Consider the following 115,343-nt stretch of genomic DNA (forward strand, 5'->3'; position numbering starts at 1 on the left):
CTTCTTTCTTTATTTTCGCACCGGTATCACACCAGTCAGACGCAATTCGAAAGAACTCATCACTTCCTACATTCCAGCCAAGACGAACATGTTTCACATAGCCCGAACGTAACAGATTGCAGGCCTCGTTGTAATCGCTGGCAGTCGATAGTTGTTGTTTCATTTTCTCTTCTTCAGAAGTTTACGTAGTGCTTTGATTTCTTTAGGAGTAAATGGATTTACACTCTCTTCTTCCGTATGCTGATTATCAACATCCTCTTCCGATACTCCCGCCTCTTCTACTGCTTCAAATGCCAGCAGCAGCAGTTTCTCTGTGGTCACGCTTAAATTCTCATTATTGTCTTCCGCATAGTGGCGGAGTCTTTCTTTTAGCGCTTCATCAATTTTAACGTTTAAAACCGCAGTTACCATGATTGTCACATCCTTTCGGAACACGTGTTTAATTTAATACACGAAGATAAGTTTGTTATCCAGATATATATTTTTTTGCTTATGACAACAAAAAGACGCCCGATAATAAAATGACAGTCTATTATTACAGGTTTATGACATTATTATTTCAGTTCAATGAAGGATATATTGCACGAACAAAATAGGCACATAATTGAGAAGGTTTATATAGGGGGGAAACTTCAGAGAAGAACACAAATGGGTGGGGGCCCTGCCAGCTACATCCCGGCACCCACGTCGTCTGCCCTGGCTGCTTCCTTCCGGACCTGACCTGGTGAACAGAGTAGCGTTGCGGGAGAACCAACAGAGCCCCCATTGAGAGCGTTGATAACCAACGCGCTGGCGCATTATCCCTGTGGAGCACCTCAATTGCAAGCCGCTGGCAACTGGATGCTGGATTATTGCGCAAACTGAACCGACAATCTTCTTTATCTTCGTATAACATTACCCTTCGCTGATTTCCCGCTGGAGAAACAATGGACGAACACGACTCTTTCCCACAGCGAGTGTGGCAAATCGTGGCCTCGATTCCAGAAGGCTGTGTTACGACCTATGGGGAAGTCGCCCGACTGGCGGGCTCTCCGCGCGCAGCGCGTCAGGTTGGCGGCGTGCTAAGAAGGCTTCCGGAGGGAAGTACGTTACCATGGCACCGGGTCGTTAATCGCCATGGTGCCATTTCCCTCACCGGGCCAGACTTGCAGCGCCAGCGTCAGGCATTACTCTCAGAAGGGGTACAGGTGTCCGGGACGGGACAGATAGATATGCAGAAGTATCGCTGGGAATACTGACGCCCTCTCCCGTCAAGATGAAGAGGGCGAAAGAAAGTTACAACTGTGTTGGCGGTGTAGGCAAGGTCGGCTGATTGGTCTGCGTTGCCACAGGCACTTCAGTCTGCTGCACCGGGACCAGGGTCAGGTCGATTTTGGTGCCCCCTTTGTTGACCGCTTCCTGCACGGTATCGGTGATAAAGACCAGCTTATCGTTGATCGTTACCGCCGCGCTCAGGAGGATACGCGCGTTAGGCTGAACGTCAGACGGGTTGTACGGCAGCACGAAGCTGAACGGCGCCTGTTTACCCTCTGTACGAACTGCACGCTGTGCAAGGACTTTAGACGGTGCATCCGCCAGAGACGCATCGGATAACGTGACCGTTAAAACCGCGTCCGGCGGCAGAGCGACTTTCTGTTTGATCCAGATGGTACCGGACACGTTAGGCTGTCGAATAGCTTGCTGTGAAAGGGTGTTAATCCCGTTTGGGGTCGCCGTTGGTACCGCTACATCGGCACTCTTATCCGCACAGGCGGACAACGCCACCGCCATTGCAACACCGCTTAACATAGGCACGAGTTTCATTGAAGTCTCCTTATCATCAATGCACCGGCGGGATCGATCCCATCCGATGTCGTTTTATTCACATAACGTAAACAAGTGTGGCACAAATCACGGATTTATGCCTAATTTTGCCCAGGTATTAAGATAATTCTACCCATCGGACCACTATCGTTTCTGCGTTATACTCAGCGTATCTTTCGCCACGGCGTTTATTGAGGACCACTATGAGTCAGGCACTGAACAATCTGCTGACATTGCTGAACCTGGAAAAAATAGAAGAAGGGCTTTTTCGCGGACAAAGCGAAGATTTAGGCTTACGCCAGGTTTTTGGGGGCCAGGTCGTGGGGCAAGCGCTATATGCCGCTAAGGAGACCGTTCCGGCAGACCGTCTGGTGCACTCATTCCACAGCTACTTTTTACGCCCCGGTGACAGCGCTAAACCGATTGTGTACGACGTGGAAGTTCTGCGTGACGGCCAAAGCTTCAGCGCTCGCCGTGTGGCGGCCATCCAGCATGGGAAACCCATCTTCTACATGACCGCCTCCTTCCAGGCGCCAGAGCCGGGCTATGAGCATCAAAAACAGATGCCGTCTGCCCCATCGCCGGACGATCTGAAATCGGAAACCGAAATTGCCCGCGCACTCGCACATCTGCTGCCGCCGCAGGTAAAAGAGAAGTTTCTGTGCGATAAACCGCTGGAGATCCGCCCGGTCGAATTTCATAACCCAATGAAGGGGCATACTGCTGAGCCCACCCGCCAGGTGTGGATCCGCGCCAACGGCAGCGTACCGGCAGACTTGCGCGTGCATCAGTATCTGCTGGGTTATGCGTCGGATTTCAACTTCCTGCCGGTTGCGCTACAGCCGCACGGCGTGGGATTCCTGGAAAAAGGGATGCAGGTCGCCACGATTGACCATTCCATGTGGTTCCATCGTCCTTTCGATATGAACGAGTGGCTGCTTTACAGCGTAGAAAGTACCTCTGCGTCCAGCGCACGCGGTTTTGTTCGCGGGGAGTTTTACACCCAGGATGGTGTGCTGGTGGCTTCTACCGTGCAGGAAGGTGTGATGCGTAATCGCGGGTGAGGTAAAAAGCCCGGTCGCTACGCTTACCGGGCCTGCAAATTTCACTTTTTCAGGCCGGGTAAGGCGAAGCCACCACCCGGCAAGGCACTCAAATTATGCGTTGTACGCATTCTCGCCGTGGCTGTTGACGTCCAGACCTTCGCGCTCCTGCTCTTCCGGTACGCGCAGCCCCACGGTCATATCGGCCAGCTTGTAGCCGATAAAGGCCACAACGCCCGACCAGACAACCGTAATCGCGATACTTTCAAGCTGGACCAGCACCTGATGCATCATGGTCACGCCTTCAGCATAACCCACGCCGCCCAAAGATTGTGCAGCAAAGATGCCGGTCATGATACAACCGATAATGCCGCACACACCGTGTACGCCGAATACATCACACGGATCGTCAACGCGCAGAATACGTTTCAGTGCGGTAACGCCCCACAGCCCCGCCAGACCCGCGACGATACCGATCAGCAATGCGCCGCCCACGCCCACGTAACCGCATGCTGGCGTAATACCTACCAGACCGGCAATCGCCCCAGAACAGGCACCCAGCAGGGATGGCTTGCCGCGAACGGCCCACTCGCCAAATACCCATGAGAGGATGGCCCCGGCAGTTGCCACCACGGTATTCACGAAGGCCAGCGCGGCGATTTCGTTAGCGGCGCTGGCTGAACCTGCGTTGAAGCCGAACCAGCCAAAGTAGAGGATGGCGGTGCCGGTAAAGACCATCGGCAGGTTGTGCGGCTTAAATGCTTCTTTCCCAAAGCCCACGCGCTTGCCAATCAGGTATGCGCCTACCAGGCCGGCTACGGCGGCGTTGATGTGAACAACGGTGCCGCCCGCAAAGTCCAGAGCGCCATGGGAAGCCAACAGACCACCGCCCCAGACCATATGCGCAATCGGGACATAGGAGAGCGTCAGCCAGACCACCACGAAAATCAGTACCGCAGAGAAGCGGATACGCTCAGCCAGCGCGCCCACAATCAGCCCCACGGTGATGCACGCGAATGAGCCCTGGAACGCGACATGAATATACTGATAGAAGCTGCCCATTACCGCGGTCAGTTCGATATTTTTCAGCATCGCCCAGTTAACGTTGCCGAAGAAGGCGTTGCCCTCCCCGAAGGCCAGCGAGTAACCGTAAACCACCCACAGCACGCACACCAGCGCGAACGTGACGGCAACCTGCGTCAGCATGGAGAGTACGTTCTTGCCGCGGATCAGGCCGCCGTAAAACAGCGCGATCCCCGGAATCGTCATGAACAGCACCAGCGCGGTGCAAATCATCATAAAGGCATTATCGGCTTTGTCTGCCACAGCAGGTGCAGCCATTGCCAGGCCCGGCAGCAGTGCCAGCGAACCCAGACCTGTTTTCATTGTTGCTTTCATCATTTTCTCGATCCCTATCACTGTGTGCCAGGAGTTACTTACAACGCCGCTTCGTCAGATTCGCCGGTACGGATGCGAATGACGCGCTGTAGTTCGGCAACGAAAATTTTGCCGTCGCCAATTTTTCCGGTGTAGGCCGCTTTGCTGACGACATCAATCACCTCATCAAGCTGATCGTCGGCAATCGCCACATCAATCTTCACTTTTGGCAGGAAGTTAACGCTGTATTCCGCCCCGCGATAAAGCTCGGCATGACCTTTCTGACGCCCAAAGCCTTTCACTTCGGTGACAGTCAGTCCCTGAATACCCATGGAAGACAGCGCTTCACGCACGTCTTCGAGTTTGAATGGTTTGATTACCACCGTAACCAGCTTCATATATCCCCTCCAGTCAGAATTCGGTAATGGCCGCAGCTAACACGAGAGGTATATTGCAAAGGGTGTGCCAGAAGTGAAATGTGAGGAGGAAAGCGCCGCGGCGCGCATGCGCCGCGAAGGGGTGAAAAAAAACGCACCATGGCAGTGCAGGGTGCGTTTCAGTTTTGCACCAACGGTTAAGACTGTTAGCGCATTGCCTTGTTATGGTGCATCAGGCGCTGAGCGACTCCTCCTCGCGCACGCTGGCGGCCAGCTCGTCGCCTGCCAGCTGCAACTGATACATCTGCCAGTAGCGTCCTTTCGCCTCGAGCAGCGCTTTGTGCGTACCCCGTTCAACGGCCTGGCCACGGTGCAGCACCAGAATGGTATCGGCATCGACGATCGTTGAGAGGCGGTGAGCGATCACCACCAGCGTAGTGCGATCCCGCACGGCAGCCAGCGCCAGCTGGATCGCCTGTTCGGTACCGGAGTCGATGCTTGCGGTCGCTTCATCCAGAATCAACACCTGCGGCGTCTCAATCAGCACGCGCGCCAGCGCCAGGAGCTGCTTTTGCCCGACAGAGAGGTTATTGCCTTGCTCGCCCAGCCGGGTATTGATCCCCTCGCTTAACCCGCGCGCCAGATCTGCCAGCTGCACCGTTTCCAGCACCTCCCATACCTGCTCAGGCGTGAAAGATCGTCCCAGCGTCACGTTGGCATAAAAGGTATCCGCCAGCACTACCGGATCCTGCTGCACCATCGCGACGCCTTTACGCAACGCGTTGTGGCTAAGCGCGGAAAGAGGCCGTCCATCCAGACGGATCTCCCCCTGCGTCAACGGATAGTAGCCCATCAGCAAACTGGCGAGCGTGCTTTTGCCGCTGCCGGTATGCCCAACCAGGGCGACAAAACCGCGCGACGGTACCTCGAGGTTGATATCCTGCAAGACAAGCTGATCGTCGCGGTAGGCAAACGAGACATGATCAAACGCTATGGATCCACTTTCCAGCGGACGTTCATCATCGCCATAGGTCTGACGCGGCCTGTCCATCAGCTCAAACACACGCTCACCCGCGACTACCGCCTGTTGCAGCATCGATTGCTGCGTAGTGAGTTCAATCAGCGGTTCGTTAAGACGGCCAAGGTAACTGATAAACGCGTACAGCACTCCCACCTCAATGGTTCCGCGCGTCGTCAGGCCAAACAGCATCAACATCCCGCACAGCACCAGCGCAGAGAAGAGGCTCAGCAGCGGGCGTAACAGGAAGCCGTCCAGACGTAACGTCTGCATCCGCGCCATATAGTGCGAGCGGCTGGCTTCTCCCATTCGCTCGCCAAAACGCGCCTGCTGGCGAAACTGCTGGATAACGCTCATGCCGTTGATCACTTCGTTGAAGCCATCATTGATGTCTGCAAGGTAAGCGCGCACGCGACGAACAATCGGCGTGCTGTAGCGCTGGTAAATCACCATCACAATCAGCACCGCCGGGAAAATAGCGATCGCCACCAGCGCCATCCGCCAGTCCAGACTGAACATCGCCACCAGCATCGCGCCAATCAATGCGGCACTGCGCAGAACCGTTGCGACAACGGTCACATAAAGGTCGCGGATCACCTCGGTGTCATTGGTGACGCGCGAAATAACCTGCCCGACCGGCTGGGTATCAAACTCGCTCAGCGGCTGACGCAGCGCGGCATCCATCACATCCGTGCGTAGCTGCTGGACCACGCCCACGGCGGCCCGGTTAAACAGCAGCGACTGCGCATAGTGCAGCCCCGCCGCCGTCAGCTGTAGCCCGACATACGCCACACCCAGCCCCGCCACCAGCCCCAGCGGCAGATAGCTTTTCGCCACCATGTTATCGATAAAATAGCTGATAAGCAGCGGACCGGTCACCTCCGCAATCGCGGCGATCCACAGTAACAACACGGCGATGGAAAGCGGTTTGCGCCACGGTGAGCCATAGGCGAGCAGCCGTTTTAACGTCGGCCACATCTGTCCAAACTTACGCATCGGTGACCTCCTCATCCAGCGCAGCTTCAAGCTGTTGATAGCGGTACATATCCCGATACCAGCCGGCCTGCCCGGCGAGCTGTTCATGTTGACCACGTTGGGCAATATGCCCGTGCTGAAGCACCAGAATTTCACTGGCTTCGGTAAGGGCCGACAGACGGTGCGCGCTGATGATGACCGTGCGCCCCTCCCCCCATTGGCGAAGGTTATGCAGAATTTGATGCTCGGTACGCCCGTCAACCGCGGACAGCGCATCATCCAGAATCAGGATCTCAGCGTCCAGCAGCAGCGCGCGGGCAATAGAGATACGCTGTTTTTGTCCACCGGAGAGCATAACGCCCCGCTCACCCACTTCTGTGTCGTAGCCCTGCGGCAGGCGCAGAATATCCTCATGGACGCTGGCTAAGCGCGCCACATGCTCGATCTGGTCCTGTGTCGCCGTCGGGCACCCGAGCGCGATATTGTTGGCTATGGTGTCTGAAAACAAAAACGGCGTCTGGCTGACGACCGCCAGGCGGCTGCGCCAGTCATCCAGCAGCAGACGTGGCAGGGAGACGTCATGGAAACGGATATCGCCTTCGCTCACGTCAAAATGGCGCTGAATCAGTGACAGAATGGTGCTTTTACCGGAGCCCGTCGGGCCGCAGATGCCCAGCATCTGACCAGGACGCAGCGTGAAACTGACGTTTTCAAGCACCGGATGTTCCGTTTGCGGGTAGATAAAGACGCGGATATCAGCCTTCAGAACACCCGGACCTTCCGGTACCGGCTCGCTGCCATCGTTCACTACCGGCACTTCCGCCAGCATGGCGCGGATACGGCTGTAGGCGGCGCTCCCACGTTCAACGATGTTAAACATCCAGGCCAGCGCCAGCATCGGCCAAATCATCAGCCCGAGGTACATCGCAAAGCTGGTTAACTGCCCGAGGGTCATGGTGCCTCGCACCACCATCCAGCTGCCGCCGCCCACCGCCAGCAGGTTCGCCATGCCAATCGCAATATAAATTGTCGGATCAAAGCGGGCGTCTATACGCGCCACGCGCATGTTTTTCGCACCGGTATCGGCGGCGTCGGCCGCAAACAGCGCGGACTGCCTGTCTTCCAGACCAAACGCTTTGATCATGCGGATGCTGGTCATGCTCTCCTGGGTGCGATCGTTTAACGACGAGAACGCCGCCTGCGCCAGCTTAAAGCGTTCATGGAGCTGCTCGCCGTAGCGGTTAATCGCCAGCGCCATCAGCGGCATCGGCAGCAGCGCCAGCAGCGTGAGCTCCCAGCTAATTTGCGTAGACATCACAATCAGTACCGCACAGCCCATCACCAGGGAATCCACCAGCGTTAACACCCCTTCACCGGCGGCAAACACCACACGGTCCACATCGTTAGTGGCGCGGGCGATGAGATCCCCGGTACGGTGACGCAGATAAAACTCAGGGTGCTGGCGGCTCAGCTGGCGGTAAAAGTCCTCGCGCAGCTCAACGGCAAGCTGATAGGACGCGCCGAACAGCAGCACGCGCCAGACATAACGCAGCAGGTAAACCACCACGGCCGTCAACACCAGCGTACCGACCCACATCATCACCCGTGCGGCGGTGTAATGTTGTTCCGTAACACCATCCACGACGTATCCCACCACTTTGGGCGGGATCAGTTGCAAAATGGCAATGATAATAAGCAGGGCCACCGCGCCGAGGTAGCGTTGCCACTCCCGACGAAAGTACCAGCTTAATTGGGCAAATAATCGCACGCGGTCTTTTCCTGAAGATATTTTATGAAGTTATTCAATGGGTAACGCTGTGGTGTATTTAATCTGTTCCATGGCGAAACTGGAGGTGACATCGGACAAGCCCGGTACGCTATTGACCAGCCGCTTGTAAAAATCATCGTAGCGCTTCATGTCTGCCACCTGAACGCGCATCAGATAGTCGTATTCCCCCGCCATGCGCCAGAAGCCGAGCACCTCGGGCATGTCGGAAACCTGGGTGACGAAGCGGCTGTACCATTCGCTGCTGTGATGCTGCGTTTTTATCAGGACGAAGGCGGTCAGTCCAAGCCCCAGTTTTTCGGGGTCCAGCAGCGCCACACGTCCCAACAGAATGCCATCGTCTTCCAGCTTCTTGAGGCGCTTCCAGCACGGTGTGGTGGTCAGATTAACGGCATCTGCCAGCGCCTGCAAAGAGAGGGTGCAGTCGCTTTGCAGCAAAGAAAGCAGCTTGCGGTCAATTTTATCTAGCATATCCACCTCCCAGAGAAAATTATTCTCCTTACATTCTATTTTAAAGGCCAGATAGCAACAATTTTTTCTGTGCTTTTCGCTATGCTGGGCACAAAATGACAAACGGATAACTACGATGAATAGCACCTGGGTTAAACATGCCATCAGCGAAATAAATGCCGACTATCAGCGCTCGGCAGATACCCATTTGATCCGCCTGCCTTTGCCTGGATTTCCCGGCATTCAGCTTTACCTGAAGGATGAAAGTACCCATCCTACCGGCAGCCTGAAGCATCGCCTGGCGCGTTCACTCTTTTTATACGGTTTATGTAACGGCTGGATTAAAGAAGGCACCACGATTATTGAATCGTCGTCCGGATCAACTGCCGTCTCAGAGGCCTACTTTGCCCGCCTGCTGGGCCTGCCGTTTATCGCTGTGATGCCCTCCTGCACGGCGAAACGTAAAGTTGAACAGATCGAATTTTACGGCGGACGCTGCCACTTTGTGGAAAGCGCCTGCGAAATCTATGCGGCCTCCGAAATGCTGGCCCGCGAACTAAATGGTCACTATATGGACCAGTTCACCTTCGCCGAGCGCGCCACCGACTGGCGCGGCAATAATAACATTGCGGACAGCATTTTCCGCCAGATGACCCACGAGCCACATCCCGTCCCCTCTTACATTGTCATGAGCGCGGGCACGGGCGGAACCTCCGCCACCATCGGACGTTATATCCGCTGTCAGGGTTATGATACGCAGCTGATGGTGGTTGACCCTCAGAACTCGGTGTTCCTTGATTACTGGCAATCTCGCGATGCCAGCCTGCGCAGCCCTGTGGGGAGCAAGATCGAAGGAATTGGTCGCCCGCGCGTCGAACCCTCGTTCATTCCGGACGTTGTGGATGAGATGCTCCGCGTGCCGGACGCCGCCAGCGTCGCGACGGCGCACTGGCTGGAGACACAGCTTGGCCGTAAGGTCGGAGCCTCTACCGGCACCAATATGTGGGGGGCGCTACAACTGGCCGCGAGAATGCGTGAAGAAGGCCTTAGCGGCTCTGTCGTCACGCTGCTGTGCGACAGCGGGGAACGCTACCTGGACACCTATTACAACGCAGAATGGGTACAGGCCAATATTGGCGATGTTGAACCGTGGAAAGCGCAGATTTTGCATCTGGTGAAATAAAAAAAAGCCAGGCTTTAGCCTGGCTTGCTGGAAGGATCTCGCTATTCGGGGGAATATGGGAGGTTATTTTTGTCCAGCCAATGCGTCAAAAAATGGGACACCGCTTCGTTACGACAGTGTCCGATAACCGGTAAATGCGGGAGCGCGGCGATAAGTTGCGGCATCGCGTTCCCCATAATCAGACCACGGCCTACGCTGCTCAGCATCTCGTGGTCGTTCATGGCGTCACCAAAGGCCATACAGTCCTGCATCGTCAGCCCCAGACGATCGCTCAGCACCGCCAGCGCAGATCCTTTGTTACAGCCCACCGGCAGCACTTCAAGACAGTCCACCGCCGAGAAGGTCAGGTGCGCCCGGTCGCCCAGCGCCTCGTTAAGCTGAATACGCAGGCGGCAGAGATCGTCGTGATCGCCGCAGAAGCAGATCTTGGTTACCTTGTGTGCCGGAATGCGGCGCAAATCGATGAGCTGATATTTAAAGCCGCTGTAAACGTGAGCGTGCAGCAAGGCCGGGATCTCACGCCCGGTAAACCAGCCTTCATCGTTAAAAACATGCACGCTGGCCTGCGTATCCCAGGTGCTGTGCAGGACGATGTCCGCCACTTCCGGATCCAGATCCTGACGGTGCAGCACATCGCCCTCGACGGAGTGAATGCGCGTCCCGTTGCCGGTGATCAGGAACGCATCGAGGGCAAATGTTCCCAGCAGATGGCGCATCTCCAGCACATGACGACCAGTGGCAAACGTCAGGGTGACTTCACGCTCGCGCAGGCGCTTAAGTGTGTTCAGGGTTTTCTCCCCTAAACGGTGATCCGGCATTAACAGCGTGCCGTCCATATCAAATGCAGCGAGCCGAGCCATAATTACTCCCGAAATGTGATGCGGTTAACTTGTGCATCAGTATTACGTGAGATATACGGAAGTAATAGTGAATAGATGATAATTATTGTTCCGGGTTTTTCATGCGCCAGCTTAACCGTCTTAACCAGTATCAGCGTCTGTGGCACCCCTCCGCCGGCGCAACGCAGCAGGTGACCATCAGTGAACTTGCCAGCCGCTGCTTTTGCAGCGAGCGACATGTACGCACCCTGCTGCGCCAGGCGCAGGAGGCGGGCTGGCTAAGCTGGCACGCCCGCTCCGGACGAGGAAAGCGTGGGGAATTACGCTTTCACGTCACCCCGGATTCGTTGCGTAATACGATGATGGAAGAGGCCCTGAAAAGTGGACAGCAGCACAACGCGCTGGAGCTGGCCCAGCTCGCGCCTGAAGATTTGCGATCGCTGCTGCATCCGTTTATGGGCGGGCAATGGCAGAACGATACGCCGACGCTGCGTATTCCCTACTATCGCTCGCTGGAGCCGCTTCAGCCGGGGTTTCTCCCTGGCCGGGCGGAGCAGCATCTGGCGGGACAGGTATTCTCTGGTTTGACGCGTTTTAATGGTAACAGCAGTGAACCCACGGGCGATCTGGCGCATCACTGGGAAGTCTCTGCTGACGGCCTGCGTTGGCATTTCTACATACGCTCCACCCTGCACTGGCATAACGGCGATAAAATAGAGACGGCACAGCTCAGGCAAAGCCTGACGGCGCTGCTATCGCAGCCCGGCATGGACACGCTTTTCCGCAGCGTCTTACGTATCGAAACCACGCATCCGCAAAGCCTGACGTTTATTCTCCATCAACCTGACTATTGGCTGGCGCACAGGCTGGCAACCTACTGTAGCCGTCTGGCGCATCCTGATTACCCCGTGGTGGGCAGTGGTCCCTTTCGGCTGAGCGTTTTTGAGCCTGAACTGGTGCGTCTGGAAAGCCACGAGCAGTATCACCTTGGTCATCCGTTACTTAAGGCTATCGAGTACTGGATCACGCCCCAGCTTTTTGACTACAGTCTGGGCACCAGCTGTCGCCACCCGGTGCAAATCGCCATTGGCGAGGCCGACGAGCTGGCCAGCCTGCGGCTGGTGAGTAACAGCACCAGTCTGGGCTTCTGCTACCTCACGCTGAAACAAAGTCCGCGTCTGAGCGAACTTCAGGCAAAGCGGCTGATTAATATCATTCATCTCTCAACGCTGCTGCACACGCTTCCCCTGAACGAAGGGCTCATCACTCCTACCGAGGAACTGCTTCCCGGCTGGGCGATCCCCCAGTGGACTGATTTAACCGACGTTGTGCTGCCAGAGGCATTGACGCTTGTCTACCACCTGCCGGTTGAGCTTCACACCATGGCCAGTCAGTTAAAAGCATACCTTGCGCGGCAGGGGTGTGAACTGACCGTCATCTTTCACGACGCCAAGACGTGGGACGGTTGCCAGCAGCTTGCCGATGCAGACATCATGATGGGAGACAGACTGATTGGCGAAGCGCCAGCGTACACCCTTGAGCAATGGCTCCGCTGCGATGCGCTCTGGCCGCATCTGCTGAGCGCACCGGCATACGCCCATTTGCAGGCCACGCTGGATGCGGTGCAGACGCAGGCCGACGAACGTGACCGACACGCAGGACTTCAGGCTATCTTCAGCCGATTAATGGAGACAGCCGTCCTGACACCGCTCTTTAACTACCAGTATCAAATCAGCGCTCCTCCGGGCGTCAACGGCATACGCCTTAACACTCGCGGCTGGTTTGACTTCACCGAAGCCTGGCTTCCTCCACCAAACGCGTGAAGAAGCTGGTCGCCGCTTTAGCCAGGCGTTAACATGACGCTTTTACCGTAACTGTCGAGATGATCTATGAAACGTGCCGTCGTCGTGTTCAGCGGAGGACAAGATTCCACAACCTGCCTGATTCAGGCACTTCACCAGTATGATGAAGTGCACTGCGTCACTTTTGATTATGGTCAGCGTCATCGCGCTGAAATCGATGTCGCTCGTGAACTGGCCCTCAAACTGGGCGCCCGCGCTCATAAAGTGCTGGACGTGACGCTGTTAAATGAACTGGCCGTCAGCAGTCTCACTCGCGACAGCATTCCGGTGCCTGATTACGAACCGGATGCCAGCGGCATTCCGAATACCTTCGTACCTGGGCGTAATATTCTCTTCCTGACCCTGACGGCAATCTATGCCTACCAGGTGAAAGCCGAAGCGGTGATCACGGGCGTGTGTGAGACCGACTTCTCTGGCTACCCGGACTGCCGGGATGAATTCGTGAAAGCGCTCAATCACGCCGTGGATCTGGGAATGGCAAAAGAGACCCGCTTCGAAACGCCGCTGATGTGGCTGGATAAAGCCGAAACCTGGGCGCTGGCCGACTACTGGGGCAAGCTGGATGTCGTTCGCAACGAGACCCTGACCTGCTACAACGGCATTAAAGGGGACGGCTGCGGGCAGTGTGCCGCCTGTAACCTGCGCGCGAACGGTCTGAATCATTATCTTGCGGATAAAGCGGGCGTGATGGCCGCGATGCAGAAAAAGACCGGTCTGCAATAAGGGCTAACTGTCCGCGCTGTCGTACAACAGGAGTCGACAGCGCGGGCATTCCTGAATATTACTTATGCGATCATCAGCTCCAGCTTTTCGCGCAACTCCCCTTCCAGCGGCAACGCTTTCTGGGTTTTGAGATCGATACAGACAAAGGTGATCAGCGCATCGGCCACCACCTGCCCTTCTGGCTCAAGCGTGACGACCTGGCTCAATACACCACTTTTGCCATTCAGTTGTTGGACCTCACTGGTCACGGTGAGCACATCCCCCAGCACAGCCGGGCGGCGGTAGTTAATGTTGATGTTGACGACCACAAACGCGATGTTGTGTGCGGTCAGCCACTGGAAGCTTTCGCTGTTCTCCAGGCCATCCCAGCGCGCCTCTTCAAGAAATTCAAGGTAGCGGGCGTTATTGACGTGCTGGTAAACATCGAGGTGATAACCACGAACTTTGATTTGTGTCTGCATAGCGCAATAGCCTTTCGTTGTTATAGGTTCAGAGGTCATAACTGGTATGACCTCTTTATCCTGGCAAATTTTTGCCGCAGTGCAAGTGATTACGCGATTACAGCGTCAGGTGTGCGAGATTGCGCTCAACCAGCGCGCTGCCCATACCCGGCACCTGCTTGAGATCGTCAAGGGTTTTGAAAGGACCGTACTCCTCGCGGTAGCTAACAATGGCCTGGGCTTTTTTAAGTCCCACACCGTTCATCACGCGCGCGAGCTCTTCTGCCGATGCCGAATTGATGCTGACTCGCGTACCGTCATCCTCTGCACTTTTACCGGCATCAGTCGCTTTTGATTGCGTATAAGCCTGCGCAGCTGAGTCTGTTTTGGTCTGTGCAGCCTGCGCTTTAGCCGAGGGCGACGCCGCCAGCGCTCCCGCACTCATCCCGGAAGTGGCAATAGCCAGTGTAATTAACAGTGCTTTGATTCCACATTTCATGCTGTTTTCTCCTTGTTTGTTGACAGCCACGCCACGATAGCCGTACGAGAAAACAGGGACAAACAGCAGATTGCAGAAATGGAAAAGGCCGCGAAAGCGGCCTTTAGTTTTTGCAGAGCGTTACGAAAATCTGCGAGCAGGTACGTAATTATTGCTCCTGGGTCACCACATCACCCAGCTTGATTTTGGCTTCTTTACGCAGGTTGCTCATCATCGCTTCGAAAGCAATCTGGGCATTATTCTGGGTAATTCCCTGAACCATGGCCTTCTTCTGCGCGTCTGGCAGCGTGCCGGCTTTGACTTCATCCAGAGCCAGAATCACCACGTTACCCTGCATATCGGTCGTGGTGCCAAAGACAGGTTTGTCTTTCGCCGGCAGGCTCAGACCAAACGCCGCCTGGCTGACAGGATCCTGACCGGTACGGCTCAGCGTTTTGGCTTCGCCAAAGCTCAGGCCAGCCGCTTTCAGTGCATCGTTCTTACCGGCTTTCAGATCGGCCAGAATTTTCTCTGCATCCAGTTTTGCCTGCTGTGCCGCTTTGTTGTGTTTGACCAGCGCCACCACCTGATCTTTCACTTCCGCCAGGGGCTTCACTGCCTCGGCTTTGTGCTCGCTGACGCGCAGTACGAACGCACGGTCACCGTCAACGGTAATGATGTCTGAGTTGCTGCCCGGCGTACCGTTCTCACCTACCAGACCACCATTGAAAATGGCATCTGAAACCGGTTTGAAGTTCAGTTCTTCCGGCAGATTTTCATGGCTGAACCAGCCCGTCTCAACCGCTTTCACGCCAGCAGCCTGCTCAGCGCCCGCCAGTGATTCGTTGTCGTTGCTTGCGGCATCGCTCACTTTCTGTTGCAGAGCATAGAAGGCGTCCAGCGCTTTCTCCTGCTTCACTTTCGCAGCGATATCATCACGAACGTCAGCCAGCGGCTTGGTTTTCGCCGCCACGACATCGTCCAGACGCGCCACCAGGAAGCCAACGGAGGATTTGATTACACCAGACAGTTGGCCTTTCTCTTTAAGACCCGCATTTTTCAGCTCGTCCGGGGTAGTGGAATCTTCCAGCCAGCCCATATCACCGCCGTTTTTGGCAGAAATAATGTCGGTGGATTTTGCTTTCGCCACGGTCGCGAAATCAGCGCCTTTGTTCAGCTCGTCCAGCACGGCTTTTGCTTCTGCTTCCGTTTTGGTCTGGATCACGCTGTAACGGTTACGCTGCGGCTGAGTGAACTGATCCTGATGCTGGTCGTAATAAGACTGGATCTCGGCGTCAGTCGCGTTTTTCTGCATCGCAGCTGCATCCAGCTTGATATAGCTTACGCGGAACTGTTCAGGAGAGATGAAGTTGTTCTTGTTTTGCTCATAGTAAGCATTAACTTCAGCGTCGCTAACCTGCTGTTTCGCCGCCAGTGCATTGACATCAATCGTCGCTTCACGCACCACGCGTTGCTGCGCCACCAGTGCCGCCAGCGCTTCAGTTTCGCCTTTCAGCATGAAATCGGTGCCCACCACCGCGTTGATCAGCTGTTGCGTGGTCAACTGGTTACGCAGCGCCTGTGCGTACTGGTCAGCCGTCATCCCCATCTGGTTAACAATGCTGTTGTAACGCGCGTTGTCGAACTTCCCATTAGACTGGAAAGCCTGCGTCGAGAAGATGGCTTTTTTAACCTGCTCATCGCTGATGCCCAGACCGAGGCTTTTCGCGTACTGGTCCAGCAGCGCTTCGTCGATAAGGCGGTTCAGCGTCTGCTGACGCAGGTTTTTCATATAGCCTTCGTTGGCTGCAAGTTCAGAGTATTGGTCGCCCAGCTGTTGCTGCATGCGGTTACGTTCACCAGCAAAAGCGTTCTCGAACTGCCCACGGCTAATTTCCTGGCCATTCACTTTTGCGGCGTAGTTCGCGCCACCGCCGATGAGGTAACTACTCACACCGGTCAATATGAACGACACGATAATGATACCGAAAATAATCTTGAGCACGAGACTGTTAGCAGCCGTGCGTAAGCTGTCCATCATGGTGTAACAACACTCCGCTGTAGGTGACTGGTTACCTGACGCTGACGGAAAATCCTGACCGTCGCGCGTAAAGGCGTATTGTGACAAGAAAACAGGGCAATTGTCAGCCCACAACTCGCATAAACTCGCACAAATCAGGTCTGGACAAACAAAAAAGGCACATCAAACGATGCGCCCTTGTACTTTTCAGCTTCCCTGGAGCGGGAAAGCAATCAATTTACTGCGTCTTTCAGCGCCTTACCTGCACGGAAACCCGGCACTTTAGCGGCAGCAATGGTGATCTCTTTACCGGTCTGCGGGTTGCGGCCAGTACGGGCAGCACGCTCTTTAACCGCAAAAGTACCGAAGCCTACCAGTGCAACGTCGTCCCCAGCTTGCAGAGATTCAGTAACAGAAGCAATTAAAGCATCTAAAGCACGTCCAGCTGCAGCTTTAGAAATATCAGCACCCGCAGCAATTTTGTCAATCAGTTGAGATTTATTCACTGTTCTCTTCCTCTCTTTATAATTTATATCGCACCTGAATCCTTCACAGCGCGACCGCGCAGCAGTTATATCAGTCCTGCTATGACCTTACAACACCCGTTGTTGATGGCTAACCCAATCAGCAATCTAAATTAGCTATACAAAAAAAGGCTGGCAAGTACGAAATGACTTACCAGCCTTGTTTTTATTAGCGCTCTTTGCGCGAGGTCACTATTTTGCGGTTACAACCTGCATTCCGGACGGTTCATTTTGCAGTGCGAGAGTCAGAACTTCCTCAATGCGTTTCACCGGATGGATCTGCAAATCGGCAATAACGTTGTCCGGAATCTCTTCCAGATCGCGTTTATTCTCGTAAGGAATCAATACGGTTTTGATCCCACCACGGTGTGCCGCCAGCAGTTTTTCTTTTAACCCGCCGATGGGCAGTACCTGACCACGCAGCGTAATTTCACCAGTCATGGCCACATCAGCACGGACCGGGTTCCCCGTCAGGCAGGAAACCAGCGCCGTACACATAGCAATACCCGCGCTTGGGCCATCTTTCGGCGTCGCCCCTTCCGGAACGTGAACGTGAATGTCGCGTTTTTCGTAGAAATCCGGGTTGATACCCAGTTTTTCCGCGCGCGCACGCACCACGGTCAACGCTGCCTGGATGGACTCCTGCATCACTTCACCGAGCGAGCCAGTGTAGGTCAGCTTGCCTTTACCCGGTACACAGGCGGTTTCAATGGTCAGCAGATCGCCACCCACTTCCGTCCACGCCAGTCCAGTCACCTGACCAACGCGGTTTTCGTTGTCCGCACGGCCATAGTCGAAGCGCTGAACGCCGAGGTAAGCATGCAGATTGTCGCCGTTAATCACGATGTGCTTCAGGCTCTTATCCAGCAGCAGCTGCTTAACCGCCTTACGGCACAGTTTAGAGATCTCACGCTCAAGGCTACGCACGCCCGCTTCACGGGTGTAGTAACGAATAATGCCGACAATAGCGCTGTCCTCAACGGTCAGCTCGTTAGCTTTCAGCGCGTTACGTTCAATCTGCTTCGGCAGCAGGTGCTGCTTAGCAATGTTCAGCTTCTCGTCTTCGGTATAACCGGACAGACGGATCACTTCCATACGGTCCAGCAGCGGTGCCGGAATGTTCATGGAATTCGACGTCGCCACGAACATCACATCGCTCAGGTCGTAGTCGACTTCCAGATAGTGATCGCTGAACGCCACGTTCTGCTCTGGATCAAGCACTTCAAGCAGCGCCGACGCCGGATCGCCACGCATGTCCGAAGACATTTTGTCGATCTCGTCGAGGAGGAACAGCGGGTTTTTGACGCCCACTTTCGCCATCTTCTGGATCAGCTTGCCCGGCATAGAACCGATATAGGTACGGCGGTGACCGCGGATTTCCGCTTCATCACGCACGCCGCCCAGCGCCATACGGATGTACTTACGTCCGGTCGCTTTGGCGATGGACTGGCCCAGAGAGGTTTTACCCACCCCTGGAGGCCCTACCAGGCACAAGATTGGACCTTTGATTTTGTTCACACGGCTCTGTACCGCGAGGTACTCAAGAATGCGGTCTTTCACACGTTCCAGGCCATAGTGGTCGGTATCGAGGATTTCCTGTGCCTGACGCAGGTCTTTTTTGACCTTGCTGCGGGCATTCCATGGAACCTGAACCATCCACTCAATGTAGCCGCGTACAACGGTCGCTTCCGCCGACATCGGAGACATCATTTTCAGCTTCTGCAACTCAGCTTCGGCTTTCTCTTTCGCCTCTTTCGGCATCTTCGCCGCGTCGATCTTACGCTTCAGCGCTTCGTTTTCATCCGGCGCATCGTCCATCTCGCCGAGCTCTTTCTGAATGGCTTTCATTTGCTCGTTCAGATAGTACTCACGCTGCGATTTTTCCATCTGCTTTTTGACGCGGTTGCGAATGCGCTTCTCAACCTGAAGCAGATCGATCTCAGACTCCATCATCGCCATCAGGTATTCCAGACGTTCGTTAACGTCGGACATTTCCAGCACGGACTGTTTGTCAGCCAGCTTCAGCGGCATGTGCGCAGCGATGGTATCCGCCAGACGTGCAGGATCGTCGATGCTGTTCAGCGACGTCAGCACTTCAGGTGGGATTTTCTTGTTCAGCTTGATGTAGCCTTCAAACTGGCTGATCGCGGTGCGTACCAGCACTTCCTGCTCGCGCTCATCAAGTTCCGGTGAATCAAGGTACTCTGCCTTCGCAGAGAAGTGCTCGCCATCGTCTGACAGAGTGGTAATACGCGCGCGCTGTAAGCCTTCCACCAGCACCTTCACGGTGCCATCTGGCAGCTTCAGCATCTGCAAAATAGAGGCCACGGTCCCGACGGTGAAAAGATCGTTTACACCCGGCTCATCCGTTGATGCTTCCTTCTGCGCAACCAACATGATTTTTTTATCATGATCCATGGCGGCTTCGAGGCAACGGATAGATTTTTCCCGCCCTACAAATAAGGGTATGACCATGTGCGGATAAACCACCACATCGCGCAACGGCAATACGGGGATTTCAATGCGTTCAGAACGCTCAGGATTCATAGAGCTCTCTCTTAGTTTAGTGTCCGCCAGGTAAACTGGTCATGTAACTGTGCTTCACACAACCATTAACATGTAATCCAGTATATGGGGATGTTTCCCATACATTCAACGCCATGAATACGGAAAAAGTAAAGGGGAGATAAAATCCCCCCTTTTTGATTAACTGATTGTATGAAATGGTGAATTATTCGCCAGATGCCTGCTGCGCTTCCGGTTTACCGTAAATCAGTAACGGCTTGGTCTGGCCACCAATGACGGACTCGTCGATCACGACTTTTTCGACATCTTCCATAGAAGGGAGATCGTACATCGTGTCGAGCAATGCTGCTTCCACGATAGAACGCAGGCCACGGGCACCGGTTTTACGCGCCATCGCTTTCTTGGCAATCGCGTCCAGTGCTTCGTCACGGAATTCCAGCTCAACGCCTTCCAGATTAAACAGCGCCTGATACTGCTTGGTCAGCGCGTTTTTCGGCTCTTTCAGGATCTGAATCAGCGCGTCTTCGCTCAGTTCGTTCAGGGTCGCCACAACCGGCAGACGGCCGATAAATTCCGGAATCAAACCAAATTTGATCAGATCCTCCGGTTCAACCTGCGCCAGCAGCTGGCCTTCGTTTGGTTTTTCAGACGTAGCTTTCACCGTTGCGCCAAAACCAATGCCGGAGCCGGTTTCCACACGGTGAGAGATCACTTTATCCAGGCCTGCAAACGCACCACCACAGATAAACAGGATCTTGGAGGTATCAACCTGCAAGAATTCCTGCTGCGGATGTTTACGCCCACCCTGCGGTGGAACAGCCGCAACCGTACCTTCAATCAGCTTCAGGAGCGCCTGCTGCACGCCTTCGCCCGAGACGTCACGGGTGATGGATGGGTTGTCTGATTTACGGGAGATTTTGTCAATCTCATCGATATAGACGATCCCGCGCTGGGCTTTCTGTACGTCGTAATCGCACTTCTGGAGCAGCTTCTGGATAATATTTTCAACGTCTTCGCCCACATAACCGGCTTCGGTCAGGGTGGTGGCATCCGCCATGGTGAACGGAACATCCAGCAGGCGCGCCAGCGTTTCCGCCAGCAACGTTTTACCGGAACCCGTAGGCCCGATCAGCAGAATGTTACTTTTGCCCAGTTCCACGCCATTGCTGGTATCGCCGTTACGCAGACGCTTGTAGTGGTTGTATACCGCCACCGCCAGCACTTTTTTCGCCTGCTCCTGACCAATGACATAGTCGTCCAGGTGGTGGCGAATCTCGTGTGGCGTTGGTAACGCGCTGCGCTCACGGTGCGGCGCGACTTCTTTAATCTCTTCGCGAATGATGTCGTTACATAAATCGACGCATTCGTCGCAGATATACACGGACGGCCCGGCAATCAGTTTACGCACTTCATGCTGGCTTTTGCCGCAAAAAGAGCAGTACAGCAGTTTGCCCGAACCATCTTTGCGTTTATCTGTCATGAGTCCAAACCTCTTTTTAAGTTCTATGTGCCGCACATGACGACGCAAATGCCATACTCAGACGCAAGCTGCTTACAGGCAACGTGCCGCCCTAAATTAGTATAGCGGCACACTCGCGTCGCGGGCATCAATTACGATGGGTCAAAATGGAGTCGACTAAGCCGTACTCAACTGCCTCAGGTGCAGACAGGAAGCGATCGCGCTCGGTATCGCGCTCGATCTGCTCGAGTGGTTGACCCGTATGCTGCGCCATAAGTTCATTCATGCGCGCTTTTACTTTCAGAATTTCTCGGGCGTGGATTTCAATATCCGTCGCCTGGCCCTGGTAACCACCCAGCGGCTGGTGAATCATCACGCGGGAGTTAGGCAGGCAGAAACGCTTACCTTTCGCCCCTGCGGTTAACAGGAAAGCCCCCATGGACGCCGCCTGTCCCATACAGATGGTGCTGACATCCGGCTTGATGAATTGCATGGTGTCATAAATAGACATGCCCGCCGTAATCACACCGCCCGGCGAGTTGATGTACAGGTAAATGTCTTTTTCCGGGTTTTCCGCTTCCAGGAACAGCATCTGCGCCACGATCAGGTTAGCCATATGGTCTTCCACCTGGCCGGTCAGAAAGATAACGCGTTCCTTGAGCAGACGGGAATAGATATCGAAAGATCGCTCACCGCGTGAGGTCTGTTCAATAACCATTGGCACCAGCGCCATATGGGGTGCAAAGTTATCTCGTTCGCCACTGTATGACATTTCCGTCTCCTGGTTCAAAATTGAAAACACCTGCTGTACTGATTGTAACCTTATGGACGGATTATCAGCCAGTCTCAATCATCGTGATTACATACTAATGGGGGTCGCCATGCCCTATTTCAAGCATAACAACGTTTTGTTGTAACGCTAACACTGAAAGGGCGTTTTAGCACCCTTCCAGGACTAAAGCTGTGATAAAAAAAACCCGTCGCCGGAGGGCAACGGGTTTTTTGTTCAAACTTTAAACCGTTGGGGCGAAATTACGCCTGCTGGTTCATCAGTTCGGTGAAAGAGGTCTCTTTTTCGGTTACTTTCGCTTTCGCCAGTACCGCTTCAACAGCCTGCTCTTCCAGTGCAACGTTGCGCATGTTGTCCATCAGCTCTTTGTTCTTACCGTAGAACTCGATCACTTCTGATGGATCTTCGTATGCAGAAGCCATCTCTTCGATCAGGCCTTTCACACGCTCTTCGTCAGCTTTCAGCTCGTGGGTACGAATCACTTCGCCCAGCAGCAGGCCAACAACAACGCGACGTTTCGCTTGCTCTTCGAACAGCTCGCGTGGCAGTTCCATCGCTTGCTGCTGGTTGCCACCGAAGCGCTGTGCAGCCTGACGGCGCAGAACGTCGATTTCGCTGTCGATCAGGGCAGCAGGAACGTCGATGTCGTTCGCTTTCACCAGACCTTCAATCGCCTGAGACTTCACGCGGTTACGTACAGCGCCGTTCAGCTCGCGCTCCATGTTTTTACGCACTTCAGCACGCAGACCCGCAACAGAACCATCTTCCACGCCGAAACGCTTGATGAATTCTTCAGTCAGTTCTGGCAGTTCGCGCTCTTCAACTTTCTTCAGGTTGATGACGAACTTCGCTGCTTTACCTTTCAGGTTTTCAGCGTGGTATTCTTCAGGGAAGGTCACGTCGATGGTGAACTCTTCGCCTGCTTTGTGGCCTTTGATACCGTCTTCGAAGCCTGGGATCATACGACCCTGGCCCATCGCCAGTACGAAATCAGACGCTTTACCGCCTTCGAACTCTTCGCCGTCTACTGAACCGGTGAAGTCGATGGTTACGCGGTCTTCCGCGTCAACAGCGCCTTCTTTCTCTTTCCAGTTCGCCTGCTGCTTACGCAGGGTATCCAGCATGCCGTCAACGTCTTCGTCAGTCACGGAAACGATCGGTTTTTCAACTTCGATTGATTCCAGACCTTTCAGCTCAACTTCCGGGTACACTTCGAACTCTACGGAATAGGTGAAGTCTTCGCCCTGCTTGTATTCACCTGGAACGTAGTTTGGCGCGCCGGCTGGATTGATTTTTTCTTTGATGATCGCGTCGATAAAGTTGCGGCTCATCAGTTCACCCAGCACATCCTGACGCACGGAAGCGCCATAACGCTGAGCAACAACATTCATTGGTACTTTGCCCTTGCGGAAGCCGTCAATACGTACTTTTTTTGCTACGTTGACCAGCTCGCTTTTCACAGCAGTTTCGATGCTGTCAGCAGCGATAGTAATCGTTACACGGCGGCCAAGGCCTTGAGTGGTTTCAACTGAAACTTGCATCTTGTTACCTCAAAAAAATCACAGTGCTCGGTCAACTCTGAATCTGTCTGTTATACCGGGATGCTCTCTTATGTGCAGATTCACATTCCCTGTCGCCAGAATCATCCCGAAGACATTCAATAAGACGCGGCATTATAGCGGCATCACTTAGGTGAGTCGAGAACGGTTGGAGCATGTTGCTGCGGCTTTTTTCACACTTTAAGGCTATTTTTAGCCTTAAAAACGCGCCATCCGCTCAAAACTCAGACAAAACAAAACGGCCCGAAGGCCGTTTTGACGAAATCTGTAAGCAACATACTGGAAAAACTCCGGCGGTTGCAAATCCGATTTATCAGGCGATGGTGCCTGCACCCCGACAAGGCGGTGATGCGAATACCGTATCCTGCAGCCCTTCCCATTCCTTAATGGTGTAGGTATGCAGCGCCAGCGCATGTACGGTTGTGGAGAGTTCTTCCGTCAAGGTGCTGTAGATCAAGCGGTGTCGGTTCAGGAAACGTTCTCCCGTGAAGCGATCGCTGACCAGAACCACTTTGAAGTGGCTTTCAGAACCTGCCGGCACGTTATGACGATAGCTTTCGTCGACAACTTCGAGAAACACAGGGTTGAACGCTGCCCTTAATTTTTCTTCTATCTGTTCACGTATCATCATGAAATCACTCCTCCGACAACGCTAAGATGTCACCCATCCCTTTAAATATTAGCCGCTTTTACCGGTTCCATTACACCGTGACAACAAATATTTAGCTTTCGTCTGATTTTCTCATCCAAACGGATGAAGTTCACTATGAGGTTCATACGTTTTGTCACTTACAGGCAGAGAAAAGCGGAAAGGTGGTCAGTTTTCGGACAAGGCGATGAATTTACATGCGTTGACCACTTCCCCTGGCCGTTGGCGATGTTATGATGGCGGCAATTTTTCTCTCTTTGCTTACGATTCGTTGAGAACCCGAAAATGTTAAAAAAAATCTTCTTTCCGTTGGTAGCACTCTTTATGCTCGCCGGTTGCGCAACCCCGCCGACGACCATTGACGTTTCACCAAAAATTACCCTGCCTCAGCAGGATCCAAGCCTGATGGGCGTGACGGTCAGCATTAATGGTGCCGATCAGCGTCAGGACCAGGCGCTGGCGAAAGTGACTCGCGACAACCAGCAGGTTACGCTGACCGCTTCCCGCGACCTGCGCTTCCTGTTGCAGGAAGTACTGGAAAAACAGATGACCTCCCGTGGCTACATGATTGGCCCAAGCGGCGCGGTTGATCTGCAAATCATCGTGAACAACCTGTACGCTGACGTCTCCCAGGGTAACGTTCGCTACAACATTGCGACCAAAGCCGATATCTCCATCATCGCTACCGCGAAGAACGGCAACAAGATGAACAAAAACTACCGTGCAAGCTATTCCGTTGAAGGCGCATTCCAGGCCTCCAACAAAAATATCGCTAACGCGGTTAACAGCGTGCTGACTGACACCATTGCCGACATGGCACAGGACACCAGCATTCACGACTTCATCAAGCAGAACGCACGTTAATCCTGCTGACTGACCCGGTGCTTCACCGGGTCAGTTCATAAGAACATGTCCAGTCACTACTTACGCATTTTCCAGCAACCGAAATCAGCTATTCTGCTGATCCTGGGTTTCGCCTCCGGTTTACCCCTTGCGCTCACCTCCGGCACGTTACAGGCGTGGATGACGGTTGAGAACATCGATCTTAAAACCATTGGTTTCTTCTCACTCGTCGGCCAGGCTTACGTCTTTAAGTTCCTGTGGTCGCCAGTGATGGATCGCTATACCCCACCGTTCCTCGGGCGCCGTCGCGGCTGGTTAGTGATGACGCAGGTGCTGCTGTTGCTGGCCATTGCCGCAATGGGTTTCCTTGAACCGTCAACGCAGCTGCGCTGGATGGCCGCGCTTGCGGTGGTCATCGCCTTCTGCTCCGCCTCGCAGGACATTGTTTTTGACGCCTGGAAAACGGACGTCCTGCCAGCGGAAGAGCGTGGCGCCGGTGCGGCAATCAGCGTGCTCGGCTACCGCCTGGGTATGCTGGTTTCCGGCGGACTCGCACTGTGGCTTGCTGACCGCTATCTCGGCTGGCAGGGCATGTACTGGCTGATGGCCGCACTGCTGATCCCCTGCATTATTGCCACCTTGTTCGCGCCTGAACCGAGCGATGTGATCCCGGTTCCACGCTCGCTGGAGCAGGCCGTCGCCGCACCGCTGCGCGACTTCTTTGGTCGCAATAATGCCTGGCTGATCCTGCTGCTTATTGTCCTTTATAAGCTTGGCGACGCTTTCGCCATGAGTCTGACCACTACCTTCCTGATCCGCGGCGTCGGGTTTGATGCGGGCGAGGTCGGCGTGGTGAACAAAACCCTGGGGCTGTTTGCCACGATTGTCGGCGCGCTGTACGGCGGCGTATTGATGCAGCGCCTGACGCTGTTCCGCGCTCTGCTGATATTTGGCATCCTTCAGGGCGCATCGAATGCCGGTTACTGGCTGCTGTCGATCACCGACAAGAATATGATCAGTATGGGGACGGCGGTATTCTTTGAGAACCTGTGCGGCGGTATGGGCACTGCGGCATTTGTCGCCCTGCTGATGACGCTGTGCAATAAGTCATTTTCCGCTACCCAGTTTGCGCTGCTCTCTGCCCTTTCCGCCGTCGGGCGCGTATACGTTGGCCCCGTCGCGGGCTGGTTTGTTGAAGCCTACGGTTGGCCGACCTTTTATCTCTTCTCGGTGGTGGCGGCCGTGCCGGGGATTTTATTGCTGCTGGTCTGTCGCCAGACGCTGGAATATACCCAGCGGACGGAACACTTCATGCCGCGCACGGAATATCACGCTGCCTATCGGTTTGCCCTGCGTCTGCTAATGGCAGGTTGTTTTGCCCTGGTAGGGTGGCTCACGGTGCTCATCATGAATGCGACTACCGACTTGTCACTTCCTTTTGAAACCCTTCTGCTTGATGCAGGTGTGTTTTTCGCCCTGGCGGGGATCCTGACGGGTGGGATGCTGGATTTCATGTCATTACGAAAGACGCAGATGACATGAAGTAAAAAGCGAAAGGTTATTTCCCGTTGTAATAACAGCCCGAAATTATAACGGTGAAATAACCGCCATCGACAAAAAAAATATTTGTTGTTTTGTGCGGGATAGCATTCGGAAATTATTGGAGCTTATTTCGCTACGCTATTTTTCATTAAACGATTCAGCATTCGAAACATTGAATTTTCGTTTTTTAGTTGTCTTTTTATTGATAATTAATTGTTAACTAATTGTGTGTTTTTCGCAATGGTTATACCAATTGTCCCTTTTGCGGTATGCTGGGACACCCTTTCGTTATAACGCCCACTCCGTGCGGCTTCCGTCTGGAAACGCGACATAATTTGCAACACTTGTGACATGTGCGGCAGAACCCGGTAACACCTTCCTGACACAGGGCTAATGATGTTTACAGTAATGTAACCTTCCCGTAAAATGCCCCCACACTTTAAACGCCACCAGACTCCCGTGGAATTGAGGTCGTTAAATGAGACTCAGGAAATACAATAAAAGTTTGGGATGGTTGTCATTATTCGCAGGCACTGTATTACTCAGTGGCTGCGATTCTGCACTACTAGACCCCAAAGGACAGATTGGACTGGAACAACGTTCATTGATACTGACGGCTTTTGGCCTGATGTTGATTGTGGTTATTCCTGCCATCTTGATGGCTGTTGGTTTCGCCTGGAAGTATCGTGCGAGCAATAAAGATGCGAAGTATAGCCCTAACTGGTCACACTCCAATAAAGTGGAAGCTGTGGTCTGGACGGTACCTATTCTGATCATCCTGTTCCTTGCTGTACTGACCTGGAAAACCACTCACGCACTTGAGCCGAGCAAACCGCTGGTTCACGATGAAAAACCCATTACCATTGAAGTGGTCTCCATGGACTGGAAATGGTTCTTCATCTATCCAGAACAGGGCATTGCTACCGTGAATGAAATCGCCTTCCCGGCGAACACTCCGGTTCAGTTCAAAGTGACCTCCAACTCCGTAATGAACTCCTTCTTCATCCCACGTCTGGGCAGCCAGATTTACGCGATGGCCGGTATGCAGACTAACCTGCATCTGATTGCGAATGAAGCAGGCACCTACGACGGTATCTCCGCCAGCTATAGTGGCCCGGGCTTCTCGGGTATGAAGTTCAAAGCTATCGCTACGCCAGACCGCGCGACTTTTGACCAGTGGGTTGCAAAAGCGAAGCAGTCTCCAAACACCATGTCTGACATGGCGGCGTTCGAAAAAGTGGCTGCACCTAGCGAATACAACAAGGTGGAGTACTTCTCTAACGTGAAACCGAATCTGTTCAAAGATGTTATTGGCAAATTTATGGATCACGGCATGAGCATGGACATGACCCAGCCTGAAGGCGAGCACAACACGCACCAGGGTATGGAAGGCATGGACATGAGCCACGCGGAAACCGCTCACTAAGGGGCCGAGGAAGAAAATGTTCGGAAAATTGACATTGGATGCGGTGCCGTACCATGAACCCATTATCATGGTTACGATTGCTGCAATTATCATTGGTGGCGCGGCCTTAGTTGGCCTGATCACTTACTTCGGTAAGTGGAGCTACCTGTGGAACGAGTGGCTGACTTCGGTTGACCACAAAAAACTCGGCATCATGTACTGCATCGTCGGTATCGTCATGTTAATTCGTGGCTTTGCGGATGCAATCATGATGCGTAGCCAGCAGGCGCTTGCGTCTGCGGGCGAAGCCGGATTCCTGCCACCGCACCACTACGATCAGATCTTTACCGCTCACGGCGTTATCATGATCTTCTTCGTGGCGATGCCGCTGGTAATCGGTCTGATGAACGTTGTCGTTCCGCTGCAAATCGGCGCGCGCGACGTTGCGTTCCCGTTCCTGAACAACCTGAGCTTCTGGTTCACCGTTGTCGGCGTTATCCTGGTTAACCTGTCACTGGGTGTGGGCGAATTTGCTCAGACCGGCTGGCTGGCCTACCCGCCACTTTCGGGAATTGAGTACAGTCCGGGCGTGGGCGTTGACTACTGGATTTGGGCGCTTCAGCTCTCCGGTGTCGGTACCACCCTGACCGGTATTAACTTCTTCGTGACCATCCTGAAGATGCGTGCACCAGGTATGACGATGTTCAAGATGCCAGTATTTACCTGGGCATCTCTGTGCGCCAACGTCCTGATTATCGCGTCGTTCCCAATTCTGACCGTCACCATCGCGCTGCTGACCCTGGATCGCTATCTGGGTACCCATTTCTTCACGAATGATATGGGTGGCAACATGATGATGTACATCAACCTGATTTGGGCCTGGGGTCACCCGGAAGTGTACATCCTGGTTCTGCCGGTGTTCGGTGTGTTCTCCGAAATCGCGGCAACCTTCTCGCGTAAACGTCTGTTTGGTTACACCTCTCTGGTGTGGGCAACCGTGTGTATTACCGTCCTGTCGTTCATCGTCTGGCTGCACCACTTCTTCACCATGGGTGCGGGCGCCAACGTAAACGCCTTCTTCGGTATTACCACTATGATTATCGCGATCCCGACCGGGGTTAAGATCTTCAACTGGCTGTTCACCATGTACCAGGGCCGTATCCAGTTCCACTCAGCGATGCTGTGGACCATCGGCTTCATCGTGACCTTCTCCGTAGGTGGGATGACCGGCGTGCTGCTGGCGGTTCCGGGCGCTGACTTTGTCCTGCACAACAGTCTGTTCCTGATTGCGCACTTCCATAACGTTATCATCGGCGGCGTCGTCTTCGGCTGCTTCGCAGGTGTGACCTACTGGTGGCCAAAAGCGTTCGGTTTCACCCTGAACGAAAAATGGGGCAAACGCGCATTCTGGTTCTGGATCATCGGCTTCTTCGTGGCGTTTATGCCGCTGTACGTGCTGGGCTTCATGGGGATGACCCGTCGTCTGAGCCAGCAGATCGATCCGCAGTTCCATCCGATGCTGATGATTGCAGCGGGCGGCGCCGCGCTGATTGCCTGCGGTATCCTGTGCCAGCTGATTCAGTACTACGTGTCTATCCGTGACCGTAACCTGAACCGCGACCTGACCGGTGACCCGTGGGGTGGCCGTACGCTGGAGTGGTCTACCTCTTCTCCACCTCCGTTCTATAACTTTGCCGTAGTGCCGCACATTCATGAGCGTGACGCATTCTGGGAAATGAAAGAAAAAGGTGAAGCGTACAAGCAACCTGAACATTACGAAGAGATCCATATGCCGAAAAACAGCGGTGCGGGCATCGTGATTGCCGCCTTCGCAACGGTATTTGGTTTCGCAATGATCTGGCACATCTGGTGGATGGCGATTGTTGGCTTCGCTGGCATCGTAATCAGCTGGATTGTGAAGAGCTTTGACGAGGACGTGGACTACTACGTACCAGTCCGTGAAGTTGAAAAGCTGGAAAACCAGCATTTTGACGAGATTTCTAAAGCGGGGCTGAAAAATGGCAACTGATACTCTGGCGCACTCGACTGCCCACGCGCATGAACATGCGCACCATGATACAGGACCGACGAAAGTCTTCGGTTTCTGGATCTACCTGATGAGCGACTGCATCCTGTTCTGCTGTCTGTTCGCAACCTATGCCGTTCTGGTGAACGGCACAGCGGGCGGCCCGACCGGTAAGGACATCTTTGAACTGCCGTTCGTTCTGGTTGAAACCGCACTGCTGTTATTCAGCTCCATCACCTACGGCATGGCGGCTATCGCCATGTACAAAAACAACAAAAGCCAGGTTGTTTCCTGGCTGGCGTTGACCTGGTTATTTGGTGCTGGCTTTATCGGGATGGAAATCTATGAATTCCATCACCTGATTGCGGAAGGCTTTGGTCCGGATCGCAGTGGCTTCCTGTCAGCGTTCTTCGCGCTGGTCGGCACCCACGGTCTGCACGTGACCTCGGGTCTGATCTGGATGGCAGTGCTGATGTTCCAGATCTCCCGTCGCGGCCTGACCAGTACTAACCGTACCCGTATCATGTGCCTGAGCCTGTTCTGGCACTTCCTGGACGTGGTATGGATCTGTGTGTTCTCTGTTGTCTATCTGATGGGGGCGATGTAATGAGTCATTCTAACGATCATGGCGCTTCCCACGGCAGCGTAAAAACCTACATGACAGGTTTCATCCTGTCGATCATCCTGACGGTGATCCCGTTCTGGATGGTGATGAACGGTTCTGCATCTAAGCCGGTTATCCTGGGCGCAATCCTGGTGACCGCGGTGATTCAGATTCTGGTGCATCTGGTTTGCTTCCTGCACATGAACACCAAGTCCGATGAAGGCTGGAACATGACGGCCTTTATCTTTACCGTGATTATCATCGCTATCCTGGTAGTCGGTTCCATCTGGATTATGTGGAACCTTAACTACAACATGATGGTTCACTAAGAGCGGCGAGTATGTTTAAGCAATACCTGCAAGTCACGAAACCAGGCATCATCTTTGGCAACCTGATCTCCGTAATCGGAGGGTTCCTGCTGGCCTCTAAAGGCAGCATTGATTACACCCTCTTTATTTACACGCTGGTCGGTGTGTCACTGGTGGTTGCGTCCGGTTGTGTATTTAACAACTACATCGACATGGATATCGACAAGAAGATGGAAAGGACCAAAAATCGGGTGCTGGTTAAAGGTCTGATTGCTCCTTCCGTCTCGCTGGTGTACGCCACCTTGCTGGGTATTGCTGGCTTTATGCTGCTGTGGTTTGGTGCTAACCCGCTGGCCTGCTGGCTGGGGGTGATGGGGTTCGTGGTGTATGTAGGCGTCTACAGCCTGTATATGAAACGCCACTCCGTCTACGGCACGCTGATTGGTTCTCTCTCCGGCGCTGCGCCGCCGGTGATTGGCTACTGCGCCGTCACGAACGAGTTCGACAGCGGTGCGCTGATCCTGCTGGCTATCTTTAGCCTGTGGCAGATGCCGCACTCCTACGCCATCGCGATTTTCCGCTTTAAGGATTATCAGGCAGCAAACATTCCGGTTCTGCCGGTCGTGAAAGGCATCTCAGTTGCCAAAAACCACATCACGCTGTACATCATCGCTTTTGCCGTGGCAACGCTGATGCTCTCTCTGGGCGGTTACGCCGGATATAAATATCTGGTGGTGGCCGCTGCGGTGAGCGTCTGGTGGCTCGGCATGGCTCTGCGCGGTTACAAAGTGGAAGATGACAAGGTCTGGGCACGCAAGCTGTTTGTGTTCTCGATTGTCGCCATCACCTCCCTGTCCGTGATGATGTCCGTAGACTTCATGGTGCCAGATTCACAAAGCCTGCTGACGTACGTCTGGTAAGAAGACTGAAGTGAAAACGCCGGGTTTAACCCGGCGTTTTTTATTGGTACGGCGTAACCCCTTTCTTTAACAGTATATTGCCGTATTTCGCTGTCTCGCCTGTCACCACAATGGCGTACGCTTTCTGTGCCCGCGCATAAAACGCATAACGGTCAATACGCATAATCCCCTCCCCTTCCGCCTCACCAAAGAGTGCGTTGCGATAGCGTGCTTCTACCTGTATATCGAGCGTATCCCCGTCGACAGGGGCCATCATCACCAGCGGTGGCGCATAGCTGTCGAGTTCAAACAGCGGTATCACCGCGGCCAGCAAATCGCTGATGAGCAGGCCATCTGCGCGGATCGTCTTTGGCCCCAGGCTGTGCGCGGGAAAGTGAGCGTCTGCAAAAATAATCTCGTCACCATGGCCCATCTCTGCCAGCGTTTTCAGCAGCTCGGGTGAAATCAGTGGGGATATCGTTTTAAGCACGGCTTTGCTCCTCAGGATAGAAATAACGGTAACGATAGTGGACCCGATCGCGAGCAGCCTCAGCGCTGGCCGTTTCACCGACGCCCCACCATCCGTACAAAGACGCCCCCAGCACGGTCGTATCTGCATCTTCAAGAACCTTCACCGGGATCCCAAGCGCATTGGACTTGAGCTGATTCCACAGCATATTGCGGCTACCTCCCCCCACCAGCAGGAGTTCACGCGCCTTAAACTGCGCGATCGCCTCCAGCGCCTGGAGTTTTTCTTGCAGATGCACCGTGAGTCCTTCCAGGGCTGCGCGGTAAAAATGGGCTGGCGTGGTGGTGAGCGTAACGCCCTGCCAGCCAGCGAGCGGAGAATCGAGCAACTGGGTATTCATCGTGACGCCATCCGCCCCGTACGGAATTGCCGCCGCCTGAGCCAGAATAGTGTCCCAGTTGACATCAGGCGACCAGAACAGCGCGCGGATCCACTCCAGTACGCCAGACGCCAGATATTGCATTCCCGGATTATAGAGCCCCGTCCGGCTATCCAGTTCGCACGTCGCGCCCGGGTATTGCCCCAGTAAAGCGGTATCAACCTGCGAGGTGCGCGCCATTAAAATCTCCCAGGTTCCCGAAGAGAGAACCGGCTCATTAATTCCCGCACCGGCGCCAAAAAGGGCAAACTGCGTATCGTGCCCGGCGGAGATCACCGGCACACCGCAAGGCAATCCGAGTCTGGATGCAGCGTCGGGCTGCAGTTCACCCATCATCTCTCCGGGGGAAACCAGCGGCGGGAAAAGGGAATGAGGCACGCCGATCTTGCTTAAGATCGTTTCGCTGAAGCACCGCTGATGCAGATCGAACATCTGACTGGTACCGGCCATCGTGAGATCGGTCGTCATTTTTCCGGTCAGGCGATGGTTGATTAGCGAGGAGATAAAAAGCCAGGCGTGAGCACGCTGTAACAGATCGGGATGTTTGTCCTGAAGCCAGCCTAGCTTATACAACGTGTTAAAACTAAACTGCCCAACGCCGGTGATCTGCTGTAGTTCAGCCGGGGAGCATAAACGGGCAACCGCTTCCATCACCGGCACGGTTCGTGGACATTTCCAGCTGATGATCGGGTAAAGCAGTTCTCCGCGCTCATCTACCAGCGCGCCATCCACGCCAAAGGTCGTCACACTCATTCCGCACAGTTGATGCTTGCTCAGCACTGCGCTGATTTTCTGACAACAGACGGCAAAACGTTGCATGATGGCGTCGAGCGACCACTGGTGCCAGGCCGGATTTTCAGCGGCACTTTCGCTTTCGTTCGCCACCGAGGCTCGCGCCACAATATTCCCTTCAGGATCCAGCGCAATGGCGCGCACGTTCGTCGCGCCACAATCGAGAACCAGAAAACATTTTTTCATCGCGGTCCCCACAGGCTGCCAGTCCGCCGGAGCAGGCTGGCAAACCGGCTTATTGTTTGTATAACGGTCCGTAATTTTCACAGGCGCGGTAATCCTGCCCTTCCGGATCCATACCGTGAGCGCCCCAGGCCGTCGGCCGATAAATCAGCGCCTCCGGTACGTTATGCATGCACACGGGAATGCGCAGCATGGACGCCAGGGTGATGAAATCAGCACCGACGTGCCCGACGGTTAATACTCCGTGGTTAGCGCCCCAGTTCGCCATCACTGAATAGACGTCGCTGAACGGGCCTTTACCGGTCAGACGTGGGGCAAACCAGGTGGTGGGCCAGGTTGAATCGGTGCGCTTATTCAGAATGTCATGTACTTGTTCCGGCAGCTCAACACTCCAGCCTTCCGCTATCTGTAATACCGGGCCCACCCCCTTGATGAGGTTTACGCGGGTCATGGTAAATGGCACGCCACCTCGGGTGAGGAAGTTTGATGAGAAACCGCCCCCGCGAAAGTATTCATGCACCGCCGGACACCAGTGGGTTGCGGCCAGGCACGCGTTGGCTTCCTGCTCAGTAATGTCCCAGTGTGGTTTCAGGGTCGGTTTCCCCTCGGCGTCTTTCTGCTCCGCTGTACCGTCCAGTGCCGCCGAGCCGGAGTTGATCAGATGAATAATGCCGTGCTCAGCCCGTCCAGTGAGTTTCTGGCCGGTAACACGCTCAACCGACTCTGGCGACCAGTAGGTGCGCACGTCGGCAAAGATTTGCGCTGTACCGGTCATCAGATGTCCAAACAGCATTGCTACCCCGTTCAGGCTGTCATTTTCCGTCGCCACCACCAACGGCTGGCGAATACCGTTCCAGTCAAAGGAGCTGTTCAGCAGCGCCTCTGCGGTATCGCCATTTGGATACTGATCCGTCCAGTGGCGCTGTCCCTGGAACCCGGACGCGATGGCGTTATAGCCCAGAGATTCCTCCACGCGGCCCATCGCAGCGAGTTTTGGGTTACCCTGCATCATGTCGCGGATGCACATCGCCATGAGCAGACTCTCCCGCAGGATCGCGGCATTCTCCTGTTCATTGCGACGATACTGCTCCGCGTTTTTATCCTCGCCGAAACGGAAATGTGCTTGCGCCCAGTCCAGGGCCAGCTCAAGTTCTTGCTCGTCGTAAATCTTATGATCGATGCGGCGACGCAGTTCGGTCATATCCACCGCCTGCACCTTCATCCCCAGCCAGGATTCAAAGAAGTTGTGATCGACAATCGAGCCCGCAATCCCCATCGAGACGCCGCCCACCGACAGATAACTTTTCCCCTTCATGCTGGCGACCGCCAGGCCCGCGCGGGCGAAGCGCAACAATTTTTCTTCGACGTCTACCGGGATGGTCTCGTCGCCCGCATCCTGTACATCGTGGCCATATATGGAAAACGCCGGGATCCCTTTCTGGTTATGCGCCGCCAGTGCCGCCGCGAGATATACTGCCCCCGGACGCTCGGTGCCGTTAAAGCCCCAGATCGCTTTCGGACGCAGCGGATCCATATCAATGGTTTCACTCCCGTAACACCAGCAGGGGGTGACGGTGATCGTCAGACCAACGTGGCACGTGCTGAACTTCTCTTCGCAAGCGGCGGACTCCGCCATTCCGGCAATGCAGCTATCGGCAATCACGCACTCAACGGGCGTACCGCAGGGGTGGCGTAATTTTTCACTGAGTAGCGCCGCCGTGGCTTTCGCCATGTTCATGGTCTGCTCTTCCAGAGACTCGCGTACGCCCATTCGGCGGCCATCAATAACAGGTCGAATGCCAATACGGGGTAACGCTTTTATCGTTTTCATAGCCCTTCCTCACGTTGGTTAACCTATCCGTCTCAGGGGCATAGCCGTGAAAAAGCGCCCAGGCAGCGCCGTGAACGGAAAGTGGTGAATTTGCTAACTCGAATTAGCTTAGGGTTCATACTAAAAATGAGACAAGATAAATGTGCAGGATCTGTGAGCAGTTTCACGATGAGAGGTCAAAATTCGATCAGCGTCAGGTATTACGATTCAGCAAAAACTAAACATATCGTTTAAATTCAATTAAATAACAAAATACCTTTGCACGACGTCACAATTTGAATACAAATGATTTGGCTAAATTATAACCCTAAAATAGCTTTTAAGGACGAAAGCTAAGTCGAGTTAGCTTATTAACTAAATCACTGTGGCTTGTGATTCATTGCCTTTCCAACACAGGAATTTTGCAATGTCAGAGACTCTTATTCAGATGACGTGCATTACCAAACGCTTTCCCGGCGTGCTGGCGCTGAATCAGGTTGATTTCGATTTACGCTGCGGCGAAGTTCATGCCCTCTTAGGTGAAAACGGTGCCGGCAAATCGACGCTGATGAAAATATTATCCGGTGTTTACCAACCTGATGCCGGTGAAATTCGCTATGAAGGGCAATCCGTATCATTCAGCGATCCGCTAAGTGCTCAGCATGCAGGTATTACGATTATCCATCAGGAATTTAATCTCTTCCCCGATTTAACCGTGGAAGAGAATATCTTTATTGGCCGTGAATTCTGCAAAAATAGTCGCTGGCAGTTAGATAAACGCGCCCAGCGACAGGCGGTTGAGAAAATACTGCACACGCTGAATTTAAAAATCGCCCCGGACGCCCGCGTCAGTGAATTAACCGTAGCCCAGCAGCAGATGGTGGAAATTGCCAAAGCGATTTCGGTCAATGCCAAAGTGCTAATCATGGATGAACCCACCGCCGCGCTGACCGAAAGTGAAATCGAGAGTTTGTTTGACGTCACGCGGATGCTCAAGGCTCAGGGCACGGGGATTGTCTACATCTCGCACCGTCTGGAAGAGCTGGCGCTGATCGCCGATCGCGCGACCGTCATGCGCGACGGACAATACATCGCCACCGTAGATTATGAAACGGTTCAGATCGGCGAGCTTATCGCCATGATGGTTGGCCGCAATCTCGATAACATCTACCCAAAACGCCCGCCGCATCAGCGCAGAGAAAAAGTGCTGGAGGTGAACGGCCTGACGCGTAATGGTGTACTGCATGACATCAACTTTACCCTCTGGCGCGGTGAGATCCTCGGTCTCGCTGGCTTAATGGGCGCAGGCCGAACTGAACTGGGCCGGGCCCTGTTTGGCGCCGATGCGATCGACGCTGGCACCCTGACGCTGAACGGCACCCCCACACGTATTAAAGACGTGGCTGACGCCATTGAGAAAGGCATCAGCTATTTAACAGAAGACCGCAAAAAAGAGGGACTCGCCCTCGGCCTTTCTGTTGAGATGAACATTATGCTCGGCAATTACCCGGACTACGCTGGCGCCGCGGGTAATGTTGATGAAAAACGCTGCCGGGAGTCCAGCCAGAAACTGGTGGATACGCTGCGAATAAAAACGCCACATCTGGAACAGGCGGCACTGAATTTAAGCGGCGGTAATCAACAGAAGATTATTATTGCCCGCTGGGTCTGCAAAGACACCGATATTTTAATTTTTGATGAGCCAACCCGGGGAATTGACGTTGGCGCCAAGCTGGAAATCTACGAATTAATGAATCGCCTTGTCGCTAAAGGTAAATCGATCATCATGATTTCATCCGAACTGCCGGAAGTATTAGGAATGTGCGACCGCATACTCGTGATGCGCAGCGGCCGCATTGCCGGCGAAATAGCGGCTGAGCACGCCACCCAGGAAAAAATCATGCAATACGCCACGCTGGAGGATTAATCATGTCCGTTACCGTTCCATCGCCGCAAAGCGGAAGTCATACGATGAAAATAAATAAAGCGCTCCTGATGCGTCTGGCGCCTCTTTTTAGCCTGGTATTGCTGGTTCTGTTTTTCAGCTTCAGCTCACCGTTCTTCTTTAATACTGAAAATATCATGACTATCGCCCTGCAAACGGCGGTGATTGGCATCATGGCCATTGGCGTGACCTTTGTGATTATTACCGCCGGGATCGACCTGTCGCTTGGATCGGTTGTGGCGTTCTCAGGGGTTGCGGTGGGCATCGCCGCCGGGTTTGGTATGCCGTTGCCGGTCTGTATTCTGGCAGGCGTGCTCGCAGGCGGACTTTGCGGCTATGTGAACGCGTTTCTGGTCACCAAAATGACCATACCACCGTTTATTGCCACCCTCGGCTTAATGATGTCGGTACGCGGCATCAATATGGTGATGACCGATGGCCGCGCGATTTATTTTTCTGACTACCCGCAGTTCAAGCTGCTAGCACAGGGTCGCCTGTTCGACGTTCTGCCTTATCCGGTGTTCTACCTGGTCATCGTGGCACTGATCGCCATGTGGATCCTGAAGAAAACGGTGATGGGCCGCTATATCTACGCTGTCGGCAGCAATGAAACGGCGGCACACCTTTCCGGGATCAAAGTCCAGCGAGTGAAAATTTTCGTTTACGCCTTCTGCGGCCTGTTAACCGGCGTGGCCGGGGTGATCCTCGCCTCTCGTCTCAACTCAGGCCAGCCAACCGTGGGCGTGGGTTATGAGCTGGAAGCCATCGCGGCGGTAGTGATCGGCGGTACCAGTCTGATGGGCGGCGTGGGTACGATTGGCGGCACCATCATAGGCGCGTTCATTATGAGCGTGCTGAAAAACGGCCTCAATCTCATGGGCGTGTCCCAGTTCTGGCAGATGGTGGCGATGGGCGTGGTCGTCGTTGCCGCCGTCTACCTGGACACGTTACGTAAAAGAATGCGTTAGGTTCTCGATACAACAAGCCCTGCCAACCCTACAACGGAGCAAAATAATGAAAACCAGCCATATCCTGAGCGCCCTGTCGCTCGTAGCCATCCTGTCCAGCAGCGCGCTGGCAAAAGATTTAAACCTGCCGGTGGTCAGTAAAGGTTACCAGCACGAATTCTGGCAGACGGTCAAAATGGGAACGGAAGCTGCCGCAAAAGAGTTGGGTGACAAAACCAGCTACGTTGGCCCTGCCGATGAAACGCAAATTGCCGAACAGATCCAGTTAGTCGAAAACACCATGGCACAAAAGCCAAACGGCCTGTTGCTGGCCGCACTTGATGCAAACGCCCTTGCCCCGCTGGTCGAAACCGCCAACAGCCGGGGGATCAAAGTGGTGACCTTCGACTCGGGCGTGAACTCGGATATCCCGGCCAGCTTTGTCGCCACCAATAACCGTAAGGCGGGCGCACAGGCTGCGGATGCGCTGGCGGAGCAGGTAGGCCAGAAGGGGAAAGTGGGTATTATCGCTCACGTAGCCGGGACGACGTCCGCCATTGAGCGCTCTGAAGGGTTCAGCGAGCGGATGAAAGAGAAGTACCCGAATATTCAGGTACTGCCGGTGCAATACAGCGATGGCGACCCGCAAAAAGCGATGGATAAAACCATTGATATGGTTCAGGCCAACCCGGATATCGCCGGTATTTATGCCACCAACGAAGGCTCAACCCTGGGCGTTGCGAACGCTATCGACAGCCAGAATCTGAAGGGCAAAGTAAAAGTCATCGGTTTTGACAGCACCGAAGCCATCATTAACTTCCTTAAAAACGGTGTGATTCAGGGCTTCGTGGTGCAGGACGCCTATCAGATTGGTTATCAGGGCATAAAAGCGCTGAACGCGGTGATTTCCGGACAGACGGTGGCCAAAGAAATTGATATTCCAGTGAAATATGTCAATGCGCAGAATATCAACACGCCTGAAATTGATAAACTGCTGCATCCGTTTGGTAAAAAATAAGGAAGTTCATGATGAGTGACGGCTATTTCCTCGGGGTAGATGTAGGTTCAGCCAGCGTTCGTGCAGGGCTTTACTCTGCGCAAGGCGAGCGTTTGAGCTTCGCGACCCGTCCGATTTCGCAGTTTCACGCCAGCAACGCGCGCGTGGAACAATCCTCTGTGGAAATCTGGCAGCAGGTTTGTGCGGTGGTGCGGGAAGCCGTCGACTCCTCTGGGATTTCACCTGACGCCATTCGTTCGATTGGCTTCGACGCCACGTGCTCGCTGGTCGCGCTGGATGCTGACGGTAACGGCCTGAGCGTCTCCCCGGACAGTCCGGCATCGCAGGACATCATTATGTGGATGGATCATCGTGCTCACGAAGAAACCGTTCACATCAATGCCACACGCGATCCGGCCTTGTGCTACGTGGGCGGCGAGGTGAGTATTGAAATGGAACTGCCAAAACTGCTGTGGTTGCAGCGGCATCATCCTGAAACATGGAATCAGGCCTGGCGCTTTTTCGACCTTGCCGATTTTCTGGTCTGGAAAGCGACGGGCCAGGACGCCGCCAGCCTGTGCACCCTCACCTGCAAATGGAACTACCTTGCGCATGAGGCGCAGTTCAGCGAATCGCTGCTCAGGGAGGTGGGGCTGGAGACCTTACTGACAAAAATTCCCGATACTATTCTGGACGTCGCTGAATGCGTCGGGAAACTCAGCCCACAGGCAGCGCAAGCTCTGGGGTTGCCCGAAGAGGTGATTGTGGCAAGCGGCATGATCGATGCCCACGCGGGTGGCGTGGCGCTGACGGGCTCACACCCGGAAGGCACGCTGGCGCTCATCAGCGGAACCTCGAACTGCCATATGCTTGCCAGTCAGACGGAGATCCATACGCCCGGCGTCTGGGGACCTTACTGGAGCGCCATGCTGCCGGGCTACTGGCTGACGGAAGGCGGGCAAAGTGCTGCCGGGGCGCTGGTCGACTGGACGTTGCGCGAGCACGGAGTCAGCGCAGAGCTGTTTGCAAAAGCAGAAGCGGCGCAATGCCATCCGGTGGCATTACTCAACGACTGGGTAGCCGCGCTTGAACAGGAAGAAAAATATCCCACCCGCAACCTGCACATTCTGGCCGATCACCACGGCAACCGCTCGCCGCGTTCGCGTCCTGATGCCCGGGGCAGCGTGGTCGGTCTGACATTAGAAACCGGTGAACGTGCGCTGGCGAGGCTCTACCTGGCCACGCTACAGGCCATAGCCTATGGCACACGACACATTATGGATACTCTGAAACATCATGGGCACACCTTGTCGCGCATTGTCATTTGTGGTGGAGCTACTCATAACCGGCTCTGGCTGCGGGAGTATGCCGATGCCACAGACTGCGATATTCACCTTTTAGCCGAAGAAGATGCGGTCACTCTCGGCGCGGCCATTTGCGGCGCTGTGGCGAGCGGTGCATGGGCAACGCTTACCGACGCCACCCGGGAAATGGTCAAAGCCGGCGATATCATCACCTGTCGGCCGGAAACCGCGGCCTTCCACCGGCAAAAATATGAGGCGTACCTGATGCTGTGGACCCAGCAACAGGCGCTTAATCTCCTGATGCAGCAGGAAATGTAATGGCAGGATGCGTATGCTTTATCAGCAGTTTTTACGTACGTTAAGGATTGAGGCGTAGCGATGGCCAAAACAGTTGAACAGATAGCGAAGGATCTGAATTTATCCGTCACCACCGTGCGGCTGGTACTGAGCGGGAAAGCCGAACAGTATCGGATCAGTGTGAAAACACAGTCCCGAATTAATGAACACGTCGAGCGCTTCGGCTATACCCTCAACCATTCGGCGCGCAGTCTGAAGTTAAACAAAACCGAGACGCTGGGGCTCATCGTGCCCAACATCTCAAACGTGTTCTTTGCAACGCTCGCCGAGAAACTCGAACTGCGCTGCCGCCGTTCGGGTTACCAGCTGATGATCAGCTGTACTTACAACGATGTGGATTACGAAAACAAGCTGGTAAAAGCTCTGATGGCGCGCAACGTGGACGGCTTATTTATCGTTCCCTCGACGCTGGAAAATCAGCAGCATCATTTGCGGCAGATCCAAAAGCCACTGGTGCTCCTTGACCGGGATTTTGGCTTTACTGACAACGCGCTGGTAGAGAGTCATAACGAGGCTGGGGGGGATGAACTGGCCCGCAATATGCTGGAAGAGTGCAAAACGCCGCTCTGGTTCCTTGTGGGCGATACCGCACTGCCCAGCATTACGGACCGTCTGAACGGCTATTTGCAGGCCCTGAAAACAGCCGGTATTCACCATCGCGAGTGGGTCATCGAAGGGCCGGACAATACGCCGGAGGGGGGATATGCCCTGATGGATTCGCTTATCGACAGCCAGGGTGTTCCGCAGGCGTTCATCGCCTCATCGTTACCCGTCCTGGAAGGGGCAATCGAAGCCCTGCGGACGCGTACCGGTACCGTGCCTCAACACATCAATATTGGCACCTTCGATGAGCACCCCATGCTGGGGTTCCTGCCTAACAGCGTCTGGTCCATGCAGCAGGATGAAGATACCTGGGCGGAAAAAGCGTTTGAACTGATGCAGCGAGCCATCGACGGCGAAGCGGTCAACGAGACGGCGAAAGTCGATATGAAGCTGGTCAAACGTTCCCGCCAGTAAAAATAAAACTGTACCCGGAGAATAAAAAATGGAACGAGCCCGATTAGCCAGAGACATTATCGACACCTGCCTTGAGATGACCCGCATGGGATTAAATCAGGGCACCGCCGGGAATATCAGCGTTCGCTATCGCGACGGTATGCTGATTACGCCGACCGGAATTCCCTACGAGCATCTGACCGAAGAGAGTATCGTCTATGTCGATGCACAGGGGCGACACGAAGAGGATAAACTGCCCTCCAGCGAATGGCGTTTTCATCAGGTTGTGTATCAGACCCGCCCGGATGCTAACGCCGTCGTCCATAACCATGCGGTTAACTGTACCGCCGTCTCGATACTCAACCGCCCCATTCCTGCTATTCACTATATGATTGCCGCCGCCGGGGGAAACTCCATTCCCTGCGCGCCTTACGCGACCTTCGGGACGCGCGCGCTGTCAGAGCATGTCGCGGTCGCGTTACGCGATCGCAAAGCGACGCTATTACAGCACCACGGCCTGATCACCTGCGAAGAAAATCTTGAGAAGGCACTGTGGCTGGCGCAGGAGGTAGAGGTGCTGGCAAAACTCTACCTGGCCACGCTGGCGATCGTGGATCCCGTTCCGGTACTCAGTGACGATGAAATTGCCATTGTTCTTGAGAAATTTAAAAGCTACGGGTTGCGCGTCGAGGCGTAATTTTTTATCCGGGGGTGCTTTTATCACACCCTCGTAATATCTCTTAAACAAACACCTATTTACCGCACTTATCACCCCGCCTAAACTATGGCCTGCTTTTTGGTAGAGGTGGTAATGAACGATTATAAAATGACGCCAGGTGAACTGCGTGCGACCTGGGGTTTAGGGACTGTTTTCTCGCTGCGGATGCTTGGCATGTTTATGGTCCTGCCCGTTCTGACCACATATGGCATGGCGTTACAGGGTGCCAGCGAAGCGCTGATTGGTCTGGCTATCGGTATCTACGGCCTGGCGCAGGCGATATTCCAGATCCCCTTTGGCCTGCTCTCCGACCGCGTGGGTCGCAAACCGCTGATTGTCGGCGGGCTGCTGGTGTTTGTACTTGGCAGCATCATCGCCGCCCTCTCCCACTCCATCTGGGGAATTATTCTTGGCCGCGCCCTGCAAGGTTCCGGGGCGATTGCAGCCGCCGTGATGGCGCTGCTGTCAGACTTAACCCGCGAGCAAAACCGCACCAAAGCCATGGCGTTTATTGGCGTCAGCTTCGGCGTCACGTTTGCCATTGCCATGGTGCTGGGGCCGATTATTACCCATTCACTCGGCCTGCACGCCCTGTTCTGGATGATAGCCGTGCTGGCAACCATCGGGATCGCACTCACGCTGTGGGTTGTGCCGGACAGTAAAAACCATGTCCTGAACCGTGAATCCGGGATGGTCAAAGGCTGCTTCAGCAAAGTCATCGCCGAGCCGCGCCTGCTTAAGCTGAACTTCGGCATTATGTGTCTGCACATTCTGCTGATGTCCACCTTTGTCGCCCTGCCCGGTCAACTTGCCGCAGCAGGTTTCCCGGCGGCAGAGCACTGGAAAATTTATCTGGTCACAATGCTGATCTCGTTTGTCTCCGTTGTGCCCTTCATTATTTACGCCGAAGTGAAGCGCAAAATGAAACGCGTCTTCGTGGGCTGCGTGGCGTTACTGTTGATTGCCGAGATTGTGCTGTGGGGCGCCGGCCCACATTTCTGGGAGCTGATCGCAGGCGTACAGCTGTTCTTCCTGGCGTTTAATCTGATGGAAGCCCTGCTGCCGTCGCTTATCAGCAAAGAGTCTCCGGCAGGATACAAAGGCACCGCGATGGGCATTTACTCCACCAGCCAGTTTCTCGGCGTGGCGATCGGCGGGTCCCTCGGCGGCTGGGTGGACGGTCTTTTTGATTCTCAGACCGTGTTCCTCGCCGGTGCGCTACTGGCGATGCTCTGGCTGTTTGTTGCCAGCACCATGAAAGAGCCGCGCTATGTGAGTAGCCTGCGGGTAGAAATTCCCGATGACGTGGCAATCGGTGACGCGTTACAACAGCGTCTGGAAGCGACAGAGGGCGTGAGCGAAGTGCTGATTGTCCCGGAAGAGCGCAGTGCGTATGTCAAAATTGACAGCAAAGTGACTAACCGCTTTGAGGTAGAGCAGGCGCTAAAGGCCTGAAAAAATGCCCGGTTTAGCCGGGCATAATTGTCTTAATCGCGGAAGTTTTTAAACTGGAATGGCTGACCGAGATCGCCACCACGCACCAGCGCCATCACGGATTGCAGGTCATCACGGGATTTTCCGGTCACGCGGATCTCTTCCCCCTGGATCTGCGCCTGCACTTTCAGCTTACTGTCTTTGATAAGCTTAACGATTTTTTTCTGTACCGCGCTTTCAATCCCCTGCTTCAGCTTCGCTTCTACAAACCAGGTTTTGCCGCTGTGAACAAAATCTTCCGGTACATCAAGTGAGGTCCCTTCAATGCCGCGCTTGAGCAGCTTGGCGCGCAGGATATCCAGCAGTTGGTTGACCTGGAAATCAGACTCACTCAGGACTTTGATTGTCTTGTTCGCGTCGTTCAGTTCAATGGTCGCCTCAACGCCACGAAAATCGAAACGTGACTCCACTTCACGAATAGCATTATCTACGCCGTTACGCGCTTCCTGCAGATCAACTTCAGAAACAATATCGAAAGATGGCATCTTTTCTTCTCCCTTCATTTTTGTTGCGTTGCATAATACCTGCAACGAGGCATAACGAGAAGCTTAGCTGATGGCGCTATACTTAGCGTCTTAGCACCTGGCGCAGTTGCAGGTGAGGAGGAACAATGAAAGTAACAGTGCTTGGATGCGGCGCCCTTGGTCAACTCTGGCTTAGCGCGCTATGCAAACAGGGACACGACGTTCAGGGCTGGCTGCGAATTCCCCAACCCTATTGCAGTGTGAATGTGATGGGTACAGACGGTTCAATTTTTAACGAGTCTTTGACGGCAAACGATCCGGAATTTCTCGCGAGCAGCGATCTGCTGCTGGTCACGCTGAAGGCCTGGCAGGTCTCCGATGCGGTGAAAAGCCTGGCCGCCCAATTACCTGAAAGCACGCCAGTCCTGCTGATTCACAACGGTATGGGTACCATTGAAGAGCTAAAGTCTGTCCGGCAACCGCTGCTGATGGGAACAACCACCCACGCGGCACGCCGCGACGGTAACGTCATTATTCATGTTGCCAGTGGCATCACCCATATCGGCCCGGCGCGTGAACAGCCCGGCGATTACAGCTATCTTGCGGATACCCTGCAAAGCACGCTGCCTGACGTCGCCTGGCACAATAACATTCGCGCAGAACTGTGGCGCAAACTGGCGGTCAACTGCGCGATCAATCCGCTGACTGCCCTGCTGGATTGCCCTAACGGTGATCTGCGCCAGCATCCCGATCGGTTAGCGCTGATTTGCCGGGAAGTTGCCGCCGTTATTGAACGCGAAGGCTACCACACCTCAGAGTCTGATTTACGTTATTATGTCGACCAGGTCATTGAGAGTACGGCAGAAAATATCTCTTCAATGTTGCAGGATGTCCGGGCGATGCGGCATACCGAAATTGATTACATTACCGGTTATCTGTTAAAACGCGCCCGGGCTCACGGCATTACCGTTGCGGAAAACAGCCGTCTGTTTGAGTTAGTTAAACGAAAGGAGAGTGAGTATGAGCGCATCGGCACTGGTATGCCTCGCCCCTGGTAGCGAAGAGACAGAAGCGGTCACCACCATTGATTTGATGGTACGTGGTGGTATTAAGGTTACCACCGCCAGCGTCGCCAGCGACGGAAGTCTGGCGATTACCTGCTCGCGTGGGGTCAAGATCCTGGCAGATGCACCGCTTGTACAGGTGGCGGACGGTGATTACGACATTATCGTGCTGCCGGGCGGTCTGAAGGGCGCGGAGTGTTTCCGCGACAGCCCGCTGCTGGTTGAAACCGTTCGTCAGTTTCATCTTTCCGGGCGTATCGTCGCGGCAATCTGTGCGGCCGTAGGCACGGTACTGGTTCCGCACGACATTTTCCCCATCGGCAATATGACCGGCTTCCCAGGCCTGAAGGATACGATTCCGGAAGACCAGTGGGTGGATAAACGCGTGGTCTGGGATCCGCGCGTTAACCTGCTCACCAGCCAGGGGCCGGGTACCGCCATTGATTTTGGCCTGAAGATTATTGACCTGCTGGTCGGGCGCGAAAAAGCGTACGAAGTGGCGTCATCGCTGGTGATGGCGGCAGGGATTTATAACTACTACGAGTAAAAAAAGCCGGGCGGCGGCTACGCCTTACCCGGCCTACAAGTGTACGGTACCGTAGGCCCGGTAAGCAAAGCGCCACCGGGCAATAGGCTACGGGCGATACACCTTCACGTTCGCGAAGCCCTGCTCGCGCAGGTACAGCGCCTGTAAACGGCTCATGACCCCACGTTCGCACCACAGCAGATACGTTTTGCTCTGGTCGAGATCGCCAAACTGGGTGCTCAGCTTGTAGAACGGCAGCGAAACCACCTCCACGCCTTCCACCTGCAACGGCTTGTCATCCTGCTCGTCAATCGAGCGGATATCCAGAATCGTATCGTTAGCACCGAAGCCGCTGACCGTCTCCACCTCAACCACGTCCTGCTCGGTCTGCTGGGCGATCTCACGGATATCGATGTTCGACGCTTCCGCCACCACTTTTTCCAGGATGCTGAAATCGAAGTTCTCTTCTTCCGCTTCGATCTTCGCCTTCACCGCTTTAATGGTTGGACTTTTTGAGATCACGCCGCAATATTCCGGCATGGTGCGGGCAAAATCTTCAGTACCGATTTTACGCGCCAGATCGATGATGTGCTCTTTATCGTGAGAGATCAGCGGACGCAGGATCAGCGTATCAGACACGTTGTCGATAAGGCGCAGGTTGGTCAGCGTCTGGCTGGAGACCTGCCCCAGTGCTTCACCGGTGACCAGCGCTTGCACGCCGTAGCGCTCAGCCACTTTGGACGCCGCACGCACCATCATACGTTTCAGGACCACGCCCATCTGGCCGTCATCCACTTTCTCAAGAATTTCGCCAACCACTGGCTCAAAGTTGATCGCCACGAAACGCACGCGGTGAGAGCTGCCGAAGCGGTTCCACAGGTAATGCGCCACCTGACGTACGCCGATTTCGTGCGCCGCGCCGCCCAGGTTAAAGAAGCAGTAGTGCACGCGGCAGCCGCGACGCATCAGCATATAGCTGGAAACGCCGGAGTCGAACCCGCCGGAGATCAGCGACAGCACATCTTCTTGCGTGCCGATCGGGAAGCCGCCAATACCTTCATAACGGCCCTTAACCAGCAGCAGGCGATCGTTTTCGATCTCAAGATTAACGGTAACGTCCGGATTAGTCAGGCGCACGCGCGCCGTCTCAACGTGCTGGTTCAGACCGCCGCCGACATAGCGCTCAACGTCAATGGAGCTAAACTCATGCTTACCACGGCGCTTCACGCGTACGCAGAACGTTTTCCCTTCGATCTGATCGCGGTACTGTACCAGCGCCTTTTCGAAGATATCGTGCATATCGGTGAAGGGAACGTCTTCCACTTCCAGAATATGGTGAATACCCGGGATACGGGTCAGCGCGTCGCGAATATCAAGACGTTTGTTTTCGTCTTTCGCGCGGACTTCAACGTGGTCCCAGTGACGCACCACGGCGAGCGTTTCGTCGTAGTGTTTTAATACGTTACGAATGTTCCCGGTGAGAATTTTAATAAAGCGCAAACGCACGGATTGGCTTTTGATGGTGATTTCAGGGAACAATTTAATGATAAACTTCATGGCGGCAATGTTTCTTAGGCAAGCTTATAAAGGCTTGTAGTGGAAAATGATACAGCAGCCCACACCCGTGGCTGCATCCAGGCGCGCAAGTATACCACCATCGCGCCACTCGCGTTATTTGATAATTGCCCCGAGTCCGTTACCATGTCAGGGCGAAAAATTTAAGAGTCAATTCACTATGCCGAAGAAAAACGACGCACCGGCCAGTTTCGAAACTGCGCTGAGTGAACTGGAGCAGATCGTTACCCGTCTTGAGAGCGGCGATCTCCCGCTGGAAGACGCGCTCAACGAATTTGAACGCGGCGTGCAGCTCGCGCGCCAGGGGCAGGTAAAACTCCAGCAGGCCGAGCAGCGTGTGCAGATCCTGCTTTCCGACAGCGAAGACGCTAAAACCACGCCATTCACACCGGACGCCGAGTAAATGGATTTTTCCAACGCGCTTCAGGCGCGCGTCATCCGCGCCAACGACGCGCTGCGCCGTTTCATTGAGCCGCAGCCTTTTCAGAACACTCCTCTGGTTGAAGCCATGCACTATGGCGCACTCTTGGGGGGTAAACGCCTGCGTCCGTTCCTGGTGTATGCCACGGGCAACATGTTCGGTATCAGCGATAACACGCTGGACGCCCCGGCAGCCGCCGTGGAGTGTATCCACGCCTATTCGCTGATCCACGATGATTTGCCGGCCATGGACGATGACGATCTGCGTCGCGGTCAGCCGACCTGCCACATTAAGTTCGGCGAAGCGAATGCCATTCTGGCGGGTGATGCGCTGCAAACCCTGGCGTTCTCCATTCTGAGCGATGCGCCGATGGTTGAAGTGAGCGATCGCGATCGTCTGGCAATGGTGTCCGAACTGGCAATGGCCAGCGGCGTCGCCGGGATGTGCGGCGGCCAGGCGCTGGATTTAGAGGCTGAAGGTCGTCAGGTGACTCTGGAACAGCTGGAACGCATCCACCGTCACAAAACGGGCGCCCTGATTCGGGCAGCCGTTCGTCTGGGCGCGTTGAGCGCGGGTGAACGCGGGCGTAAAGCCCTGCCGGTTCTGGACAGATACGCAGAAAGTATCGGTCTGGCATTCCAGGTTCAGGATGACATTCTGGATGTGGTGGGCGATACTGCAACATTGGGAAAACGCCAGGGTGCGGATCAGCAGCTTGGCAAAAGTACCTACCCCGCCCTGTTGGGCCTTGAGCATGCCCAACGTAAAGCCCGGGATCTGATAGACGATGCCCGCCGGTCACTGAATGAGCTGGCCGCGCAATCGCTGGATACCTCGGCACTGGAAGCGCTAGCGGACTACATAATCCAGCGTAATAAATAAACTATATATCTCGATGAGCCTTTGATGAGTTTTGATATTGCCAAATACCCGACACTGGCGTTAGTTGACTCCACTCAGGAGTTACGTCTGTTGCCGAAAGAGAGTCTGCCGAAGCTGTGTGACGAGCTGCGTCGCTACCTGCTCGACAGCGTTAGCCGCTCCAGCGGCCACTTCGCCTCCGGACTTGGCACGGTTGAGCTGACCGTGGCGTTGCATTACGTCTATAACACGCCGTTCGATCAGCTGATCTGGGATGTTGGCCACCAGGCCTATCCGCACAAAATTCTGACCGGACGTCGCGATAAGATTGGCACCATTCGCCAGAAAGGCGGCCTGCATCCGTTCCCGTGGCGCGGCGAGAGCGAGTTTGACGTGTTAAGCGTCGGCCACTCTTCCACCTCCATTTCTGCGGGCATTGGTATTGCCGTTGCCGCCGAAAAAGAGAATAAGCAACGCCGTACCGTCTGCGTGATTGGTGACGGGGCGATCACCGCCGGGATGGCTTTTGAGGCCATGAACCACGCGGGCGATATCAAACCGGACATGCTGGTGATCCTCAACGATAACGAAATGTCGATCTCCGAGAACGTCGGCGCGCTGAATAACCATCTGGCGCAGCTGCTGTCCGGTAAGCTTTACTCCTCACTGCGCGAAGGCGGGAAAAAAGTCTTCTCCGGCGTACCGCCGATCAAAGAGCTGCTTAAGCGTACCGAAGAACATATCAAAGGCATGGTCGTGCCGGGTACGCTGTTCGAAGAGCTGGGCTTTAACTATATTGGCCCGGTGGATGGCCACGATGTGCTGGGCCTGGTGACGACGCTTAAAAATATGCGCGACCTGAAAGGCCCGCAGTTCCTGCACATCATGACCAAAAAAGGGCGTGGTTACGAACCGGCGGAAAAAGATCCGATCACCTTCCACGCGGTGCCCAAGTTCGACCATACCAGCGGTTGTCTGCCGAAAAGCAGCGGCGGAATGCCGAGCTACTCAAAAATCTTTGGCGACTGGCTGTGCGAAACGGCGGCGAAAGACAACACGCTGATGGCGGTGACGCCTGCCATGCGTGAAGGCTCCGGCATGGTCGAGTTTTCCAAAAAATACCCGGACCAGTATTTCGACGTCGCCATTGCCGAGCAGCACGCGGTAACCTTCGCAGCGGGCCTGGCGATTGGCGGCTACAAGCCGGTGGTAGCGATTTACTCTACCTTCCTGCAACGCGCCTACGATCAGGTGATCCATGACGTTGCCATCCAGAAGCTGCCGGTGCTGTTTGCTATCGACCGTGCGGGCATCGTGGGGGCTGACGGCCAGACGCACCAGGGCGCATTTGACCTCTCCTTCCTGCGCTGCATCCCGGACATGGTGATCATGACGCCAAGCGACGAAAACGAGTGTCGTCAGATGCTGTATACCGGTTACCACTATCAGGACGGTCCCTGTGCGGTACGTTATCCACGCGGCAATGCCCTTGGCGTTGAATTACGGCCGCTGGAAAAACTGGATATCGGTAAAGGTCTGGTGAAACGTCGCGGTGAAAAAGTGGCGATCCTGAACTTTGGTACGCTGATGCCGGAAGCGGCAAAAGTCGCTGAAACCCTGAATGCGACGCTCGTCGATATGCGATTTGTGAAGCCGCTCGATGAATCTCTGATTCTGAGCATGGCGGAAAGCCATGAGGTGCTGGTCACGCTGGAAGAGAACGCCATCATGGGTGGCGCGGGTAGCGGCGTGAACGAAGTGCTGATGGCGAACCGTAAAGTCGTTCCGGTGCTTAATCTCGGCCTGCCGGACCACTTCATCCCGCAAGGCACTCAGGACGAGGCGCGCGCCGACATTGGCCTGGACGCCGTCGGTATCGAAGCTAAAATCCGCACCTGGCTGGCCTGATCCCTCCCCTTTTCTGCTCCTGCTATGCTTAAACGTATTGTTTAAACAGCAGGAGCGGAACCATGCAATACACGACATTAGGAAAAACAGACCTCAAGGTGTCCCGGCTTTGCCTGGGCTGCATGACGTTTGGCGAGCCTGACCGGGGAAATCACGCCTGGACGCTGCCTGAAGAGAGCAGCCGCCCTATCATTAAGCGCGCCATTGACGGCGGCATCAACTTCTTCGATACCGCCAACAGCTACTCCGACGGCAGCAGCGAAGAGATTGTGGGCCGCGCCCTGCGAGATTTTGCCCGTCGGGATGAGATTGTGGTCGCCACCAAAGTGTATTACCCGTCAGGCGATCTGGCGGAAGGCCTTTCTCGCGCACAGATCCTGCGCTCCATTGATGACAGCCTCAGACGCCTGAATATGGATTACGTCGACCTGCTGCAAATTCACCGCTGGGATTACAACACGCCGATCGAAGAGACGCTTGAAGCGTTGAACGACGTCGTGAAAGCCGGTAAAGCGCGCTACATCGGCGCATCGTCCATGCATGCCTCACAGTTTGCTCAGGCGCTCGATCTCCAGGCGCAGCATGGCTGGGCGCGCTTTGTCACTATGCAGGATCACTACAACCTGATCTACCGGGAAGAAGAACGCGAGATGCTGCCGCTCTGCTACCAGGAAGGCGTGGCGGTGATCCCGTGGAGCCCGCTGGCGCGCGGAAGGTTAACCCGTCCGTGGGGTGAAACTACCGCCCGGCTGGTATCGGATGAAGTAGGTAAAAATCTGTATGACGATACAGAAGCCAGCGATGCGTTGATTGCCGAACGATTAGCCGGGATCGCCGACGATATCGGTGCAACGCGCGCACAGGTTGCGCTGGCGTGGCTGCTGAGCAAGCGCGGTGTCGCCGCGCCGATTGTGGGCACATCGCGGGAAGAACAGCTGGACGAGTTGTTGAGTGCGGTGGACTTATCGTTGACGCCGGAGCAGATTGCCGAGCTGGAGACGCCGTATCAGCAACATCCGGTGGTAGGGTTTAAATAAACAATTCAGGGAACAAAATCCGTAGGCCGGGTAAGCGCAGCGCCACCCGGTAATACAGAGCGCACAAAATTACGCGAAGTGATCGTACCCTTTCCAGTCAAGCGTAACCGGGGCGCCGTCGCGGACAAACAGCAGCCCTTCACTTTCCGGCATAACCTGCCCGATGCAGGTAAATTTCGCCCCCAGATGCGCTAACGCCACATCCAGCGTCCCGCGATTCAGCTCGGGAACGGTAAAGCACAGCTCATAATCTTCCCCACCGGATAGTGCCCAGCGCAGCGCCTGTTCAGGCTCGGCATGGCGACGCAACGGCTCTGACAGTGGGAACAGATCCAGATCGATCCGTGCGCCCACGCCACTGGCCTTCAGGATATGGCCGAGATCGGAGATCAGCCCGTCAGAGAGATCGATAGCAGAACTGGCCCGCTCGCGCAGCGCCTGACCGTGCAAAATACGCGGCGTGGGCCGCAGGTGGCGCTTCACCAGGTACGCCGCATCGTCAGCATCTTCAACTGCTAAACGGTTCTGAAGGATCGCCAGCCCGGCCGCGCTATCCCCCGGCGTACCGGTCACGTAGATCCAGTCGCCCGGTTTTGCGCCCGAACGCTTCAGCGCGCGCCCCGCTGGCACATAGCCGTGGATTGCCAGGGTCATCGACAGCGGCCCGGCGGTGGTATCACCGCCAATCAGCTGCATATCGTAATAATTCAGCTGTTCAAAAAGGGCATCGCTGAAGGCTTCAAGCCAGGCTTCATCCACCTCCGGCAGGGTCAGAGCCAGCGTCAGCCAGGCCGGGTCGGCGCCCATTGCCGCCAGATCGCTAACGTTTACCGCCAGCGCCTTATACGCCAGGTCGGCAGGATCGATATCGGGCAGGAAGTGACGCCCACATACTAAGGTGTCGGTGCTGATTGCCAGCGTCTGTTTTTCGGGAATATTGAGAAGTGCGCAGTCATCGCCAATGCCGGTTTCAACATCAAGACGAGAGGTTCTGACACGGTCGAAATAACGGGCAATCAGGGAGAATTCGCCGCATGCCATACGTTATGCCTCAGCAAATAAAAGAAAAAACCGGAGCCGCACTGCCAAAAAGGCAATGCAAGACTCCGGTTTGCGGATCACTTTTTGTGGGGACGGATCGCAGGTGCGGCTTTATCCAGCACGCCGTTTACAAACTTGTGGCTGTCTTCAGCGCCGAAGGTTTTTGCCAGTTCGATCGCTTCGTTGATGGCCACTTTGTACGGCACATCATCACGTTTAGACAGCTCAAACAGCGCGATACGCAACACTGCTTTTTCGACCTGGCCCAGCTCTTCGAGCAGACGGGACAGGTATGGCTTCATCAGACCATCGAGATACGCGCTATTAGTCGCCACTCCCGACAGCAGTTCACGGAAGTACAGAACGTCAACGTCTTTCACGTCCTGTTCTGACAGGAACTGGTATTCAACATCAGCGATGTCGTTCTGGGACAACTGCCAGGAGTAAAGTGCCTGGACGGCACATTCACGGGCGCGGCGACGAGCAGCAGGTTTCACGGAATTCCCCTTACAAAAAAATCAGGCCTTGATGGCTTTCAATACATTGATCATTTCAAGCGCGGTCAGTGCAGCTTCTGCACCTTTGTTACCGGCTTTGGTGCCAGCACGTTCGATGGCTTGTTCAATACTTTCGGTAGTCAGTACGCCGAACGCGACAGGAATTTCAGCATCCTGTGCAACGTGCGCCAGACCATTGCTTGCACCGCCCGCAACGTATTCGAAGTGCGCAGTGCCGCCACGAATAACAGTACCCAGTGCAATCACCGCGTCGTATTTACCGGTTTTCGCCAGCGCGCCCGCTGCCAGTGGCAGTTCGTAAGCACCTGGTACCCAAACGACGGTAATGTTGTCATCTTTAACCTGGCCGATACGTTTCAGGGCGTCAACCGCACCTTCCAGCAGGCTGTCGTTGATGAAGTTGTTGAAACGCGCAATGGTGATGGCGACGCGAGCGTCCGGGGTAGCTACAGCAGCTTCAATAATGTTCATACTCTTCCTTTACGGGTTCATTTGGCCCCGCAGGGGGGCGGATTTTATCATAATACTTTGCGCACTGCTTCCCTATTTCAGGAGCAATTACGCTGTCGTTAAATGGAGGCAGACATCCGGGCCTACCGGACGAATCTCGCTGAATGAGAGTTGCGGCGCATCGGCCAGTTTTTCAAGGCCGGGCAGCACAAACAGGCCGCGCGCGTCGTTACCTAACAGTTTAGGCGCAACGTAGACCAGAAGCTCATCCACCAGCCCTGCCTGGAGCAGCGCGCCGGCGAGCGTCGGACCGGCTTCAACCCAGATGCTGTTGACCTGCTGTTTACCCAGCAGCATCATCAGCACCACCAGATCGAGATGCCCGTTGTGCTCCGGTACCATAATGCTGCGCACGCCTTGCGGCCATTCGCGCGTATCTTCTTTGGTGCGGGCAATCCAGGTTTCCCCCGGCTGCTGCACGATACGGTGTTCCGGCGTCACGCGGTTCTGGCTATCAATAATAATGCGCAGCGGCTGACGCAGGTTCTCCTGCGGATAGAGCGCCTGGGTATCGGCATTCAGCTCATCCCAGCGCACGGTCAGGACCGGATCGTCAGCCAGCACCGTTTCACTGCTGGTGAGAATAGCATGGCTTTGTGCGCGCAGACGTTGCACATCGCGCCTTGCCTGTGGCGAGGTGATCCACTGGCTCTCGCCGTTCGCCATCGCCGTGCGGCCATCCAGTGACGCGCCAAGCTTAAGCTGGATAAACGGGAAACCGGTGCGCATACGCTTCAGGAAGCCTTTGTTGATGGCTTCGGCATCCTGCATCATCAGGCCGTGACTGACGTCGATCCCTTCCTGTTGCAGACGATACAGCCCGCGGCCCGCCACCTGCGGGTTAGGATCCTGCATGGCGGCGACAACGCGCGAGACTCCCGCCGCAATCAGTGCTTCGCAGCACGGAGGCGTGCGCCCGTGATGACTGCATGGCTCCAGCGTCACGTAAGCCGTCGCGCCACGCGCCCTCTCCCCCGCCATGCGCAGGGCATGCACTTCAGCGTGCGGCTCGCCTGCGCGGTAGTGAAAACCTTCACCCACGATCTCGCCATCTTTAACAATGACGCACCCGACATTAGGGTTAGGGTGAGTGGTAAACCGACCGCGCTGCGCCAGCTTCATGGCTCTCGCCATGTACATCTCGTCCTGCATAGGCTTAATCCTGTAAGCGGGCGATCTCTTCGCCAAACTCTTTAATGTCTTCGAAGCTGCGGTAAACGGAGGCGAAGCGAATATAGGCGACTTTATCGAGCTTTTTTAGCTGTTCCATCACCAGGTTACCGATCATTTTGCTCGGCACTTCGCGCTCACCTAGCCCCCGCAGATAAGATTTAATATGATTTAACGCCATTTCGACGTCATCGGAGCTGACGGGCCGTTTTTCCAGCGCCTTGAGCATCCCGCTACGCAGTTTTTCTTCATTGAACGGTTCGCGCACATCGTTACTTTTTACCACGCGCGGCATTACCAGCTCTGCCACCTCGAAGGTGGTAAAACGCTCGTTGCACACCAGACACTGCCGACGACGACGCACGGAAGACCCTTCGCCTACAAGACGTGAGTCGATGACTTTGGTATCCACAGCGGAGCAAAATGGGCAATGCATACGATGTCCCTGTTATCTGGTTAACTGATTTCTATTTTACCCTGAACTGGCCCGACAACAAAGGAAGAGCTTTTTGAGACAAAGGATCTATGCCTGACGCCACTATCCTGTCTACCATTGCAGCAATGTGTGATTTCAAGGAATTAAACGCAATGACAAGACGTTACCTGAAAATAGTGCTGGTTGGGAGCCTGTTCACGCTCAGCGCCTGCGCACAGCAAAGTGAAGTTCGCGAGATGAAACAAAGCGTGAATACGCTCAATGTGGCGATGGACAAACTTAATAAAGAAACCGTGAAGATCACCCAGCAGAACGCGCTGAATGCCAAATCCAGCAATGGCGTTTATTTATTGCCGGGCGCAAACACGCCCGCGCGTCTGAACAGCCAGATTGGCACGCTAAAGATGTCTCTGGTGAATGTTGCAGCGAATGCCGATGGTACGCGCGCAACATTACGCATTCAGGGTGAATCCAACGATCCGCTTCCCGCCTTCAGCGGCACCGTAGAGTGGGGCCAGATTCAGGGCACCACGGAGAGCTATCAGGAGGTGAATGTGAAGAATCAGCTCTTCACCGCCCCCGCCAGCACGCTGGCACCGAGCGATGTTGATATCCCGCTCCAGCTGAGCGGACTGACGCCAGAACAGTTGGGCTTTATCCGCATTCACGACATTCAACCTGCCGCGCAATAACCCGCCCTTTTAGCGGAGTGAAATGTCACTCCGCTAACATTTACATTTCGTATGGATTGGCAACATAAATGATTGCCGCTACAATCCCGGCCGTTTAAAGTACGCAAACGTGAACGCAATCGATTACGTATGTGAGAGATATGTGAAACAACACATATTTTTGTGAGCAAGGATTCCTATAATAGGCTCCGCAGAAACACGAAATATTTAGAAACGCAATTCGCGCATTTTTCACTCCCGGAAGGGAATTTCAATCAGTGGCATGATTATGAAAAAAACATTACTCGCAGCTGGCGCCGTGCTGGCACTGTCCTCCTCTTTCACTGTTAACGCAGCGGAAAACGACAAACCACAATATCTTTCCGACTGGTGGCACCAGAGCGTTAACGTGGTAGGCAGCTACCACACCCGTTTCGGGCCGCAGATCCGCAACGATACCTACCTGGAATACGAAGCGTTTGCCAAGAAAGACTGGTTTGATTTCTACGGCTACGTCGATCTGCCGGTATTCTTCGGCGGTAACTCCGATGCGAAAGGTATCTGGAACAATGGCTCCCCGCTGTTCATGGAAATCGAACCGCGTTTCTCTATCGACAAACTGACCGGCACCAGCCTGGCGTTTGGTCCGTTCAAAGAGTGGTACTTCGCGAACAACTACATCTATGACATGGGTCGCAACGATTCTCAGGAACAGAGCACCTGGTATATGGGTCTGGGTACTGACATCGAAACCGGCCTGCCAATGAGCCTGTCACTGAACGTGTATGCGAAATACCAGTGGCAGAACTATGGCGCATCAAATGAGAACGAGTGGGACGGCTACCGTTTCAAAGTGAAATACTTTGTGCCAATCACTCAACTGTGGGGCGGTAACCTGAGCTATATCGGCTTCACCAACTTTGACTGGGGTTCAGACCTGGGCGACGATAACTTCTATGACAACAACGGGAAGCATGCTCGTACCAGTAACTCCATCGCCTCCAGCCACATTCTGGCGCTGAACTACGATCACTGGCACTACTCTGTTGTTGCGCGTTACTGGCACAACGGTGGCCAGTGGAACGACGACGCCAGCCTGAACTTCGGCAACGGCGACTTCAGCGTTCGCTCTACCGGTTGGGGTGGTTACCTGGTCGTGGGTTACAACTTCTAACCTGTGCGGACTTCGCCCGGTGGCGCTGCGCTTGCCGGGCCTACGATCCGAATGTAGGCCGGGTAAGGCGTAGACGCCACCCGGCTTTTTACTGCTTCACCTTCCGCAAAAAATCTGCCAGAGCTCTGTCCGCACTTTCGCTAAAGCGTCTCTCCGTCTGCACAATATTGAGGCACCTGTCGAGCCGGAAGCAGCGGTATGCATACTGTCAGGAGTAGACAAAAAAAATCCCGGCCAGCAGGCCGGGATTTCGATACCGCATAAGACTCTTACGGCAGAATGGACGGCTGATCCGCCCCTTCTTTCTCGACTTTCTGCTGGATCAGATGCTCGCGCTTCATGCCCAGCTTCAGCGCCAGCGCGGACGCGACGTAGATAGACGAGGCCGTACCGATAGACACACCGATCAGCATGGTCAGCGAGAAGCCTTCCAGCACCGGGCCACCGAACAGGAACAGCATCAGGATCACCATCAGGGTGGTGCCGGAGGTGATCAACGTACGGTGCAGCGTCTGGGTCAACGACACGTTAAAGATTTCGTACGGCGTGCCGCGACGGATCTTACGGAAGTTTTCACGAATACGGTCAGATACCACGATACTGTCGTTCAGTGAGTAACCGATAACGGACATCAGGGATGCCACAATCGTCAGGTCAATCTCAATGTGGAAGAGAGACAGTATGCCCATGGTGATCACCACGTCGTGCGCCAGAGCGATAACCACGCCTGCCGCCAGTCGCCACTCAAAGCGGAAACCGACGTAAATCAGAATCGAGATCAGCGCCACCAGCAGCGCCATCGCACCGGTCTGCGCCAGGTCAGCACCAACGCTCGGGCCGACAAACTCAATACGCTTGACCGTTGCATCCTGGCTGGTCGTTTCGTTAATAACCTGAACGACCTTGCTGCCCAGCTCCTGGCTGCCGTTGGCATCGTGTACCGGCGGCATACGCACCATGATGTCGCGGCTGCTGCCGAAGTTCTGTAGCAACGGCTCTTCAAAGCCCGCTTTTTGCAGAGACTCACGCATCTGGTCCATATCGACCGGTTTTTCCAGGGTAATTTCGATCACCGTACCACCGGTGAAATCCAGACCCCAGTTAAAGCCTTTCACGCCCATAATGACGATGGACAAGATCAGCAGAAAACCTGAAATGCCGAAGGCCCAGTAGTCCCAGCGCATAAAGTCCCAGACTTTACGGCCGTGGTTCAATTGTTCAACAGTATATTCCTGTGCCACAACGCACTCCTCAGATAGACAGCTTTTTGACGCGCTTGCCGCCGTACAGCAGGTTCACGATGGCACGGGTGCCGACAATAGCGGTAAACATCGACGTTGCGACACCGATACCGGTAGTAATCGCAAAGCCTTTGATCGCGCCAGTACCCACTGCATACAGGATAAGAACCTTAATCAGTGTTGTTACGTTCGCATCGAAGATGGAGCTGAACGCCCCTTTGTAGCCTTCTTCAATCGCCTGCTGTACAGAACGACCGTTGCTCAGCTCTTCTTTGATACGTTCGTTTATCAGTACGTTGGCGTCGACCGCCACCGCAAGGGTTAGAACGATACCCGCGATACCCGGCATGGTTAGCGTCGCCCCCGGCAGCAGGGACATGATACCGATGATCAGCACCAGGTTGGCAATCAGCGCGGAGGTCGCAATCAGGCCGAACTTCTTATAGAAGAAGATCATGAAGATGATGGACACCGCCAGACCGGCCAGACACGCTTCCAGACCCTGCTTGATGTTCTGCATACCCAGGGTTGGACCGATGGTACGCTCTTCAACAATCTGAATTGGCGCAATCAGCGCACCGGCACGCAGCAGCAGAGAGAGCTGACGCGCTTCGTTCGGGTTGCTGATACCGGTAATACGGAAGCTGTTACCCAGACGAGACTGGATGTTGGCGATGTTAATCACCTCTTCCTCTTTCACCAGCACGGCACGGCCATTGGCGTCTTTCTTACCGCTGTCTTTGTACTCCACGAACAGGGTCGCCATCGGCTTGCCGATGTTGTCCTTGGTGAAGTTAGACATGATGTTGCCACCTGCGCTGTCCAGCGAGATGTTAACCTGCGGCTGGTTGTACTCATCCTGGCTTGAAGTGGAGTCGGTGATATGGTCACCGGTCAGGATCACGCGTTTGTACAGCACAACCGGCTGGCCTTCGCGGGTCTGTTTCACTTCGGAATCGCCCGGCACACGGCCTGAAGCCGCAGCAGCCTGGTCAACGTTGGCGTTAACCAGACGGAACTCCAGAGTCGCCGTCGCGCCCAGAATCTCTTTCGCACGGGCGGTATCCTGGATACCTGGCAGTTCGACCACGATACGGTCAGCACCCTGACGCTGTACCAGTGGCTCAGCCACGCCCAGCTGGTTTACACGGTTACGCAGAATGTTAATGTTCTGCTGAACGGCGTACTCACGTGCTTCACTCAGACGCGCGTCGGTCATTACCGCACGCAGCTGGTTGCTGCCCTGAGTGGTGATCACCAGATCGCGGTGACGTTGAGACAGATAGGTCACAGCCTGATCGCGTGCCGCGCTGTCGCGGAACGTGATGCTCATGCCGTAGTTATCTTCTTTACGTACGGTGGTGTACGGAATGCCTTTATCGCGCAGATCGCTGCGCAGGCTGTCGATATTCTGTTCCTGTAGCTTGCCGAGCGCGGTATCCATATCCACTTCCATCAGGAAGTGAACGCCGCCACGCAGGTCAAGACCCAGTTTCATTGGCTCTGCGTTCAGCGCAGCCAGCCAGCGTGGGGTTGCAGGAGCAAGGTTAAGCGCCACGACATATTTATCACCCAGCACGCCCATCAGCGCTTCACGTGCGCGGAGCTGCGTGTCGGTGGTGTCGAAGCGAGCAAGAATTGCGCCCTCTTCCAGTGCCACAGACTTAGCGGTAATTTTTTCTTCTTGTAACGTTTTCTGGACCTGGATCAGCGTTTGCTCACTGGCGGCGACACCGCGCGCGCCAGTGATTTGAACGGCCGGATCCTCACCATACAGGTTGGGAAGCGCGTACAGCAGGCCGACGATAATCACGACGACCAGCATGATGTACTTCCACAAAGGATAACGGTTTAACACGGCAGTTCCCTTTGGGAAAAGTTGGGATTACAGCGCCTTCATGGTGCCTTTCGGCAGAACGGCAGCTACGAAGTCACGTTTGATAACCACTTCAGTGGTGTCGTTCAGGGCGATAGCAATGTAGCCGTTTTCCGCTACTTTGGTTACGCGACCCACCAGGCCACCATTGGTCAGGACTTCATCGCCCTTCGCGATGGAGTTCATCAGGTTTTTGTGCTCTTTAGTACGCTTCTGCTGTGGACGCAGGATCATGAAGTAGAAGATCAGACCGAACACAACCAGCATCAGAATCAGAGACATCGGGCTGCCCTGCGCTGGTGCACCCGTTGCTGCTACCGCATCAGAAATAAAAAAGCTCATTCAAATTCCCTCATTATTAAAATTAATCAACGTTCAACGGTGGAACATCCCGCCCCTGACGTTGGTAGAAATCGGTCACGAAGCTCTCTAATTTACCCTCTTCGATAGCCTTACGTAAACCAGCCATTAAGCGCTGATAATAACGAAGATTATGAATGGTATTGAGACGCGCCCCCAAAATCTCGTTGCAACGATCGAGATGATGCAGATACGCGCGAGAATAATTGCGACAGGTATAGCAATCGCACTCGGAATCGAGCGGGCTGGTGTCACTCTTATGCTTCGCGTTACGGATTTTCACCACGCCATCGGTAACGAACAGATGACCGTTACGTGCGTTTCGGGTTGGCATAACGCAGTCGAACATATCAATGCCGCGACGTACGCCTTCCACCAGATCTTCTGGTTTACCCACACCCATCAGGTATCGTGGTTTATCCGCCGGGATTTGCGGGCAGACATGCTCCAGAATACGGTGCATATCTTCCTTCGGCTCACCCACAGCCAAACCGCCGACAGCGTAGCCATCAAAGCCTATCTCTACCAGACCTTTAACCGAGATATCGCGTAAATCTTCGTAAACGCTGCCCTGGATAATGCCGAACAGCGCATTTTTGTTTTGCAGGGAGTCAAAACGGTCGCGGCTACGCTTCGCCCAACGCAGGGACATCTCCATGGAACGTTTGGCATAGTCCCAGTCCGCCGGGTATGGCGTACATTCGTCGAAGATCATCACGATATCGGAGCCGAGATCGTACTGAATCTCCATAGACTTTTCCGGATCGAGGAAGATTGGATCGCCGTTGATCGGGTTACGGAAGTGTACGCCCTGCTCGGTGATCTTACGGATATCGCCCAGGCTGAAGACCTGGAAACCGCCGGAGTCGGTGAGGATGGGGCCTTTCCACTGCATGAAGTCGTGCAGATCGCCGTGGAGCTTCATGATCTCCTGGCCTGGACGCAGCCACAGGTGGAAGGTGTTGCCGAGAATAATCTGTGCGCCAGTGGCTTCAACTTCTTCCGGCGTCATTCCTTTTACGGTGCCGTACGTGCCCACAGGCATAAACGCGGGGGTTTCTACCACGCCGCGATCAAACACCAGGCGACCGCGACGCGCGCGGCCATCGGTGGTATCGAGTTCAAATTTCATTTTTTCTCCGACGTCAGAAAAACAGTCCAACGTTGTAACACGGTGCCGCGGACTTATTCCCCGACACGCTCATTCAAAGCCTGCGGATTGTACGTGATAAACATCGCGTCACCGTAGCTAAAAAAGCGATATTTTTGTTCTACCGCAGACTTGTAGGCGTTCATCGTATGCTGATACCCCGCAAACGCGGAGACCAGCATAATCAGCGTCGATTCAGGCAGATGGAAGTTGGTCACCAGCGCATCAATGACTTTGTACTGATAGCCCGGGTAGATAAAGATCTGCGTATCGCCAAAGAAGGGCTCAATCAGCTCTTTTTTCGCGGCCTGCGCAGCGCTCTCAAGGGAACGTACCGACGTTGTACCGACAGCCACGACGCGGCTACCGCGCGCTTTCGCCGCCAGCACCGCATCCACAACCTCCTGCGGCACTTCGGCATACTCAGAGTGCATGATGTGGTCTTCGATGCTGTCCACGCGCACCGGCTGGAACGTCCCCGCGCCGACGTGCAGCGTCACGAAGGCCATCTCAATACCCTTGGCGCGCAACTTTTCCAGCAGCGGTTCATCAAAGTGCAGGCCCGCCGTTGGCGCCGCCACTGCGCCAGGCTTCTGGCTGTAGACGGTCTGATACAGCTCGCGGTCGGCTTCTTCATCCGGGCGTTCAATGTACGGCGGCAGCGGCATGTGGCCGATGGCGTTGAGGATATCAAGCACCGTGCGCTCGTCGTTGAACTCCACCTCGAACAGCGCGTCGTGACGCGCGGTCATGGTCGCTTTGATGCTCTCGTCATCACCCAGCAGCAGTTCAGCGCCCGGCTTCGGCGCTTTGGATGCGCGAATATGTGCCAGAATACGTTTATCATCGAGCATACGTTCGACCAGCACCTCAATCTTGCCGCCGCTGGCTTTACGGCCAAACAGACGCGCTGGGATCACGCGGGTATTGTTAAAGACCAGCAGATCGCCAGGGTTGAGCTTGTCGAGCAGATCGGTGAAAGTACCGTGCGTCAGCGCGCCCGTTGGCCCGTCCAGTGACAGCAAGCGACAGCTGCTACGCTCAGGCATGGGGTAGTGAGCAATCAGGGATTCAGGTAGTTCAAAGGAGAAATCGGCGACGCGCATGACGTATACTCGTGACTTAAAAACAGGCGGCATAGTCTAGTGCTCACACCCTTTTGCTGCAACAACTAGCCGCCACCGGACGAATAAAACGCATGAATTTTCTCGCTCACCTGCATCTCGCTCACCTCGCGGACAGCTCCCTCTCCGGCAATTTGCTGGCCGATTTCGTACGCGGCAACCCCGCGGAAGATTATTCCCCCGAGGTTATCGACGGGATTTTTATGCACCGCCGCATCGACGTGCTGACCGATAACCTGCCGGAAGTGACGGAAGCCAAAGCCTGGTTCCGCCCCGAAACGCGACGCGTGGCGCCGATCACGCTCGACGTCATGTGGGATCATTTCCTGTCGCGCCACTGGTCCCAGCTGTCGCCTGATATGTCGCTGCCTGAGTTTGTGCGCTACGCCCACGCGCAGGTGTCGATCATTTTGCCGGACTCCCCACCGCGCTTTGTGAATCTGAATAACTATCTGTGGTCTGAACGCTGGCTGGAGCGTTACCGCGAGATGGATTTCATTCAGAACGTGCTCAACGGCATGGCCAGCCGTCGACCGCGTCTGGACGCGCTGCGCGACTCCTGGCACGACCTGGACAAACATTATGACGCGCTGGAAACGCGCTTCTGGCAGTTCTACCCGCGCATGATGGCGCAGGCGAAAAATAAAGAACTGTGATGCCGGTTCGATTGATAGGTAAAAGCTGGTGGAACGATTGTTACCACCTCTTTGTCTTATTCCCGCGCTGCCTCTATACTGGCCCGCGTTGCGTTCCAAATAACCTTAGTATCTACAGGAGAATCATATGGTTCTGGTAACTCGTCCGGCTCCGGATTTTACAGCTGCCGCCGTTCTGGGCAACGGTGAAATCGTTGAAAACTTCAACTTCAAACAGCACACCAACGGTAAAGCGACCGTTCTGTTCTTCTGGCCAATGGACTTCACTTTCGTTTGCCCGTCTGAGCTGATCGCGTTCGACAAACGTTACGAAGAATTCCAGAAGCGTGGCGTGGAAGTGGTTGGCGTCTCCTTCGACTCTGAATTTGTACACAACGCATGGCGTAACACCCCTGTCGAAAACGGCGGCATCGGTGCGGTGAAATACGCGATGGTTGCGGACATCAAACGTGAAATCCAGCAGGCTTACGGTATCGAACATCCGGACGCTGGCGTTGCGCTGCGTGGTTCTTTCCTGATCGACGCGAACGGCATCGTTCGTCACCAGGTTGTGAACGATCTGCCGCTGGGTCGTAACATTGACGAAATGCTGCGCATGGTTGACGCGCTCCAGTTCCACGAAGAGCACGGTGAAGTGTGCCCGGCTCAGTGGGAAAAAGGTAAAGAAGGTATGGCGGCTTCCCCAGACGGCGTAGCTAAATACCTGTCTGAGAACGTATCCAGCCTGTAATCGGCACGGTTTACGAAAAAAACCCGCGACTACGCGGGTTTTTTTATGGCTTATGCTGCGCCGTCTTTTTTTACCTCGCGCCAGATGCGCCATGCCATACCCGCAAGCACCATCACCCCGACGATCAGTACGCCCCAGACCATCAGCGTTTTCATTCTGCTTTCCTGCTCAGCCGCAGACGTCGCGGTTAAACGCGCCTCGCCGCCCAGCGGGACAGGTTCCAGCGTATCCGCCATCGGCAGGGCTGCCAGAGCGTAGGTTTTACGCAGTTCGGTCGGGATCAGCATATCCGTCTCCACGCTTGCCGGTTTCGCAGCCCCGTTCCCCCACGCAAGCAGATACGGCCCCTTCCCCTGCGCGTTGAACACCAGATCATAGCGCACGCGTTGCCCGATCACGCCCGGCAGGTTCTCTGGCAAACGGGCATTGTAGGTCTTGATTTTTACCACCTCGACCAGCCCGCCCGGGAGCGGAACAGGTTCAGACGTTTTGCCGCCGAGCTGGTAGATCACCTCTTTTTTCAGCGTATGCCACCGATCCTTGTCCGCCCCCCGCCAGGCTATTTCTGCCGGGAGAACGCCGTCGCCATTCAGCATGAAGCCGATCGCACTCAGAGGCTGCGGATGTTTCCAGCGCCACACGGCTTCGCTATCGGATAGCCGCTCCCCCTCTCCCGCCAGGCTAATGTGCTCTGATTCCGGCTGCGCAGGAGCGTTAATCGCGTTGACGCCGGTTAACGTCAGGGCTGAACGCCCCGTGTTCAGCACCAGCAGCAGATAGCGATTCGCCTCAGGAGATAACACCAGATCGGTATCGATGCGGTCGAGCTTCAGGCGATCCTGTCCACTCATCACGTCCAGCAGGGGCATCTCTTCGCGCAGGGTATACCAGTTTTTCAGATCCTCGCTGTAATAGACCGATGCCGTCCCCTGCCACGAGCCCTGCGGCGTGTCCCAGAAAAGCTGGAGCTGAGAGAGCGGAACCTCCGTCGCGTTTTCCGGCAGGGTCAGCAGATAATGCTGTCCGGCAGCCGCCGCGTGTTGCCCTTCCAGCACAATCTCCACGCCGTTTCTGGCACGTAACATAATTTTATCGCCACTGCCCTCTTCCCCGCCCGTCGAGGCGTTAAGCGCAAAGAGGCGCAGCGCCGTGGTGGTCGGTGCTGGCTGCGGACGCGTCGTGGTAACCAGGCTGAACGGTACCGGCTCGCCCGACTGATTAAACACGCGCACGTCGCGCAGATCGGGCGATGTGCTCTGCTGATAAACCGCCAGCGGCAGCATGACCCGATACCACGGCGAAGAGGCAGAGGTATCAAGGGACAGGCCATAGGCATAATCCCGCGGGGATTCCACCGGCGCGCCCTCGCTGAATGCCGGACCGGCCACGGCTAGCAGTGCCGCACAAACAACCGATTTCATCCATTTCATTTTTCTTCTCCTGCTTTAGGCGGTAGCGGCGAGAAATAGCCCACAATCAGGACCAGGATCGCCACGCCAATAAACGCGACAGCACGCGCCAGGCCGCCACCGCCCGCGCTGTCCACCAGCATCAGTTTGAGCATGACCACCCCCAGCAGCACCGCACCGGCAAGCCACTGCTGACGGGAGGCCTGACGGGTGGCGCGGATCATGACCACCAGCGCGCAGAACATCCAGAACAGGGCAAAGGTGGTCTGGATAAGCCGCGAATGCCACAGCGACTCCATATTCCAGGCCACCTCGCCGTACCACGCCAGCGCGCGCAGCAGCGCGCCGTTTAGCCACCAGAAGCCAAGCGCCATCAGCACAACGGCGGGCCACGGTCGGGACTGAGCAAGCGATGCCGGATAGTGGCGATCCACTGCCCGATAAAACACCACCAGCCCCAGCAGCGCGAACGCCGCCCCTTCCTCAAGCGGGTTCACCAGCGGTAGCCAGGTCTGTCGATAGACCACCCCGTCCTGGAAATTAGTCACGACCAGCAATACCACCAGCGCCACAACCACAGGGATCATGGCAAGGCAGGCGTAGAGCGCAGGCCATACCCGGAACGGCCACCCGCGACGCCGTACGGCCGCGGAGAGCGCCATAATCACCCCACCGCCGACAGCCATCGCAATGCCGCTTCCCCAGGCCGCCATGCCCCATGGCAGGGAGCGGGCAAACCAGTAAAGCTCGGCGGCCATGGCGAGTAAAATCATCCACAACAGCGACAGATGCAGCCCCATTGCGATGCGCGGAAGAAGTTTATCTTCGTCGCGCCGCAGCATCATCAGGGCGGCAGGCAGCGCAATAGCCCAGGCCAGATTTGCCCAGCCGGCTGCCAGGATCTGCTGTTGCCAGACCTGATAAAGCACCATCAGCAGCATCACCGGCCACAGCAGCCATTTGCTGGCATCCAGCTCCCGCCATGCCAGACGAGCGGCAGCCTGCCGCCATCCCCAGGCCGACACCGCCGTCAGCGCCAGCACGCCCGCAAGAACCGATAATTCTGTCTTGAGGATCAGTTGCGACGCACCCAGTTGCGCCACTAACCAGAACAGCAGCCCACCGACCACCAGCGCCCAACTACCCGGCAGAGAGATTTTTCGCCACAACCAGGCCGCTGCCAGCCAGCAAAGACTGAGCACTGCGAAAATAAGCAGCAGGCTCAGCGAGGTGACGCCGTCCATCTGCGCCCATATCGCGCTGCCGAGCGCCAGCACCAGCAGCGCCGTCCCGCTATAGCTCATACGCCGCTGCTGCTGTTGCACGCCCAGCCAGAGGATACCCAGCCCCTCCAGCGCCCAGGCCATCGCCGTCCAGCGCGCCGAAAGCGCCAGCGGAATGGCAAGCGTGGCAAACCCGCCGCCAATCGCCAGCGCCGCCATAATCAGTGGTCGCCCAATGGAGGGGTAACGTCGCAGCGCGAGGAACGCCAGTGAGAGATAAAACGCACCATAACCCAGCGCGCTGAGTGCCGGGCCGTACGTCCAGTGCGACGTCATGCCGTACTGCATCCCAAAACCAATCAGCGGCGGGGCAAACAGCAGTACGCCGTCAATAATCTGTTTGCCTTTTTCCTGCGCCCGCAGCGACAGCGCTACGCTAAACACGCCAAAAATAAGCGTATTGGCAATCAGGAACAGCTGACAGATAACATAGTTTTCAGGCTGGTAGTCGCTCAGCCCCCACACTCCGCCAACGCCAAACGTGAAGAGCAGCCCGAGCAGGTTGAGCTCGCGCCAGTGCTGCCAGATGCTGATGACGAGAATGCCGATGGAGAGCAGAAGATAGAAGGAGAACAGCGCCACAAAGCTACCGCCCCCGGTAGACAGGAGCAGCGGCGCAAGATATCCGCCCAGGCTCGCCAGCATGGCAAGGCTCAGCGCCTTTTGCAGCACGGCCAGCCCGACGCTCGCCGCGCAAATCACCACCAGCAGCGCAAACGCCAGCGTCATCGGCAGCATCTGCCACAGCCGGAATGCGCCAAAGACGGTCAGGTAAAGCACGCCGGTCGCCCCGCCCTGGAGGATCAGCGCGTAGATCCGCTGCCTGTGCCGCAGCCGCCATCCAACGGCCAGCAGACCCATGGCAAACAGCGCCGTGGCGGCAAGACGCAGCTCAAGCGGAAACAGTGAATGTTCAACGGTATAGCGCAGCAGGAAAGAGAGGCCGAGGAAGAGCAGTACAATCCCCAGTTTTGCCAGCGGATTGCCCTGCATAAACCAGCGCGTCAGCGAGGACAGGATGCCGCCAAAGGCGGAAGGCCGTTTTGCCGCCGGGACAGGCGCAGGTTCTGCTTCAGTGACGGGCGGTTCGGGACGCCAGGGATCGACAGGTGCGTTAACGGCCTCTGGCACCGGCGCTGGTGTCTCCACTGGCGCGGCGGTCTGCACCGGCTCCGGCGCTTTCTCAGCTACACCATGCTGCTCAAGCGCCTCAATGCGCTGGCGAAGCCGGGCGATCTCCTGCCGCGCCGCCGTGCTTCGATTAAAGCCTATCACCGCAAGCACGGGGGCCACGACCAGCGCAAAAACCAGGAACAAACAGCCAAGGATGTAAAGCTCGTCCATGTTTCCACCTTCACCGTAAAAGATCCGTTAAGATTGACACAAATAGTTGCATTTGCGCCATCTAAAAGGTGAAAACCATGCTGCCTGCGCTTAGCTGCCGAACCAGACCGTAGCGGAGATCGCCGGCAGCGTGAGCACGCTCTCCTGTAACGTCGCTTTCCCCTCTTTGCTCTTCCACGTTTTACCGGCCAGCAGCGGTGAATCTTCCAGCACCACTTCACACGCCTCGCCCCGGTTGATCGCCACCAGCACACGCTGCTGGTTGTAGACGCGGACAAATACCACCACATTATCTTGGGCGTACATCACCTGACAGCCCCCGTAGCGCAGGGCCTGGCTCTGCTTGCGTAGTGTCGCCATACGCTGGTACAGGCTGAACAGATCCTGATCCTGCTTTTCAGGCTCCCATGGGAAGGTTTTGCGGCAGAACGGATCGTTGTTACCGTCCAGCCCCACTTCATCTCCGTAATAGATGCACGGCACGCCCGGCCAGGTGAAAAGCCAGGTCACCGCCAGCGGCAGACGCGCCACATCTTTACCCAGCAGCGATTTAAAGCGCGCGGTATCGTGGCTGTCGAGCTGGTTAAACATCCGAAGCTGCTGCTGATGAGACAGGCCAGCGCGATAGTTCTCCATCCACGCCATGCAGGTTTCGGCGTCAATATGCTGCGGATCGTAAGAGATATCGGTGTTAGCGAGGAAGCCCCACAGCGGGAAGGTGAAGCCGCGATAATTCATCGACGCGTCTTCTGCATCTGCCTGCAACCACTGACGCGCGTCGCCAAAGTGCTCCCCGAAGACGAATGCTTCCGACCGGGCCGCTTTTGCCGACCGGGTAATGGCGGCGACATGCTGAAGGTTATTCCGCGCCCCGCCTGCTTCACCCAGCATATGCACCACGTCCAGCCGCCAGCCGTCCATATTCCACGGCGCTTTCAGCCAGTGGCGCACGATGCTGTCTTCGCCGCCGTAGATTTCATTCACAAGCGTTGACGACTGGAAATCGAGCTTCGGCAGACTCGGGTAGCCCAGCCAGTCCAGGGCGCGGCCATTCTCGTCAAAACTGTACCAGTCACGCTGGGGGGAATCCGGATTATGGCATGCGCCGCCCATCGACTGATTGTGGCGGTCGAACCACGCATGAGAATCACCGCTGTGATTGAACACGCCATCAAGGATCAGGCGCATACCTTCTTTTTGCGTGTTGTGGCGCAGCCGCAGCAGCGCCTCGTCACCGCCAAACTGCTCGTCAACGTGGCGGTAGTCCTGCGTATCGTATTTGTGAACGCTTGGCGCTTTAAACACCGGGTTCAGGTACAGCGCCGTCACGCCGAGCTTTTTCAGGTACGGCAGTTTTTCGCTGATACCGTCGAGATCGCCGCCGTAAAAGGTCGATCCCCCCGCCTGGGCGGTCAGCGGCTCGTCCCATTTTTTCAGAATGATGTCGTGACCGACCGCATGATGGTAATAAACCTTGTCCTGGTCGGCGGTGCGCTTTTCACTGCGCGCAAAGCGGTCCGGGAAAATCTGGTAAAAGACCTGATCGTTAACCCACTGCGGGCCGTTATCCGGGTGATCCACGGCAAACTGCTCCAGCCTGGCCGGAGGGAAACGGCTGAAGCCCTGCGGGGTAAACCACAGCTGGCGGTTGTTCCACAGCAGCTTGAAGCCGTAGCGGCGACGCGGCTGTCCGCTGCGCAAATCGATATTCGCCCGCCACGCCGTAATACCCGGCTGAGGCTGGCTGCGCACCTTGTGCATTTTCAGCGATGTCTCTTCGTTATCCACTTCGGCGCGCAGGGTCACACGTTCAGGCTGATTTTCCCCTGCCAGCCAGAGCGTAATCACAAGGTTGTCTTTGTTTTGCTTAACAAATGGGGCAACCGGAAGGTGCCAGGCGTTTAACATCACGAATCCCCTTTGATGAAATTGACGTCACCTTGCCACAGGGTTGTTAAGGATAGCTCACCATGATGGGATTTATTGGGGGAGGAGGACGGGGGAGGAGGCATCAGTGCGGCCTGATGCCCTCACCCTAACCCTCAGCCCACGGGGAGAGGGGAAAAGAATGTTACTGTGCTTCCGCCAGCTGACGATCGCGGCGACATTTAAACATCCAGCCCACCAGCAGCAGGACGATCCACGCGAAGCCCACGTACAGGGAAATACGGGTATCCGGGTGATAACCAATCAGGCCAATGATGAAGACCAGGAAGATGAGACCGACAATGGTCGTTGGCACGCCGCCCGGCACTTTAAACTTCAGCGCTTTGGCCTCTTCTGGCGACAGGCGGCGACGGAACGCAATCTGCGACAGCAGGATCATGATCCACACCCACACCGTCGCAAAGGTCGCCAGCGACGCAATCACCAGGAAGACGTTCTCCGGCATAATGTAGTTCAGGTAGACCGAGAACAGCAGCGCCACGGTCATGACCAGCACCGTTACCCACGGGGTACCGCGACGCGACGTTTTGGCAAACACCTTCGGCGCACTGCCCTGCTCCGCCATGCCGTGCAGCATACGGCCCACGCCGAACACGTCACTATTGATGGCCGACAGCGAGGCGGTCAGCACCACAAAGTTGAGAATGCTGGCGGCAAACGCAATGCCCATATGCTGGAAAGTCAGGACAAACGGGCTGCCGTTGGTGCCCACCTGGTTCCACGGGTAGATGGACATAATCACAAACAGCGTGCCCACGTAGAACACCAGGATGCGCATCGGCACCGAGTTGATGGCACGCGGAATAGACTTCTCCGGATCTTTCGCTTCCCCGGCGGTGATGCCGATAATCTCGATTCCGCCATAGGCGAACATGACCATCTGCAGCGACATGACCATCCCGAGCCAGCCGTTGCTAAAGAAGCCGCCGTTGCTCCACAGGTTGTGAATGCCGGTTGGCTGTCCACCGTTGCCGATACCCCAGATGATAATGCCGAAACCGGCGAGGATCATGATGATAATGGTCGCGACCTTGAAGAAGGAGAACCAGAACTCCAGCTCGCCAAACACCTTCACGCTCATCAGGTTAACGGCGCAGATAATCAGCACCACGCTCAGCACCCAGATCCAGTGCGGCACGGCGGGGAACCAGACCCCCATATAGATACCAAACGCCGTCACATCGGCAATGGCAACAATCAGGATTTCGAAGCAGTAGGTCCAGCCGGTGATAAACCCGGCCAGCGGGCCTAAATTTTCCTGCGCGTAGCGGGAGAAGGAACTGGCAGAGGGGTTGTGAACCGACATTTCGCCAAGGGCGCGCATGATGATATACGCCGCCACGCCGCCGATGATGTAGGCCAGGAGAACGCTTGGACCGGCCATTTTGATGGCATCTGCCGAGCCATAAAAAAGACCGGTACCGATAGCCGAGCCCAGCGCCATAAAGCGGATGTGGCGGGTGCTCAATCCACGTTTAAGTTTGTTAGTGCTTTCCATTAAAATCTTGCCATTCAACACGAAAAAAACAAAAAACCACGGGGCCTTAAGCCCCGTGGTTAAACAATTTGTTGCCGTTGATTAATGGGCGTTGGATGTCACCTGACGCCCTGCCGCACGGTCCCAGATAATCGCCAGAACCAGCGCTACAACGGAAGGCATCAGCCAGGCCAGGCCCTGCTCGGACAGCGGCAGACGCTGTGTCCAGGCTGGCAGGATTTCTGCAAATGCTGATGCTTTGATCCCGTCAAGGATACCAAAAATCAGGCTGATAAACATGGCTGGCGCAATAATTCGCGTGGAGTTATGCCACCACGGACGGGTGAAGCTCAGCACTACCAGCACGATACATGGCGGATAGATCGCCGTCAGCACCGGAATTGAGACCTGAATCAGGTGGCTCAGACCGAGGTTTGACACCGCCATGGAGAAGATGCCGAGGATAAACACCAGCGTGCGGTAAGAAAGCGGCAGATACTGAGCGAAGAACTCCGCGCAGGCGCAGGTCAGACCCACCGCCGTCACCAGACAGGCCAGGAAAATCAGCGCCGCCAGCAGCATGCTGCCTGCACCACCAAAGGTGTGCTGCACGTAAGCATGCAGGATCGCCGCGCCGTTTGCGCTCTGATCGACCAGCGTTGCGCTATCTGAACCCAGGCGGAACAGCGCCAGATACAGCAGCGTCAGGCCGACACCGGCCATCAGGCCAGCCCAGATGGTGTAGCGAGTCAGCAGACGCGCTTCGGTCACACCGCGGGAACGCGCGGCGTTAACGATAACGATACCAAACACCATCGCGCCAAGCGTATCCATCGTCAGATAGCCGTTCACGAAACCGTTTGAGAACGCCGCGTTCTGGTAGGCGTCCATCGCGGAGCTGATGGGCCCCGCAGGCCAGACGATGGCCGCAACCGCCAGCACAATCAGCGCCACAATTTTCAGCGGTGCCAGGAAGTTACCCACAGTATCCAGCAGTTTGCCCGGATAGAGAGAAACCAGAATCACGATGGCGAAGTAAATGAGGCTGTAAATAAACAGCGGCATCGCGCCGTCACCGGTCAGCGGGGCAATACCCACTTCAAAGGAGACGGTCGCCGTACGCGGGGTCGCGAACAGCGGGCCAACAGCCAGATAGCAGACGGTTGCCAGCAGAACGCCAGCCACTTTGCCAATCGGGGTGCTGAGGCTGTCCACACCGCCACCGACTTTCGCCAGCGCGATAACGGTCAGTACCGGCAGGCCCACGGCAGTAAGCAGGAAGCCAAACGCAGCCGTCCAGACGTGTTCACCCGCCTGTAAGCCAACCATTGGAGGAAAAATGATGTTACCTGCGCCAACGAACAGCGCAAATGTCATAAAGCCCAGCGCGATAATGTCACGCGATTTCAAGTGATGGGTCATAAAACCTTACTGCCTGTGGATGTGGTGTTGAATACGTTGAGATTTTCGCCATCCCTGACGGGACGATACAGCGGAAAATTTGCTCAATTTCAGCGGGATATGCTCCCGTCCAGGCGTGGCGAAGAATAGTTTTTCGATTTACCACGCAAATACAGTCGGTCTGACAGTATATGGGGGGCAATTTAAACGCTTATAACGTTTAAAGGCAAGAAGGGATCGTAAAACCAGAACAATATGCCAGCATGAAAAATCAGACCAAAATAATATGCCATGTATAAGAAAAACTCATGGCTAATCATGCGAACAAAAAAGCACCAGCCGTATAATATTCACTCGCGTTTCGCTTGACTGCAAAGCAAACGGGCCAGCAATCGCTGGCCCGTGGAAAGGTAGCCTGACACATACGCTGTCAGGCACTTTTTTTGGCAATTAATCGTTCCGGGAGCACGAAGCTAAAGCGCGTGCCCTTACCCAGGGTGCTTTCGATATTGAGCCGGCTTTCGTGGTGGCTGACGGCATGCTTCACAATTGCCAGCCCCAGTCCGCTCCCGCCAGTCTGCCGCGAGCGCGCCTTATCCACCCGGTAGAACCGTTCGGTGAGACGCGGGAGGTGTTCAGGCCCAATCCCCGGCCCGTTGTCCTCGACGCTAAACTCAGCCCCTGCCGGAGTATGCTGCCACCGCACCGCGATATGCGTCCCTGTCGGGGTATGATTCACGGCGTTATAGACCAGGTTTGAGATAGCGCTTCGCAGCTCATCTTCACTGCCGAGCACTTTCAGCGTGTTATCAACATCAAAACTCAGGGTGTGTTGATTATGGCTCAGCGTTTGGGCTTCGCGCTCCACCACTCGCAGCATCATCGGCACATCAATGATGTCGTTTAGCGCCAGCGACGGGGCAGCCTCAATTTTTGAAAGCGTTAGTAGCTGTTTGACCAGCCCTTCCATGCGGAACGTCTGTTCCCGCATGGTATGCAGCGCTTTCTCACGCGGCGCCCCCTCAAGCGTTTGCTCCTGCATCATCTCCAGATAGCCCTGAAGCACCGTCAACGGCGTACGCAGCTCGTGGCTGACGTTGGCAAAGAAGTTACGTCTTGCGCCCTCAAGCTGATGCATCTGGGTGACATCCCGCGCCACCATCAGCCACTGCCGATCGCTGTAGGGCATCACGCGAATTTCAAGATGGCGACCGTTATTGAGCTTCAGATTGTGCGGACGACTAAAATCACGCGTTTTCAGATACAGCGTGAACTCGGGATAGCGCAGAAGGTTGAGGATGTTCTGACCGTTATCATCCGGCCAGCGCAGGCCCAACAGCTGCTGTGCGAGGCCATTGCACCAGAAGATGGTCCCTTCTTCCGTCGTCAGGATCACTGCGTCCGGCAGCGACTCCGCGCCGCTGCGAAAGCGTTTTATCAGGCTTCCCAGCTCACGACGGCGCTTTTTATTACGCATCTGCATCTGGTGCAGGCCGTAGAGTAGCGGTTCCCAGCTCCCGCTTCCCGGCGGGGGTGTCATACTTCTGTCGACCCACAGCCACCAGGAAAGACGCAGTAAATTCCAGAAATGCCAGACGAGCAACCCCGTCACGGCCACCAGTAAAAACCACGGCAGATAGCCAAAAATAGCCCCCAGAATGAGGGCCGGAATACAGCATAAGATCAGTTCAAAGACGAGCCTTTTCCATGACAGACGTTCCAGCACGCGTCACACTCCTGTCATTGTTCAGAAACGGGTCGAGAAGCGATAACCCGTGCCGCGGACCGTCTGTACCATGCGATCGTGGCCGCTCAGTTCCAGTGCTTTACGCAGGCGGCGAATATGGACGTCAACCGTTCGGTCTTCGACATAGACGTTAGTTCCCCAGACGTTATTCAGCAACTGTTCGCGGCTGTAAACGCGCTCCGGGTGTGTCATAAAGAAGTGCAGGAGTTTAAATTCGGTGGGGCCCATATCGAGGGGATTTTCACCGGTCATGACCCGGTGTGAGGTAGGATCCAGGCTCAGACCCTGCATCTCAATCACCTCTTCCACCGCCATCGGTGAAATACGGCGCATCACGGCTTTGATACGCGCCACCAGCTCTTTTGGAGAGAATGGCTTGGTGATGTAATCGTCCGCGCCGGTTTCCAGACCGCGCACGCGATCCTCTTCCTCACCGCGCGCCGTCAGCATCACCACCGGGATATCGCGGGTCATCGCCTCGCGTTTGATATGCTTGATAAACTGCAATCCGGAACCGCCAGGCAGCATCCAGTCCAGCAGGATCAGATCGGGCCAGGGTTCATTCAGCTGGTTCACCGCGCTGTCATAATCTTCCGCTTCAACCGGCTGGAAGCCATTTTGTTCAAGCACGAAGCACACCATTTCACGGATCGGAGCTTCATCTTCTACGACCAGAATACGTCTCGCCATACTTTGCCCTGTCTTATCGTATTTAAGTTACAAGTCTGTAATGCGGCGTCATTATGCGTCAGATTTATGACAGATTTATGAAAAACATTACCACGATAAATAGCAAACTGTTGTTTTATTACAGCGGTTATTTTCCGTTCCCCGAACGTTTATAATCCTGCTTTCTTATTATTGCCACGGATCTCTTATGCGCATACTTCACACCTCAGACTGGCACCTGGGTCAAAATTTTTACAGCAAAAGCCGCGCCGCGGAACATGAAGCGTTCCTGAACTGGCTGCTGGAGACGGCTCAGGCTCACGAGGTGGACGCAATTATTGTGGCGGGCGACATTTTTGATACCGGATCGCCGCCGAGCTATGCGCGTGAGCTGTACAACCGTTTTGTGGTCAACCTCCAGCAAACCGGTTGTCACCTGGTGATTGTCGCCGGAAACCATGACTCGGTGGCGACGCTGAATGAATCCCGCGATATTCTGGCGTTCCTCAATACCACCGTGGTGGCCAGCGCCGGACACGCGCCGCAGATCCTAAAAAAACGTGATGGCACGCCGGGCGCGGTGCTATGCCCAATTCCGTTTTTACGCCCGCGCGATATCGTGCAAAGCCAGGCAGGCCTGTCCGGGAGCGAAAAACAGCAGCATCTGCTGCAGGCCATCACCCGCTATTATCACCAGCAGCATACGGAAGCCTGCGCCCTGCGCGGCGAACAGGCCATTCCGATCGTTGCCACCGGGCACCTCACCACCGTCGGGGCCAGTAAGAGTGACGCGGTGCGCGAGATTTATATCGGTACGTTGGACGCGTTTCCAGCGCAAAACTTTCCTCCCGCCGACTACATTGCCCTCGGGCATATTCACCGGGCCCAGATCGTCGGGGGATGCGAGCATATTCGCTACTGCGGCTCGCCCATTTCCCTCAGTTTTGACGAAACGGGCAAAGCCAAATCCGTGCATCTGGTGAGCTTCACCGAAGGCAAACTTAGCGCCGTTGAGACGCTTGAGGTGCCGGTCACCCAGCCGCTGGCAGTGCTGAAAGGCGATCTGGCCGCCATTACCGCTCAGCTTGAGCAGTGGCGCGGCGCAGTGCTTAATCCCCCCGTCTGGCTCGATATCGAAATCGCCACCGACGACTACCTGTACGATATGCAGCGTAAAATTCAGACGCTGACGGAAGACCTTCCCGTAGAGGTGCTGCTGGTACGTCGCAGCCGCGAGCAGCGCGAGAAAATTCTGCTGAACGCCCAGCGTGAAACGCTTAGCGAACTTCGGGTTGAAGAGGTGTTCGCGCGGCGGCTTGCGCATGAAGAAGTGGACGAGGCCAGGCGCACCAGGCTTAACGAGCTGTTTGCCCATACCCTGCATTCCCTCAATGACGAGGACGAAAACGCATGAAAATTCTGAGCCTGCGTCTGAAAAATCTGAATTCGCTAAAGGGTGAGTGGAAAATCGATTTCACCGCGGAGCCTTTCGCCAGCAATGGGCTATTTGCCATCACCGGCGCAACCGGCGCGGGTAAAACCACGCTGCTGGATGCCATCTGCCTGGCGCTTTACCACGAAACACCGCGTCTTAATAAGGTCTCTCAGGCACAAAACGACCTGATGACGCGCGATACCGCCGAATGCCTGGCTGAAGTGGAATTTGAGGTCAAAGGCGTTGCTTATCGCGCTTTCTGGAGCCAGAACCGCGCCCGCAACCAGCCAGACGGGAACTTACAGGCACCGCGCGTTGAGCTGGCCCGCTGCGAAGACGGGAAAATTCTGGCCGATAAAGTCACGGATAAGCTGGAACAAACCGCCGCACTCACCGGGCTGGACTATGGTCGCTTTACCCGCTCGATGTTGCTCTCTCAGGGGCAGTTTGCCGCCTTCCTGAACGCTAAACCGAGCGATCGGGCAGAGCTGCTGGAAGAACTGACCGGCACGGAAATTTACGGCCAGATTTCCGCCATGGTTTTTGAAAAACACAAAGCGGCACGCAACGCGCTGGAGATGTGCGAAGCGCAGGCCGCAGGCGTTGTGCTGCTGAGCGAGGAACAGCAGCAGCACTTGCAGCAAAGTTTGCAGGCACTTACTGACGAAGAAAAAAACCTGCTGGCACAGCAGCAGAGCCAACAGAAAGATTTTCAGTGGCTTACGCGTAACGACGAGCTGATACGTGAGCAGCAACGCGCAGCCGCTTCGCAGCAGCAGGCGCAACAGGCTCTGACGGACGCCGCGCCGCAACTGGCGAAGCTCCAGCTGGCACAGCCCGCCGCCCAGCTACGTCCGCTGTGGGAGTATCAGCAGGAGCAGACCACCCGCCTGGCGCAGACAACAGCGCGAATTGTTGAAGTAAATACTCGCTTACTCGACAGAGCGGCGCAGCGCTCGCGTATTCGCAACGGTGCGCTGCGCAACCGTGAACAGTTGCAGACAGAACACACGGTACTGACGCAGTGGCTAACCGAACACGATCGTTTCCGTCAGTGGGGGCAGGAAATTGCCGGCTGGCGGGCGCATTTTACGCAACTGAGTCGCGATAAAAATCAGCTTGTGGCCCAGTCAGCGCGTATGGCTGAGCTTCGTCAGAAACTGGCTGAGATGCCGGAGAGTACGCTGACGCTGACGGCTGAGGATCTCGCGACGGCAATGGAGCAACAGGCACAATCACGGGCGCTCCGCCAGCGTCTGACTGCGCTTCACGCTCGCTATCAGCCGCTGCAAAAACGGCTGCGCCATAATGCGGAAAGCGTGCAGAAAGCGCAGGCTGAGCAGGGTAAGCTCAATGAAACGCTGATCCTGCGGCGTCAGCAGTTCAAAGAGAAAAATCAGCACTATGCCGACCTGAAAGCGCTCTGTGAGCGTGAGGCGACAATCAAGGATCTTGAGAACTATCGTGCACAGCTCGAAGCGGGTAAACCTTGCCCGCTCTGCGGTTCAAGCGAACATCCGGCAGTTGTGCAGTATCAGGCGCTTGAACTGACCGACAATCAGCGCCGCCGCGACGCGCTGGAGAAAGAGGTTGCCGCGCTAAAAGAGGAAGGATTGCTGGTGCTCGGGCAGGTGAATGCGCTGACCCAGCAGATCCAGCGCGAGACAGAGGAAGCACAGGCTCTCTCTGAGGAGGAGCAAGCACTCACTAAAGAGTGGCTGGAGGTCTGCGCCTCCCTGAACATAGCGCTGAATATTCAGGATGATATTGCCCCCTGGATGAGCGAACAGGAACAGTATGAACGCCAGCTGTATCAGCTCAGCCAGCGTCTGACGCTGCAAAACCAGCTCAATGAACAGGAAGGTCAGGCGCGCCAGTACCAGCAGCAGCTGACGGCGACGCGTCAGGCGCTGGCAGCCTCGCTAGAGTCGCTGTCGCTTAGCGTGCCCGATGAAGGGGCCGAAAGCGCCTGGCTGAGCGCACGCGAAGCTGAATATACCCGCTGGCAGGAAAAACAGGCCCAGCACGGTACGATTCAGGAACGTATTAACGCCCTGATGCCCATCCTGGAGACGCTGCCGGATTCTGATGACGCAGAAGCCGACGCGGTTATCCCTGAGAACTGGCGCGGCATCCATGACGAATGCGTGTCGCTACAAAGCCAGCTCGCCACCCTACAGCAGCAGGAGACGCTTGAGCGTGAACGGCTTCAGCAGTCGCAGGCTCAGTTCAGCGCCGCGCTGACCGCGAGCTGCTTTGCCAGTCAGGAGGCATTTCTCTCCGCCCTGCTGGATGAAGCGTCGATCCGCCAGCTTGAACAACAAAAGCAGACGCTGGAGAACCAGCTCCAGCAGGCCACGGCGCTCTCCGTACAGGCAAACCAGCAGCTTCAGGCGCATCAGGCACAACACCCGGAGGGGCTGGAAACCGACGCCGCAACCCTTCAGGCGCAGTTACACCAGCTGGCGCAACTGCTTCGTGAAAACACCACGCATCAGGGGGAGATCCGCCAGCAGCTCAAACAGGACGCCGATAACCGTCTGCACCAGCAGGCGCTTATGCAGCAGATTGAGGAGGCGGCGCGTCAGGCTGACGACTGGGGCTATCTCAATGCGCTGATAGGCTCCAGCACCGGCGATAAATTCCGTAAATTCGCCCAGGGGCTGACGCTGGATAATCTGGTGTGGCTTGCCAACCAGCAGCTCAACCGTCTGCATGGCCGCTATCTGCTTCAGCGTAAAGCCAGCGACGCGCTGGAGCTGGAGGTGGTTGATACCTGGCAGGCCGATGCGGTACGCGATACCCGTACCCTGTCCGGCGGGGAAAGTTTCCTCGTCAGTCTGGCGCTGGCTTTAGCGCTTTCCGATCTGGTCAGTCACAAAACGCGCATTGACTCGCTTTTCCTGGATGAAGGGTTCGGCACGCTCGACAGCGAAACGCTGGACACCGCGCTGGATGCGCTCGACGCGCTGAACGCCACCGGGAAAACCATCGGCGTGATCAGCCACGTAGAGGCAATGAAAGAACGTATTCCGGTGCAGATCAAGGTGAAGAAGATCAACGGGCTGGGGTATAGCAGGCTGGACAGGGAGTTTGCGGTGCAGTAAATGGGGGATGTTGCCCTCACCCTGGCCCTCTCTCTGTGGGAGAGGGTACAAACATCAAAAACGGCAACGCAAGTTGCCGTTTTGCGTTTATTCCGGCCAGAGCCACGCCGCGCCGCGCACACCGCTGGAATCTCCATGGACGGCTTTGCGGATCGGCGTTTCGCATTCGCCCCCAAATACCCACTGTTTCACCAGCGTTGGCACCGTCGCGTACAGCCGGTCAACGTTGCTCATGCCGCCGCCCAGCACAATCACGTCCGGATCGAGGATATTGATCACATGCGCCAGTGATTTAGCCAACCGCATTTCGTAGCGGCTGAGCGCCAGTTCAGCCACCGGATCCTGCTCCTCAACCAGACGCATAATCTCGTTGCCTTTCAGCGGCTGGCCGCTCAGACGATGATAATCGGTGGCAAACCCCGTGCCGGAAATAAAGGTCTCAATACAGCCCTGCTTGCCACAGTAGCACGGCACCTCGGCACGGTATTTGAGTTCATCTTCGTCCATCCACGGTAACGGGTTGTGCCCCCACTCACCTGCGGTGCCGTTGCCGCCAATATGCGAGCGCCCACCGAAGGCCACGCCCGCCCCGCAGCCGGTACCGATAATGACCGCAAATACGGTCTGCGCGCCAGCCGCTGCGCCATCTACGGCCTCAGAGACCGCCAGGCAGTTAGCGTCATTTGCCAGACGCACTTCCCGGTTCAGACGCTGGCTTAAGTCTTTATCAAACGGCTGACCGTTGAGCCAGGTGGAGTTGGCATTTTTCACCACGCCGGTATACGGCGAAATGGAGCCGGGGATCCCCATCCCGACCGTGCCCGTCTCGCCCGTTGCCTGCTCTGCCATATCGACCAGACGGGCAATCGTCTCTATGGTCTGGTGATAATCATCGCGCGGCGTAGGCAGACGGTGGCGAAACAGTTGCTCCCCCTGCTCGCTCAACGCAATAACTTCTGTTTTGGTGCCGCCCAAATCAATCCCAATACGCACAAGACACTCCTCATTATTTTGATTATCAACAGAGTAGAAGCCCACTTCCCGATTAGCAATGCAAGCGATGCGACAATTCGTTATCATGCCCGCTGATTTAACGACAAGGCCGTGGAAATTATCATGCTGTGGTTCAAAAATTTGATGGTTTACCGTCTCAGCCGCGACGTTTCGCTGCGTGCAGAAGAGATGGAAAAACAGTTAGCCGCTTACTCCTTTACCCCTTGCGGTAGCCAGGATATGGCAAAAACCGGCTGGGTTCCGCCAATGGGTTCTCAAAGCGATGCGCTGACCCACGCCAGCAGCACGGGGCAAATCATCGTTTGCGCCCGCAAAGAAGAGAAGATCCTGCCGACGCCTGTGGTGAAGCAGGCGCTCGAAGCGAAGATCGTCAAGCTGGAAGCTGAACAGGGCCGTAAGCTTAAAAAAACCGAAAAAGATTCACTGAAGGATGAAGTGCTGCACTCGCTGCTGCCGCGCGCCTTTAGCCGCTTTAGCCAGACCATGATGTGGATCGACACCGTGAACGGGCTGATCATGGTCGACTGCGCCAGCGCCAAAAAAGCGGAAGATACGCTGGCGCTGCTGCGTAAGAGCCTTGGCTCATTACCGGTGGTACCGCTGGCACTGGAGACGCCGATTGAGCTGACCCTGACTGAGTGGGTGCGCAGCGGGACTGCCGCGCAGGGCTTCCAGATCCTTGATGAAGCAGAGCTGAAAGCGCTGCTGGAAGATGGCGGCGTGATCCGCGCGAAGAAACAGGATCTGGTGAGCGACGAAATCGCCGTGCACATTGAAGCGGGCAAAGTGGTGACTAAACTGGCACTCGACTGGCAGCAGCGCATTCAGTTTGTGATGTGTGATGACGGCTCCGTGAAGCGCCTTAAATTCTGCGATGAACTGCGCGATCAGAACGAAGATATCGACCGCGAAGATTATGCTCAGCGCTTTGACGCAGACTTTATCCTGATGACCGGCGAGCTGGCGGCGCTGATCCAGAACCTGGTGGAAGGTCTCGGCGGCGAAGCGCAGCGTTGACAGGCAAAACGTAGGCCGGGTAAGCGAATGCGCCACCCGGCATGCTTTTATTTCAGATAGCGGCACAGATAAGAGGTTGGCTCTGCAACCTGCAAATGGAACTCGCTGTGGCCCGGCACGTTGAAGACCTGCCCGGCACTATAGACTTTCCACTCCGTTTCACCTGGCAGCAGGACGTTCAGCGCGCCGCTGACCACCGTCATCTCTTCCGCTTCTGCGGTGCCAAAGGTGTATTCCCCTTCCGCCATTACGCCGACACTGGCGCGGCCAGTGCTGCTGCTGGTAAAACCAATGGATTTCACTTTACCGGAAAAGTATTCGTTACTTTGAAGCATGAACTGGCCCTTATATTTATTGAGAAAAATCCACTATAGGGGCCATGCTCATGACCTGTCACGCAAAATCATTACACCAGTAATTCTGACGCCAGGCGCGCCATCAGGACGTTAGAGAGCAGCACCGGAACATCCAGCGCCTTTTGCAGTAAATCACGATGCCGCTGATGGAAGCCCAGGCAGTCGAGCATCAGGACATCCGCCCCTCTGTCGATCAACTCCTGCCCGGCCGCAATCAGCTTCGCTTCGCTGTCCCAGAACGGGTTTGCCAGCGCGTAAAGCGGGGTGTGCTCCAGCGCGGCCCACTTCACCGTCTGGTTATCCAGCAGTTCTTCTACGGGAACGATAACGCCCACCTGATGACCATCAACAATTGACGCCACCAGCGGGGGGATAATCCGCATCGGTTCGAGCAGAATGGCATTACGCGCGCTGAGTCCTTTAACGGGTGCTGTGCTCATCAGCAAAATGACGTCATAGTCCTGATTGTCGAGCACTTCGATCACACCCTGTAGCGCGCGCTCAATTTTCTGGCGTGACACGTGCGCCAGTTTACCGTCACTGAGTAACGTTGCCAGGGGATCTTCCCCCTCTCCGACCGCGTAGTCTTCCATGACCTCTTCCCGACTGAGCTTCCCTAACAGACTGAGATGCGTAATTTGTTGTTCAGAGACATGCTCGGTTAAGAGCGGTAATACTTCGCTTACAGGCACCACACCAATCGTGAGGATCGCCAACGTCGCCTTCATTTTGATCGCCTTCCGTTACTACCACAACTGCCACACAAGTACAGGCTCACTACGCTGCACTGTTCATTTTTTCAACAAAACAGCACCAAGCGTAGCAGGGGATCTCTACACCGTAATGTAAAGATCGACTGGCCTTTCCAAATCTACCTGTAATAACTAAATATTAACTGCTGCTTAACATCAGCGATAAGTTAAAAATGTGATTCAGGCACGGTTGTAACGAATTCGGATTCTTGTCAGGACTTCTCGGGATCCTCATAGCGCCGTTTCGCATCCAGCGCTTCCTGTTCGGTTTCATGTTCGCTGATCAGCGAATCAGGTTTAGGGTGATCGGCACGCAGCTGGTACCAGGTTACGGTCTGATCGCCGTTACCTTTTTCAACGGTAACGATGCGGGCTTCACGTGGATAGGGAGGTCTGGTTGGCATAGCTCATCCTTTTTTTATGTCTGAGCTATGAGTATAGACGGCTGTTAGCTGGCGCAAGCCAAACGCAGGGCGGTAATAATCTGAATCGCAACTTTCTCGGGTGACGCTGACGCATCCACAACGTGGTGTGCCGCCTCGCGGTACAGTGCATCGCGTTCGGCGAGGACGTCGCTGACCTCTTCACTCAGCGGTTTCGCGGTCAGCGCCGGGCGCTGCCCTTCTTCCGGAAACGCCTCCAGCCGCCCCACCAGCGTAGAAACCGGGGCACAAAGGTAGATTACGACACCCTTTTCGCGCATAAACTGGCGGTTATACGGCGCCAGAATAATGCCTCCACCGGTCGCGATCACGGTCGACGGTGCGGTCACCGCTTCCAGCGTGGCCGTTTCGCGCGCACGAAAGCTCTCCCACCCCTCATTCTCCACGATATCGGCGATGGTCTTACCGGCATTCTCCTGGAGCCAGTGGTCAGTATCGACAAACTGACTCTGGCACAGACGCGCCAGCTCCAGACCAACGGTGGTTTTCCCACAGCCGCGAGGGCCAACTAAAAAGATGGGTGGGTTCATAACCAGGTGTTCCCCTTGCTGCCGGATAACTGAAGGCTGTAAAGAAATGATTGCAGAAGATGTTGCGCTAACTTTACTGCAAAGCGGTACGGAATGACAAGCCTGTGGAAGTCACACTGTACCACAAAACAGCCCGGAGGTGGGCTACGCCGGGCGGCGCTTCACTTCCAGCAGCCATTTATCCAGCTCGGCGGCAAACTGCTGGCGATCGCGCTGCGACAGGCTGTCCGGCCCACCGGTTTGCACGCCGCTGGAACGCAGGGTATCCATAAAATCACGCATGGTGAGCTTCTCCCGGATCGTTGCCGGAGAGTAGCGCTCGCCGCGCGGGTTAAGCGCCGCGGCCCCCTTCGCCAGCACGTCGGCAGCCAGCGGGATATCCGCCGTGATCACCAGATCTCCTGCGTCACACAGGCGTACTATCTCGTTATCTGCCACGTCGAACCCGGCCGGAACGCGCAGAGATCGGATGTATCTGGAGGGCGGCACGCGGATATTCTGGTTCGCCACCAGCGTCATCGGCATCTGCACCCGCTCGGCGGCGCGGAATAAAATCTCTTTAATCACATTCGGACACGCGTCCGCATCAACCCAAATCGCCATAGTGTCTCCCCATTATGATTCTGGCGACTATTGTCGCCTGCATTTCGTTGTTAAGCTATCAATGAGAGATAACAACGCATAATAACGGAGAGACGTGATGGATAAGAAAATCGGGTTTATCGGCTGCGGAAACATGGGTAAAGCTATCCTCGGTGGACTGATAGCCAGCGGCCAGGTGCTGCCGGGGCAGATTTGGGTCTTCACCCCATCCCCGGATAAAGTCGCGGCGCTGCGTGATGAGTATGGTATCAACGCCGCCGAAAGCGCGCAGGAAGTGGCTCAGGTGGCGGACATTGTCTTTGGCGCCGTTAAGCCGAATATCATGATTAAAGTCCTGAGCGAGATCACCTCCAGCCTGAACAAAGAGAGCCTGGTGGTGTCGATTGCCGCAGGCGTGACCCTCGACCAGCTCGCCCGCGCGCTGGGGCACGACCGTAAGATTGTTCGCGCCATGCCAAACACCCCGTCGCTGGTAAATGCCGGTATGACCTCCGTTACCCCGAACGCGCTGGTTACTTCTGAAGAGGTGGCGGATGTATTGAACATTTTCCGCTGCTTCGGCGAAGCGGAAGTGATTGCCGAACCGATGATCCACCCGGTTGTCGGCGTGAGTGGTTCTGCCCCGGCGTATGTCTTTATGTTTATCGAAGCCATGGCCGATGCCGCCGTACTTGGCGGTATGCCGCGCGCGCAGGCCTACAAATTTGCGGCGCAGGCGGTGATGGGCTCGGCCAAAATGGTGCTGGAAACGGGTAAACATCCGGGCGAACTGAAAGATATGGTGTGCTCGCCGGGTGGCACAACCATTGAAGCCGTGCGCGTGCTGGAAGAGCGCGGGTTCCGCTCCGCCGTGATCGAGGCGATGGAAAAATGCATGGAAAAATCAGAGAAGCTGAGTAAGTCCTGATGCGTAACGCCGGGCGTCAGGCGGCCACTTCGGTGCGACCCCGTCCGGCATTTTTGGCTTTATAGAGGGCCACGTCCGCGGCCTTTAGCCATTCACGATAGTGCGTGAACTGCGCCCCCCAGGGGGCAACCCCAACGCTGATACACAACCTCGCCATAGGTGCTCCGTGCAGCGGCATGTTGACCAGCCTTTCATGGACGCGCGCCATCGCCGCAATCGCATTGTCGGCAGGCGTGCCGGACATGATCACCGCAAATTCATCTCCCCCGAAGCGGCCAATATAATCGCCTGCGCGCAGGGTCAGCTGAAGCTGGCGCGTGATGGCGACAATCGCTTCATCCCCCACGTCATGCCCCCAGGTGTCGTTGATCGTCTTGAAGTGATCGATATCGATGAGCAGTATCGTCGCCTGTCGATGGCTGCGACGGCAGGCCTCAAATTCGTTACGCAGCAACGTTTCCCAGTGACGGCGATTGAACACGCCGGTCATTCCGTCGCGGGTACTCATCAGCTCAAGCCGACGCTTATGCTCTGCCAGCCGGATCGCCGTGCGGTGGCTGAGCCAGGCAAACAGCATGGGGTAGACCACCAGCACGGGGAGCGTCAGCCACAACGCCAGCGGTTCAGAGGTCAATAGCACAGGAGTACCCGTGGATTGCACGGTGAGCAGGGCAGACAGAGCAAGCAGCGCAAGTCCTGTCAGGAATAAGCGGCATCCCCCCGATCCCATCATGTTCATGCCGATCATCACGATCAGCGCCGCCGTTGGCAGCGCATTGAACCCTATTAATCCCACCCAGACGCCAGCAATGATGGCATCGATTTTCAGATTAACGATTTCACCGCTGTGGGGGCAGGTCGAACGAAAAGCCAGCTGCCAGGCCAGATGGGGCCAGACAAAGACCCAGCCCACCAATAGCAACCACCAGACGCCAGAAAGAAGCTGACTCACCAGAACGCTGGCAAGCGGAACAAACAGCGCCGCCAGACCAACGATGCGTGCCAGCCGTATTCGCCGGGCAAATCGCAGACCGGAACGGTATGAGTCATCCTGAGAAAGCTGCTGATACCACGCTTCCCGAATGTTCTCGTGATTGTCATAAAACTCATCATTCATCATTTTTGGGAATATTCTGAAACATTTTCCCAAATTATAGAGAGGGGGATAGCGGGGAAAGTATGAAATTTTGGGTGAGCCACAGCCGTGACTCACCCATTAGCACTACGCCTGTTTTTTCAGGCACGCGCTCATAAACTTGCTGCGATCGTCGCCTTTCAGCATCTGCTGTGTCGCCTGGGCATTGCACTCGCGCATTTTTTGCTGCTGCGGGGTCAGGCTTTTTTCACCCGGTTTGGTCGTACCATTTTTAAGGCAGTCGCTCATATACGTTTTACGGGCATCCCCTTTCAGACTTTGCGAGGTCGCCTGTTGGTTACAGGTCGTCATGCGCTGCTGCTGGGGCGTTAACGTTTTCTCTTCCGCATGTGCTGAGGCGATCAGACACAGGCCAGAGAGCAGGGTAACCAGTATTGTTGTTTTCATTGCACCATCCTTTATGTGAAGTTCCACGTTAAGTCTGGTTCGTTACGGGAAAAAAACCACCCTGCACCATGATTTTCACCGTGATTCAGGGTTATTTCAGTCCCGTCGCAGCGCGATTATTATTAACCGGTTTCGCAGGAACGGAGGAGGTAATTACGAGCGAGTTTAATGCGGTGAAAAGTGTGCTCTGCTTCATTTTAATTTCCCTATGGTAACAGGGTAAAAATAAAAACAGAGCGACGCCAGGCATCCTGCATGACAATTCTGTGACACGTCATTTCACCTCTGGCGGGTTAACTGCGAGGATGCCTTAAAAGCTTCTTTACGTATTGCTGAAGCAGCTCCGCGTCCTCTGCAGGCACCTGTGAATCAGGGCGAGCTTTTTCCAGCGCGCCTTCAACGTTGTCGATCAACGCCTCCTGCTCTGGTTTTGCCATCTGTCGCAACAGCGCCGTCACAACGATCTCCAGCGCCTCGACCTGGGCAACCAGCTCTTTCGACTCTTCTTCCTTTTGGGCAAGCTTAACCAACAACTCAGCAATGAGATTTTTCATGGTGCTATGTCCTTATGTGATTTCCCCTGAAATTAACACCCTCACTGAATAATGAAAAGCATGGATTGGTTTTATCTTATGCAAAAGTGACATTGCTGCCAAAAAAGATATTTCGGAGCGCAAGCGAAACGTTTTTCTAAAAGACAGAAGCCGCATTTCGTTATATAAAAATGCGGCCATCATAAGAATTAATAATATATTATCGTGTTTGCCGGGCTGACTTTGCCTCAGCGATTCGCCGGCGACGGCGCAAGGCAAAGGCCAGTTGAATAATATTAAGAAGCACCACCACCGCCGTCGCGGCAAATACCCAGCGGAAACCCGCCATCGCCGAGACCGAGGCGCCAATAAGCGGGCCCGCTACGTTGCCTAAATACATGAACGACTGGTTGTAGCCAAAAATGCGGCCGGTTACCTGGTCACTGGAATATTTCACCAGCAGCGTCTGTACAGCGGGCAGCATAGCACCATCCGCGAAGCCAAGCAGGAAGCGCAACACCCCGAGCTGAAGCGGTGTTGTGACGAACGACATGGCAAAGAAAAGGATCACCGCAATGATGAGCGTTGCCATCAGAATGCGTGCCGTACCGATCCTGTCGCCCAGTTTCCCCAGACGCGGAGCGGACATCAGCGCCGACACGCCCGGCACGGCGGCAATCATCCCGCTCAGAAAAGCAATGTTGCTGCTGTCCGGTGCCATCGACTTGATAAACAGCGCCAGAATCGGTCCCACCGAGCCGTTACAGAGCTGGATCACCATCGTTGTCACAAAAAGGCTAATCATCAGGCCAGGATAAGGTAGCGAGGCGAAAACCGCCTTTACGCTCAGGCGTTCTGATTTGCTGACGACAGGCCGACCGCCCTCTTTAATCAGAAAAAGGGTGACCAGAAAGCTGACCGTTAGCAGGATGGCGGTAATGATAAAGACCGCGCGCAGCCCAACATGGTCAGCCAGGAAGCCGCCGAGCAGGGGGCCGCCAATTACACCGCTAATCTGGGCCGTGGAAAGCGTGCTGAGTGCCCAGCCGCTCCGCTCGCGCGGTACCTGTGAGGCCACCAGCGCCATGGCATTCGGAATGTACCCGGAGGTCAGCCCCATTATCGCCCGCAGAATAAACAGCTGCCAGACGTTGGTGGCGAAGGCCTGGAGCAAAATGGCTATCGCCATCCCCAGCGAGGCGCGGAGCAGCATCAACTTGCGCCCCTTGCGATCCGCAAGGCTGCCCCACATCGGTGACACAATGGCGGACACCAGAAACGTCACGCTGAACGTCAGGCCGGACCACATAGAGAGCGCTTCATGGGAAGTGACCCCCAGCTGCGACACGTAAAGCGGCAGGAAGGGCAATATCTGGCTGATAGCCAGTCCGGTGAAGAAGCAGCCGAACCAGACTGAAATGAGGTTAACTTTCCAGGATTCCATAACAGAAATAGTCTTCATTTTTAGGCGAATTCGCCGACAGATTAGCAAGTTACGCGCAATGACATAGCGCCAGAGATGCGGCCTTGCAGACTTTGGTGTTTTATCTTCCCAGTCATCATATTTGTGAGATAAGTCACAATCTATCCAATTTTCGGCGGAAGATTATGCTTCATCGACATAAGCCATAGCCGCGCATTCCCAGATGGAAATGGTTGGCATGGGCGGCATTGTAGTCCGGCCCCAGACCGTTACCGTAATAGCCGCAGCTTGCCGACAACAGCGCCTGTAGCCAGGGCTGCGTCTTTTCCGCTTTCCAGCCGTTGAGGACGGTAACACGCTGTCCGTTTGCCAGCCTGAAAGCGCTGATATCCAGCGCATCCGCCGTGGCATGTTCGCTGCGCCGCGCATCCGGGCGGCTGTAGATATTGCGGCAGGCGAAGCTGCCCAGATGTTCAATACGCGTAAGCTCGCTGCCGGTCCAGGTTTTGGTGAGCGGCCGGGCCTGCTGGCTGACAAACAGCGCCGAGCTTAACGCCAGCGGGCAACTGGCAAGGAAGCTGCCGTTCAGGCTGACCGGGCCAAAATCGCGCACGCGCACCACGTTACTCAGCGGACACTCACCGGCGCTGTCAGCGACCGCCTGGGTACGGATAAGCTGGCGTTGATTCGCCTGCGCTAACAGGTTTGCGCACGCCTGCGGCGTTAAGCGCCGGAGTTTAAACTGGGTTATTTTTCCAGGCGGATCGTCAAGCGTAAGCGGCACGAAAGGGTTGTAATGCGGCGGCAACCAGCGGTAGCCCACCGTGGCGATCCCGGCAATAACAATAAGAATAAGCAGACCTTTTCCTTTCACGCGCCCCCCTTCAACATCCCTCAAAACATTATGGCAGAAGGCCGCGAAACCCGCCGGGCATCGTGGTATGTTATTGGCTTTTCGTCAGACTGGAAGAGAGTGAGATGGCAAAGCAGCGCGTAGGTATTGTCTTTGGGGGAAAATCATCAGAGCACGAGGTGTCATTGCAATCGGCTAAAAATATCGTTGATGCGATTGATAAAAGCCGTTTTGACGTGGTGCTGCTGGGCATTGATAAACAGGGCCAGTGGCATGTTAACGATGCCAGCCAGTATCTGTTACACGCTGATGATCCGGCGCGCATCGCCCTTAATCCTTCTGATATCAGCGTCGCAACGGTTCCAGGCGTGGCACAGGGACAGCTTATCGATGCCGGGAACGCGCAGGCGCTGGCACAGATTGACGTGGTGTTCCCTATCGTTCACGGCACGCTGGGCGAAGACGGGTCCCTGCAAGGCATGTTGCGGATGGCGAACCTGCCGTTTGTCGGCTCCGATGTGCTGGGTTCTGCCGCCTGCATGGATAAAGACGTCACTAAACGTCTGCTGCGCGACGCCGGTCTGAATATTGCACCGTTCGTCACGCTCACTCGCGCCAACCGCGATAAACACAGCTTCGCGCAGATCCAGGCGCAACTCGGCCTGCCGCTGTTCGTGAAACCGGCGAATCAGGGCTCATCCGTCGGCGTCAGCAAAGTCACCAGCGAAGCACAGTTTAACGATGCCGTTCGTCTGGCCTTTGAGTTTGACCACAAGGTGGTGGTTGAGCAGGGAATTAACGGGCGCGAAATTGAGTGCGCCGTACTGGGTAACGACTTCCCGCAGGCGAGTACCTGTGGTGAAGTGGTGCTGAATAGCGACTTCTACTCCTACGACACCAAATATATTGACGACAAAGGTGCCCAGGTTGTGGTTCCCGCCGCGCTCGATCCTGACGTTAACGACAAGATCCGGGCGATCGCCGTTGAAGCCTATCAGGCGCTGGGATGCAGTGGGATGGCGCGCGTCGATGTGTTTCTGACGGCGGATAACGAGGTAGTGATTAACGAAATCAACACCCTGCCGGGCTTTACCAATATCAGCATGTACCCGAAATTGTGGCAGGCCAGCGGAATAAGCTATCCGGAACTGATCACCCGCCTGATTGAACTGGCGCTGGAGCGTCACGCCGCTGACAGCGCCCTGAAAAGCTCTGTTAACTGACGGTTAGTCGGCTTTCTCTGCCGTCGTCTCATCGGGACGACGGCGGATAATGAATCCCGCCAGCCAGAAACTGATTACCCAGGTCACCAGCCCAACCGCATAGGTTTGCCAGCCCTTCGCTTCAAATCCCAGCAGCCCGACAACACCGTTGAGTATAAAGATCAGCCCGATCGCAAAGGCGTAGTAATGCCAGTCACGGCGTAGTTTGGAAGTGAGCTTCATGACAACTCCGGCAGAAAAAAAACTATCCTCTCACAGTTTGATAAAGTCGTCTGTGGCGGATACGTAAATTCTGAAAAGCAGCGTAGTTTCACTTATGTTATCAATTTGTGACGTGATGCAGAAATCGACAATCCAGGAGAAATCCTGAGCCGAATTTCCCACGATTCTGATATTGACAAATGCTATGACCTGTCACACTCACCCTGTACGACGCGTATTAAAACAGAGTGATATTTTCGGGAGGTCTTATGGCAGACTTTACATTGTCGAAACCGATTTTTGGCGGAAAACAACCAAAAACCTCCACGGCGGGGAATATTGCCTATGCCCTGTTTGTTCTGTTTTGTTTCTGGGCAGGAACCCAACTGCTGAACATGCTGGTGCATGCCCCTGGCGTGTATGAGCATCTGATGCAGGTGCAGGATACCGGCCGCCCGCGCGTTGAAATCGGTTTAGGCGTGAGCACCGTATTCGGGCTCATTCCCTTCCTCGCGGGCAGCATGGTTCTGGGCGTGATTGCGCTCGTGCTGCGCTGGCGCAACCGCCACTGATTACAGTCCCATACAGCGAGCCCGACGATCGTCCACGCGTTTTGCGAACCATGCGGTCGTCAGGTTACGCGTGATCTTCGGGCTTTCAAGCTGAATGCCTGGCAGAATGGCTCTGGGTAGTGCCTTTCCACTTTTCTTCTCTGCAAGCGCGAAAACCTGCTTATACAGATCCGTTTTCTCAAACGCCAGGCTGTCACCCTTCTCCAGCTGTCGGCGAATGTCACTGTTGCTCATCTCCAGCTTCGTCGAAAGTTTTCGCACTGCCCGTTCGGTGGACCCTGCCTCGCTGCTGCCGTAAGCAATGAGATCGCCATCCAAAGCGAGCTTCACACCGCTGGCACGGCTTACCGCATTCTGGAAGGCTGCATTTCGGCTGGCATACCAGCCCGCGTTAAAGTCGGCAAAACGATACAGCGGTTTATCGTAGTTGGCCGGATAATTCAGCAGGTGATACGTCCCAAACCACAGCCCACCGCGCAGGGAGAAGACTTCCTGACGCACCGTACCGTCGATATCCCACGGATAGCCGTCGGTATGCTTTTCCGCAAATGCGATGCTTACCTGCATCGGACCGCCGGTATGTACCGGATTCAGCGAGCCAAACAGCTTCTGCCCCATCGGAACCATATTGATGAAATCATCGAAAATGGCGCTGAGCTGCCTCTCGGTTTTCACCGTATCCAGCCGTTCGCTGTAGCTTTTCCCGTTTGGCGAGGTGATTTTAAGGGCGGTATGTACCAGGAAAACCGGGATATGCATCGATTCGGCCCGGCGGTCGATCTCCTTCCAGGCGATTTTGTTCAGGCCAGGCACAACAGGATCTGACTGATACATCGATTCCTGCTGCGCCACCGCCAGCACCGAGCAGATGTTCTCCTCGGTAGGCGCGATCTTCTGACTTTTGAAGGTCGTTGCCAGCGCATCAGCCCACTCACTGCGATCCTTCACGCTGGCGGGCATTTTTTGCCGCACCACGCTCGCCACATCAACGGGCTTCTCCCCTTCTTTGAGCGGGGTAGCCCCTTTCTCGGCACAGCCCGCCAGCACGACGGCGGCGAGTAACGTCAGCGGTAATGCACGTGGTACGGCAAATGGCATAGCAATTCCTTTTTAACCTAATGTATGGGTGACTTCCTGCAAATCCTTATCGTCCAGCTCACGCTCGAAACTGCGTAAACGTTTGTAGATGGACATCAGCTCCACCAGCGTAGTCCAGGAGCTAATCAGGTACTGGAACGAACCGCGAACCTGACCAAAAACGTTGGTGATCTGGGTCATCAGACCGAGCGTAATCGTACCCGCAACGATGGACGGGAACAGCAGGAACAACCCGAAAACGTTATCAACCTGAAGATAAAGGATGCGCGCGATATTGAAGTACATGTAATGGAAATAGAGGCGGAAGTAATTACGACGTACGGCGCCAAACAGCTCACGCACGGTAGGCGGTGACGCACGGTTAGGATCGTCTTCACCATACACCAGCTCTTTACGGTAGGCCGCTTCCACGCGCTGGTTTTTAAATTCCAGCCCCGGCAGCTTGATCCCCACCACTGCCAGCAGTCCCGTTCCCATCAGCGACCAGACAATCGCGGCAATGACCAGGCCGTACGGCAGATGGCCGACAATCGGCAGTTCCGGAACGTGGGATGAGAGTGTCACCAGCACCGGCAGGAAGGCGATCAGCGTCATGATGGCATTAATAAAGCTCACGCCCATATCTTCCAGTGTAGAGGCAAAACGCATGGTGTCTTCCTGCACACGCTGTGCGGCACCTTCGATATGACGCAGGTGCTGCCAGTGCGCCATATAGTGTTCGTTCATCGCGGTACGCCAGCGGAACACATAGTGACTGACGAAAAAGTTATTCATCACGCCGATCACCACGGCGATGAGGGCGATGCCGAGGAAGATCCCCACCTCATGGTAGAACTGGTTAATGGTCACTTTATGCGGCGAACTCAGCGCCGTCTGGATCAGATCGTAAAACGGCGCATACCAGGCGTTGACCGCCACGCCCACTTCCACCAGGAACCAGGTGACAAAGATGATTAACGACGTGCCGAGAATCGACCAGTATTGCCAGCGGTGAGGCGAATAGATAAACCAGAACATGGCAAAAAGCCCCACGCAGAGCATGTAATAGGCGTAGAAAAGCAGATAGCTCATGGACCAGAAGCGCGCAGCGCTAATGGGAATGTCGCCTGTTGCCCCCGTAAGTCGGGTCAGCCACGCGCCGCCACCGGCCTGCCAGAAAATGACAGCCAGCAGTGCCCAAATAAATGCCGACAGGAAAAAGGGCCCCGGCTTTGGGAAAAAAGACTTAAACATTGTGCTTCCTTCTTGTTGTTATGGCTGTTGCTGTGTTTAACATATCGCCACACGAAACCTTGCCTGGGCCAGCCTCCCGGCTCAGGCAAAAAAGTCAGACCTGCGGGTGAATTATTAGTTCGCTTTCCAGTTTTCAAGAATTGTTTCGGTGCGTTTCACCGAAGGCGGGTTGGCAGGGGCGATGAAGTTACGCCAGACATCGTTATAGTGCGCGATCAGAACCTGGGCATCGGCCGCTGGACGATTGGCCGTGGTGTGGGCATCCTCCGCAACCGTGATGTGGTAGCCCCGGCTGACACCGTTTTTAAAGGTGGCATCGACACAATAATCCGTCGCGCAGCCGCAGATAATAAATTCATCGATCCCCTGTTCGCGCAACAGTGCCTCGAGCGAAGTGTTATAGAAGGCATCGCAAGCGGTCTTCGTGACGTAAAACGCCCCTGCCGGCTGGTTGAGATCGGGCAGCAATGCAAACCCTTCGCTCCCCTCCTCTAGCCCGCCAACTTCAGTATGCTGTATGAAAATAACGGCCTCAGCAGCCTGGGTAAGCTGATTGATCAGTGAGACACATTTCTCACTCTGATGGCGCGGCGTCTTAAACACCCCATTCTGCATATCAACCACCAAAACCACACGCTTTTCAGACATACCGTTCTCCGCAATAATGAATGTAACTGGTGACTATCATAAGCCCGATGTCACAAAATGGGAGTCTGGCCGTAAGTAAATTGTGCAAATTTACCCACGGTTACGTTTTTCTCGCTATCGTTATGCAAATCGGACGATTGCCCGACGCCGATTAGTAGTATAACTACCCGTAACTCTCCTTATTCACTGGATGGATGCTTTTCGTTGAAACGTTGTCTGCTCTCTTTCGCCGCGCTGTGTGCGGTGAGCCTGTCCACCGCCCAGGCAGCACAGCCTCTGACGGCACCGGTTCTGGCCTCTGACATTGCCGATCGCTATGCGAACCTTATTTATTACGGCAGTGGTGCGACGGGAATGGCGCTGGTCGTGATCGACGGTAACCAGCGGGTGTTTCGCAGCTTCGGTGAAACACGACCGGGAAATAACGTTCGCCCGCAGCTGGATTCCGTTATCCGTGTCGCGTCGATAACCAAGCTGATGACCAGCGAAATGCTGGTGAAATTGCTCGATCAGGGCGTGGTAAAACTCGACGATCCGCTCAGCAAATATGCGCCACCCGGCGCTCGCGTTCCGACATATCAGGGAACGCCGATCAGGCTGGTGAACCTGGCGACCCATACCAGCGCCCTGCCGCGAGAACAGCCCGGTGGCGCTGCGCATCGCCCTGTCTTTGTCTGGCCAACTCGCGAACAACGCTGGAATTACCTGAGCACCGCAACGCTGAAATCGGCCCCGGGTTCTCAGGCTGGCTATTCTAACCTGGCGTTTGATCTGCTGGCCGACGCGTTAGCAACGGCATCAGGTAAGCCTTACCCTCAGCTGTTTGAAGAGCAAATCACGCGTCCGCTCGGGATGAAAGATACTACTTACACCCCCTCCCCGGACCAGTGCAAGCGTCTGATGGTGGCGGAAAAAGGGGCCAGCCCGTGTAATAACACGCTGGCAGCCATTGGCAGCGGTGGGGTTTACTCTACGCCTGGCGACATGATGCGCTGGATGCAACAGTTCCTCTCATCGGATTTTTACGCGCGCAGTAATCAGGCCGACCGAATGCAGACGCTCATCTACCAGCGTGCTCAGTTACGTCGCGTCATCGGTATGGATGTTCCCGGTAAAGCCGATGCCCTCGGCATGGGCTGGGTATATATGGCGCCAAAAGATGGTCGCCCGGGTATTATTCAAAAAACCGGTGGGGGTGGCGGATTCATCACCTACATGGCGATGATTCCGCAATCAAACGTGGGCGCTTTTGTGGTGGTCACCCGGTCACCGAACACCCGCTTCGTGAATATGAGTGATGGCGTAAATAACCTTGTAGCTGAGCTGAGCGCCAATAAAGCGCAGGTACTTACGGCCGCTAACTGAGCTTAATAGTCCGTGGGCAAACGGTTGATACTGATCAGTTTGCCCCGGCTCATATTGATGTAGTTCCCCTGACGCAGCGCCGCCAGAACCTCCGCAACCACCGAACGTGATATACGCGTGCTACGCTGAATATGATTCATCACACCAATTTTTGAGCGTAGCGTGTCATCCCACTCGGCCATATTGATTAGCATCGCCCGAATTTGGCTATACGAATTATTTCCGACCAGCTGGATATCACGTTTTCCCAGTAAATGATTTAGCCATGAAAGCCAGCAGAATGCTTCTTGCCAGAGTTGCGCTTCTTGAATAATTTCGCATGCAGTAGAGGCTGGCAAATAAAATCCGGTACAAGGTGTTTGTGCCATCAGAGAATATTCAAGATAGCTGTCATTAATCCATGCACTTAATCCATGAATATAGGGTGCCCGTGCAATACCCACGAGTAATTCATCTGATTTACGGTGAACGACTGTCAGGCCGGATTGTATTACAAATGTCAATGGTTCATCATCATTATTGCCGGTAGTTATAAATTGTTGTGGTTCCGTTTTAAATGGGGTACCGGCGACTTCCAGACACTTTATGAGCCGGCTTAATTCAGAAAGTGGTTTCGCATTAACGTTCATGCATACCTCAAGTCATCTGTATATGTCGGTTCTTTATTATTTTTAAAGCACATAAAAAAGCGGGGGCAAAATCCCCCGCGTTTTTTTCTTACCAGGTATATTTCACACCCAGGTTTGCTCCCCAGTTCTGGTCAACGTCGCCGCCGCCCAGATAAGTCGCATCAGTGTAAGCAATGAAGTTTTTCGTGAAGCTGAACTGAGTGCCCAGTCCCACGCGAACCGCAGAGCCTTCCACGCCGTTGTCAATGCTGTCATTGTTGATATCAGCATTGTTGTCGGCATCGTCATACACGTAAGCCAGCTTGAAGTAAGGGGTTAATGCCTGCTCGCCACCGTAGTTGAAGGTATAACCTGCATCCACGCCGAGCTCATAACGCATACTGTCGTAAGACTGGCCATCGATACGCATGTCGTTGCTTAACTGATAGTCATCACCGGACTGGAACAGGCCAGAGATCGCCGCGTAAGGCGTGACGTAGCCAGACAGGTTTGGTTTCCAGTCATAGCCCAGTTTCATCCCGAAACCAACGGCGTCAGTCGTGGTATTACCGTCAACATACTGACCGTTGCTCATGGTAGCAGAAAGGTCGTTGTTGAAGCGGGTGTAGCTCATGGAGCTGTCGAGGAAGATGTCGTTCATGAACTTCGCCGACGCGTAGATCATCGCAGTCTGGCTGTCCTGATCGACCTGACCAGTACGATCGCTGATATCACCCTTCGCGAAACCAGCCGCACCACCGACAATCCACTTCGCGTTATTACCGTCGATCTGAGTATCCAGACCCACCATAATGCCGCTTACGTCCTGATCGTAGCTAACGGTGCCATTATCCGCGTCAAAGTTGCCGCCAAAATAGCTCACCCATGCGCCGCCGTTATCTGCCAGGCCATGACGGCTGTTGGTCAGACGGGTACCCACGGTATCCTGTTGCAGATTCCAGATGTTGGTATTGGCAGAAGGAATGCTCAGCGCCATGTTGGCGTAGTCAGTCAGCTCTTCCTGCTGGAGAACAACGGTGTCACCCTTCTGCTGCGCCTGATAGGTGTATGCACCTAAATCAGCTTTGTTTGCCGCAGTAAAGCTGGCAGCGGTATCCGCGTTATTGTCATAGACGCGAATGATCTCTTTGTTTTTGTAGTCAGCTACGGAGCCTGCTCCGGTCGCATCGTCGATGCGCACTTTATAGTTACCGGCAACGTCACCGTTCACCGCCAGATGGCCGTCAGAGTTCAGCGCGACAACACCATAGTCGTAGTCCGCTTTATGGCTATCGTTGGTGATATAGCGTGCGTTGTTCAGGTCGCTGTTCAGCACATAATCGCGGCTGGCAACGTTGAGCACACCGCCATCAGTCAGCACCATATTGTGCGTATCAACCTGACCCAGACCCAGCGCCAGCTCTGCACCGTTGTCTACAGTAATGGTGTTGGCATACAGTTCTGCCGTCTCTTCAGTCAGTGCCGCACGGCTGTAGCTATCCAGATACAGACTGTCGGTTGCCACGGCACCGCTGTCGCCAATATTCAAGGTTGAAGCATTGGTCAGGGTGATGGAATCTGCCAGCAGGCCGGAGTTTTCAACATTGACCTGAGACTGGTTGTTCACCGTCAGTGCATCGATGTTGGAGATCTTGCGGGTATCCCACTCGGAACCGTTATCCAGCGCCACGTTGAACAGGCCGCTCTGATACACCTCTTCACCGGCAACGTGACCGTTGCTGTCAAAGGTAGAATCAGGCCAGATGCTATTCGGGGACAATGCGTGCCAGTCTACGTTGCTGTAGCCCTGGCCATACATCTGCGCAGTGCCGATAGCTTCAACGCTGGACTGCGCTGCACCCACCCACTTACTGCCGTTGGTCAGCGTGACATCCAGTTTATCGGTACCATCCCAGCCGTTGGTGGTTGGGTTATAGACGCCATCTTCTGTGGTATCCGTTGCCGGATCGCCATTCTCGTAGAAGTTGTTATCAAAGGTGCTGGAGAAAAGAATGTCACCCGTAACGGTAGAGTGATCGAAGGTAGCGGTGGTCTGCATGGCGTTATCAGACGCACTGGCAGCAACGATCAGCGCCGCATCATCCGCAGCCGTGGCGTTGGTTTCACCGTAGTCGCTTGGCTTCGCCGTTTGACCGTAGAAGCCGCTGGTACCCAGATCGCTGTATGCGCCAGAGGTCAGCACAGAGTCTTTCACCACCAGCGTATCGGTAAAGATATTGCTGCTGTTAGCAACGCCTTCAACACCGTCGTATGGCGTGTTATCAAGCTCCTGATAACCCTGCGTCAGCGTGATGCCCGCGATGTGGGAATTGTTCTGAATAACGATATCAGACTCAACATCCAGGGTGATGGCGTTACCCAGACCATAGGTGTCCAGATAATGCGTTTCAGTGGTATCGCCATTAACGACATCATACGCATAATGCTCGTAGGTATCGTTGATGGTGGAGTTATCAACAGTCAGGCTAAAACGATCGTACTGGGTATGCGTAGTGCCGTCAGTATCCACGCCTTCTGCACACGTCGTGGTCATACACTCTGACGTGATCATGCCGTTAATGGTGCTGTTAGAAATACTCAACGCGTTCGCACGGCCATTGACACCATCATCCAGATAGTATGTCGAAATAACTCCGTTTACGGTTGATTTATTGATGACTGGATAAATGTCACCATCATGTGTGGCATCTGAATAATCCCAGTCAGCATAACCATAATACCAGGGCGTGGACGCAGTATTGTCATATCCAAAAGTATTATATGTCGTGCCGGATATATCTTTCGCATTGGCCTGAGAAGCGATAGCCAGTGTGCAGGCTAATGCAAGTTGTGATACAACCAGTTTCTTTTTCCATGTTTGCATTGGGTCATCCCTCCTCAGGGACGTAAGCAAGTTTGTCCATCAAATCATTTGGCAACGTTTAATTGCGGAAGGAATTATGCAGTTTCACTTCGAAAAGGTTCAATGAATGATTCCATTAAGTCCGTATTCAGACAAATAAGCTTATAAACCCAGGACAATATCAATCATTATGAATAAATATTATAAATTCAACTGATTGCAAACTACTTTAGTTGCTTCGACACATATAATAAAAAGCAATAAATCATTTATATTTATAATCCCAAACCAATATAGAAGCCTCACCAATATCACATACCACTCTGGACACCATAATAAGATTTATAATATATACAAAATACATGTAGCGTATATTAATCGATTTCGAAAATCTAAAAGACAACTTTAGTAAAACACCACTCTCCGCTTTCAGGTACACTAAGCCTCTTTGTTCCACAAACATCAGGCATACCATGACCGATTTAATTGCTCGTCCCCGTCGCCTGCGCAAGTCACCCGCACTGCGCGCCATGTTTGAAGAGACAACACTGACCTTAAACGATCTGGTGTTGCCGATTTTTGTTGAAGAAGAGATCGATGACTACAAAGCCATCGACGCGATGCCGGGCGTGATGCGCATTCCTGAAAAGCATCTGGCCCGCGAGATCGAACGCATTGCGAATGCGGGCATCCGCTCGGTGATGACGTTCGGTATCTCCCACCACACTGACGCAACCGGCAGTGATGCATGGAAAGAAGACGGTCTCGTGGCACGCATGTCGCGCATCTGCAAAGAGAGTGTGCCGGAGATGATCGTCATGTCCGATACCTGCTTCTGCGAATACACCTCTCATGGCCACTGCGGTGTGCTGTGCGATCACGGCGTGGACAACGATGCGACCCTGCTGAATCTGGGCAAGCAGGCGGTGGTTGCCGCCGCCGCGGGTGCGGATTTCATTGCACCTTCTGCGGCAATGGATGGTCAGGTTCAGGCTATTCGTCATGCGCTGGATGCGGCAGGCTTTACCGACACCGCCATCATGTCCTACTCCACCAAATTCGCCTCCTCCTTCTACGGCCCGTTCCGTGAAGCGGCGGGCACGGCGCTGAAGGGCGATCGTAAAACCTATCAGATGAACCCGCTGAACCGCCGCGAAGCGATTCGTGAATCTCTGCTCGATGAAGCACAGGGCGCAGACTGTCTGATGGTGAAACCGGCCGGCGCATATCTGGATATCCTGCGCGACATTCGCGAACGCACCGAACTGCCGCTGGGCGCATACCAGGTGAGCGGCGAGTACGCGATGATCAAATTCGCCGCGCAGGCGGGTGCCATCGACGAAGAGAAAGTGATCCTCGAAAGCCTGGGGGCGATCAAACGCGCGGGCGCGGATCTGATCTTCAGCTACTTCGCGCTGGATCTGGCTGAGAAGAAAATTCTGCGTTAATCCGCTTTAGCGCCGGGTGGCTTCGCCATACCCGGCCTGCTCTCTGCGCGAATCTTCACTAAACTGCAATACAACCGACATCTCCTCCTTCTACTGTCTGGGCAAGACGGCAGGAGGAGTGATCAATGTTTAGTCTCGACAGCGTTCTTGATGACCTTTGGCCTCAGGCGAGGCCCGCACCCTGGCAAAAAAGTCTGTTAAAAAGACTGCTCCACGAAGACGAATTTCAGCAGTTTGCCGCCAGCCACCGTCACCTGAAAGGGCTGGATATGGTAGAGCAGGTTCTGGAACACCTTGATATTCTCTGCACCATTTCCGCCCGAGACCTCGAACAAATCCCCGAACACGGCCCACTCATTGTGATAGCGAACCACCCGACGGGCACCCTGGATGGGCTGGCGCTACTGTATGCCGTTTCGCGCGTGCGCCGGGACGTCAAGGTTGTCACCAACCGGATGCTGTCTCACCTTGAGCCCCTCAGCTCGTTGTTTATCCCCGTGGACAATATGGGCGGCAGAACCGCAAAAGCATCTCTGGTGAAGATGGAGCAGCACCTGCAAAACGCCGGCGTGCTGATCTTCTTCCCGGCGGGCGAAGTCTCCCGCCCAACGCGTAAAGGCATCCGCGATAAAAAGTGGCATCCGGGCTTTATCAAGCTGGCCAGCAAACTACGGGTACCGCTGCTACCGGTACATATTCAGGCCCACAACAGCCTGCTGTTTTATGCCAGCACCCTGGTATCGCCGACGGTATCCCTGCTGCTGCTGATGCAACAGATGTTTCGCCGCCGCCACAGCCAGCTGCCGATCAAAATCGGCCAGCAGATTGCCTGGAATGATCGGTTTAGCTCTACCCTTTCATCGCGTGAGATGGCCGAGCAGTGCCGTCAGCACGTGATACGACTTGGCAAGGGATTGCCTGGCGTCTTTAAAACCCAGTGCGCCATTGCCCGCCCGGAAGACAGGGCCACGCTGAAGCGGGAGCTGGCGCAGGCCGAATGTCTGGGCAAAACCAGCGATGGTAAAACCATCTATTTGTGGCAGCGCAACGGGCAGGAAGAGGCGCCTCTGCTGCGCGAGCTGGGGCGACTGCGCGAGATTGCCTTTCGCGCCGTGGAGGAAGGCAGCGGAAAACGCCGGGATACCGACAGCTACGATGATGACTATCTGCATCTTATTCTGTGGGATGATGATGACCTCGAGATTGTCGGCGCGTACCGCTTTATGCCAACGGCCATGCAGGTGGAAAAGTGCGGCGTCGAGGGATTGTACAGTTACAGCCTGTTCCACTACGACGAAAAAATGCAGGACATACTGGAGCACGGCATTGAGCTGGGGCGCAGCTTTATACAGCCGCGCTACTGGGGACGTCGCGGTCTGGACTACCTGTGGTCAGGCATTGGCGCCTATCTGGCGCGCTATCCACATTACCGTTACCTGTTTGGTCCGGTGTCCATCTCCGGCGGCTTACCGCCTGCCGCCCGGGATCTGCTGGTCGCGTTTTATCGTCTCTGGTTTCCGGCCAGCCACCCGTTAGCCGCCTCGCGTCAACCCTACCCGGCGTCACTCCCGGACGTGCTGGCGCAATTTAGCGGGGTGGATTACGTGGATGACCTGACAAAGCTCAAATCCCTGCTCGGCAATCTGGGCTGCGGTATTCCGCCGCTTTATAAACAATATTCCGAGCTATGCGAGCCAGGCGGCGTGCAGTTTATCGATTTCGGCAGCGATCCGGCGTTCAATAACTGTATCGACGGGCTGGTGCTGGTGGATCTGTGTTATCTGAAGGCGAACCGCTATCAGCGGTATATAGAGGCGCACTTAATACCCTCACCCCTGCCCTCTCCCTAAAAGGGAGAGGGTGAAAACCGCACCAGTCAGTCCCCTCGCCCCTTTGGGGAGAGGGTTAGGGTGAGGGGCTCAAACCGCACGGTAGAACGGCTTATCCCCCAGGATCGTCGCCCGCTGCATAATCCTTCGCTGCGGCAGGTAATCCGCATTGGCGTAATGCTGCGTGACGCGGTTATCCCAGATCGCCAGATCGTTCTCCTGCCAGCGCCAGCGCACCTGAAACTCCGGCTTCGTGATATGCGCAAACAGGAAGCTGAGCAGCGCCTCGCTCTCTTTTTCCGTTACGTCCACAATGCGCGAGGTAAACCCTTCGTTCACAAACAGCGCCTGCTTGCCGGTCACCGGATGGGTACGCACCACCGGGTGCAACAGCGGCGGATGTTTTGCGACCGCATCCAGCCAGCGCTGGTGCTCCTCTTCCGTTTTACGGTACTTATACTCCTGGAACGATTTTTTAAAATCATGCTCCGCCCGCAGGCCACTTAGCAAGGTCTGGAACGGCGCGGAGAGCGCCTCAAACGCCGCAATGCCGCTCGCCCACAGCGTATCGCCGCCGGTCTCTGGCAGTAGTTTTGCTGCCAGAATCGCCCCGGCTGGCGGTGTGTCGATAAAGGTAACATCCGTATGCCAGTTGTCATTATCGGGCGGGTTATCGTTATGAGTGTCCAGCACGATAATTTCCTCCACCCCTTCCGCATGCGGGTAGACCGGGTGGATATGCAGGTCGCCAAAACGCAGGGCCAGCGCGCGCTGCTGTTGCGGGGTGATGGCCTGCTCGCGCAGGAACACCACCTGATGGCGCAGCACCGCGTGGTACAGCTGCTCAAACTGGTTATCGCTCAGCGGACGGGTTACGTCCAGGCCCGACACCTGCGCGCCAATGTACGGCCCCAACGGGATAATCGTCAGACGTTCACTCATTGTATTTCTCCATGCCAGGGCGTCAGGCGACGCTGTAGCGTGCGCAGTCCCAGTTCTAATCCAAAGGCGATCGCGGCGATGACCGCGATCCCTGCCAGTACCACGTCAGTCGCCAGGAACTCTCCCGCCGACTGCACCATAAACCCAAGGCCGCGCGTGGCGGCAATCAGCTCTGCCGCCACCAGCGTTGACCAGCCCACCCCAAGGCCGATGCGCAACCCGGTCAATATCTCCGGCAGCGCACCTGGTAAAATGACGAACAGCAGTACCTGCGCGCGGCTGGCGCCGAGCGACTGCGCCGCACGTATGCGTACCTGCTGCGCACTCTTTACGCCAGCCAGGGCCGACATTGCTACCGGCGCAAAAATAGCCAGATATATCAGTAAGATCTTTGACGTCTCGCCGATGCCAAACCAGATCACCATCAGGGGCAGATAAGCCAGCGGCGGTACGGGACGGTAAAGCTCTATCAGCGGGTCGAGAATGCCGCGCACCGTCGGGCTCAGTCCCATCGCAATCCCCACCGGAACGCCAATAATGACCGCCGCCAGCAGCGCCACCAGAATACGCGTCAGACTGGCGCCTAAATGCTGCCAGAGGGTGGCATCCATAAAGCCCTGCGGTCCGGCGATGGCGATCAGTTTTTCCAGAACCTGGCCTGGCGGGGGCAGAAACAGCGGGCTGATCCACTGCTGCGCGGCAACCGCCCACCATACCGCCAGCAACACCACCAGCGTGCTGACACTTAAGGTGAGCTGGCGAGAGAACGGCCAGCGTAAGGCACGGCGCGTCCGCCGCGTTTTTTCACTGAAGACAATGCTCATGAGAACGCCTCCCGCTGTTCAAACACACGGCTCAGGATGTATTCCCGTTTTTCGATAAATAGCGGGTCTGATTTAATGCTGCGTACTGGCTCTCCCGCCATATAGCGCCGGGCAAACTCAAGCGGCAGACGCTCCAGCACGCGTCCCGGTCCCGGTGAGAGCAGCACCAGCTCCGTCGCCATAAACACGGCCTCTTCGATATCGTGGGTGATTAACAGCACCTGCTTGCCGGTTTCGTGCCACAGGCGCAGCAGCAGGGTTTGCATCTGCTCACGGGTAAAGGCATCCAGCGCCCCGAAAGGTTCGTCCAGCAACAGCAGCTGAGGGTTAGCCGCCAGCGCACGGGCAATCCCGACGCGCTGACGCTGCCCGCCTGAAAGCTGCCAGATAAAGCGTTTTTCAGCCCCCTCCAGCCCGACCTTTTTCAACATGTCGCGCGCCGTATTCAGACGCTGTTCACGCGCTACGCCGGCCAGTTGCAGACCAAACGCAACGTTTTCCTGCACGTTTCGCCACGGAAGTAGCCCTTCGTTCTGGAAGACCACGCCGCGCTCTGCGCCCGGCCTCGTTACCCGTTTTCCTTCGAGTTGGATCGTGCCGTGCTGATACGGTACAAACCCGGCGATCAGGTTCAGCAGCGTCGTTTTCCCGCAGCCGGACGGCCCCAGTACGACCAGCAGTTCACCGCTGTCCAGCGTCAGGTTGATCTCTTTCAGGGCGGGTTTGCCGCCGTAATCGGCAGACAGGTTTGTAATGTTCAGCATCGCAGCCCCCTTATTTCACAAAGCGGTCGGTCACGAACCGGCTGTAATCCGCTGCCACCGCAGGCACTTTGCCCTGCTCTTTCAGGAACGTCGCAGTGTCGACAATCGCTTTGCTCACCGGCCCGTTCAGCTGCTGGACCTGCTGCGCAGGTGTCAGATAGGTGTTGCCTTTCACCAGCCCCGGCACGTCAGCTTCCGGCACGCCGCTCAGACGTGAGAGTTTCTCCAGGTTGGCGGGCTGTTTCAGCCATTCATCCGGGTTGCTGATGTAAGGCTGCTGGGCGTCGATGGCGCTTTTGGCGAAGGCTTTCACCACTTCAGGGTGTTTTTCGGCAAAGTCCTTACGAACGACCCAGACATCAAGTGTTGGCGCCCCCCATTGCCCCACTTTTTCGGAGTCGGTCAGCACGGTGCCGTCTTTTTCCAGCTCGTTGACGGCGGGCGCCCAGACGTATGCTCCGTCAATGTCGCCACGCTGCCAGGCGGCAATAATCGCTGGAGGTTGCAGGTTGATGATCTGCACCTGGCCCGGCTTAATGCCCCAGTGTTTCAGCGCTGCCAGCAGGCTGTAATGCGTGGTGGAGATAAACGGCACCGCGATGCGTTTGCCAATCAAATCTTCGGGTTTCGTGATGCTTTTCTTCACCACCAGCGCTTCGGAATTTCCGAGCTGCGATGCCAGCAGGAAGACTTCAATCGGCACCTGCTGGCTGGCGGCAACGGCCAGCGGGCTGGAACCCAGGTTGCCAATCTGCACGTCGCCCGAGGCTAACGCCCGCACAATTGCCGCGCCGCTGTCGAACTTGCGCCAGTCGACGTTCGCCCCGCTCGCTTTGGCGAAGGTGTTATCCGCCTGCGCGACTTTCGCCGGTTCCGCGGAAGTCTGATACGCGACGGTGACGTCCACCGCCTGCGCCTGAAATGCCCACAGCGCCAGTGCACCAAGTAACGTGATTCGCGATGAAATTGCCATACCGTCTGCTCCCCTTGTTGTTATAAGGGCAGTATTTCCGGCGTGGGATTTTTGATAAAGGAATAAAAAAGAATCGCTAATGACGATTCGTTTTTAGAAAAAAAGCGGGAAAGGATAGTGAATTTTGTACGGTTGTTTCGCCGGGTGGCGGCTGCGCCTTACCCGGCCTACAAATTGCACGAACCGTAGGCCGGGTAAGCGCAGCGCCACCCGGCAAAGGCCTCAGCGCTGAACCGTCAGCGCAGCAATATCCTGCGGCGTGGTCCGACAGCAGCCGCCAATCAGCTTCGCGCCTGCTTCCAGCCACTGCGGTAAATACCCCGCCAGCGTCTCGCACGTTTCACCGTGGTGATGCCAGGTTTTACTCACCGCATCGTAATGCTCGCCGGAGTTCGGATAGACCACCAGGGGCAGCGACGTCAGGCTGTGCAGATGCGTCAGCGCCGCCGTGGTGTTTTCCAGCGCGATACAGTTAATCCCCAGCGCGACAACCTGCGGGTAGCTTTCCAGCGCAGAAACAACATCCCGCAGCGGCGTTCCGTCGCTCAGGTGCTCACTGTCACGCAGGGTAAATGAGAACCATGCCCGGGCGCGCGGATACGCCGTCAGCAACGCCGCCAGCGCCTTAATCTCAGTGAACGAAGGCAGCGTTTCACAGGCCAGGAGGTCCGCGCCCGCATCCAACAGCGCCTCTACACGCGGGCGGTGGAAGGCGGTAAATTCTTCAGCGCTACGCACATAATCGCCGCGATACTCGGAACCATCGGCCAGATACGCGCCGTAAGGGCCCACAGATCCCGCCACCAGCAGCGTGCCCGCCTGCGCATTCTCTGCCAGGTACGCTTCGCGCGCTTTGCGTGCCAGCTCTACGCTTTTGCCGATCAGCGTCCGGGATTGCGACTCGTCCAGCCCGCGAGCGGCAAAGCCTGCGGGTGTCGCCTGATAACTGGCGGTGATCGCCACCTGTGCCCCCGCGCGGTAGTAGTCGAGGTGTACGTCGCGGATCAGCTCCGGATTTTCCATCAACACTTTGGCCGACCAGAGACTGTCGGCAAGGTTAAAACCGCGCGCTTCCAGCTCCGTTGCCATCGCCCCATCCAGCACGACAAACGGCTGTTTTTCAAGGAGGGCGGTAAGCGGATTATTCTGCGACATGTTCAGGCTCCTGCGTGGTCAGATTTCGGGTCAGGTAGTACGCACCATAACACAGGGCGACAAACGGAAGCCCGCAATAAAGGGCAATACGCTGGCTTGGGTCAAACCACAGGCCGACGCAGGCCACCAGACAGAGGATAAAGCCAAGCACGGGCACCAGCGGATACCATGGCGCGCGATAATGCAACGCGGATAGCGGCTGGCCGGACTGCACGTGACGGCGACGAAACACGAAGTGCGACGCGCAAATGCTAATCCACACCGCCACCACCGCAAAACCGGAAATGGCTGACAGGGCCACAAACACCGTATCCGGCGCGACCACGCTGGAGAACAACGCCAGCACGCCGCCCAGCATGGAAACAGAAAGCGCCGTCAGCGGCACGCCGTTTTTGTTGACGCGGGCAAAGCAGCGCGGCAACGTTTTCTCGTTAGACAGAGACCACAGCATACGGCCAGAGGCGTACAGACCCGAGTTCGCCGCCGAGAGGATCGCCGTCAGGATCACAAAGTTAAAGATATCCGCCGCATACGGAATGCCGACCTTTTCAAACACCAGCACGAACGGACTTTTCTCCACGCCAGCCTGCTGCATCGGGATCAACGCCGCCAGCACAAACACGGTGCCAATAAAGAAGATGATGAGCCGGGCGATGGTGGTGCGAATAGCAACCGGAATAACCTTGTGTGGGTTTTCCGTTTCCCCTGCCGCGATGCCGATAAGCTCCGTTCCTGAGAAGGCAAAGTTGACCGCCACCATGGTCATCAGGATCGGCAGACCCCCGTGCGGGAACCAGCCTTCGGCGGTAATGTTGCTTAGTCCCGGCGCGGCAGAGCCGTCCGCCATCGGGATAAAGCCAAAGATGGCCGCGCCGCCGAGAATAATAAAGGCGATGATGGTGATAACCTTGACCAGCGAGAACCAGAATTCTCCTTCCGCGAAAAAGCGCGTGGAAATCACGTTAAGACCAAAAATCACAGCGCAAAAGACAACGCACCACGTCCAGACGGGAACCTGTGGGAACCAGTACTGCATGCAGAACCCGGCCGCGGTAAAGCTCGATCCCAGCGCCACTGTCCACGTAAGCCAGTAGAGCCACGCCACGGTATACCCCGTCGCCGGGCCGAGATAGCGGGCGGCATAGACGTGAAACGCGCCGGTTTCCGGCATCGCCACGGAAAGTTCGCCCAGGCATTGCATGACCAGCCAGACCACCAGCGCACCGATAAGATATGCCAGCAGCGTGCCCGCCGCGCCGGTTGTCGAGATGATATATCCGGTATTGAAGAATAACCCTGTGCCGATAACGCCACCCAGCGAGAGCATAATCAGGTGGCGGGTTTTCATGGTGCGCTTAAGTTGCCCGTTTTGTTGTTCTGTTTGCATGTTACCTTCTAAACGTATGGACATCTAAACATCCAAAGAAGGAGTGTTATACCGCGATTGTTAACAAAAAGCCACCCGGCGCGACTTCAGCGCAATTATTGGTAAATCCTTAAATCAGTTCTATAGTCGACACAGTTTCTTCTTCACCAGGACTCACTATGCGATTTAACGGACTGACCAAAGGTTTCTTTATTCTCATCCTGGCCCTTGTAACCTGGGCCTTCTTTGACGTGCTGTCTCCCTATTTCTCGGCGATTCTGTGGGCCGCGATCCTGACCATCATTTTCAACCCGGTGAAAAACAAACTGCGTACCGCGCTGGGCGATCGCAACGGGCTGGCTTCACTCCTCACACTCGGCATTATCTGCTTGATTGTGTTTATTCCGTTGATGGTGATCCTTTCCTCGCTCGCGGTGGAACTGAACATGGTTTACACCAGGCTGCAACAGAACAACACGCAGTTCCCGGAAGTGATCGCCGGTATCTTCAACCGCCTGCCGGACTGGGCCAGCGGCTTCCTGGCGGATCACAACCTGACCAACGCCGCGCAGATCCAGAAAAAACTCTCCGATGTCGCGTTACAGGGCGGGCAGTATCTGGCGGGCAGCGCGTTCCTGATTGGGAAAGGGACGTTCGGCTTTGCCATCAGCTTTGGCATTATGTTGTATCTGCTGTTTTTCTTGCTGAAAGACGGGCCGTATCTGGTGCGCCAGATCCTCGACTCGCTGCCGCTGTCTGACTTCGTCAAACAGCACCTGTTCGCTAAGTTTGTCGGCGTGTCGCGCGCCACGGTAAAAGGCACGGCGGTCGTGGCGGTGGTTCAGGGCACGCTCGGTGGTATCGCCTTTGCTATTGTCGGTATTGACGGCAGCGTATTGTGGGGCGCACTGATGGCATTCCTCTCCCTGGTGCCTGCCGTTGGGTCGGCCATCGTCTGGGTTCCCGCCGCCATCTTCCTGTTTGCCACTCACCAACTGTGGCAGGGTCTGTTCATTGTGGGCTTCTTCGTCATTATCGTCGGGCTGGTGGACAACCTGTTGCGTCCGCTGCTGGTGGGCAAAGACACCAAAATGCCGGACTACCTGATACTGATCACCACGCTCGGCGGTATGGAGCTGTACGGCATCAACGGCTTTGTGATTGGGCCGCTGATTGCCGCTCTGTTTATCGCCTGCTGGAACCTCTTCTCCGGCCGCGATCACGCAGGCAACGCCGAGGAGCTGGACGCAGACTTTATCGAAGAGGGGAGAAATTCTCCGGATCTATAAAGAAACGCGTTCTGTGAGGCGGCCCTGTGCCGCCTTTTTTTTCGCGATAAATCAGAGGTTTTCTATAATCTGAAATGAACGCTCTTCCACATTTGTCGTAGAAGGATCCAACAGGTGCGAATCGCCACGATCACGAACTGGGCTTATGGTGTCACGGTGTGCCTGACCATTGCCTCCGGCATCGTCATGCTGATGGCTTCCCACGCCGATAACATCGAACGTGAAGCCGTTAAACAACGCCAGGTCTTCGATCAGCTGACGGAGGAGATCGAGACAGACACCTGGATGCTCTCCGATCTGGCGCGGCTTTACGTCATCCAAAAAGAGCCCGAGGTGCTTGAGAAATATCAGGCGAAAGAAGCCGAGCTGAAGAATATCGAACACACGCTGCGACAGCTCAAAAATACGGGGGCATCGGGCGAAGAGCTGGCGCTGCTGTACGACGGACTGAAAATTGTAGACGATCTACAGGATGAACAGCAGGCAGCCATTGACGGTATCGCCCGTGGCGAGGAACAGCAGGCCGTTTCGCTGCTGTTTGGTAAGAGCTATGAGCTGGAACTCGAACGGGCACACAACACTATCGAACGCTTTCGCATGCTGCTGGACAAGCGCATTATTGCCGACGTGCAGGCCGCAACCAAAACGTCCAAAACGCTTCGAACGGCCTCTGAGGTGATGGTCGGCCTGACCGCCCTGCTCTTCCTGTTTGTGATGGTTTTCATCCTCAAGCGCCGCGTACTCCGTCCGGTGGTGCGTCTGAGTGACGTAGTTCATCGTCTTGCATCGCAGGATTACGCCGTCGAAACGCCGAACTTTACCCAGGTTGATGAAATCGGTGATATGGCGCAGGCCATCCGCATCTTCCGTGAGAACGGGCTGGCAAGGCAGCGGCTGGAAAAAGAGCGCGATGCTGACTGGGCCATCCGCGAACTGCTGGCGCGAATGACCCAGCGGTTGCAGGGCTGTGAAAACTTTGCCGACGTGATGAATGTGGCGGAGCTGTTTGCACCCAATATTGCGCCGGGGGTTTCAGGGCGTCTGTATATTCTGGAACGCGAGCCGTGGCAGATGCGCTGTACGGCCGAATGGCTATCGCCAGAAGGGGATAAAAAGCCGTTCCATCCTGACGAATGCTGGGCCGTCCGGCGTGGTCAAAGCCATCCGCCAGTGAACGGCGAGCCGGATATCGGCTGTTATCATCTGCCCGAATCACAGGCGCAGCAATCGCTGTGCGTTCCCCTGATTGCTCAGGGCGAGGCGATTGGATTGCTCTCATTCCAGAACATCACGCCTGAAACCGCGCCGTCCCGCGCCTATCTGGAACTGATGGCCGAGGCGCTGGGACTGGCGCTGGCCAACCAGCGGCTGCGCGATGCGCTGCTGGAAAAAGCCCTGTTCGATCCCTTGACGGGGCTGCGTAACCGCCACCATCTGGAAGATACGTTACGTACTCAAATGAAGCAGGCGGTGCGTAACGAGGAGCCGGTAAGCTGCCTGATGATCGATATCGATCACTTCAAGAGCATTAATGACCGCTTTGGTCATGAGGCCGGCGATCTGGTGATTAAAAGCGTGGCAGCCATTATTCAACGGGCGGTACACGATAGCGGGCTGGCCTTCCGCTATGGGGGTGAAGAGTTTTTGGTGCTTCTTACCGGTGCAGATGAGGAAGCAGCGCACGCCGCTGCAACGGAGATCTACAACGGCGTGCATGCGCTTTCGCTGCGCTACGGGCTTTCGGAGATTGGCCCGGTGGATGTGTCGATCGGGATCGCCAGCTATCCGCAGCACGCCCAGAGCGATAATCTGCTGCGCGCGGCGGACGTCGCGTTGTACCGGGCGAAAGAGCTGGGCCGCTCGCGGATTGTCAGCTTTGGGATGCTGGAGGCGGGCTAAAGGGGTTATTCGAGCCTCAGGTTCAGGATCGCGCGATCGCCCAAAGCACCACCATACCCAGCAAATTACTCCGCTTTTCCACGTACAGGGTGCCATCGATTAAATAATATCCCTGAGGATAACAGATGCGGATCTCTCTCTTGAGTTCCGGCTCATAGACTTCCGCCCCCGAACAGCTATTTCTGCTGCCGGATTCATACCGGTAAGGTTGGCTCCAGGCAGAGTATTCTCCGTTCAGTAGCCAGGCCGCGGTAAAGATGACGAAAATGGCAACCGGCAGGCTGAAGATGATGAGGCCGAGGTAAAGTTTGACAACGTCAACAAGGGTTTTGTCTTTAAACGCCCTCTTCGCGGCGAACATCACCATCGCCACCAGCGGCAGCAGCAATGTGACAGCCGCAAGATACTGTTCCCCCAGGGCCGTAAGAAATGTCACGCGATAAATCTCGATTGACCAGACAACAAAGCCAAATATCAACGCTAACCCGCCAACGATGAGTGGAATTAAAAAGGCATAGCTATCTTTTTTCATGATGGACGGTTCCTTGTCATGCGTCTGCGGTAAGAAGGTTAAGCATCGCTCGGGTGGCTGCCGACTGACGGCGTTTTTACATCCTGATTATGATGGATAAACGTGGGGAGAGATAAAATATATAAACTAGTAGGATAACTAAATTATAATTCTTATACTTATGTTAAAACGTGGAGGCTGAAATGCGATTAATCCTAATGCTGTGCTGCTTTTTAGTGCAAAGCGTCACCCTGGCTGGTGAGTTGCCAAAACCTGCTGGTAAACCCATTTTAACGATTTACGGTAATATCGAGAACACGAATGAAAGTGGAAAAGCCGTGTTTGATATCGCCAGCCTTGAAAAACTCGGTATGGTGAGCTTCCAGACATCATCCCCCTGGTATAATGGCCGCACAAAGTTTGAGGGTGTTCCAATGAGCAAACTCATGGATTATATTGGCGCAAAGGGTAACGTGGTCAATGTTATAGCGCTTAATGATTACGCGACAGCCATCCCGCTGAGCGACTTTAAAAAATATAATGCCATACTCGCTTTGAAGGTTAATGGTGAATATATGCGCATCCGAGATAAAGGTCCGGCATTCATTGTATATCCCTACGACAGTCTTCCTGAATTAAATAATCAGATATATTATTCGCGATCGGCATGGCAGGTCAGCAAAATGAAGATTGAATAGCAGTTCAGGAGAACATAATGAACAGGATACTGGTTGGTATCATTTTTTCTCTTTTTATCACGACTGGATATATTGCTTTTCTTGTTTACGATCGACAGCAGGAGCTCCAAAAACTGACTCATTACACGGAGTCATGGTCTGTCGCCCAACTGGTATCCGAATATTACCGCTTTGAATCATGGCTTGGTCTGTACGCAACCGATTCCGATGACGTTACGATAGACCAGGTCCGGATGCGGCTGGAAATTATGCTAAGCCAGAATGATCTGTTTAAGGAGGGGGATTTAGGGCATTACATTAAAAACGTTCAGGCACATCATGACCTCGCGTTAAGCCTTGATAAAATCCTTACGTATCTGGATGCTAACCTCGAAAAAATGAGCCATTCGGATGTAAAAACATACCTTCATACCATGCATTTGCTGGATGCTCCACTCAGTCAGCTTTCATCAAGCGCGTTAACGAAAGACATTAGCACAATTAACAGTAGCAACCATAAAATACAGATCCTGTATTATATTTACTCAGCCCTCTCTTTACTGCTGATCATTCTGAGTATTATCCTGGGTTTTTTAACGATCTATCAAAATAAAAACATCCTTAAAGCGCACAGGCAGGTTGAAAGTCTTGCAGAAGAACTCCAGTTATCCAAGGAGACCCTACAGATTCAGAATTCAAAACTAGAGTATGACGTTTACCATGATTCCCTCACTGGCATGAAAAACCGTCTGTACTTCTGGGATGAGCTCAGCAAACTCAATCTTGAGGCCGAAGAAAATCATGTTCCCGTTACGGTAATGTTATTTGATTTAGACCGATTCAAAGAAGTCAACGATACCTATGGTCATGATGCTGGCGATTTACTGTTACGTCAGGTATCCAGGCGATTGACCGCCATGAGCAATATTTCAGACAGATTTTACCGTTTAGGCGGAGACGAGTTTGCTTTTTTAGCCAGTGGGTTAAACGAAAGCGAAGCCGTTTTACGCGCTAGAGAAATCAGCGAGAATATCAGTAAACCCTATACGATTAATAACCAGCTCATAAAAATTGCCACCTGCGTGGGTATTGTTTTATCAGATAATGAACGACGTGCTGATTATCTTTATAAGTTCGCCGATCTGGCGCTCTATGAAGCCAAAAAGGCAGGCTCACAGCAGATTAAAGTTTTCCGTCAGCGAATGCTTCAGAAGTTGCAGGAGAGCAGAACGCTTGAAAATGATATGGCAAGGGCGATAGAAAACAATGAGTTTATTGTTTATTACCAGCCTATTGTGAATTCCGTCAGCAAGGAAATTTACGGCTATGAAGCGCTTATTCGCTGGATGCATCCTGTAAAGGGAATGCTTTCCCCGGATAGCTTTATTTTCGCCGCTGAAAAAACAGGCATGATCAACGAGATAGGTAAAACCGTACTTAAACTGGCCTGTAGGGAAGCGGTCTCCTGGGCTGTTCCGGCCAGGATCTCCGTAAACGTCTCGCCTGTTCAATTAGGCAGCAAATCATTTATTAATACGGTGCAGACCGTTCTGGCTGAGACCGGGCTCCCGGCTAACCGTCTTGAGTTAG

Annotated in this window: 106 protein-coding genes, 1 other RNA gene and 1 pseudogene (2 of these 108 cut by a window edge); 42 read left to right on the forward strand and 66 right to left on the reverse strand. The window is 55.2% G+C overall.

Features of this window, described 5'->3' with window-relative positions; genetic code table 11:
- The 3 genes from ACNQ0T_RS10400 to ffs all read right to left on the reverse strand — a co-directional run.
- A protein-coding gene (locus ACNQ0T_RS10400; RefSeq protein WP_006809861.1) for a hypothetical protein crosses the window boundary here: on the reverse strand, positions 1–163 show its 5' portion. Its footprint begins 53 nt before the window's first position; only the first 163 of its 216 coding nucleotides appear in the window; it begins with the start codon at positions 161–163; its stop codon lies off the left edge, out of view.
- Entirely contained in the window at positions 160–411 is a 252-nt protein-coding gene (locus ACNQ0T_RS10405) for a hypothetical protein (RefSeq protein WP_022647261.1), read from the reverse strand. The genes ACNQ0T_RS10400 and ACNQ0T_RS10405 overlap by 4 nt, the downstream gene beginning before the upstream one ends.
- 248 nt (positions 412–659) lie before the next feature.
- Positions 660–756, reverse strand: an RNA gene (ffs, locus tag ACNQ0T_RS10410) — signal recognition particle sRNA small type.
- Positions 757–926: 170 nt separating this feature from the next.
- Here ffs and ACNQ0T_RS10415 point away from each other — a divergent pair.
- On the forward strand, positions 927–1,238 hold the full coding sequence (locus ACNQ0T_RS10415) for an MGMT family protein (RefSeq protein WP_022647260.1): 312 nt from the start codon (positions 927–929) through the stop codon (positions 1,236–1,238).
- A 37-nt stretch (positions 1,239–1,275) separates the two neighbouring features.
- Here the strand turns inward: ACNQ0T_RS10415 and ACNQ0T_RS10420 are convergent, their stop codons facing one another.
- Entirely contained in the window at positions 1,276–1,803 is a 528-nt protein-coding gene (locus ACNQ0T_RS10420; protein WP_022647259.1) for a YbaY family lipoprotein, read from the reverse strand.
- 203 nt (positions 1,804–2,006) lie between these two features.
- On the opposite strand from ACNQ0T_RS10420, the gene tesB reads away from it, so the two are divergent.
- On the forward strand, positions 2,007–2,867 hold the full coding sequence (gene tesB, locus ACNQ0T_RS10425; RefSeq protein ID WP_022647258.1) for an acyl-CoA thioesterase II: 861 nt from the start codon (positions 2,007–2,009) through the stop codon (positions 2,865–2,867).
- Positions 2,868–2,960: 93 nt separating this feature from the next.
- Here tesB and amtB read toward each other — a convergent pair whose 3' ends face one another.
- From amtB to ACNQ0T_RS10450, 5 genes are all read right to left on the reverse strand, one after another.
- Entirely contained in the window at positions 2,961–4,247 is a 1,287-nt protein-coding gene (gene amtB, locus ACNQ0T_RS10430; RefSeq protein WP_022647257.1) for an ammonium transporter AmtB, read from the reverse strand.
- A gap of 35 nt (positions 4,248–4,282) precedes the next feature.
- Positions 4,283–4,621: a P-II family nitrogen regulator gene (gene glnK, locus ACNQ0T_RS10435; RefSeq protein WP_006809867.1), complete on the reverse strand. Its 339-nt coding sequence runs from the start codon at positions 4,619–4,621 to the stop codon at positions 4,283–4,285.
- A gap of 211 nt (positions 4,622–4,832) precedes the next feature.
- A complete protein-coding gene (locus tag ACNQ0T_RS10440; RefSeq protein ID WP_023299457.1) occupies positions 4,833–6,614 on the reverse strand; it encodes a SmdB family multidrug efflux ABC transporter permease/ATP-binding protein in 1,782 nt (593 codons plus the stop codon).
- Positions 6,607–8,361: a SmdA family multidrug ABC transporter permease/ATP-binding protein gene (locus tag ACNQ0T_RS10445; RefSeq protein WP_023305589.1), complete on the reverse strand. Its 1,755-nt coding sequence runs from the start codon at positions 8,359–8,361 to the stop codon at positions 6,607–6,609. The genes ACNQ0T_RS10440 and ACNQ0T_RS10445 overlap by 8 nt, the downstream gene beginning before the upstream one ends.
- A gap of 30 nt (positions 8,362–8,391) precedes the next feature.
- Positions 8,392–8,850, reverse strand: coding sequence for an Lrp/AsnC family transcriptional regulator (locus tag ACNQ0T_RS10450; RefSeq protein WP_022647254.1), 459 nt, complete (start codon positions 8,848–8,850; stop codon positions 8,392–8,394).
- A gap of 115 nt (positions 8,851–8,965) precedes the next feature.
- On the opposite strand from ACNQ0T_RS10450, the gene ACNQ0T_RS10455 reads away from it, so the two are divergent.
- Positions 8,966–10,012: a PLP-dependent cysteine synthase family protein gene (locus ACNQ0T_RS10455; protein WP_023299455.1), complete on the forward strand. Its 1,047-nt coding sequence runs from the start codon at positions 8,966–8,968 to the stop codon at positions 10,010–10,012.
- Positions 10,013–10,053: 41 nt separating this feature from the next.
- Here ACNQ0T_RS10455 and cof read toward each other — a convergent pair whose 3' ends face one another.
- Positions 10,054–10,872, reverse strand: coding sequence for an HMP-PP phosphatase (cof, locus tag ACNQ0T_RS10460; protein ID WP_023299454.1), 819 nt, complete (start codon positions 10,870–10,872; stop codon positions 10,054–10,056).
- Between the two features lie 101 nt (positions 10,873–10,973).
- On the opposite strand from cof, the gene ACNQ0T_RS10465 reads away from it, so the two are divergent.
- Positions 10,974–12,674: an SgrR family transcriptional regulator gene (locus tag ACNQ0T_RS10465; protein ID WP_058646036.1), complete on the forward strand. Its 1,701-nt coding sequence runs from the start codon at positions 10,974–10,976 to the stop codon at positions 12,672–12,674.
- A gap of 66 nt (positions 12,675–12,740) precedes the next feature.
- Complete coding sequence (gene queC, locus ACNQ0T_RS10470) at positions 12,741–13,436, forward strand: 7-cyano-7-deazaguanine synthase QueC (protein ID WP_417930010.1); 696 nt, start codon at positions 12,741–12,743, stop codon at positions 13,434–13,436.
- 62 nt (positions 13,437–13,498) lie between these two features.
- On the opposite strand, the gene ACNQ0T_RS10475 is transcribed toward queC, so the two are convergent.
- The 9 genes from ACNQ0T_RS10475 to bolA all read right to left on the reverse strand — a co-directional run bounded on the left by ACNQ0T_RS10475 (position 13,499) and on the right by bolA (position 23,863).
- Complete coding sequence (locus ACNQ0T_RS10475; RefSeq protein WP_017694410.1) at positions 13,499–13,897, reverse strand: YbgC/FadM family acyl-CoA thioesterase; 399 nt, start codon at positions 13,895–13,897, stop codon at positions 13,499–13,501.
- Positions 13,898–13,994: 97 nt separating this feature from the next.
- Complete coding sequence (locus ACNQ0T_RS10480) at positions 13,995–14,375, reverse strand: helix-hairpin-helix domain-containing protein (RefSeq protein WP_038415510.1); 381 nt, start codon at positions 14,373–14,375, stop codon at positions 13,995–13,997.
- Positions 14,376–14,523: 148 nt separating this feature from the next.
- Positions 14,524–16,395 carry a peptidylprolyl isomerase gene (ppiD, locus tag ACNQ0T_RS10485; protein WP_045622311.1) on the reverse strand — a complete coding sequence of 624 codons (1,872 nt, stop codon included), beginning with the start codon at positions 16,393–16,395 and terminating at the stop codon, positions 14,524–14,526.
- Positions 16,396–16,607: 212 nt separating this feature from the next.
- Entirely contained in the window at positions 16,608–16,880 is a 273-nt protein-coding gene (gene hupB / locus ACNQ0T_RS10490; RefSeq protein ID WP_002444653.1) for a nucleoid-associated protein HU-beta, read from the reverse strand.
- A 210-nt stretch (positions 16,881–17,090) separates the two neighbouring features.
- On the reverse strand, positions 17,091–19,445 hold the full coding sequence (gene lon / locus ACNQ0T_RS10495; RefSeq protein WP_006809878.1) for an endopeptidase La: 2,355 nt from the start codon (positions 19,443–19,445) through the stop codon (positions 17,091–17,093).
- Between the two features lie 184 nt (positions 19,446–19,629).
- Positions 19,630–20,904 (reverse strand): ATP-dependent protease ATP-binding subunit ClpX, encoded by a 1,275-nt coding sequence (gene clpX, locus ACNQ0T_RS10500; protein WP_006809879.1) that lies wholly within the window; start codon positions 20,902–20,904, stop codon positions 19,630–19,632.
- Between the two features lie 127 nt (positions 20,905–21,031).
- Positions 21,032–21,655 carry an ATP-dependent Clp endopeptidase proteolytic subunit ClpP gene (clpP, locus tag ACNQ0T_RS10505; RefSeq protein ID WP_006809880.1) on the reverse strand — a complete coding sequence of 208 codons (624 nt, stop codon included), beginning with the start codon at positions 21,653–21,655 and terminating at the stop codon, positions 21,032–21,034.
- Between the two features lie 260 nt (positions 21,656–21,915).
- Positions 21,916–23,214: a trigger factor gene (gene tig / locus ACNQ0T_RS10510; RefSeq protein ID WP_006809881.1), complete on the reverse strand. Its 1,299-nt coding sequence runs from the start codon at positions 23,212–23,214 to the stop codon at positions 21,916–21,918.
- Between the two features lie 331 nt (positions 23,215–23,545).
- Entirely contained in the window at positions 23,546–23,863 is a 318-nt protein-coding gene (bolA, locus tag ACNQ0T_RS10515) for a transcriptional regulator BolA (RefSeq protein ID WP_003859051.1), read from the reverse strand.
- 303 nt (positions 23,864–24,166) lie between these two features.
- Between bolA and ACNQ0T_RS10520 the strand changes: the two genes are divergently transcribed.
- The 7 genes from ACNQ0T_RS10520 to cyoE all read left to right on the forward strand — a co-directional run bounded on the left by ACNQ0T_RS10520 (position 24,167) and on the right by cyoE (position 31,529).
- Entirely contained in the window at positions 24,167–24,745 is a 579-nt protein-coding gene (locus ACNQ0T_RS10520) for a lipoprotein (RefSeq protein ID WP_022647246.1), read from the forward strand.
- 45 nt (positions 24,746–24,790) lie between these two features.
- A complete protein-coding gene (gene ampG, locus ACNQ0T_RS10525) occupies positions 24,791–26,266 on the forward strand; it encodes a muropeptide MFS transporter AmpG (protein ID WP_417930011.1) in 1,476 nt (491 codons plus the stop codon).
- Between the two features lie 478 nt (positions 26,267–26,744).
- Positions 26,745–27,692 carry a cytochrome o ubiquinol oxidase subunit II gene (gene cyoA, locus ACNQ0T_RS10530; protein ID WP_006809886.1) on the forward strand — a complete coding sequence of 316 codons (948 nt, stop codon included), beginning with the start codon at positions 26,745–26,747 and terminating at the stop codon, positions 27,690–27,692.
- Positions 27,693–27,708: 16 nt separating this feature from the next.
- Positions 27,709–29,700: a cytochrome o ubiquinol oxidase subunit I gene (gene cyoB / locus ACNQ0T_RS10535; RefSeq protein WP_006809887.1), complete on the forward strand. Its 1,992-nt coding sequence runs from the start codon at positions 27,709–27,711 to the stop codon at positions 29,698–29,700.
- Positions 29,690–30,304 carry a cytochrome o ubiquinol oxidase subunit III gene (locus ACNQ0T_RS10540; protein ID WP_022647243.1) on the forward strand — a complete coding sequence of 205 codons (615 nt, stop codon included), beginning with the start codon at positions 29,690–29,692 and terminating at the stop codon, positions 30,302–30,304. Before cyoB ends, ACNQ0T_RS10540 begins: the two co-directional genes overlap by 11 nt.
- Entirely contained in the window at positions 30,304–30,630 is a 327-nt protein-coding gene (locus ACNQ0T_RS10545) for a cytochrome o ubiquinol oxidase subunit IV (RefSeq protein ID WP_006809888.1), read from the forward strand. The genes ACNQ0T_RS10540 and ACNQ0T_RS10545 overlap by 1 nt, the downstream gene beginning before the upstream one ends.
- A gap of 11 nt (positions 30,631–30,641) precedes the next feature.
- On the forward strand, positions 30,642–31,529 hold the full coding sequence (gene cyoE, locus ACNQ0T_RS10550; protein WP_022647242.1) for a heme o synthase: 888 nt from the start codon (positions 30,642–30,644) through the stop codon (positions 31,527–31,529).
- 40 nt (positions 31,530–31,569) lie between these two features.
- Here cyoE and fucU read toward each other — a convergent pair whose 3' ends face one another.
- From fucU to fucI, 3 genes are read right to left on the reverse strand one after another with little or no spacing between them, the layout of a single operon-like run.
- Positions 31,570–31,998 carry an L-fucose mutarotase gene (gene fucU, locus ACNQ0T_RS10555; protein WP_023299449.1) on the reverse strand — a complete coding sequence of 143 codons (429 nt, stop codon included), beginning with the start codon at positions 31,996–31,998 and terminating at the stop codon, positions 31,570–31,572.
- Positions 31,991–33,394 carry an L-fuculokinase gene (gene fucK, locus ACNQ0T_RS10560; RefSeq protein WP_275062214.1) on the reverse strand — a complete coding sequence of 468 codons (1,404 nt, stop codon included), beginning with the start codon at positions 33,392–33,394 and terminating at the stop codon, positions 31,991–31,993. The genes fucU and fucK overlap by 8 nt, the downstream gene beginning before the upstream one ends.
- Positions 33,395–33,443: 49 nt before the next feature.
- Entirely contained in the window at positions 33,444–35,222 is a 1,779-nt protein-coding gene (gene fucI, locus ACNQ0T_RS10565; protein ID WP_417930013.1) for an L-fucose isomerase, read from the reverse strand.
- A 406-nt stretch (positions 35,223–35,628) separates the two neighbouring features.
- Between fucI and ACNQ0T_RS10570 the strand changes: the two genes are divergently transcribed.
- The 7 genes from ACNQ0T_RS10570 to ACNQ0T_RS10600 all read left to right on the forward strand — a co-directional run bounded on the left by ACNQ0T_RS10570 (position 35,629) and on the right by ACNQ0T_RS10600 (position 43,920).
- Entirely contained in the window at positions 35,629–37,128 is a 1,500-nt protein-coding gene (locus ACNQ0T_RS10570; protein ID WP_063149157.1) for a sugar ABC transporter ATP-binding protein, read from the forward strand.
- A gap of 2 nt (positions 37,129–37,130) precedes the next feature.
- Positions 37,131–38,114 (forward strand): ABC transporter permease, encoded by a 984-nt coding sequence (locus ACNQ0T_RS10575; protein WP_022647237.1) that lies wholly within the window; start codon positions 37,131–37,133, stop codon positions 38,112–38,114.
- A gap of 46 nt (positions 38,115–38,160) precedes the next feature.
- Positions 38,161–39,111: an ABC transporter substrate-binding protein gene (locus tag ACNQ0T_RS10580; RefSeq protein WP_000858088.1), complete on the forward strand. Its 951-nt coding sequence runs from the start codon at positions 38,161–38,163 to the stop codon at positions 39,109–39,111.
- An 11-nt stretch (positions 39,112–39,122) separates the two neighbouring features.
- On the forward strand, positions 39,123–40,712 hold the full coding sequence (locus ACNQ0T_RS10585) for an FGGY-family carbohydrate kinase (RefSeq protein ID WP_063853685.1): 1,590 nt from the start codon (positions 39,123–39,125) through the stop codon (positions 40,710–40,712).
- Between the two features lie 60 nt (positions 40,713–40,772).
- Positions 40,773–41,768: a LacI family DNA-binding transcriptional regulator gene (locus tag ACNQ0T_RS10590; protein WP_023299444.1), complete on the forward strand. Its 996-nt coding sequence runs from the start codon at positions 40,773–40,775 to the stop codon at positions 41,766–41,768.
- A gap of 28 nt (positions 41,769–41,796) precedes the next feature.
- Entirely contained in the window at positions 41,797–42,444 is a 648-nt protein-coding gene (gene fucA, locus ACNQ0T_RS10595) for an L-fuculose-phosphate aldolase (protein ID WP_017383181.1), read from the forward strand.
- 114 nt (positions 42,445–42,558) lie between these two features.
- Positions 42,559–43,920, forward strand: coding sequence for an MFS transporter (locus tag ACNQ0T_RS10600; protein ID WP_022647234.1), 1,362 nt, complete (start codon positions 42,559–42,561; stop codon positions 43,918–43,920).
- 32 nt (positions 43,921–43,952) lie between these two features.
- Here ACNQ0T_RS10600 and ACNQ0T_RS10605 read toward each other — a convergent pair whose 3' ends face one another.
- On the reverse strand, positions 43,953–44,444 hold the full coding sequence (locus tag ACNQ0T_RS10605; protein WP_022647233.1) for a YajQ family cyclic di-GMP-binding protein: 492 nt from the start codon (positions 44,442–44,444) through the stop codon (positions 43,953–43,955).
- Positions 44,445–44,569: 125 nt separating this feature from the next.
- On the opposite strand from ACNQ0T_RS10605, the gene panE reads away from it, so the two are divergent.
- Both panE and yajL read left to right on the forward strand, forming a co-directional pair.
- Complete coding sequence (gene panE, locus ACNQ0T_RS10610) at positions 44,570–45,481, forward strand: 2-dehydropantoate 2-reductase (protein WP_046620560.1); 912 nt, start codon at positions 44,570–44,572, stop codon at positions 45,479–45,481.
- On the forward strand, positions 45,444–46,034 hold the full coding sequence (gene yajL / locus ACNQ0T_RS10615; RefSeq protein ID WP_417930015.1) for a protein deglycase YajL: 591 nt from the start codon (positions 45,444–45,446) through the stop codon (positions 46,032–46,034). Before panE ends, yajL begins: the two co-directional genes overlap by 38 nt.
- A gap of 87 nt (positions 46,035–46,121) precedes the next feature.
- Here the strand turns inward: yajL and thiI are convergent, their stop codons facing one another.
- Entirely contained in the window at positions 46,122–47,570 is a 1,449-nt protein-coding gene (gene thiI, locus ACNQ0T_RS10620) for a tRNA uracil 4-sulfurtransferase ThiI (protein ID WP_232934554.1), read from the reverse strand.
- Between the two features lie 178 nt (positions 47,571–47,748).
- On the opposite strand from thiI, the gene xseB reads away from it, so the two are divergent.
- The 4 genes from xseB (at position 47,749) to ACNQ0T_RS10640 (ending at position 51,815) form a co-directional block, all read left to right on the forward strand.
- Positions 47,749–47,991, forward strand: coding sequence for an exodeoxyribonuclease VII small subunit (gene xseB, locus ACNQ0T_RS10625; RefSeq protein WP_003859094.1), 243 nt, complete (start codon positions 47,749–47,751; stop codon positions 47,989–47,991).
- A complete protein-coding gene (gene ispA / locus ACNQ0T_RS10630; RefSeq protein WP_038415485.1) occupies positions 47,992–48,891 on the forward strand; it encodes a (2E,6E)-farnesyl diphosphate synthase in 900 nt (299 codons plus the stop codon).
- A 24-nt stretch (positions 48,892–48,915) separates the two neighbouring features.
- Positions 48,916–50,778: a 1-deoxy-D-xylulose-5-phosphate synthase gene (gene dxs, locus ACNQ0T_RS10635; RefSeq protein WP_022647228.1), complete on the forward strand. Its 1,863-nt coding sequence runs from the start codon at positions 48,916–48,918 to the stop codon at positions 50,776–50,778.
- Positions 50,779–50,840: 62 nt separating this feature from the next.
- Entirely contained in the window at positions 50,841–51,815 is a 975-nt protein-coding gene (locus ACNQ0T_RS10640) for an aldo/keto reductase (RefSeq protein ID WP_022647227.1), read from the forward strand.
- A 69-nt stretch (positions 51,816–51,884) separates the two neighbouring features.
- Here the strand turns inward: ACNQ0T_RS10640 and thiL are convergent, their stop codons facing one another.
- The 5 genes from thiL to nrdR all read right to left on the reverse strand — a co-directional run bounded on the left by thiL (position 51,885) and on the right by nrdR (position 55,490).
- Positions 51,885–52,856: a thiamine-phosphate kinase gene (gene thiL / locus ACNQ0T_RS10645; RefSeq protein WP_048966732.1), complete on the reverse strand. Its 972-nt coding sequence runs from the start codon at positions 52,854–52,856 to the stop codon at positions 51,885–51,887.
- 77 nt (positions 52,857–52,933) lie between these two features.
- On the reverse strand, positions 52,934–53,353 hold the full coding sequence (gene nusB / locus ACNQ0T_RS10650) for a transcription antitermination factor NusB (protein WP_006809908.1): 420 nt from the start codon (positions 53,351–53,353) through the stop codon (positions 52,934–52,936).
- Positions 53,354–53,374: 21 nt separating this feature from the next.
- Entirely contained in the window at positions 53,375–53,845 is a 471-nt protein-coding gene (gene ribE, locus ACNQ0T_RS10655) for a 6,7-dimethyl-8-ribityllumazine synthase (protein WP_003859098.1), read from the reverse strand.
- 87 nt (positions 53,846–53,932) lie between these two features.
- The gene (ribD, locus tag ACNQ0T_RS10660) at positions 53,933–55,036 is read right to left on the reverse strand and encodes a bifunctional diaminohydroxyphosphoribosylaminopyrimidine deaminase/5-amino-6-(5-phosphoribosylamino)uracil reductase RibD (RefSeq protein ID WP_022647225.1); all 1,104 of its coding nucleotides are present in this window, start codon (positions 55,034–55,036) and stop codon (positions 53,933–53,935) included.
- 4 nt (positions 55,037–55,040) lie between these two features.
- Positions 55,041–55,490, reverse strand: a complete 450-nt coding sequence (gene nrdR, locus ACNQ0T_RS10665) for a transcriptional regulator NrdR (RefSeq protein ID WP_003859099.1) — start codon at positions 55,488–55,490, stop codon at positions 55,041–55,043.
- Positions 55,491–55,642: 152 nt separating this feature from the next.
- On the opposite strand from nrdR, the gene ACNQ0T_RS10670 reads away from it, so the two are divergent.
- Complete coding sequence (locus tag ACNQ0T_RS10670) at positions 55,643–56,182, forward strand: DUF3251 domain-containing protein (RefSeq protein ID WP_003859100.1); 540 nt, start codon at positions 55,643–55,645, stop codon at positions 56,180–56,182.
- 268 nt (positions 56,183–56,450) lie between these two features.
- Positions 56,451–57,335, forward strand: coding sequence for a nucleoside-specific channel-forming protein Tsx (locus tag ACNQ0T_RS10675; protein WP_032621817.1), 885 nt, complete (start codon positions 56,451–56,453; stop codon positions 57,333–57,335).
- A gap of 88 nt (positions 57,336–57,423) precedes the next feature.
- Here the strand turns inward: ACNQ0T_RS10675 and ACNQ0T_RS10680 are convergent.
- The 6 genes and pseudogenes from ACNQ0T_RS10680 to queA all read right to left on the reverse strand — a co-directional run.
- Positions 57,424–57,534 (reverse strand): annotated as a pseudogene (locus ACNQ0T_RS10680) (DNA-binding transcriptional regulator); the annotation flags it as partial.
- Positions 57,535–57,604: 70 nt separating this feature from the next.
- On the reverse strand, positions 57,605–58,576 hold the full coding sequence (secF, locus tag ACNQ0T_RS10685) for a protein translocase subunit SecF (RefSeq protein WP_003859105.1): 972 nt from the start codon (positions 58,574–58,576) through the stop codon (positions 57,605–57,607).
- Between the two features lie 10 nt (positions 58,577–58,586).
- Positions 58,587–60,434, reverse strand: a complete 1,848-nt coding sequence (gene secD / locus ACNQ0T_RS10690; RefSeq protein WP_417930017.1) for a protein translocase subunit SecD — start codon at positions 60,432–60,434, stop codon at positions 58,587–58,589.
- Positions 60,435–60,461: 27 nt separating this feature from the next.
- Positions 60,462–60,794, reverse strand: coding sequence for a preprotein translocase subunit YajC (yajC, locus tag ACNQ0T_RS10695; RefSeq protein ID WP_003859109.1), 333 nt, complete (start codon positions 60,792–60,794; stop codon positions 60,462–60,464).
- 22 nt (positions 60,795–60,816) lie between these two features.
- Positions 60,817–61,944 carry a tRNA guanosine(34) transglycosylase Tgt gene (gene tgt / locus ACNQ0T_RS10700; protein ID WP_003859110.1) on the reverse strand — a complete coding sequence of 376 codons (1,128 nt, stop codon included), beginning with the start codon at positions 61,942–61,944 and terminating at the stop codon, positions 60,817–60,819.
- 53 nt (positions 61,945–61,997) lie between these two features.
- Positions 61,998–63,068: a tRNA preQ1(34) S-adenosylmethionine ribosyltransferase-isomerase QueA gene (gene queA, locus ACNQ0T_RS10705; protein ID WP_022647221.1), complete on the reverse strand. Its 1,071-nt coding sequence runs from the start codon at positions 63,066–63,068 to the stop codon at positions 61,998–62,000.
- 92 nt (positions 63,069–63,160) lie between these two features.
- Here queA and acpH point away from each other — a divergent pair, with 92 nt between their 5' ends.
- A complete protein-coding gene (acpH, locus tag ACNQ0T_RS10710; protein WP_022647220.1) occupies positions 63,161–63,742 on the forward strand; it encodes an ACP phosphodiesterase in 582 nt (193 codons plus the stop codon).
- Between the two features lie 127 nt (positions 63,743–63,869).
- On the forward strand, positions 63,870–64,472 hold the full coding sequence (locus ACNQ0T_RS10715) for a peroxiredoxin C (RefSeq protein ID WP_003859113.1): 603 nt from the start codon (positions 63,870–63,872) through the stop codon (positions 64,470–64,472).
- Between the two features lie 50 nt (positions 64,473–64,522).
- Here the strand turns inward: ACNQ0T_RS10715 and ACNQ0T_RS10720 are convergent, their stop codons facing one another.
- The 7 genes from ACNQ0T_RS10720 to phoB all read right to left on the reverse strand — a co-directional run bounded on the left by ACNQ0T_RS10720 (position 64,523) and on the right by phoB (position 75,770).
- Positions 64,523–65,902 (reverse strand): DUF3999 domain-containing protein, encoded by a 1,380-nt coding sequence (locus ACNQ0T_RS10720; RefSeq protein WP_417930018.1) that lies wholly within the window; start codon positions 65,900–65,902, stop codon positions 64,523–64,525.
- Complete coding sequence (locus tag ACNQ0T_RS10725; protein ID WP_417930019.1) at positions 65,899–68,508, reverse strand: DUF2339 domain-containing protein; 2,610 nt, start codon at positions 68,506–68,508, stop codon at positions 65,899–65,901. The genes ACNQ0T_RS10720 and ACNQ0T_RS10725 overlap by 4 nt, the downstream gene beginning before the upstream one ends.
- A 90-nt stretch (positions 68,509–68,598) precedes the next feature.
- Positions 68,599–70,416, reverse strand: a complete 1,818-nt coding sequence (malZ, locus tag ACNQ0T_RS10730; protein WP_063137854.1) for a maltodextrin glucosidase — start codon at positions 70,414–70,416, stop codon at positions 68,599–68,601.
- A 163-nt stretch (positions 70,417–70,579) separates the two neighbouring features.
- Positions 70,580–71,953: a proline-specific permease ProY gene (gene proY, locus ACNQ0T_RS10735; RefSeq protein ID WP_017383160.1), complete on the reverse strand. Its 1,374-nt coding sequence runs from the start codon at positions 71,951–71,953 to the stop codon at positions 70,580–70,582.
- An 81-nt stretch (positions 71,954–72,034) separates the two neighbouring features.
- A complete protein-coding gene (brnQ, locus tag ACNQ0T_RS10740; RefSeq protein WP_003859118.1) occupies positions 72,035–73,354 on the reverse strand; it encodes a branched-chain amino acid transporter carrier protein BrnQ in 1,320 nt (439 codons plus the stop codon).
- A gap of 409 nt (positions 73,355–73,763) precedes the next feature.
- Positions 73,764–75,059, reverse strand: a complete 1,296-nt coding sequence (gene phoR, locus ACNQ0T_RS10745) for a phosphate regulon sensor histidine kinase PhoR (protein WP_417930020.1) — start codon at positions 75,057–75,059, stop codon at positions 73,764–73,766.
- A gap of 21 nt (positions 75,060–75,080) precedes the next feature.
- A complete protein-coding gene (gene phoB / locus ACNQ0T_RS10750) occupies positions 75,081–75,770 on the reverse strand; it encodes a phosphate response regulator transcription factor PhoB (RefSeq protein WP_003859122.1) in 690 nt (229 codons plus the stop codon).
- 187 nt (positions 75,771–75,957) lie between these two features.
- Here phoB and sbcD point away from each other — a divergent pair, with 187 nt between their 5' ends.
- Positions 75,958–77,163 (forward strand): exonuclease subunit SbcD, encoded by a 1,206-nt coding sequence (sbcD, locus tag ACNQ0T_RS10755; RefSeq protein ID WP_032624766.1) that lies wholly within the window; start codon positions 75,958–75,960, stop codon positions 77,161–77,163.
- A complete protein-coding gene (gene sbcC / locus ACNQ0T_RS10760; RefSeq protein ID WP_417930021.1) occupies positions 77,160–80,291 on the forward strand; it encodes an exonuclease subunit SbcC in 3,132 nt (1,043 codons plus the stop codon). Before sbcD ends, sbcC begins: the two co-directional genes overlap by 4 nt.
- 87 nt (positions 80,292–80,378) lie before the next feature.
- On the opposite strand, the gene mak is transcribed toward sbcC, so the two are convergent.
- Positions 80,379–81,284: a fructokinase gene (gene mak / locus ACNQ0T_RS10765; RefSeq protein ID WP_003859127.1), complete on the reverse strand. Its 906-nt coding sequence runs from the start codon at positions 81,282–81,284 to the stop codon at positions 80,379–80,381.
- A 123-nt stretch (positions 81,285–81,407) separates the two neighbouring features.
- On the opposite strand from mak, the gene rdgC reads away from it, so the two are divergent.
- The gene (gene rdgC, locus ACNQ0T_RS10770) at positions 81,408–82,322 is read left to right on the forward strand and encodes a recombination-associated protein RdgC (protein ID WP_058645975.1); all 915 of its coding nucleotides are present in this window, start codon (positions 81,408–81,410) and stop codon (positions 82,320–82,322) included.
- Positions 82,323–82,369: 47 nt separating this feature from the next.
- Here the strand turns inward: rdgC and ppnP are convergent, their stop codons facing one another.
- The 5 genes from ppnP to ACNQ0T_RS10795 form a co-directional block, all read right to left on the reverse strand.
- Positions 82,370–82,657 (reverse strand): pyrimidine/purine nucleoside phosphorylase, encoded by a 288-nt coding sequence (ppnP, locus tag ACNQ0T_RS10775; protein WP_003859131.1) that lies wholly within the window; start codon positions 82,655–82,657, stop codon positions 82,370–82,372.
- A 71-nt stretch (positions 82,658–82,728) separates the two neighbouring features.
- Positions 82,729–83,406, reverse strand: a complete 678-nt coding sequence (locus ACNQ0T_RS10780) for an AroM family protein (RefSeq protein ID WP_003859133.1) — start codon at positions 83,404–83,406, stop codon at positions 82,729–82,731.
- A gap of 236 nt (positions 83,407–83,642) precedes the next feature.
- Positions 83,643–83,834, reverse strand: coding sequence for a protein YaiA (yaiA, locus tag ACNQ0T_RS10785; RefSeq protein ID WP_003859135.1), 192 nt, complete (start codon positions 83,832–83,834; stop codon positions 83,643–83,645).
- Positions 83,835–83,878: 44 nt separating this feature from the next.
- Positions 83,879–84,403 (reverse strand): shikimate kinase AroL, encoded by a 525-nt coding sequence (aroL, locus tag ACNQ0T_RS10790; protein WP_022647212.1) that lies wholly within the window; start codon positions 84,401–84,403, stop codon positions 83,879–83,881.
- A gap of 144 nt (positions 84,404–84,547) precedes the next feature.
- Positions 84,548–85,006: a YaiI/YqxD family protein gene (locus ACNQ0T_RS10795; protein ID WP_192970627.1), complete on the reverse strand. Its 459-nt coding sequence runs from the start codon at positions 85,004–85,006 to the stop codon at positions 84,548–84,550.
- A 97-nt stretch (positions 85,007–85,103) separates the two neighbouring features.
- Here ACNQ0T_RS10795 and proC point away from each other — a divergent pair, with 97 nt between their 5' ends.
- Positions 85,104–85,913 carry a pyrroline-5-carboxylate reductase gene (gene proC / locus ACNQ0T_RS10800; protein ID WP_023305563.1) on the forward strand — a complete coding sequence of 270 codons (810 nt, stop codon included), beginning with the start codon at positions 85,104–85,106 and terminating at the stop codon, positions 85,911–85,913.
- Between the two features lie 16 nt (positions 85,914–85,929).
- On the opposite strand, the gene adrA is transcribed toward proC, so the two are convergent.
- The 5 genes from adrA to ACNQ0T_RS10825 all read right to left on the reverse strand — a co-directional run bounded on the left by adrA (position 85,930) and on the right by ACNQ0T_RS10825 (position 90,286).
- Positions 85,930–87,033 carry a diguanylate cyclase AdrA gene (gene adrA / locus ACNQ0T_RS10805; RefSeq protein ID WP_192970628.1) on the reverse strand — a complete coding sequence of 368 codons (1,104 nt, stop codon included), beginning with the start codon at positions 87,031–87,033 and terminating at the stop codon, positions 85,930–85,932.
- Positions 87,034–87,135: 102 nt separating this feature from the next.
- The gene (gene psiF / locus ACNQ0T_RS10810) at positions 87,136–87,456 is read right to left on the reverse strand and encodes a phosphate starvation-inducible protein PsiF (protein ID WP_022647208.1); all 321 of its coding nucleotides are present in this window, start codon (positions 87,454–87,456) and stop codon (positions 87,136–87,138) included.
- Positions 87,457–87,749: 293 nt separating this feature from the next.
- On the reverse strand, positions 87,750–88,010 hold the full coding sequence (iraP, locus tag ACNQ0T_RS10815; protein ID WP_003859148.1) for an anti-adapter protein IraP: 261 nt from the start codon (positions 88,008–88,010) through the stop codon (positions 87,750–87,752).
- A 199-nt stretch (positions 88,011–88,209) separates the two neighbouring features.
- Positions 88,210–89,433 carry a multidrug efflux MFS transporter gene (locus ACNQ0T_RS10820; RefSeq protein WP_417930022.1) on the reverse strand — a complete coding sequence of 408 codons (1,224 nt, stop codon included), beginning with the start codon at positions 89,431–89,433 and terminating at the stop codon, positions 88,210–88,212.
- 169 nt (positions 89,434–89,602) lie between these two features.
- On the reverse strand, positions 89,603–90,286 hold the full coding sequence (locus ACNQ0T_RS10825; RefSeq protein ID WP_192970629.1) for an extensin family protein: 684 nt from the start codon (positions 90,284–90,286) through the stop codon (positions 89,603–89,605).
- 104 nt (positions 90,287–90,390) lie between these two features.
- Between ACNQ0T_RS10825 and ddlA the strand changes: the two genes are divergently transcribed.
- Positions 90,391–91,488, forward strand: a complete 1,098-nt coding sequence (gene ddlA, locus ACNQ0T_RS10830) for a D-alanine--D-alanine ligase (protein ID WP_022647205.1) — start codon at positions 90,391–90,393, stop codon at positions 91,486–91,488.
- A gap of 3 nt (positions 91,489–91,491) precedes the next feature.
- Here ddlA and ACNQ0T_RS10835 read toward each other — a convergent pair whose 3' ends face one another.
- Positions 91,492–91,710 (reverse strand): DUF2754 domain-containing protein, encoded by a 219-nt coding sequence (locus ACNQ0T_RS10835; protein WP_022647204.1) that lies wholly within the window; start codon positions 91,708–91,710, stop codon positions 91,492–91,494.
- Between the two features lie 248 nt (positions 91,711–91,958).
- Here ACNQ0T_RS10835 and ACNQ0T_RS10840 point away from each other — a divergent pair, with 248 nt between their 5' ends.
- Positions 91,959–92,261 carry a DUF2755 family protein gene (locus ACNQ0T_RS10840; RefSeq protein ID WP_003859159.1) on the forward strand — a complete coding sequence of 101 codons (303 nt, stop codon included), beginning with the start codon at positions 91,959–91,961 and terminating at the stop codon, positions 92,259–92,261.
- Here ACNQ0T_RS10840 and ACNQ0T_RS10845 read toward each other — a convergent pair whose 3' ends face one another.
- The 3 genes from ACNQ0T_RS10845 to ACNQ0T_RS10855 form a co-directional block, all read right to left on the reverse strand.
- Positions 92,262–93,359 carry a DUF1615 domain-containing protein gene (locus ACNQ0T_RS10845; protein WP_045308919.1) on the reverse strand — a complete coding sequence of 366 codons (1,098 nt, stop codon included), beginning with the start codon at positions 93,357–93,359 and terminating at the stop codon, positions 92,262–92,264. It abuts the gene before it with no gap.
- Between the two features lie 12 nt (positions 93,360–93,371).
- Positions 93,372–94,592: a peptide antibiotic transporter SbmA gene (sbmA, locus tag ACNQ0T_RS10850; RefSeq protein ID WP_022647202.1), complete on the reverse strand. Its 1,221-nt coding sequence runs from the start codon at positions 94,590–94,592 to the stop codon at positions 93,372–93,374.
- 114 nt (positions 94,593–94,706) lie between these two features.
- Complete coding sequence (locus tag ACNQ0T_RS10855) at positions 94,707–95,240, reverse strand: isochorismatase family protein (protein ID WP_337258006.1); 534 nt, start codon at positions 95,238–95,240, stop codon at positions 94,707–94,709.
- Positions 95,241–95,444: 204 nt separating this feature from the next.
- Here ACNQ0T_RS10855 and ampH point away from each other — a divergent pair, with 204 nt between their 5' ends.
- Positions 95,445–96,605: a D-alanyl-D-alanine-carboxypeptidase/endopeptidase AmpH gene (ampH, locus tag ACNQ0T_RS10860; RefSeq protein WP_022647200.1), complete on the forward strand. Its 1,161-nt coding sequence runs from the start codon at positions 95,445–95,447 to the stop codon at positions 96,603–96,605.
- A gap of 2 nt (positions 96,606–96,607) precedes the next feature.
- On the opposite strand, the gene ACNQ0T_RS10865 is transcribed toward ampH, so the two are convergent.
- Entirely contained in the window at positions 96,608–97,234 is a 627-nt protein-coding gene (locus tag ACNQ0T_RS10865; RefSeq protein WP_022647199.1) for a helix-turn-helix domain-containing protein, read from the reverse strand.
- 88 nt (positions 97,235–97,322) lie between these two features.
- Positions 97,323–100,097, reverse strand: a complete 2,775-nt coding sequence (locus ACNQ0T_RS10870) for an autotransporter outer membrane beta-barrel domain-containing protein (RefSeq protein ID WP_417930024.1) — start codon at positions 100,095–100,097, stop codon at positions 97,323–97,325.
- 452 nt (positions 100,098–100,549) lie between these two features.
- On the opposite strand from ACNQ0T_RS10870, the gene hemB reads away from it, so the two are divergent.
- The gene (gene hemB / locus ACNQ0T_RS10875; protein WP_003859169.1) at positions 100,550–101,524 is read left to right on the forward strand and encodes a porphobilinogen synthase; all 975 of its coding nucleotides are present in this window, start codon (positions 100,550–100,552) and stop codon (positions 101,522–101,524) included.
- 125 nt (positions 101,525–101,649) lie between these two features.
- Positions 101,650–103,374 (forward strand): lysophospholipid acyltransferase family protein, encoded by a 1,725-nt coding sequence (locus tag ACNQ0T_RS10880; protein ID WP_171932812.1) that lies wholly within the window; start codon positions 101,650–101,652, stop codon positions 103,372–103,374.
- A 69-nt stretch (positions 103,375–103,443) separates the two neighbouring features.
- On the opposite strand, the gene tauD is transcribed toward ACNQ0T_RS10880, so the two are convergent.
- The 6 genes from tauD to mmuP all read right to left on the reverse strand — a co-directional run bounded on the left by tauD (position 103,444) and on the right by mmuP (position 109,398).
- The gene (gene tauD / locus ACNQ0T_RS10885; protein ID WP_023305554.1) at positions 103,444–104,295 is read right to left on the reverse strand and encodes a taurine dioxygenase; all 852 of its coding nucleotides are present in this window, start codon (positions 104,293–104,295) and stop codon (positions 103,444–103,446) included.
- Positions 104,292–105,119, reverse strand: coding sequence for a taurine ABC transporter permease TauC (gene tauC, locus ACNQ0T_RS10890; protein WP_022647195.1), 828 nt, complete (start codon positions 105,117–105,119; stop codon positions 104,292–104,294). The genes tauD and tauC overlap by 4 nt, the downstream gene beginning before the upstream one ends.
- Positions 105,116–105,883: a taurine ABC transporter ATP-binding subunit gene (gene tauB, locus ACNQ0T_RS10895; RefSeq protein WP_417930027.1), complete on the reverse strand. Its 768-nt coding sequence runs from the start codon at positions 105,881–105,883 to the stop codon at positions 105,116–105,118. The genes tauC and tauB overlap by 4 nt, the downstream gene beginning before the upstream one ends.
- Positions 105,884–105,893: 10 nt before the next feature.
- Positions 105,894–106,856, reverse strand: coding sequence for a taurine ABC transporter substrate-binding protein (gene tauA / locus ACNQ0T_RS10900; RefSeq protein WP_032624781.1), 963 nt, complete (start codon positions 106,854–106,856; stop codon positions 105,894–105,896).
- A gap of 222 nt (positions 106,857–107,078) precedes the next feature.
- Positions 107,079–108,011, reverse strand: a complete 933-nt coding sequence (mmuM, locus tag ACNQ0T_RS10905; protein WP_417930028.1) for a homocysteine S-methyltransferase — start codon at positions 108,009–108,011, stop codon at positions 107,079–107,081.
- Positions 107,998–109,398 carry an S-methylmethionine permease gene (gene mmuP / locus ACNQ0T_RS10910; protein WP_045308924.1) on the reverse strand — a complete coding sequence of 467 codons (1,401 nt, stop codon included), beginning with the start codon at positions 109,396–109,398 and terminating at the stop codon, positions 107,998–108,000. Before mmuP ends, mmuM begins: the two co-directional genes overlap by 14 nt.
- A gap of 158 nt (positions 109,399–109,556) precedes the next feature.
- Between mmuP and ACNQ0T_RS10915 the strand changes: the two genes are divergently transcribed.
- Positions 109,557–110,666, forward strand: coding sequence for an AI-2E family transporter (locus ACNQ0T_RS10915; RefSeq protein WP_022647190.1), 1,110 nt, complete (start codon positions 109,557–109,559; stop codon positions 110,664–110,666).
- Positions 110,667–110,780: 114 nt separating this feature from the next.
- A complete protein-coding gene (locus ACNQ0T_RS10920; RefSeq protein WP_048966040.1) occupies positions 110,781–112,565 on the forward strand; it encodes a diguanylate cyclase in 1,785 nt (594 codons plus the stop codon).
- Positions 112,566–112,587: 22 nt separating this feature from the next.
- On the opposite strand, the gene ACNQ0T_RS10925 is transcribed toward ACNQ0T_RS10920, so the two are convergent.
- Complete coding sequence (locus tag ACNQ0T_RS10925) at positions 112,588–113,097, reverse strand: hypothetical protein (RefSeq protein ID WP_157508335.1); 510 nt, start codon at positions 113,095–113,097, stop codon at positions 112,588–112,590.
- Positions 113,098–113,279: 182 nt separating this feature from the next.
- Here ACNQ0T_RS10925 and ACNQ0T_RS10930 point away from each other — a divergent pair, with 182 nt between their 5' ends.
- Positions 113,280–113,774 (forward strand): molybdopterin-dependent oxidoreductase, encoded by a 495-nt coding sequence (locus ACNQ0T_RS10930; protein ID WP_022647187.1) that lies wholly within the window; start codon positions 113,280–113,282, stop codon positions 113,772–113,774.
- A 17-nt stretch (positions 113,775–113,791) separates the two neighbouring features.
- Positions 113,792–115,343: the 5' portion of a putative bifunctional diguanylate cyclase/phosphodiesterase gene (locus ACNQ0T_RS10935; RefSeq protein ID WP_417930029.1), read on the forward strand. It continues 386 nt past the right edge of the window; the window shows 1,552 of its 1,938 coding nt (coding positions 1–1,552); the start codon lies at positions 113,792–113,794; the stop codon falls past the right edge of the window.

It is taken from the genome of Enterobacter cloacae complex sp.6700776, assembly GCF_048284255.1.
Lineage (GTDB): Bacteria > Pseudomonadota > Gammaproteobacteria > Enterobacterales > Enterobacteriaceae > Enterobacter > Enterobacter intestinihominis.

Coding starts and splice junctions, on each gene's coding strand:
- ribD (WP_022647225.1), bottom strand. CDS start 55,036: ATGCAGGACGAGATGTACATGGCGAGAGCCATGAAGCTGGCGCAGCGC.
- clpX (WP_006809879.1), bottom strand. CDS start 20,904: ATGACAGATAAACGCAAAGATGGTTCGGGCAAACTGCTGTACTGCTCT.
- ACNQ0T_RS10720 (WP_417930018.1), bottom strand. CDS start 65,902: ATGAAATGGATGAAATCGGTTGTTTGTGCGGCACTGCTAGCCGTGGCC.
- ACNQ0T_RS10605 (WP_022647233.1), bottom strand. CDS start 44,444: ATGCCATCTTTCGATATTGTTTCTGAAGTTGATCTGCAGGAAGCGCGT.
- proC (WP_023305563.1), top strand. CDS start 85,104: ATGGATAAGAAAATCGGGTTTATCGGCTGCGGAAACATGGGTAAAGCT.
- fucK (WP_275062214.1), bottom strand. CDS start 33,394: ATGAAAAAATGTTTTCTGGTTCTCGATTGTGGCGCGACGAACGTGCGC.
- queC (WP_417930010.1), top strand. CDS start 12,741: ATGAAACGTGCCGTCGTCGTGTTCAGCGGAGGACAAGATTCCACAACC.
- ACNQ0T_RS10480 (WP_038415510.1), bottom strand. CDS start 14,375: ATGAAATGTGGAATCAAAGCACTGTTAATTACACTGGCTATTGCCACT.
- ACNQ0T_RS10580 (WP_000858088.1), top strand. CDS start 38,161: ATGAAAACCAGCCATATCCTGAGCGCCCTGTCGCTCGTAGCCATCCTG.
- bolA (WP_003859051.1), bottom strand. CDS start 23,863: ATGATGATACGTGAACAGATAGAAGAAAAATTAAGGGCAGCGTTCAAC.
- ACNQ0T_RS10570 (WP_063149157.1), top strand. CDS start 35,629: ATGTCAGAGACTCTTATTCAGATGACGTGCATTACCAAACGCTTTCCC.
- ACNQ0T_RS10865 (WP_022647199.1), bottom strand. CDS start 97,234: ATGAACGTTAATGCGAAACCACTTTCTGAATTAAGCCGGCTCATAAAG.
- ACNQ0T_RS10590 (WP_023299444.1), top strand. CDS start 40,773: ATGGCCAAAACAGTTGAACAGATAGCGAAGGATCTGAATTTATCCGTC.
- ACNQ0T_RS10925 (WP_157508335.1), bottom strand. CDS start 113,097: ATGAAAAAAGATAGCTATGCCTTTTTAATTCCACTCATCGTTGGCGGG.
- iraP (WP_003859148.1), bottom strand. CDS start 88,010: ATGAAAAATCTCATTGCTGAGTTGTTGGTTAAGCTTGCCCAAAAGGAA.
- mmuP (WP_045308924.1), bottom strand. CDS start 109,398: ATGCAAACAGAACAACAAAACGGGCAACTTAAGCGCACCATGAAAACC.
- ACNQ0T_RS10795 (WP_192970627.1), bottom strand. CDS start 85,006: ATGGCGATTTGGGTTGATGCGGACGCGTGTCCGAATGTGATTAAAGAG.
- ACNQ0T_RS10455 (WP_023299455.1), top strand. CDS start 8,966: ATGAATAGCACCTGGGTTAAACATGCCATCAGCGAAATAAATGCCGAC.
- yajC (WP_003859109.1), bottom strand. CDS start 60,794: ATGAGCTTTTTTATTTCTGATGCGGTAGCAGCAACGGGTGCACCAGCG.
- fucA (WP_017383181.1), top strand. CDS start 41,797: ATGGAACGAGCCCGATTAGCCAGAGACATTATCGACACCTGCCTTGAG.
- ACNQ0T_RS10820 (WP_417930022.1), bottom strand. CDS start 89,433: ATGGAATCCTGGAAAGTTAACCTCATTTCAGTCTGGTTCGGCTGCTTC.
- ddlA (WP_022647205.1), top strand. CDS start 90,391: ATGGCAAAGCAGCGCGTAGGTATTGTCTTTGGGGGAAAATCATCAGAG.
- ACNQ0T_RS10440 (WP_023299457.1), bottom strand. CDS start 6,614: ATGCGTAAGTTTGGACAGATGTGGCCGACGTTAAAACGGCTGCTCGCC.
- malZ (WP_063137854.1), bottom strand. CDS start 70,416: ATGTTAAACGCCTGGCACCTTCCGGTTGCCCCATTTGTTAAGCAAAAC.
- brnQ (WP_003859118.1), bottom strand. CDS start 73,354: ATGACCCATCACTTGAAATCGCGTGACATTATCGCGCTGGGCTTTATG.
- ACNQ0T_RS10670 (WP_003859100.1), top strand. CDS start 55,643: ATGACAAGACGTTACCTGAAAATAGTGCTGGTTGGGAGCCTGTTCACG.
- ACNQ0T_RS10575 (WP_022647237.1), top strand. CDS start 37,131: ATGTCCGTTACCGTTCCATCGCCGCAAAGCGGAAGTCATACGATGAAA.
- tauD (WP_023305554.1), bottom strand. CDS start 104,295: ATGAGTGAACGTCTGACGATTATCCCGTTGGGGCCGTACATTGGCGCG.
- ACNQ0T_RS10845 (WP_045308919.1), bottom strand. CDS start 93,359: ATGCCATTTGCCGTACCACGTGCATTACCGCTGACGTTACTCGCCGCC.
- cyoE (WP_022647242.1), top strand. CDS start 30,642: ATGTTTAAGCAATACCTGCAAGTCACGAAACCAGGCATCATCTTTGGC.
- phoB (WP_003859122.1), bottom strand. CDS start 75,770: ATGGCGAGACGTATTCTGGTCGTAGAAGATGAAGCTCCGATCCGTGAA.
- sbcD (WP_032624766.1), top strand. CDS start 75,958: ATGCGCATACTTCACACCTCAGACTGGCACCTGGGTCAAAATTTTTAC.
- xseB (WP_003859094.1), top strand. CDS start 47,749: ATGCCGAAGAAAAACGACGCACCGGCCAGTTTCGAAACTGCGCTGAGT.
- tauC (WP_022647195.1), bottom strand. CDS start 105,119: ATGAGCATTGTCTTCAGTGAAAAAACGCGGCGGACGCGCCGTGCCTTA.
- mmuM (WP_417930028.1), bottom strand. CDS start 108,011: ATGTCGCAGAATAATCCGCTTACCGCCCTCCTTGAAAAACAGCCGTTT.
- cyoA (WP_006809886.1), top strand. CDS start 26,745: ATGAGACTCAGGAAATACAATAAAAGTTTGGGATGGTTGTCATTATTC.
- ribE (WP_003859098.1), bottom strand. CDS start 53,845: ATGAACATTATTGAAGCTGCTGTAGCTACCCCGGACGCTCGCGTCGCC.
- ACNQ0T_RS10465 (WP_058646036.1), top strand. CDS start 10,974: ATGCGCCAGCTTAACCGTCTTAACCAGTATCAGCGTCTGTGGCACCCC.
- fucI (WP_417930013.1), bottom strand. CDS start 35,222: ATGAAAACGATAAAAGCGTTACCCCGTATTGGCATTCGACCTGTTATT.
- ispA (WP_038415485.1), top strand. CDS start 47,992: ATGGATTTTTCCAACGCGCTTCAGGCGCGCGTCATCCGCGCCAACGAC.
- tauB (WP_417930027.1), bottom strand. CDS start 105,883: ATGCTGAACATTACAAACCTGTCTGCCGATTACGGCGGCAAACCCGCC.
- ppiD (WP_045622311.1), bottom strand. CDS start 16,395: ATGATGGACAGCTTACGCACGGCTGCTAACAGTCTCGTGCTCAAGATT.
- ACNQ0T_RS10600 (WP_022647234.1), top strand. CDS start 42,559: ATGAACGATTATAAAATGACGCCAGGTGAACTGCGTGCGACCTGGGGT.
- ACNQ0T_RS10520 (WP_022647246.1), top strand. CDS start 24,167: ATGTTAAAAAAAATCTTCTTTCCGTTGGTAGCACTCTTTATGCTCGCC.
- clpP (WP_006809880.1), bottom strand. CDS start 21,655: ATGTCATACAGTGGCGAACGAGATAACTTTGCACCCCATATGGCGCTG.
- aroL (WP_022647212.1), bottom strand. CDS start 84,403: ATGAACCCACCCATCTTTTTAGTTGGCCCTCGCGGCTGTGGGAAAACC.
- ACNQ0T_RS10855 (WP_337258006.1), bottom strand. CDS start 95,240: ATGTCTGAAAAGCGTGTGGTTTTGGTGGTTGATATGCAGAATGGGGTG.
- ACNQ0T_RS10540 (WP_022647243.1), top strand. CDS start 29,690: ATGGCAACTGATACTCTGGCGCACTCGACTGCCCACGCGCATGAACAT.
- sbcC (WP_417930021.1), top strand. CDS start 77,160: ATGAAAATTCTGAGCCTGCGTCTGAAAAATCTGAATTCGCTAAAGGGT.
- rdgC (WP_058645975.1), top strand. CDS start 81,408: ATGCTGTGGTTCAAAAATTTGATGGTTTACCGTCTCAGCCGCGACGTT.
- proY (WP_017383160.1), bottom strand. CDS start 71,953: ATGGAAAGCACTAACAAACTTAAACGTGGATTGAGCACCCGCCACATC.
- adrA (WP_192970628.1), bottom strand. CDS start 87,033: ATGATGAATGATGAGTTTTATGACAATCACGAGAACATTCGGGAAGCG.
- ACNQ0T_RS10475 (WP_017694410.1), bottom strand. CDS start 13,897: ATGCAGACACAAATCAAAGTTCGTGGTTATCACCTCGATGTTTACCAG.
- ACNQ0T_RS10640 (WP_022647227.1), top strand. CDS start 50,841: ATGCAATACACGACATTAGGAAAAACAGACCTCAAGGTGTCCCGGCTT.
- lon (WP_006809878.1), bottom strand. CDS start 19,445: ATGAATCCTGAGCGTTCTGAACGCATTGAAATCCCCGTATTGCCGTTG.
- ACNQ0T_RS10450 (WP_022647254.1), bottom strand. CDS start 8,850: ATGCTAGATAAAATTGACCGCAAGCTGCTTTCTTTGCTGCAAAGCGAC.
- ampG (WP_417930011.1), top strand. CDS start 24,791: ATGTCCAGTCACTACTTACGCATTTTCCAGCAACCGAAATCAGCTATT.
- ACNQ0T_RS10780 (WP_003859133.1), bottom strand. CDS start 83,406: ATGAAGGCGACGTTGGCGATCCTCACGATTGGTGTGGTGCCTGTAAGC.
- queA (WP_022647221.1), bottom strand. CDS start 63,068: ATGCGCGTCGCCGATTTCTCCTTTGAACTACCTGAATCCCTGATTGCT.
- ACNQ0T_RS10835 (WP_022647204.1), bottom strand. CDS start 91,710: ATGAAGCTCACTTCCAAACTACGCCGTGACTGGCATTACTACGCCTTT.
- tgt (WP_003859110.1), bottom strand. CDS start 61,944: ATGAAATTTGAACTCGATACCACCGATGGCCGCGCGCGTCGCGGTCGC.
- psiF (WP_022647208.1), bottom strand. CDS start 87,456: ATGAAAACAACAATACTGGTTACCCTGCTCTCTGGCCTGTGTCTGATC.
- ACNQ0T_RS10585 (WP_063853685.1), top strand. CDS start 39,123: ATGAGTGACGGCTATTTCCTCGGGGTAGATGTAGGTTCAGCCAGCGTT.
- hemB (WP_003859169.1), top strand. CDS start 100,550: ATGACCGATTTAATTGCTCGTCCCCGTCGCCTGCGCAAGTCACCCGCA.
- tauA (WP_032624781.1), bottom strand. CDS start 106,856: ATGGCAATTTCATCGCGAATCACGTTACTTGGTGCACTGGCGCTGTGG.
- nrdR (WP_003859099.1), bottom strand. CDS start 55,490: ATGCATTGCCCATTTTGCTCCGCTGTGGATACCAAAGTCATCGACTCA.
- yaiA (WP_003859135.1), bottom strand. CDS start 83,834: ATGCCAACCAGACCTCCCTATCCACGTGAAGCCCGCATCGTTACCGTT.
- ACNQ0T_RS10930 (WP_022647187.1), top strand. CDS start 113,280: ATGCGATTAATCCTAATGCTGTGCTGCTTTTTAGTGCAAAGCGTCACC.
- ACNQ0T_RS10405 (WP_022647261.1), bottom strand. CDS start 411: ATGGTAACTGCGGTTTTAAACGTTAAAATTGATGAAGCGCTAAAAGAA.
- ACNQ0T_RS10915 (WP_022647190.1), top strand. CDS start 109,557: ATGCGATTTAACGGACTGACCAAAGGTTTCTTTATTCTCATCCTGGCC.
- amtB (WP_022647257.1), bottom strand. CDS start 4,247: ATGATGAAAGCAACAATGAAAACAGGTCTGGGTTCGCTGGCACTGCTG.
- ACNQ0T_RS10880 (WP_171932812.1), top strand. CDS start 101,650: ATGTTTAGTCTCGACAGCGTTCTTGATGACCTTTGGCCTCAGGCGAGG.
- sbmA (WP_022647202.1), bottom strand. CDS start 94,592: ATGTTTAAGTCTTTTTTCCCAAAGCCGGGGCCCTTTTTCCTGTCGGCA.
- ACNQ0T_RS10675 (WP_032621817.1), top strand. CDS start 56,451: ATGAAAAAAACATTACTCGCAGCTGGCGCCGTGCTGGCACTGTCCTCC.
- dxs (WP_022647228.1), top strand. CDS start 48,916: ATGAGTTTTGATATTGCCAAATACCCGACACTGGCGTTAGTTGACTCC.
- ACNQ0T_RS10545 (WP_006809888.1), top strand. CDS start 30,304: ATGAGTCATTCTAACGATCATGGCGCTTCCCACGGCAGCGTAAAAACC.
- thiL (WP_048966732.1), bottom strand. CDS start 52,856: ATGGCATGCGGCGAATTCTCCCTGATTGCCCGTTATTTCGACCGTGTC.
- cof (WP_023299454.1), bottom strand. CDS start 10,872: ATGGCTCGGCTCGCTGCATTTGATATGGACGGCACGCTGTTAATGCCG.
- ACNQ0T_RS10725 (WP_417930019.1), bottom strand. CDS start 68,508: ATGGACGAGCTTTACATCCTTGGCTGTTTGTTCCTGGTTTTTGCGCTG.
- thiI (WP_232934554.1), bottom strand. CDS start 47,570: ATGAAGTTTATCATTAAATTGTTCCCTGAAATCACCATCAAAAGCCAA.
- ACNQ0T_RS10870 (WP_417930024.1), bottom strand. CDS start 100,097: ATGCAAACATGGAAAAAGAAACTGGTTGTATCACAACTTGCATTAGCC.
- ppnP (WP_003859131.1), bottom strand. CDS start 82,657: ATGCTTCAAAGTAACGAATACTTTTCCGGTAAAGTGAAATCCATTGGT.
- ACNQ0T_RS10415 (WP_022647260.1), top strand. CDS start 927: ATGGACGAACACGACTCTTTCCCACAGCGAGTGTGGCAAATCGTGGCC.
- acpH (WP_022647220.1), top strand. CDS start 63,161: ATGAATTTTCTCGCTCACCTGCATCTCGCTCACCTCGCGGACAGCTCC.
- glnK (WP_006809867.1), bottom strand. CDS start 4,621: ATGAAGCTGGTTACGGTGGTAATCAAACCATTCAAACTCGAAGACGTG.
- ACNQ0T_RS10420 (WP_022647259.1), bottom strand. CDS start 1,803: ATGAAACTCGTGCCTATGTTAAGCGGTGTTGCAATGGCGGTGGCGTTG.
- ACNQ0T_RS10840 (WP_003859159.1), top strand. CDS start 91,959: ATGGCAGACTTTACATTGTCGAAACCGATTTTTGGCGGAAAACAACCA.
- panE (WP_046620560.1), top strand. CDS start 44,570: ATGAAAGTAACAGTGCTTGGATGCGGCGCCCTTGGTCAACTCTGGCTT.
- tig (WP_006809881.1), bottom strand. CDS start 23,214: ATGCAAGTTTCAGTTGAAACCACTCAAGGCCTTGGCCGCCGTGTAACG.
- tesB (WP_022647258.1), top strand. CDS start 2,007: ATGAGTCAGGCACTGAACAATCTGCTGACATTGCTGAACCTGGAAAAA.
- ACNQ0T_RS10715 (WP_003859113.1), top strand. CDS start 63,870: ATGGTTCTGGTAACTCGTCCGGCTCCGGATTTTACAGCTGCCGCCGTT.
- cyoB (WP_006809887.1), top strand. CDS start 27,709: ATGTTCGGAAAATTGACATTGGATGCGGTGCCGTACCATGAACCCATT.
- yajL (WP_417930015.1), top strand. CDS start 45,444: ATGAGCGCATCGGCACTGGTATGCCTCGCCCCTGGTAGCGAAGAGACA.